This window comes from Bacillus sp. ISL-34 (assembly GCF_018613325.1).
Lineage (GTDB): Bacteria > Bacillota > Bacilli > Bacillales > DSM-1321 > Peribacillus.
Genome location: NZ_JAGGQJ010000036.1, coordinates 173,014 through 267,128, shown reverse-complemented (window position 1 = coordinate 267,128; position 94,115 = coordinate 173,014). Strand labels below are relative to the sequence as shown.

Below are 94,115 nucleotides of genomic sequence, written 5' to 3'. Positions count from 1 at the left end.
GCGCGTCTAGGGGAGACCCCCGCAGGCGCAAGCCGAGGAGGCTCCCGGACCGCCCGCGGAAAGCGAGTGCCTGGAGTGGAAATCAACGTTCAAATTGTAAAAGCCATAAAAAGCCTGTAGACAAACTCGATTTTCATCGAGTTTGTCTACAGTCTGAAGCGTACTGCATAATGCAGTACGCTTTTTGTATTGGCCAGATTTAAAAAAATGAAGGATGACTGCCCATTCATGATTTTCTTCACACTAGTTAAATGAAAAGGACAAAAAGGGCATAAGCTATAAAAAGGACTTCTTACTTTTTTCCTTGAAAGAGTTTGAAAAAGTAAATAGAGGATAAAAAATAAGATGAGCGATGTGCTATAGGAATATTTTTTGCCAATAAAAGATCATGGCTGATATATTCATATTAAAATGGGGTGGATCACTTGAAAAACTATCTGGTAATCCTCTTTCAACTAATCGTTTGGAGCGGGTATACATTAGTTGAATGGCTGTCTGTTAACGATCGATTCGTTTTCAAAGTATTCATGTTTCTGGTCTTTTCTTATTTAGCCATCTACATTGGTAAGATGATTTTAAAATCCAATAGGCGAACAATGCTTGTTACCGTGATAAGTCTATTATGTTACGGGATTTTGCAAATCCTGTTGGAAACGCTAGTACCCGTTTATTGAATTATTAAGGAAGCCGCAATGACACAAGCAACCACGGAGGAATCATGATTAACAAAGTAGTAGCATTATTTACATTTGTATCATTTTTATTGATGGCTTGTAATGATCCGAGTTCCGGTCAAACGGAAAATGAGAATCAAAAAAGTGTGGAAACGGCAACAACGGTCCAGGGTGAAAGCCATCAAGAGAAAGATTTGAAAAAAGAAACGTCAAAAACAATTGGCGAAAGGAATGTAAAGGCAGAATATCGGGTGGATAAAGAAAATTGGTCATTTAAACCCATTGGGGATGCAAATCCGAAAGTTGTGTTGTTAACATTTGATGATGCACCTGATAAATATTCCCTGGCAATCGCCCAAACCCTGAAGCGACTTAAAGTACCTGCAATATTTTTCGTGAACGGTCACTTTCTTGAAAATGATGAAAATAAAGCGATGCTAAAAGAAATTCATGAAATGGGTTTTTCCATCGGCAATCATACTTATTCCCATGTGAATTTAAAAGAGTTGACCGAAAAGGAACAAGAAAGGGAAATCGTAAAATTGAACAATTTGGTCGAGGGCATTACAGGGGTACGCCCTAAGTACTTCAGGGCGCCATTTGGATCGAATACCGAGCATTCAAAAAAAGTCGCTGAGAAAGAAAAAATGCTGGTCATGAATTGGACATACGGATATGACTGGGAAAAAGAGTATCAGGATAAAAAAGCTTTAACGGAAATCATGTTGAACAGCCCTTATTTAGGAAATGGTGCAAACTTACTGATGCATGACCGGAAATGGACGAGTGAAGCGATAGAGGATATCGTGAAAGGTTTTCAAAAGAAAGGTTATGAGATCCTTGATCCGAAATTAATTGAAACGCCTGCATGAACCAATTTCGGCATCTGCAGGTTTTTTTATTTCCTTGGATAATAATACATCACCCGTTTATTGAAGAGATGCAGCTGCGCCCGTAATTTCTTTGCAAGGAACTTGCACAATTCATTTGCTTTTCCCTTATCACCGAAAGTGGCTGTTTCAGGGAGGGTGAATTGGATATAGGATTGAATCCGCTCTGATCCATCTTCATCCTTAACGACTTCTTGGTCAACGCCTATCAATATCATGTGATATTGATCTTCTTTGGATTGGAGGTATATGGCCTTATCTTTCATTCTTTCCGGTTCTTTCATTTCATAAGGAAATGCTTTCTTATCATAGTCCCAATCCAGTTGCTTTCCGGTTTTCGCTGTGATCATTCGATAATAGTTCAGCAATTCTTTCACGTCTTCGATGGTTACAGTCCCTTTCGCGGACTCAGGAACAAGTTTGATATAGGCATTTTCAGTCATGTGGATCCCCCTTAAATCGATAGAATGTAAGAATATATTAACATTTTATGGATGTATTATATACATATCTATATGTAAATGAAAAGGCGAAATTCCTTTTTCACCTTGTTATGCTGAAGCAAGGAGTGTGATGGAATATGTAAAAGCAGCTCCAGTGCCCTTCGTTTATAAAAAAAATTCTCGTGTTTCAATAAAAAGAATATGTCTAACGAACGATTGGAATCGATTTCTCCCAACATGAGGTTTCATTAAATGGGAAAAAGTATATATGTTATACTTTTTAGCTTGAAATAATAAATGTGTTATATTATAATTCATTTAAAGCGGTTACATTACGTCATTGTTGCATACAATATAGGGGAAGGGGTTGTAAAAATGGGAACTATCGTATGTCAAACTTGCAATAGCACGATTGAACATTTTGAAGATGAAAAAGTAAGTGTACTATATACACACAATCACAACTGCCAAAGCTGTGATACAGCTGCCTCTGAAAAATAAATGGAAAATGTATTTCAAGATTAATAGAATTTAAGGGTGTTTCAGGATTGTAACCTGGAGCACCCTTTTTATAGAAGTCAGTGCTTAATAATAAAAGGATCAAAAAAACCAGAGCAGTATCCTGCTCTGGTTTGATGGGGTCGATCAATTTTTAATAATGCGTAAATATTTTATTTCTGGGTCCTCAGGACCTTGAACAGGAAGGCCGGCCTCGATGTTTTTCCGGATGTAATTGATATTATCTTCAGTAATCAATTCACCCGGAATGAAGATCGGGATTCCCGGCGGGTAAACCATGATGAATTCAGCGCTGATTTTGCCGACAGATTCCTCAATGGGAACCACTTCGGTTTCTGCATAAAATGCCTCCCTGGGTGATAAAGCCAGTGGTGGAGTATCAGGAAGCAGGACTTCAATTTTTTCATGTTCAGCAGCCATTTCCTTAAACTCATCCGCCAAGTCCCTAAGGGCAGCGATCAGCAGATCCGCTTCTGTTTTCGAGTCCCCAGGTGTTATCAGGCAAAGGATATTGTACAAGTCAGAAAGTTCCACTTCGATATTATGCTTTTCACGAAGCCATTTCTCAACGTCGTATCCGGTAATATTCAATTCCTTAATGGATATGATCAATTTAGTCGGATCATAACTATAGGCTGCCTTACTCTCGAGAATTTCGCTGCCGACACAGTATAGATAAGGAATCTCATTAACGGCCTCACGGATATACCCTGCGAGATTGATCGCTTCATCGACCATTTCCCTGCCTACCGTCGCAAGTTGTCTTCTAGCCGTATCCAGGGAAGCCAGAAGGATATAGGAGGTTGAGGTGGTTGTGAGCATGCTCAATATAGCTTGAACACGATTTGCGGAAACCAAACCAGTCTTAACATTTAATATGGAACTTCCCGTTAGTGAACCGCCCAGTTTATGAACACTCGTTGCAGCCATATCTGCTCCAGCTTGCATGGCTGACATCGGCAAGTCTTCATGGAAGTGTATATGGACACCGTGTGCTTCATCTACGAGTACTGGGATTTGGTGGGAATGAGCAACTTCCACTATTTTCTGCAAGTCAGCGGAAATGCCGAAATAAGTGGGATTGATGACAAGCAATCCTTTTGCATCGCTATGTTCCCTTAAAGTTTTTTCAACGGCCTCAACGGTGATTCCGTGTGAGATGCCCAAATCTTTATCTATTTCAGGATTGATGAAAATGGGAACGGCTCCGGAAAATACAATGGCAGACATTACGGATTTATGTACATTCCTTGGAACGATGATTTTGTCCCCAGGTCCGCAGACTGTCATGACCATCGTCATGATTGCTCCACTTGTTCCTTGAACGGAAAAGAATGTGTGATCTGCCCCAAAAGCTTCAGCGGCAAGATCTTGAGCTTGTTTGATGATCCCTTTTGGCTGATGGAGATCATCTAGTGGAGCGATATTGATTAAATCTATGGATAATGCATTTTTTCCAATGAAATTACGGAAATCAGCGTCCATTCCTTTTCCTTTTTTATGACCTGGAATATGAAATTGAACGGGATTTCTTTTTGCATGCTGCAATAAGGCAGTGTATAAGGGTGTTTCATTCTGTGACAATTCTTTGTGGCCCCTTTTCAATAAAATAGGTACGAAATATTTGGGAGCATGTACTCCCTTTCTATTAACGATCGTATGTTTCTCCGATTCCATTCAAATGGTTAGTAAGCTTGTGGATAGACATAAAACATATGAATTATAGCACGTCTTATAATAAATGCCTAGAGTGACTTTAATGTCCTGACTTAAACAATTTATATATGTCTTTGTTGTTAAGGGGCTCAATAAAATTATCAGCAGATTATAAATGTCCATTTACCTAGTATTTACTGGATTTACTCAAGAATTCTCCTTTTATTAATATAGTATGTGTGAGTTAAAAATTGAACGGGTAAACAATATTTGCCATAATGAAGTTAATGATTTGGATCCAGCTAAATAAACAAACCGCCAAATGAAAAGGGAGATGAGGAGTTTGAAGTGGAAAACGCGTGTGACCGATTTGTTAGGTATTCAATACCCAATCGTACAAGGGGGATTGGCCCATTTAGCATATGCAGACCTGGCTGCGGCAGTTTCGAATGCAGGGGGGTTAGGGCAGGTGACGGCCATGTCCTTGGACAACCCGGAGCAACTGGTAGATGAAATTAGAAAAACCAAATCATTGACGGATAAACCGTTTGGTGTGAACTTTGCAATCGGTCAGCATGGAAGGCCTTATGAACACATGCTGGAAGCAGCCTTGAAAGAGGATATCGCAGCTGTTTCCGTAACCGGCGGCAACCCTGGCCCATTTCTTGATTACGTCAAAGGCACCCAGGTGAAAACACTCGTGCTTGTTGCTGCAAGAAGGCAGGCAATGAAGGCTGAACAGCTTGGGGCAGATGCAGTGATGGTAGTTGGTCAAGAGGGAGGGGGACATTTAGGCCGTGATGATATTGGAACTTCTGTGTTAATTCCTCAAGTTGTGGACTCCGTTAAAATTCCAGTCATCGCGTCTGGTGGTTTTGGCGATGGTCGCGGTTTGATGGCAGCATTGGCACTTGGTGCCGAAGGAATCGAGATGGGGACACGATTCATAGCAGTCAAGGAGTGTGTTCATGCACATGAAATATATAAAAATGCCTTGGTTTCCGGCACAGAAAATGATACCGTAATCATCAAGCGGTCCATTGGTGCACCAGCCAGGGTAATTGCAAACAGCTGGACCGATAAGATCCTTGATATAGAAAAAGAAAACGGCGGATATGAACAATTGAAGGAATACATAAGCGGAAAAGCGAACCAGCGTTATATCCATGACGGTGTTGAAGCTGAAGGCTTTGCCTGGGCTGGACAAGTGATGGGGCTGATTCATGATGTACCATCGACTGCTGAACTATTCAGTCGGATTATCGACCAGGCGGAAGCAATTCGTTCAAAATGGGCAGACTGAATATAATGGGTCTGCCGGACAACATGAAAAACTATCCAGAAGGAGCGTGTTGAGGGTATGGATTATCAATATCCAATGGATCTTGATTGGTCTACTGACGAAATCGTAGATGTGATTAAGTTCTTTGAAGCGGTAGAAAAGGCTTATGAAAATAAAATACAAAAGGAAGAATTCATGAAGGCTTACCGAAGATTCAAGGAAATAGTCCCCGGTAAGGCGGATGAAAAAAAGTATACGGATGAGTTCGAGTCAGTCAGCACCTATTCAGCCTATCTTGTTATAAAGAAGGCAAAAGGAATCGATGACGGAGAATGGATAAAAATGAAAAATTAAAAATATAATTTTTAGAAAACTCCATTGACTTACTGAAAAGATTGTTTTAACATAATAATCAAGAAAAAGATAAAGGCAGTGACGAAGAAGAGTACCTTAATGATGTTCTGCAGAGAGCCAGTGGTTGCTGAAAACTGGTGAACGAATTTAAGCGAATGGACTTCCGAGCCCCAAACCGAAACGGATGAACGGAGTAGGCTTTGGCGATTATCTCATCGTTAATGGAGATAGGCATGTTAATTTAATGCCGTAAAGTGAGCTAATTTAGCTAATTAAGGTGGTACCACGGGTTCCTCGTCCTTTGGATGAGGGCCCTTTTTGCGTTTTTATGGAAATGATAATTAAATCTATGAATGAGAGTAGTAATCTTTTTAGAGGCGTCACAGAGAGCCGGAATAGGTGGAAACCGGTACGATATAAGAAGATGAATGGACTTATGAGTGGTTTCTTGAAAATAAGTAGGGAAACTCGGCTGCCACCGTTAAAGGGTAATCGCAAGAATTTTTCATTCTTGCTTGAGAGGGAAAAATGATGCGTTTTTCCAACTTGAGGTGGCACCGCGGTATACCGTCCTCTGCAGACACATATTTGTGTTTGCGGGGGATTTTTTTATTGGAATTTCAATATATATACCTTTTAGAGAAGCATCAAAAAATATCCAGAGGAAATGAAAACTCCGGCATTGGCCAAAGGGTTTTCCCTTCGGGGTTTATAAGTACGCATAAGAATCGGGAGGGAATTGAGATGAATAATTTGGATGAAAAAAAAATACTCCGTTTTAAAATGGACACAATTGAAGGGGATATCCACACACCCATTGCCATATTTCAGAAATTAGATGGTGACCAGAAGTTTTTGTTGGAAAGTTCGAATTCGCATCATGACAACGGCCGCTACTCTTATCTAGGTTCAAAACCTTACCTGGAGGTGACATCACTTGCTGATCAAGTATATGTGAAAGACACTGAAACAGGTGACCAAATCATAAAGAACATCAATATCATCGAGTTTCTAAAAAACGAATTATTAGTGGAAATAGGAGAGGCTCCCATACATCTTCCGCCTTTTAACGGTGGCGCAATCGGATATATGGGCTATGATATCATCCGTCTATATGAAAATATAGGTCCGGTTCCTCCTGATTCTCTGCAAATGCCTGATGCTCATTTTCTTTTTTATAAAGAACTGTTTATATTCGATCATGTTCTGCAGAAGATCCATCTTTTGACTGCGGAAGATGATAGTGAAAAAAGTTTATTGGGGATGAAGGAAAAAATCAATCAGGCAAGCAAGCCGTCAAAGGAAATATCGTCGGAATATTTGGAATTCAATTCGAATTTCAGTCAGGAAGAATTCGAGAAAATGGTCCTTGAAGTCAAAGCAGCGATTGTAGCCGGTGAAGTGTTCCAGGTTGTTTTATCACAAAGGTTTAAGGCAGACTTCGATGGGGAGCCTTTCGATGCCTACCGTCGTTTGCGATTAGCCAACCCGTCTCCTTATATGTTTTATATAGAATTTGGTGACTATACAATTATCGGGTCGTCTCCAGAAAGCTTGATCAGTGTTTCTTCAGGAATGGTCCATGTTAATCCCATTGCTGGCACTCGGCCGAGAGGGAAAACGGATGAAGAAGATAAGGGCTTCGAAAAAAGCCTGCTGATGGATGAAAAGGAACTTGCCGAGCATAAGATGCTTGTTGATTTGGGTAGAAATGATCTTGGCAGGGTTTGTGAAATCGGGTCAATCCACCTTACCGAGGAAATGGAAATTCAAAGATATCAGCATGTCATGCATATTGCTTCGAAGGTTAGCGGAAAGCTTAGGGAAGGGTACACGAGTTTAGATGCGCTGACGGTCTGCCTCCCTGCCGGAACAGTTTCAGGTGCTCCTAAAATCAGGGCAATGGAGCTGATCAATGAACTGGAAAATTGTAAACGGGGGATGTATTCGGGCTCGATAGGGTACATAGGTTTTGGAGGGGACCTTGATATGGCTTTAGCCATTCGGACGATGATCATTAAAGATGGCAAGGCCTATGTACAGGCAGGGGCTGGAATTGTATATGACTCAGATCCAAAAACCGAATACGAAGAAACACAAAATAAAGCACGCGCTTTAATGGAGGTTCACACAAAATGATTTTATTAATTGATAACTATGACTCGTTCACTTACAACCTTTATCAATATTTAGGGGAAGTGGAGAAAGAAATCATAGTAAAAAGGAATGACGAAATCACCCTTGAGGAAATTGAGGAACTGAATCCAATGGCAATCGTCATTTCCCCGGGACCCGGCAGGCCAGAAGATGCTGGTATCAGTATGGAGATCATCCGTAATTTTTATGAGAAGGTTCCGCTTTTAGGCATTTGTTTGGGGCATCAGGCCATTGGTGCAGTTTTTGGTGCGAATGTGGTTGGAGCGAAACAAATCATGCATGGGAAAACATCGGTAATCGAGCATGATGGAACAGGTGTATTTGCCAAACAGGACTTACAATTCCCGGTAATGCGTTACCATTCCCTTGTAGTTGAAAGGGCGAGTTTGCCAGATGAACTGACTGTGACGGCAGTAGCACTGGATGATGGGGAAATCATGGCCCTGAAACATCAAGAATTCCCGCTCTACGGTTTACAGTTCCACCCTGAATCAATAGGAACGAAAATCGGCAAGGAATTATTACATCAATTTTATGAAATTGCCGGAACCTTTCAATCAGAGAAGGAACAAACCATTTTATAAAACAAAAAACGACTGGGGGAGTTAGCGGTGAAGGAATATTTAGCGAAGTTAGCAGAGCGTCAAACATTGACGGAAGAAGAGATGAGCAGAGCAGCCCAATCGTTATTTTCTAAAGATATCACCGAAAGCGAAATGGCAGCATTCATCATTGCCCTAAAATCCAAAGGGGAAACGGCAGGTGAAATAGCAAGCCTTGTCAGGGTCATGAGAAAGGAAGCAAGAAGTGTACAAACCAGTTCCCTTAATGTAATGGATAATTGCGGAACGGGAGGAGATGGATCACAAAGCTTCAATATAAGTACAGCATCGGCCTTCGTGCTGGCTGGTGCCGGAGTCAAGGTTGCCAAACATGGAAACCGGAGCATTTCAAGCAAAACGGGCAGTGCAGATGTATTGGAAGAGCTAGGTGTTAATTTGTACTTGGAGCCTGACATGTTAAAAGAACTGTTGGAGGAAAATGGGATCGCATTTTTATTTGCCCCATCGGTCCACCCGAATATTGCACGGATAATGAAAGTGAGAAAAGAATTGAAAATCCCGACGATATTTAATCTCATCGGACCTCTGACAAATCCAGTCCAACTCGAAACGCAATTAATGGGAATCAATCGACGCGATATGCTCGAGCTTTTTGCGGAAGTCCTACATAAATTAGGAAGGAAACGCGCGGTCGTGATAAATGGTGCCGGGTTTATGGATGAAGCGAGCCTACAGGGTGAAAATTCACTCGTGCTTTTGGAGCAGGGGGATATTATACCATTTACGCTGCATCCTGAAGAAGTGGATCTGCCGGTTTACGGAAATGATGCCATCCGCGGCGGTGACGCCAAGCAAAATGCCGATATCATGCTTAGGCTTCTCAAGGGGGAAAAAGGGTCCTATCGTGATACCGTTTTATTGAATGCTGGATTGGGATTATATGCACATGGTACGGCAGAAACGATCAAAAAAGGAATCTCCATGGCCAAGGAAAGCCTTGATAGCGGATCGGCTCTTGCAAAATTAGAAAATCTGATTGCTTATGGCAATAGAAATAAGGTGGTCATGTAATGGAAAATATCTTAACGAAAATCATCGAACAGAAAAAGGCGGAAGTCGCAAAATTAAAAGAAAGGGGCTTAGAGGATTCGGTCTTGATCAACATAGTCAGACCATCTTTGGTGGAAAATTTGAAAACGGCGAAATCGATGGCGGTTATCGCGGAAATAAAACGGGCCTCTCCTTCAAAAGGGGACATAAAAATCAATGTTAATCCGATCGAGCAGGCCCTTTCATATGAAAGCGGCGGAGCGGCAGCGATATCCGTATTGACGGATGAGGTTTTCTTTAAAGGGTCAATTGCAGATTTGAGAATCGTAAGCGAGGCCATACGGATTCCCAGGCTGTGCAAAGATTTCATCATCGATGAAATCCAAATCGATCGCGCCCATCAAGCTGGTGCAACTATCATTCTATTGATTGTGGCAGCACTTTCTAAAGAACGCCTTCATGAATTATATCAATATGCAAAAAAGAAAGGGCTTGAAGTATTGACGGAAGTCCATGATGAAGCCGAACTAAAACGGGCTCTCGAGCTGAATGCAGAGCTCATAGGGATTAACAATCGGAATTTAAAGACCTTCAAGGTGGATTTGGCTGTAACGGAACGACTGGCGACGTTACTTGATCCCAAACGCCATATCATTATCAGCGAAAGTGGGATCAAGACAAAAGAAGACGTGATGCGTGTGAAGGAAGCCGGCGCAAAAGCAATTTTGGTCGGGGAGACACTGATGACTGCATCAAATCTTCCGCACAAGATGGCCGAACTGCAAATGAGTATATAAGGAGATTAATATGTTAGTGAAAATCTGTGGGATTAAGACATTGGCAGCCGCTCAGACTGCTGTTGAATCAGGGGCAGACTTCATTGGTTTCATCTTTGCCGAGAGTAGCAGGAAGATTGAGCCAGAGATAGTAGGAGAATTCGGAGCGAATCTAGCTGGACATTTTAAAAAAGTCGGAGTGTTTGCCAATCAAACTGAACAAGAAGTGATAAAAAGTGCTGAAATTGCAGGATTGGATTATATTCAGCTTCATGGTAACGAGTCTGCCAGCTTCGCCCGCAGAATGCCCCTACCGGTGATCAAGGCTTTTGCCGTCAAGTCAGAGAAAGACCTTGAAAACCTTCATGAATACCCGGCAGATTATCTATTAGTTGATCTTCCTAAGAGTTCATCTGGAAAGGGATTGACTTTGGATTGGGAAATGATCCGAAAAGCGGAACTGCCACTGGGGAAGGTGATTCTAGCAGGTGGGCTGACTCCGGAAAATGTCGGAAAGGCGATTGATGCCGTTTCGCCGTTAGCAGTTGACGTAGCCAGTGGTGTTGAAACAAACGGATTAAAAGATGCTGCAAAAATAAAAGCATTTATTAATGAGGCAAAATATACAGCCGGAAAAGAGGAATGAATAGATGAACACTTATACACAGCCTGATAAAACTGGACATTTTGGAGCATATGGAGGCCGTTTCGTTCCGGAAACTTTAATGGCGGCGATTACGGAGCTTGAAGAAGTATATGAACAATCTAAAAATGATCCTGAATTCCAAAGTCAGCTAAGCTATTACCTGAAACAATATATCGGTCGGGAAACACCTCTTTATTTTGCGGAGAATTTAACGAGACTAGCTGGTGGCGCCAATATTTATCTGAAGCGCGAAGACTTGAATCATACCGGAGCCCACAAAATAAATAATACGATCGGTCAGGCTTTGCTGACTCAGAAAATGGGCAAGAAAAAGGTGATTGCTGAAACGGGTGCAGGACAGCATGGGGTTGCAACGGCAACTGTGTGTGCTTTGCTGAAGTTGGAATGCATCATCTTTATGGGAGAAGAAGATATCAGGAGACAGAAATTGAATGTATTCCGGATGGAGCTTTTGGGAGCCAAGGTCATATCTGTATCACAAGGAAGCGGGACACTGAAGGACGCAGTCAATGAAGCGTTACGATATTGGGTGGCGAATGTGGACGATACCCATTATATAATGGGGTCAGTTCTTGGTCCGCATCCATTCCCCGTTATTGTACGTGATTTTCAAAGTGTGATAGGGAATGAAACAAAGCGTCAATATTCGGAGGCAGTTCAGTCCCTACCGGATGCAGTAGTGGCTTGCATAGGCGGGGGAAGTAATGCAATGGGAATGTTTTATCCCTTCATTGAAGATGAAACGGTAAAATTATACGGAGTGGAAGCGGCAGGGCATGGACTTGAAACACCATTACATGCATCAAGTTTGACGAAGGGGAAACCTGGGGTGCTCCACGGGGCATTCATGTACGTATTGCAGAACGAGGACGGTCAGATCCAGGAGGCACATTCAATTTCAGCAGGGCTGGATTATCCAGGGGTAGGGCCTGAACATAGTTACTTAAAAGATATAAACCGGGTGGAATATACTTCCGTAACCGATGATGAAGCCCTGGAAGCTCTAGCGATGCTTTCAAGGGAGGAAGGGATCATCCCTGCTTTAGAAAGTTCACATGCGATTTCCTACGGTTTAAAGCTTGCTAAAGAAATGGAGAAAGGATCTGGACTGGTGATTTGCCTGTCCGGCCGTGGGGATAAGGATGTTGAAACGGTCCAATCATTGATGGGGGGTAGTGAGCATGAATAAATTAACAAAAGCGCTTTCTGAATGTCAAACAAAGCAGGAAAAAGCATTCATACCTTATATTATGGCAGGCGATGGAGGTCTTGAACGGTTAAAGAGCCAGCTTCTTTTCCTTGAAAACAACGGGGCGACTGCCGTTGAACTAGGTATACCATTCTCTGACCCTGTCGCTGATGGACCGGTTATCCAACAAGCTGGCATCCGTTCTTTGGAAAATGGAACAACTTTAAAAGATGTCCTGAAAAAAGTAATGGAAATCAAAAATGATGTGACCATTCCAATTATTTTAATGGGATATACGAATTCAATCCTGGCATATGGACTTAAAGAGTTTACGAATGACTGTCTTCAAGCAGGGATTTCCGGGTGCATCATCCCCGATTTACCGATTGAAGAAGAAGCCATCTTTTCATCAATCAAAACTGCAGGGATCGTTCTTATCCGACTTGTGACACTAACGTCTTCGAAAGAGCGTATCACTGAGATTACCGCAGGGGCGGAGGGCTTCATCTACGCAGTTACAGTCAAAGGCATTACAGGTGCCCGTGACGCCTTTGGGGAAGAACTTGGAGGCTATTTAAAGAAGGTAAAAGAGATAAGTCCGGTTCCCGTTCTTGCTGGGTTCGGCATATCGACGCCAGATCATGTCCGTGATGCAATACAATACTGCGATGGTGTCATAGTCGGCAGCAAGATCATCGATTGCTTCGAGACAGGTGAGGAAGATCAAATTAGTGATTTAATACAAGCAAGCAAAGGGGTAGTGCAAAAATAAGGAAAGGAGAGCCAACAAGGCTCTCCTTTTTCTTACCAGTTTAATTGAAGGCATCCGATATTCCATCCGAATACAACTCAAATGTGTTTAATTTAATTGATATAAGGGTAAAAGATGTTCAAACGCATCTTGAGTGATTTGAATGAAATCATCATCTTTTAACTTAATTGCGTCATCCCGGGAAATTTTTATACCGCATAGAATTTCGGCTTTCTTTACCGTTTGCAAACGAGTGAACATTGAAATCAAATCATCTGCTCCAAGACCATCATGGGGGATGACATCAGGTTTTGTATGGTCCATTGACCAAACATAATGGGAGGGAATGCTATTCACTAATCGGTCTGCCTGCTGCTCCAGATGCTTTCCGATTTCCGTTTTATTAGGGGCTTCATAAATGACGGCATACCAGATGAACATATGCGTTTCCCATAACCCGATTTGGAAATGCGGCATCATTTTATAACCTCTGCTGTTGGCAGCGAAAGCAACCCATGTATCATTAGGAGGATTCACTGTCCGTCTAGCATGCTTTGCAACGTGAGGGTACATTTCATCGCCGGTCATAACTGACAGCTTTTGAGAAAAGTGCTCTCCTAGGGCTTGTAATTTGGGCTGGATCCGTTCTTTTAAAGCATCCATGCGCGGTTCCAATCCATCAATTCTAAAAACATCAAAATCATCTGCTGTAAAACTTGCTATATTCATTTTCATCTCTCCTACCGTAATATCTGCACATATTGTAGCATAAGTAAAAGTAAAATTTAAAAAATACGATTTGGGTGGCAATGTAAAATTACTTATAGGTTAAAGCACAAATTAGTTGCTATTTGTGGTAGGAAATCATATGATAAAATAAATTCAGAAAATTACGTTAATTGATGAAGGGAGAATGTTAATTATGAAACAAGTCATGAACCAAGCATTAAAAGCTAAAGAAGTTGAAAGACATAGAGCTGCAGTGTTAAGAATGGAAATGGACTATGAATTAGCAACCCTTTTTGAAGCAATCGGTGAAGAGAATGACCAAAAGAGATCACAATGCAAGCAAAGGCTTGAACGCATTCGCTTGGAATTGTTAAAACTGAAAGCCTTGTAAATGATTGGCTGCAGAGATCTTGAAGGAGAATGAATAAAGGAAATGAATCAATTTCAATACAAGGAATTTTATTATAGATGAACGGACACTTTATTTTATTAATAAATAATGTGTCCGTTTTTCATTAAATGTCCTATATAAATAAGGTGGTATTTTTTTGTTCGGGTCCCTTTAATAAGGAAGGGAAACGTTAAGTCAAAGTGGTTTGAAGCGGGCTAACTCATGATCGGGAACCGATTAATGGATGGATGGTCAATATACCTGCTTTCCTCATATGTTTTAAAAAAATGGAAAATTTAAGATGTTAAAAACTTGAAGGCAAACTATATTTGCTTTAATCTTTAGAAGAGGATCATTTTAATGTAGTTTCTGATCATAAAGGACGGGGATATTATAATGGCATCGGTCAAGGAAATGGATACATATGCGAAGTTATGGATGAAAGAAGCGGGTACTAGGCTAAGGGCGTCCTTTACAACCAAGCTGAATATTGAAATGAAAACGAATCCGAATGATTTGGTCACTAATATGGATAAGGGGATAGAAAAGTTTTTTTGCGAAAAAATAGGCGAAGTCTTTCCTGAACACCGCATTTTTGGGGAAGAGGGAATGGGCGATGATATTAAAGACCTAAAAGGTACGGTGTGGATCATCGATCCAATTGATGGAACTTTGAATTTCATTCATCAACAGAGGAATTTTGCAATTTCTCTTGGGGTTTATGTGGATGGCATCGGAAAGATTGGTATGGTTTATGATGTCTTCAGTGATGAATTATATCATGCGGTCAAGGGGCAGGGAGCATTTCTGAATGATCAAAGGCTCCCATCTCTTGAAGAGGCATCAGTAAGCAAAGCGATCATTTCCATTAATGCAAGCTGGGTAACGGAAAATCGGAGGATCGACCCGAGTCTTCTGGCACCGCTAGTTCGGGATGCAAGAGGGACACGTTCTTATGGCTCGGCAGCATTGGAGCTGGCATTCGTGGCAGCTGGAAGGATTGATGCATACATAACCATGAGACTCATGCCTTGGGACTTTGCCGGGGGAGTTTTACTGGTTGAGGAAGTGGGCGGGGAAGTTAGTAATATTAAAGGTGACAAATTGAATTTTTTAGAAGGCGACTCACTTTTCGTATCTAAACCAGGGCTTCACAAAGAAGTTTTCGATAAATACTTATCAGGAAACTCCAGCCGTTAGTATAAAGGGCATGACAAAAGTTTTGCACGTTTGGAATCAAATAATCATTTTGAAATAATTAACAAAAAAAACTCGCTGTCTGTCAGCGAGTTTTTTATATTATAACTTCCCGGCTTCGCGTAATTTCTTCTTCTGAGTGAAACCGAACCCCATGATACCGCAAAGAATAACGATTGCAGCCAATATTCCAATCAAGCTTTTTTCAGCAATGAAGATGCCAATGGAGCCAATGCTGGATGTTGCCAATACCGCTAATATTAAGAAATTCCATTTAATGTTCATTAATATCACCCCTAATATATCTATTGTACATAATTTCTGTATTTGTTTCTAGTATGTTTGTGATATAATATGTAAGTTAATACTAGTGATACGTTATACACAAACTTTTTTAGGAGTGAATTTTTTGAAATTAAGAGAAAATATTCGTAATATAGCCATTATTGCCCACGTTGACCATGGTAAAACGACGTTAGTGGATCAGTTGCTTAAGCAATCTGGTACTTTCCGTGAAAATGAACATGTGGAAGAACGTGCGATGGATTCTAATGCGATTGAAAAAGAACGCGGAATTACGATTCTTGCGAAAAATACAGCAGTTCAATACCAAGATACAAGAATCAATATTTTGGATACACCTGGTCATGCCGACTTTGGTGGTGAAGTGGAACGGATCATGAAAATGGTTGATGGCGTTCTTCTTGTTGTTGATGCATATGAAGGCTGTATGCCGCAAACTCGTTTCGTGTTGAAAAAAGCATTGGAACAAAAGATCACGCCAATCGTTGTCGTGAACAAAATCGATAAAGATTCTGCACGTCCAAATGAAGTAGTCGATGAAGTAATTGACTTATTCATCGAATTAGGAGCTGAAGAAGAACAGTTGGACTTCCCTGTTGTCTTCACTTCAGGTATTGCTGGTACTGCAAGCTTGGATTCAGATCCTGCTAAACAAGAAGAAGACATGACCCCTCTTTTCGAAACAATCGTCGAAACGATCCCTGCACCAATTGATAACTCAGATGAACCGCTTCAATTCCAGGTGGCTTTACTTGACTATAATGATTATGTAGGACGTATTGGTGTTGGCCGTGTATTCCGCGGTAAAATGCATGTAGGTCAACAAGTTTCATTAATGAAACTTGATGGGAAGGTTAAACAATTCCGTGTAACGAAAATCTTTGGTTATATTGGCTTGAAGAAAGTTGAAATCCAAGAAGCCGTTGCCGGTGATTTAATAGCTGTTTCTGGTATGGAGGATATTAACGTAGGGGAAACGGTTTGTCCGACTGAACACCCTGACGCTCTACCTATCCTGCGTATTGACGAGCCAACATTGCAAATGACTTTCCTTGTAAATAACAGCCCATTCGCAGGCCGTGAAGGTAAATTCGTTACTGCTCGTAAAATTGAAGAACGTTTGAAAAACCAATTGCAGACGGATGTCAGCTTAAGAGTCGAAAATACTGATTCTCCAGATGTCTGGGTTGTTTCAGGTCGTGGGGAGCTTCACCTTTCCATCCTGATCGAAAACATGAGACGTGAAGGTTATGAACTGCAAGTTTCAAAACCGGAAGTTATCGTTCGTTTGATTGATGGTGTCCGTTGTGAGCCGGTTGAACGTGTACAAATCGACGTACCTGAGGAGCACACTGGTTCGATCATGGAATCAATGGGAGCCCGTAAAGGTGAATTACTGGATATGATCAATAGCGGAAGCGGTCAAGTTCGTTTACTGTTCACGATCCCAGCTCGCGGACTTATTGGCTATTCAACTGAGTTCTTAACGATTACACGTGGATATGGTATCATGAACCACTCATTTGACAGCTACCAACCAATGGCACAAGGTCAAGTCGGCGGAAGACGTCAAGGTGTACTTGTATCCATGGAATCAGGAAAAACTACACAATATGGTATTATGCAAGTAGAAGACCGCGGTGTTATTTTCGTTGAGCCAGGTACGGATATTTATGAAGGCATGATCGTCGGGGAACATAACCGTGATAGCGATTTGACTGTTAATATCGTTAAAGCGAAACAAATGACAAATATGCGTTCAGCAAATAAAGACCAAACTTCTTCCATGAAAAAACCAAGAATCATGTCTCTTGAAGAAGCTCTGGAATATTTGAACGATGACGAGTACTGTGAAGTAACTCCGGATTCAATCCGTCTTCGTAAAAAAATTCTTGATAAAAACGAGCGTGAAAGAGCAGCTAAAAGAAAAAAAGTTGCTGTTGAAGAAAAATAAATAGCAAGAGGAGGAGAAAAGATTGGATATCCAAGAGCGATTATCATTTTTTGCAGCATTGTATAGAGTGGATGAAAATCCTGAAGCAGGAATGTGGTTTTTATATTTAACGGTCTTTGGATTATGCATCCTTGTCTATCAGTTAGGTTTTGCCAAAAAGTTACCTTTGCTAAAAAATGTGGTCATTTATGTGGTAATGGCACTTGGATGTACCCTTCTTTCTTTCTTTGCGGTGTTTCTTCCTATGGGGGAAGCATTAGTCATCGCTTCGCTTGTTCTGGGGATTTATAGAATTCGTCTTCATAATTCGAGAAAAGAAGAACAGGCTTAGGATGATGAAATCATTACAGGATGCTTTATACAATTGGTTGACGATTAAAGTTGTCTGTGATGCAAGGCCTGATGATACAGCTGCACGCGATACAGAAATGTTTTTCATGCAGATGCTGAAAGACGATCATCAGGTGATAATCGATTCGGTTTCAAAAACAGAACCTTTTTATTTCGTCGAATATCTTTTGGGAGACGAAATGAAAAAGCAACGTTATCCGATTGAATTGATTGATATCATGTTAGACCAAATTCAGTTAGAGCCAGAAAAGTATAAAAATATCGAGTAATGGAAAAAAGAACCGTGCATACGCACGGTTCTTTTTTATATTGCTCTAGGGAGGAAAAGTCCGTAAAAAAGATGTAAGATTGTCCACAAAAAGAAAGCTGTCAAATCAGAAGGAAGGACAACTCCTGTTTTCGACAGCGCTGATAGTGGAAAGTAAAGTATGATGGCGGAATGATCGTGATAAAAGCAAGTGCGTATTTGTTCCATTTTCTGAAAATTTTCAAAGGATGAAGAATATAAGCGTAACTAAACGTAATGGCCAGTGAGAAAAGGAGGTGGAAAAAGAACAATGATGCCTCACTCCAGGAAACAGCTCCGATTAGAGGAAGGAAATCCACATTCAATAAAAGCTGATACACTTGTTTACCGGAAACCATTTCGGCCCACTTCATCATCACTCCAAGCAAAATTCCATTGATGATACCGATCAGGGATGCTTTATAAAATATTCTACCATTCATCTTCATTTTTAATCGTCCGGTACAGACGGAAGTTTCCGGTTGCAATCCGTTCGTTCGTACGCTCTTCAATGCGTTGGTTGCATGTATTGCACATATAGGTATGTATAGGACGGTTGCGAAGTTTCTTTGCTTCTGGGCTATCGTCAGGTATAGATTCGATTTGATCGCATATTACACATTTAACCTTCATATTAGTTGAACCTCACTTCAATTTGAATATGCTTTTAAGTATACCAATATTTTTATGGTAAAACGAGGATAAAGTGAAACTAACATTTGAACGTAACAATACCTGGTTCATGGCGGGCATAGCAAAAACCCGAAGATTGACTTCGGGTCAGGAAAATTCATTCTTTAAAGTGATTGGATTGATCGTTTTGCTCTTTATCGAGTTCTTTTCTTTCCGTATTATCATCAAGTTTATTTTTTTCCTTATCAATGTTCTTTGATGGTGTTGGGGTTAAAATATCACCAGGAACCTCAGGAATGACTCGACTTGTGATGTCAGCGAGTTCATTAAGTATACCTGTTACGGGTTTGCCGTCTTGAATATCCCTGGCTACCTCCCTGATCCGCTCATTTATATCCGGGTCAGCGACGATGATGGCATTTGCACCGTCAGGATCATGTTTTAAAGTTTCTCCAACTGAGTACTTTATCGTTCCAACCTGTGAACGCTCAATATCTTGGTCAATATCTATTCCGACGATGGCATATTTGCCAAGTACGACTGCGGTGGCATCGTTCACCTCCGGAATGGATCTAGCCAAACCGGTGAGTCTTTCCGCTGTTTTCTGACCTGTTTGTCTGTCTGCTTCCTTGATGGTCGAGTTATTGACTTTCGTTATATTGTTTTTCGCATTATTTTCAGACACTTCATTTTTATTATCCATTGTGCAACCTGACATCAACAGAACCGCAGCGAGCGACAATATGATTTTTTGCAATGTAAAACCTCCTTAATGTTTGTTCCAGCCTGTCCATCACTATTAAGTCTGATGCATATAAGTATAAAATGCAGCTAAACATGGTGTAATCAATGTTGGGGATTGCATTCTTTGCTGGAAGTTTTCTTTATAGTCTGTAAATGTTCTTCTATCTTTATGCAAAGGAACATATATTTTATCAACAGTCTCGTCCGCTACATAACTGCTGAGTGTAGTAAATGGTAAGGCATATCCTATAGAGCAGGCAGGAGGCGTCATATTGGGGAAAAAAATCTATGTTTTAGATACGAATGTCCTGTTGCAGGATCCGTATTCGATTTATTCATTCGAAGATAATGAAGTTGTCATTCCAGCAGTCGTATTAGAAGAATTGGATTCGAAAAAAAGGTACATGGACGAAATCGGAAGGAATGCCAGGCAAGTATCGAAATTGATCGATAGCTTTCGGGAAAAAGGGAAGCTTCATCAGAGCATTCCGCTTCATAATGGAGGCAGCATAAGGATTGAACTCAACCACCGTTCATTTCATAAGCTTCAGGAAATTTTTGTGGAGAAAACAAATGATAACAGGATATTGGCAGTCGCGAAAAATTTATCTTTGGAAGAAGAGACGAAAGAAGATGGAAAAACAGTCATTTTGGTTAGCAAAGACACTCTAGTCAGGGTCAAAGCTGATGCCATCGGTCTTGAGGCAGAGGACTTTTTAAATGACCGTGTCGTAGAACTGGACCATATTTACGCTGGGCACAAAGAAGTGTATGTATCGATTGATAATCTGAATAAGTTTTATGAAAAAAGTTTTCTGGCACTGGAAGAGCTGACAAAAGATTCATATTATCCAAATCAATTCCTGCTGATGAAGGACACGCTGGGCAGTTCAGCTTCTGCAATTGGGATTGTGGATGAGAACTGCAGGTTCGTTAAGAAATTGATGTATGAAGGAGAACATATTTGGGGAATTAAACCGAGAAATGTCCAGCAGACGATGGCCCTTGATTTGTTGCTTCGTTCGGATATCCAGCTTGTGACGCTCATTGGTAAGGCAGGGACAGGTAAGACTTTATTGGCGTTGGCAACAGGGTTGCTGCAAACTGAAGATTTGTCACAATATAAGAAACTTTTGGTTGCCAGGCCCATTGTTCCGGTTGGTAAAGATATTGGTTACTTGCCAGGGGAAAAAGAAGAAAAATTAAGACCCTGGATGCAGCCTATTTTTGATAATCTCCAATTTTTGTTCAATACGAAAAAACCTGGGGAATTGGATGCCATTTTAGCAGGCATGAGTTCGATTGAAGTGGAAGCCCTCACCTATATCAGGGGGAGGAGCATCCCGGATCAGTTCATCATCATCGATGAAGCGCAGAACTTAACAAAACATGAGGTCAAGACCATCTTGACGAGGGTCGGTGAGCGGAGCAAAATTGTATTGATGGGAGATCCGGAGCAAATAGATCATCCGTATTTAGATGAATATAATAATGGTTTGACATATGTGGTGGAAAAATTCAAGACTGAGCGTATTGCCGGCCATGTTAAATTGATAAAAGGGGAAAGATCTGGATTGGCCCAACTGGCAGCTACGCTTTTATAAGCAATCGGCAAGAGATATCCCTTGCCGATTGCTCTAAAGTTTTTGGTATGATTGGACTAAGTCTTATTTAACGGTGAAAGACCGTACATTTTTTATCGGATCATTGATGTTGGAAGCGTCTCCGAAATAAATTTCCATAGGGCCGCCCTCGGATATTTTAAGCGGCTTTCCATCCTTGGAAAAGCCCAGGAAAAATTCAAGTGCCGTTTCCAACGGGAATGTAAGCTCCTCATCATCGGTTGTAACGATGACTTCAGTTGTCCCATTTTCAGGTTCGGCATTTTTTAAAAAAGGTTCAAAAGGGATGCCAAAAGTCCCTTCCAGCAATCTTTGCTTCTCGAACTTTTGTTCCGTTTTTAAAGTAGGCGGCATTATTGCGCCTTCCTGTATTTCTTTTTGCCAATGTTTGGAGGCGGCAATCGTATATTCTTCTAATTCATTGACTTGGACTCTTTCAGCGTGGAAATATGTATCGATTTCAACTTTACGGTCATCAAAAATCCATACCCCAGGATCTAGCGTAATTGGATATTTCACTTTTCCATTTATAAATACGATGGGTTCCAAATATCTCATTCCTTTCTGTTGCTCTTTAATGATTATAATCAATTATAATTGAAATGTCACATCTTCACGATGGTGAACAATTTCCATGGCTGGGTATATTCATTTGAAAGGTGACCATGATATCTCAATGGCAAATTGTTTGTCAATGTCCTTGCTTTTTCCCAAAACTAAAGGTAGAATTTAGAGATAAGATTTAATCGCTCTGAGCGGGGGGATTTAACATGGCATCTGATATGCTTGTCAATCATCGAGAAAAAGCTTATGCTTTATTAAAAGCAGATGCTGACAAGATTCTAAAACTGATAAAAGTTCAAATGGAAAATCTCACTATGCCTCAATGTCCTTTATATGAAGAGGTCCTTGATACACAAATGTTCGGCCTATCACGAGAAATTGATTTTGCCGTACGCTTAGGTTTGGTAGAGGAAACCGAGGGTAAATCCCTTTTGGAAACCCTTGAACAGGAATTGTCAGTTTTGCATGAAGCATCATTAAAAAAATAATAGATAAAACATACTAACTCAAACAAATCTCGATGATTGTTTGAGTTTTTTATTTATGTACATAATTAATTTAATAATGTTATACTATATCAAATAGTGACATACTAATTAATCCACGGAAGCTCAATTTGAGTTTTTTAATTATTTTGAATTCCCAATGTGTTGTTTAATGGTCATCTTTACATTTCAGATTTCTCAATCGGAACTGGGAATTTATGGTTCCGCGCCATTGCTGAGCATTGGAGTCTTAGTGTGAAAGCAGAGTTAATTCCATGTTTTTATATACGAATATATGTAATTTTTTATTTTTTTATTGTATTCAGTTAATTTTAGTATTATGGTTATATTAATTGAATGTTAAAACAACTTGATGATATATTATTATAGCTAAATTTTCATTTGCTAATGGTATATGGCTCTTTTTAGTCTTTATCGGATGTAAAAAACAAGAATATAAAATATATCAAAATAATTACATCAGCGATAAAATGAGCTTTATCAGATTGATTTCCTTAATAGGGAAATAAAATTATGAATAAAAAGTGGTGAATTCTTTCGCGCTTTTTTTCTATATATTCAATAAAAATACATATTGATTAGGGTGGTAGCAATGGCGAAACGTATAGAAAAAGTACTTGCGGCAAATCGTGGAGAAATAGCGATACGAATTTTTCGGGCATGTACGGAATTAGACATTCACACAGTTGCAATCTATTCAAAGGAAGATTATGGTTCTTATCACCGATATAAAGCGGATGAGGCTTATTTGGTTGGGGAAGGCAAAAAGCCGATTGATGCTTACCTGGATATCGAAGGCATAATTGCGATCGCCAAAATGAGCGGAGTCGATGCGATTCATCCCGGTTATGGTTTCCTTTCAGAAAATATTGAATTTGCGAAACGCTGTGAGGAAGAAGGCATAATCTTCATCGGACCAGAATCAAGACACCTAGATATGTTTGGTGACAAAGTTAAAGCCAGAACACAAGCTGAACTGGCTGAGATCCCGGTTATCCCTGGAAGTGATGGACCGGTTACCAGTATTGAAGAAGTCAAGGAATTTGGTGAACAATACGGTTTTCCAATTATTATAAAAGCCTCTTTAGGCGGCGGCGGACGCGGAATGCGGATTGTCGAAAAAATCGAAGATGTTGAAGAGGCTTATGATCGCGCAAAATCAGAAGCTAAAGCAGCTTTTGGTAATGATGAAGTATATGTTGAAAGATTCATACAAAATCCGAAGCATATCGAAGTTCAGATCTTGGCTGATACTCATGGAAATATCGTCCATTTATATGAACGTGACTGTTCCGTTCAGAGACGTCATCAAAAAGTTGTGGAAGTGGCACCTTCCGTTTCCCTTTCCGATGATTTAAGGGAAAGGATTTGTGAGGCAGCCGTCAAGTTGGCGAAAAATATTGATTATGTAAATGCTGGTACGGTCGAGTTCCTTGTGGCAAATGGCGAATTTTACTTTATTGAAGTCAATCCAAGGGTACAGGTTGAGCATACCATTACTGAAATGATTACGGGCATTGATATCGTTCAATCTCAAATCATGGTAGCTGAAGGGCATGAACTCCATGGCAAAAAGATCGGGATCCCCGAACAAGCAGGAATCAAAACACATGGATATGCTATTCAATCACGGGTGACGACTGAGGACCCATTGAATAATTTCATGCCTGATACCGGGAAAATGATGGTTTACCGTTCCGGAGGGGGATTCGGTGTTCGTCTGGATGCTGGGAATGGGTTCCAAGGTGCGGTCATCACACCATATTATGATTCCCTTCTCGTTAAACTTTCCACTCATGCGCTTTCATTTGAGCAGGCAGCTTCCAAAATGGTTCGTAACCTTAAGGAATTCAGGATTCGTGGTATTAAAACCAATATCCCCTTCCTTGAAAATGTCGTTAAACATGAAAAATTCATAAATGGGGAATATGATACATCATTCATTGATACCACACCGGAATTATTTAGCTTCCCAATCAGAAAAGACCGTGGGACAAAAATGCTTTCATATATCGGAAATGTGACAGTGAATGGTTTCCCGGGAGTCGAGAAAAAGAAGAAACCTGTTTTTGAACCAGCTCCAATTCCGAATGTTGGTGGCCTGCCGCTTATCTCGGGTACAAAAAATATTCTTGAACAGCAAGGTGCAGAGGGACTGGTCAATTGGATCAAAGAACAAAAAGAGGTATTGATCACAGATACGACTTTCCGTGATGCACATCAATCTTTACTGGCGACGAGAATCAGGTCGAAAGATATCCTTGATATCGCTGAGCCTACAGCAAAACTCCTTCCTGATTTATTTTCAATGGAAATGTGGGGCGGGGCAACTTTCGATGTCGCATATCGCTTCTTGAAAGAAGATCCATGGGACAGGCTGTTAAGTTTCAGGAAAAAAGCGCCGAATGTCCTTTTGCAAATGCTTTTAAGGGCTTCAAATGCAGTTGGTTATAAAAATTACCCTGATAATGTCATTCGTGAATTCGTAGAGAAATCAGCGGATGCAGGCATTGATGTTTTCCGTATCTTCGATAGTTTAAACTGGGTTAAAGGAATGGAATTGGCTATTGATGCAGTCCGTCAATCCGGCAAAATTGCGGAAGCTACCATTTGTTATACAGGGGATTTGAATGATCCATCACGCAGCAAATATAATATCGAATACTATAAGAATATGGCTGTGGAATTGGAACAAGCCGGTGCCCATATTTTAGCGATCAAGGATATGGCCGGCCTCTTGAAACCTGATGCTGCTTACCGACTTGTATCGGAACTGAAAGAATCGACATCCCTTCCGATCCATCTGCATACTCATGATACAAGCGGAAATGGGATTTACATGTATTCGAAAGCGATCGAAGCTGGTGTGGATATCGTTGATACGGCGATTGGTTCTTTAGCTGGACTTACTTCGCAGCCAAGTGTACAAACACTTCATTATGCATTGGAAGGATCAAGCAGACAGCCTAAATTGGAAGTCGATTCACTAGAGCGTTTAGGAGAATACTGGGGAGAGGTCAGGAAATTCTATCATGACTTCGAAAGCGGCATGAATGCACCTCATACAGAGGTTTACAAACACGAGATGCCGGGCGGTCAATATAGTAATCTGCAGCAGCAAGCCAAAGCAGTGGGGCTGGGAGACCGCTGGCATGAAGTGAAAGAAATGTACCAGCGCGTCAATGTAATGTTCGGCGATATCGTTAAAGTAACTCCGTCATCAAAAGTTGTTGGGGACATGGCGTTATTCATGGTACAAAATAACCTGTCTGAAGAAGATGTTCTGACAAATGGCAAATCCATCGATTTCCCTGATTCAGTCATAGAGTTATTCGAAGGCTATCTAGGTCAGCCGGTTGGGGGATTCCCTAAAGAGCTTCAGGAAGTTATCCTGAAAGGGAAGAAACCTATAACAGTAAGACCGGGTGAATTATTGGAAGAAGTGGACTTTGCAGCACTTAAAGAAGAATTATTCAAGGAATTGGGACGGGCAGTCACTGATTTCGATGTGCTTGCATATGCCCTATATCCAAAAGTATTCCTGGACTACAATAAAACGATTGAGCTGTTTGGAGATGTTTCCAACCTCGATACCGCGACTTTCTTATATGGCATGAGGCTAGGGGAAGAAATCGAAGTTGAAATTGAAAAGGGTAAAACACTCATCGTAAAATTGGTTTCAATCGGCCAGCCATTGGCTGATGGAACACGGGTCGTTTATTTTGAGTTGAATGGTCAATCACGTGAAGTGATAATCAAGGATGAAAACATTAAATCTTCCGTTGTATCAAAAATGAAAGCAGACCCAAAAAATAAAGAACAACTCGGTGCGACAATGCCAGGTACGGTTATTCGTGTAGTGGTCGAGAAAGGCGATCAGGTCAAGCAGGGTGATCACCTGATCATAACGGAAGCGATGAAAATGGAAACTACCGTACAAGCACCATTCTCCGGGACCATTAAAGATATTTATGTAAAAGATGGAGAAGCGATCAGTACTGGAGACTTATTGATCGAAATAACTAAGTAATATCGCTGACTGTGACCTTGTGAATGATTTGGGGTATATTGGGTATGCTTGAGGCTTCAAGCTGCTCTGTACCCTCTTTTTAGGCAATTTACGGTCATCTTAAGACAAAACAAAAACCACCATTCCCCGGGAATGGTGGTTTTGTTTTATTCTTCTATATTATTGATTGAACAATCAGATATTAACGGGCGGGTACCGTTGGTGTTATATCCTGTTCATCCTGTCCTTTGACTGCATGCGTGGAGCTCCCTTTTTGCTTGGCTAGGGCATTTTTTTTGCTTCTTGACGTCAATAGCATCAAATAGCTCATTACACCAAAAAAGCAGGCAATGAATAATGCGTGTGTCAATGCGATATATAAGTTTTGCCTTGAGAAAATGATAAAGGCTCCAGCGGTAACCTGTAAAAATACGAGAATGAATGCAGCAATCCAACCGCCATATAAAACTTTTTGATTTTTGTAATGTTTTTTTGCGATATAAGCCACATATGATACCCAAATGAAAATGGCGCCTGCCATTGCACGGTGCCCCATCTGAATCCATTCATAAAGGTTGGAGGGGAGTGCAACACTGTCATTTACACATAAAGGCCAATCCTTACAGATAAGACTGGATTCTGTATGCCTTACAAGAGCACCCGTATATACGACTACCAGACAAAAAATCAATACGCCAATAATATGGAATTTCATTCGGTTGTCAACTATAAGTTTTTCGGCTTCGAACTTCTTGTCTACTTCAAAAATCAACAGTGTCAGTAAAAAGACGGAAGCAAAGGAAATGAGCGATATGCCAAAATGAAGGGCAAGGACAAAATCGGATTGTGACCAAATGACGGCAGCGGCTCCGATCAACCCTTGCAGTAACAGAAAACCAAAAGAAAGGACGGATAAGAAACGCGCTTCACGGATATGGCCGATTTTTTTCCAAGACATATACGATAAAATTAAAACCAAGAATCCTCCAGCACCTGAAACGAGTCGATGGGAAAGCTCAATGACCAATTCAATCGTGATTTTGTCCGGGATCAATTGGCCATTGCACAATGGCCAGGACCTGCCGCAACCCATGCCGGAATCCGTCTTCGTGACTAAAGCTCCACCAAGTAAGATGAAAAGCATTACGATCGTTGTTAAAACAGCAAACCATTTAAGAGACGATTTCACTAGTAGTCCCACCTTTTTCTCTGTAGCAAATTAGGGTTGTTCCATAAAATTAATAATAGCATAAGATTTTTCATAATATTTGTCGAACTTCCTCGATATTACACAAAATAGAATGATTTTACAAGTTCAGTTAATATTATAGCTATTAATTAAAATGCCTGAAATAGTTGAAAGTTACAAAAGACTTTGATAGAAATAAAGGGAGTGTAAACCTTCAAGTAGGAGCAAAATAGGGATAGAGCCTAGGGGATGATGATAATAGCATACTATTCATGTTCTTGATGAACATCTTACAACAGCAGTAAATTATTGAGACACAAATTGGTCAAAAAATATCCGAAAAATTTTCACAAAAGCTTCCAAAAATGTGTTTTAATATATTGAAGAAATGATTTTACTAAATTTTACTGTTATTAAGCATGATATTAAGAATGATAGCTCTCGATGGATTCCATTGACAACGGTCATTGGTAAATAATTTACTTTTTGTTTACGCTTCCTTGGTTACAAATATCAAAAAGTATGAAATAATGTTCTATAGCATATGTAAGTATTTTCTTTGCATTTGCGTCTGTGCTGAATGATTTAAAGGAGGAAAACAAATGTCAGAAACAAGGGGTTTGTCAGAAGCTGTCATGGAGGACAGTAAAGCCGCCCTTCAATCGGATATACCTGAAACAACAGCTTGGAAGGATTTTCTCGCACTTATAAAAGTGGGGATTGTCAATTCAAATATAATTACAGCTTTTACCGGCGTGTGGCTAGCTCTTCATTTTTCGAGGCTTAGCTTCTTAAGCAATTTAGATGTAGTGTTTTATACACTTGCAGGTTCGGCGCTCATCATGGCGGGATCTTGCAGTTTCAATAATTATTATGACCGTGATATCGATCATTTAATGGAAAGAACGAAAAACCGTCCAACGGTAACTGGGAAAGTACAGCCTTCAAAGGTATTGGCGTTAAGTTTCGGCTTGATTGCTGCAGGGCTGATTTTACTTGCATTGACTAATATGACAACAGCCATACTTGGTGCATTCGGCGTCTTCGCCTATGTTGTTTTATATACCATGGTTTTTAAACGCAGGTTTGTCTCGAATACGATTATAGGCAGTATATCCGGAGCGGTGCCTCCACTTATCGGGTGGGCTGCAGTCGACCCGGGCCTTGATAAGATCGCCTGGGTCCTGTTCGCGATCATGTTCTTATGGCAGCCTCCTCATTTTTATGCACTAGCAATGAGGCGTGTCGAAGAATATCGTGCTGCCGGTGTGCCAATGCTTCCGGTCGTAAAAGGGTTCAAGGCCGCAAAAAGGTCGATTATGCTATGGATCGTCTGTTTAATGTTCGTTCCTTTCTTTTTAACTCCATTAGGAACTCCGCTAGTTATTCTTGCTGCATTATTGAGCACGGGGTGGCTTATTTTGGGAATTAAGGGGTATAAAAAGAAAGATGATGTTAAATGGGCAACATCCATGTTTGTATATTCTTTAAATTATATGACCATTTTATTTGTAGCGATGGTTATTGTCACTCTCATCTAGTTTTGGTTAAAATAAGCTGGCGGCCTGTTCTTATACAGGCTCCAGCTTACTGATATATAATGCACTGACCGCCATTCATACATATTAACGGAACCAACGGGGTCATACATAAGAGCGGTTACATGAATCATCTTAATAATTCCTTAGTTTAGGGATTCTTTCTTTTTAAGAAATTGACATAGAGAGAATATTCGCAATTGCGCCCATTTTTATTTTTGTGAGAAAATTTTGACGAAAGAGGGGTTTCTGAAGCTATGAAAAAAAGGCTGCACAAATGGCGCCTAATTGCTCTGCTGGGTATTGTAGGACTTGTCCTTTCGGGATGCGGCGAACCATTTCTATCCGCGCTGAAGCCAGCTGGCGATGTTGCGCAATCTCAGTATGACTTACTGATATTGAGTACACTAATCATGGTACTGGTTATTATTGTTGTGATTATTTTGTTCGTTGTAGTTTTACTACGCTTCCGTCGTAAGGAAGGCGACGAAACAATACCGAAACAAATTGAAGGAAGTCATAAACTCGAAATTATCTGGACTGTTATTCCTATCCTTCTTTTAATTGTTCTGGCTGTTCCAACCGTCGTCACGACTTTCGATTTAGCCGACACAAAGGCGATGGATAAGAAAGATAAGGATGGAAAAACGAAGGATGCACTTGTCGTGAATGTCAGGGCGAACCTTTATTGGTGGGAGTTTGAATATCCGGACCTTGGCGTTGTAACAAGTCAGGATTTGGTTGTGCCAACCGATCAAAAAGTGTACTTCAATCTGACTGCTTCAGATGTTAAGCATTCATTCTGGGTACCGTCTGTCGGAGGAAAGATGGATACCAATACAGAAGGGGTCAATCAGTTTTTCTTAGAATTCGATAGTGAAAAGGCGGAAGATTCGAACAACTTGTTTTACGGAAAATGTGCCGAACTTTGCGGTCCTTCACATGCTTTGATGGATTTTAAGGTCGTACCGAAGTCCCAAACCGATTTTGAAGCTTGGACTAAAGATATGAAAGCCGCGAAAGAACCTGTCGTTGAAGGTGACCTAGCCAAACAAGGTGAAGATGTCTTTAATCAAAGCTGTATAGGCTGCCATGCAGTGACACCAAATGACAGCAGGCCTGAAGCTGCCCGTCAGGCTCCGAATCTGGCTACATTCGGTGAGCGTCAAAAAGTGGCTGGCGTATTGGATCATACGGAAGAGAATGTGAAAAAATGGATCAAGGATCCTGAGAAGTATAAACCGGGCAACACGATGACCGGTACTTACGGCGAACTTTCGGATTCGGATATTAATGCACTGGCAGCTTATTTATTAGAGCTTAAGGTGGAAGACAAATAGAACATTGATTAAGGAGGTTAAATCGTGAGTACGTACGCTAATAAAAAAGGATTTGGCGCTACGCTTTGGGATTATCTGACGACGGTTGACCATAAGAAAATCGCCATTTTATATCTTATCTCTGGCGGGTTATTCTTTGTAATCGGCGGTTTGGAAGCGATGTTTATCCGTATCCAGCTTGCAATCCCAAACAATGACTTCGTAAGTGCCGGATTTTATAATGAAATTTTGACCATGCACGGTACGACAATGATATTTCTGGCGGCCATGCCATTGGTATTTGCTGTTATGAATGCGGTTGTACCCTTACAGATAGGGGCACGTGATGTTGCGTTCCCGTTTTTGAACTCTTTAGGTTTTTGGTTGTTTTTCTTTGGGGGAGTCTTTCTGAATCTTTCATGGTTTTTAGGTGGGGCTCCAGATGCAGGCTGGACATCGTATGCATCACTTTCCCTGCACTCCGAAGGCCATGGCATTGATTTTTACGTCCTCGGACTACAAATATCAGGTTTTGGAACACTAATTGCAGGGATCAATTTCCTTGTAACCATTATTAATATGCGTACGCCTGGTATGACATATATGCGTATGCCGCTGTTTACATGGTCAACTTTCGTTGTTTCCGCATTGATATTATTCGCTTTTCCTCCGCTTACCGTAGGATTGGTGTTAATGATGTTCGACAGGATGTTCGGCTCGAATTTCTTTGATGTAGCAGCGGGCGGGAATACGATCATTTGGGAGCATTTATTCTGGATATTCGGTCACCCGGAAGTGTATATCCTGATCCTTCCAGCATTCGGTATATTTTCCGAAATTTTTGCTACATTCTCCAGAAAAAGATTATTTGGTTATTCATCAATGGTGTTTGCAACCGTTTTAATCGGTTTCTTAGGTTTCATGGTTTGGGCGCATCATATGTTTACGACTGGTTTAGGACCTATCGCGAATGCGATTTTTGCCGTGGCTACCATGGCCATTGCGGTACCTACAGGTATTAAGATATTCAACTGGATCTTTACGATGTGGGGAGGAAGCGTCAAGTTCACGGTGCCGATGCTTTATGCAGTTGCCTTTATCCCTACATTTACCATGGGTGGCGTTACAGGTATCATGCTCGCATCAGCACCTGCTGATTATCAATACCATGATAGTTATTTCGTTGTTGCCCATTTCCACTATGTAATCGTCGGTGGGGTTGTATTGGGCTTACTGGCTGGAATCAATTTCTATTGGCCGAAAATGTTTGGAACGATGTTAAGTGAAAAACTGGGGCAAATCACATTTTGGACGTTCTTGATCGGTTTCCATTTAACATTCTTCATTCAACATTTCTTAGGTTTGATGGGGATGCCTCGTCGCGTATTTACATTCTTGGACGATCAGGGACTCAATACAGGTAATATGATTAGTACAGTTGGAGCCTTCTTAATGGCATTTGGGGTCTTGGTTATGGTCATCAATATAATCATTACATCCGTGAAGAATGAGAAAGTCGGCAATGATCCATGGGGAGACGGCCGTACGCTTGAATGGGCCATTCCATCACCACCGCCGTTTTATAATTTTAAACAACTTCCGCTTGTCCGCGGATTAGATCCTTACTGGGTTGAAAAAATGGAAGGGAAAAAGGAAATGACTCCTGCAGAACCACTGGGGGATATCCATATGCCGAATTCATCTATACTTCCTTTAACGATTGCCCTCGGTTTATTTGTTGCCGCATTCGGTGCTTTATATAATATGGATGATAAGACATGGACCCTGCCTATAATGATTGTTGGACTTTTGATAACATTCGTTTCAATGTTTATCCGTTCCGTTAAAGACGATCATGGATTCCACATCCACAAAGAAGACCTTATGGACGATAAAGACAAGGGAGGTAAGGCATAATGCAAACAGATGAAAGATTCACGGATGCCACTTGGCCTGCTTCTCCCGAGAAAGCGACTTTAGAAGGTAAAAATAAGTATTTGGGATTCTGGTTGTTTCTCGGTGGAGAGACGGTATTATTCGCCTCGCTTTTTGCAACTTACCTTGCATTGAAGGATAAAGTTCCGAATGGTGATGCTGCCTTAGCTAAAGATTTATTCGAATTACCGCTGACTTTTGTAGCAACCATGCTGTTATTGACCAGTTCATTAACTAGTGTGTATGCAATGTACCATATGAAAAATAACCATTTTAAACAAATGCAAGCATGGCTTGTAATCACGGTTGCACTTGGCTTTGCTTTTCTAGGTCTCGAGATTTATGAGTTTAATCACTATGTTCATGAATTCCATCATACATTTACGAGCAGTGCCTTCGGTTCCGCGTTTTATACGTTAGTTGGTTTTCACGGAGGACACGTTGCTTTCGGTCTGGTTTGGATCATATCTCTTATGGTTCGTAATGCAAGAAGGGGCTTGAATTTATATAACGCTCCTAAATTTTATGTTGCGAGTCTTTATTGGCATTTCATTGACGTAGTCTGGGTGTTTATCTTTACTGTCGTATACTTAATGGGAATGGTGGGATAACTGATGGCGAATGAACAATCAAATTCAGCGAACCCGAATGTCGATTTAAAATATCGCCGTAAGAAAAATGCTGAAGAGATGAAACACCAAGTGATATCATTTACACTTATGATTTTCTTTACATTACTTGCTTTTGCTGCAGTAGGAATTGAGGGTTTTTCACATTGGTTCATTAAACCAGTCATTTTGCTGCTGGCAGTTGTACAAGTGATTTTCCAATTGTATTATTTCATGCATATGAAGCATAAAGGGCATGGCACCATTGCATTGTTCTTATTTTCCGGCCTTGCAGTAGGCTTGATAACTGTCCTTGTGTTCACAACGATTGTTTGGTTATAAACCTTGAAGGAAATCGGCTATTGAAAGATAGCCGGTTTTCTTTATGTGTTGATTTAGTTAGAAAAAGAATCCAAGTTTATCTATATTTGTTACCATGTTTCATTTTAGGTATAATGAAAGTAAGAAAAAGTTTATGAACGAGGTGATTTTTTTGTCTATTGATATTTTCGGATTTCGCGCTTTGTGGAGTCCTTATTATTTTGCCGTCCTCGTACTTATAACCGTTGGCTATTTTTGGCTGTTGACAAAAAAAGGGGAGAAGTTTTCGGGAAGTTCATCGCTTTCCGTTAAACAGGCAACTTATTTTTTGATAGCCATGCTCCTTCTATATGCAGTGAAAGGATCACCGCTGGATTTATTGAGCCATATCATGTTCAGTGCCCACATGTTTCAAATGGCACTGCTATATCTCGTGATTCCGCCTTTATTTATCATAGCGATTCCAGATTGGCTTATGAGAACTTTCATAAATTCAAGGGGAGTGAAGACGTTATTTCAATTTTTCACCAGGCCTCTTGTCGCCCTTTTACTATTTAATGTTCTTTTCTCGTTGTACCATATCCCGTTAGTATTCGACTTTATCAAAACGGGGATGTGGTTTCATGCGGGATACACGGTCCTTTTATTTACTACTGCTGTTTTGATGTGGTTCCCGCTTGTCAATCAACTGCCGGAACGTGAAAGTCTGTCAGGTGTAAAAAAAGTGGCTTATATTTTCGGCAGTGGCATTCTAATGACCCCTGCTTGCGCCTTAATCATTTTTGCTAATGATCCGATGTATGATACATTTACCAATGCGGAATCTTGGGCGAGTGCCATGGAGCTTTGCGTTCCGGCTTCAGCACTGGCGGGTTTAACGCTCAGTGGCCCGGAAATGTTCAATGGACTGCCATTGCTTGAGGATCAACAGCTTGGTGGGGTTCTGATGAAGGTGATTCAAGAAATCGTTTTAGGCTATGTATTAGGTGTCATTTTCTTTGCTTGGTTCAAAAAGGAGAACGGCGGCCAAAATGATATCGATCCGATACCTTCGGATTTTCAGACTGTAGAATAATTGTACGATAAAAGACTTGTCTTGGGGCGGACAAGTCTTTTATCTGCCTGATTTTCGATTTAAAGCAAATAGCCAGTGATTCGACTTGGCTATTCCATAAAAGTGAGCATTCTGTTAATAATCCTTGATTTTATTGAATTTTATGATTGCCTCTTATAAAATGGTAGTTGATTAATAAATATAGAGAGGACTACAATACATATGTCTTTACCAATCCTTCCAACGATAAGTACAGCTTTCATTGTATTAAGTGCCATCACTGTTGCAATAGGCTGGTATCAAATTAAACAACGCAAAATTGAGACCCATAAAAAAACCATGATGGCAGCTGCGGTTTTTGCGGTAATCTTTTTCACTATATATCTTTCCCGGACGGTCTTCATTGGCAGTACATCATTTGGCGGACCCGATGACATTAAAATTTATTATACGATTTTTTTGATTTTCCATATAACGCTTGCGACAACTGGGGCAGTATTGGGGATCATCATGCTTACCACTGGGTTTAAAGGTAAATTTGCCATTCATAAAAAAATCGGGCCTGCTACCAGCATCATTTGGTTTTTCACTGGGATTACAGGAGTAGCCGTTTACATTCTGCTTTATGTCATTTATCATGGCGGCGAAACAACATCTTTAATAAAGGCGATCCTGGGATTTTAAAATAACGAAAAAGCCTGGTGCAAAAAAAGCATCAGGCTTTTGTAATGGATACTAAAAAAAAGAGAGCATCACATATGATCCTCTCTCTTTGTACCTCACTTTTAACTTGCGGCTTTTACAGGCCGTTGAATTGTGTAAGTTCTTCTTTGATTTGAGCGAGGATTTTTTCACTTTGTTTAACCAGTGATGCAGGGAAATCCTCTCCTTCGCCATATTCAACTCCGTGTGGATAATAGTGTTTTCCTAATAGAGGGACCATAAGTTTAACGACGGCCCTGTGAGCGCCTACATCGCCTTCTGTAGCATGGCCAAGTATTCTCAGGTAAAACGTGCCTTCTTTTAATTCGAACTTACGATCGTAACTGACTCTTTCGTAATCCCATTGTTCTGCACGTATTAAACCATACTGCGGCATTAGGTCATCTAATCGGTTTAAGTCGGCTGTGATGTTTTCGATTCCAAAGCTTTCAAATTTCACGAGTAGTACCTCCTATGTTTACTATTGAGAATTAAAATGACATACCGGGAAAATATTATGTACATGAATATATTAAAAATCTCCAAGTATGTTTATAATATACCATTTTATCCTATATTTTATAATAGTACGAAATGGTGGAAGTTGCAATGAACTCAACTATGGTATTTCAATCATTCACAAAAGTTCCATTTTTAAAATGAATTTAATGAAGGGGCAGTCTATCGTAAATTAGAAAATTATGATTGAACAGTGATATAATCAGGAAAGAAAGGTTTTTTTGCATTGGATACATAAATTAGATAGAGAGAGGGAGTGTTCCTCTGCGCAGTTTAGGTAAGGTGTTGGTGTTAATCGTTATTTTTTTCGTAATCGGTATTTATCTTAATATCGGCGATGAAGATGAAGGGAACCCTCTTATTGATGGTAACAAAGGTGTTAACCCGAATGGACATATAAATGAAAAAAGCCCTTCCTCTGAAAAGGAAGGGGTTACTGAAGTGACAGAAGGTCTGGCAGCAACAATCGGGAAAAATGCAAAAGAGATAGAAAAGGAATACGGTAAGCCAGATCGAATTGATATGTCTGCCTATGGATATGAATGGTGGGTTTATAAAAAGGACTATAATAATTATTTCCAATTAGCCGTTGAAAGTGAAAAAGTGGTATCTGCTTATGGAATCGGTGATGAGGTCAATGTCGCTCCTTTCAAAATAGGACAATCGATTGATGCCATCTATTCCAGCTTATATGTGGAACCTACTGTTGATATTGAAGTTGGCGACAGTTCCTATCGTTTTGAATTGTCGGAGGAAGATATGAACATGAGGCCGTTGATTGATTTAGGGAAAATTAATGTTCAGCTTTATTTGGATAAATTCACGGGGACTGTTTCAAGCGTTCGATTTTTGAATGATTCCGCCCTATTGAAACAACAGCCGTATGAGTTGACCTATCATGGTGAACTTGTGACAGTGAAGGAACTTTCTGAGGAAGACATGGCGAAAGTGGAAGATGGCAATGAGCAGCAAATATTCGATATTACGAATATAATGCGCAGCAGGTTTGATTTGAAGCCTTTAGAATGGGATGCTCCAACAGCGGAGGTTGCTTACCTTCATAGCCGGGAAATGACGGACGCACCTGAAGGTACCCATGTTTCTGAAGCAAATGGGGATTTGGAAAAACGACTTGATGCAGGTCATGTAAAATACAGGGCAGCAGGTGAAAATATAGCGGCTAATTACGTGGACGCAGCTGCAGTCATGGAAGGTTGGCTAAATAGCAAAGGTCATCGTGATGCGATGCTGAATGAGGAATTTACTGGTCTAGGCGTCGGGGTATATAAAAAGTATTACACCCAGAATTTCATAAAGAGATAAAAAAACGGATCCAATTTGGGTCCGTTTTCTTGTTCTGGATATAACGCAAGCATCATCACGGGTGACCTTCCCCTCGATTTGATCGTTTGCCTATGTATTCGCATGTGAACGTAAATCGGTCGCCAATGGAGGGTTTTACGTAATGAACTTGGATATCCCCAGTAACGGAAGCATACCCTTTTGGAACTGTTGAGCTTTTAATGCCGAATCTATCAAGGAAGCTATCATGCCTCCATGAGTAATGTTCAATTCATTATGTACAAGAGGTGTATTAGGGATGGTCACCGTAAGTGTCGTCCCCTGTTTGCTTACATCCTTATTTAATTGCAGCAGGCTTGAAAAATAAATCCGTTTCCTTTGCTCACTTTTGGCTTTTGACCCTGAAACAATTCCCGATAAAACAGATAACTGTTTCATCTGCTGACTCAGCCAGGTTATGGAAGTTTTTATGGAAATTCAATTGGATTTAAAATGGAATGTGATGCACTTTTTATTTACCTTTAGCATATGGTGCAATAGGCGATGTCTAAGTGTGAGGTGAGCGTAATGGCAAAAAGAAAACGGCCCTCCGTGGATCGATTTCGGGAGTTTGTAAAGGAGCATCCTCATTTAGTGAATGAAGTGAGAAGCAAACAAGCAACATGGCAGGAACTTTTTGAAGAGTGGTATTTACTCGGTGAAGATCATCCACGCTGGCAGGCTGACGGCAGTGTGGGTGAGTCCAAAGTGAAGACAGAATCCCCATCACCGCCGGTTGAAAAGGGAGACCAAAGCACTGAGTTGATCGGTTCGTTAATGAGTGCAGTTAAAAATATGGATATGGGGCAGATTCAACAATATATTACGAATGCCAATCAGGCCATCGGTGCAATCCAAGGAGTGCTATCTGCTTTCCAAGGGAATAATTCAGGTGATACCAGTCCTCCCCCAAAAGAAAAAGAGCAGAGAGCTAACCCTTTTTTATTCACCAAAGATTAAGGAGGGTTTTTCATGCGTCAGAATATATATGAATTCATTCAAACAAACGAAGATATGCGAAATTACTTGAGGGTTCAGCCTGCATGGTACAAAAGGTTAATGCGTAATCCCCATGAAGTGGATGTGTTTGAAACCGAAGCGAAATATTATTTTGAAAAGTCGATTCCGCATCGGGTCTCTAAATTTTCGGAAAGCGTTCAGGTCGCCTCCATGATGCTTCATATGTTTCAAGCGATGAATGTTCCAGGTGAATGAAGAAAAAAAGAGTAAATTACTCCTTTTGGCGAACAATAAAGGCAAAAGGGGGACGATGGAATGAGAAAGTTGATATTGGCTCTAACAGTGTTGATGGCAGTGTCGGGTTGTGGAAAGAAAATACCGGAACCTGAAAATTCAGGAGTAGCCATGCAAGGTGTTTCTACACTTAAAGCTGCCACCACTGTATCGAGCATCCGAAATTCAGATGAGGACTTTCGGGTAAAAACCTTTGTAAAAGGCAACTCTGTTTATGTAGAATGCTACTTGAAAAACTATGGTTTTTCTGAAGCAAATCCAGAACAATTGGCAACTGTGTCCGTATTTATTGATAATCAAAAGAAAGTCGATATGAAAACGGCCGCATTTATCTTAAAGGATGTCCCGAATGGCAAGCATAAAATTAAGCTGGAGATTTTGAATGGTTCAGGTGACAAAACAGGGCTGGAAAAAGAGATTGAGGTACATATCACTTCCTCGATTTAATCAAACCATTAGCATCTAAAAGGGAGAAATGGTAAAATGGTTATGGAGGTGAGCTTGTTAATGCTTGCTACTATGGAAATCATCGACATTTTACAACAGGCTGATGGATTGGCTGAAATGATCCTTCATTCTGAAATAGGGGAAGAATACCTCCTTAGTTTATATAAATTACAAAGCGACAAAGAGGCCCAGCGGAAAATTTCCAAGTTTACTTCGCTAAAGGATCTATTTGAAGATGTTCAAAGGTTCGGTAAATATCATCCGGATTATAAACGCATCAATTTGGAAACCAGGCAAGCTAAACGAGACATGGATATGCATCCTGTCGTAGCAAGGTTTAAGCGGGCGGAGACCGAATTACAAGCAGTTCTTGATGAAATAAGCGGAAGAATTGGCCGAGCCGTTTCTGAACAGGTCAAAACCCCAGCGGGGAATCCATTTTTTGTTTCATCAGGTGGATGTTCAACGGGAAGCTGCGGAACCGGTGGAAGTTGTGGATGCTCTGCTTAAGGTAATGGCCAGATCGTGAACATTCAGGCCGGTATATAAGAACATGCAGCCATCGAAATTCGACATTGCTACGGAGTTCGGTGGCTGTGTCATGTAAGGAACCTTCGTCGAGACAGTGGGTGATCGTTACAAAGCGATTAACTGCGATATAAGATACAGTCCGGACAAAGGTTGCCGCAGCAAAACATTTTTTGCTGCGGCACATAAAAACGATGCCGGAATACATATAAATGTTCTTCCTGCCGTACGAAAATGGTTTCACAATGAAGTTGCTTGCCGCGCATTGAAAGGCTTGCGGCTTTTTTTATTAAAAAAGAAAGCTTACTATTATCATTTTGAGCCGGATGATAATGGATATATATAAATGGTATACCTGTGAACTTTTTTATCGAAGCTTGGGTAATTTCATCATTATCTAATAGATGATCAATAAATTGATGCCAAATATGGTTTAAATCCATCGTTTGTTAGGCTCCCTTCACAGTGTATATATTCATAATAGTGAGAGAATTTCGTTTATAATCTTTTTTCTTGGTTGAAAGTAAAGATTCTGCTATGCTACACTTAAGTTAAAACCTTTATAAAAGGGAGTTATTGATATGCTTGGAGCGAGACAGGGAATTATCGTCTATTTACATACATTAAAACAAGCCAAAATGCTTAGGAAATTTGGAAATATCCATTATGTTTCAAAAAAGTTGAAATATGTGGTGCTTTATACGAATATGGATGAAGTGGAACCACTAGTGGAAAAGCTGAATAATTATTCGTTCGTTAAAAAAGTGGATCTTTCTTACAAGCCTTTTTTGAAGGTGGAATTCGAAAACTCCAAACCGGATAAAGCGAAAGAATATGATTATAAAATGGGAATTTGAAAAAAGCTGACTCATGCGGAGTCAGCCATTTTCAATTCAGTGCATCAATATCTTTCACCCTAATGGGGGCAGATACCTATTCATTCGCAAAATGCCGATTAAGTGTTGGTAGTACAACTCGATTTCTGCAAAGAGCACCGAAGGTTTCACGTCGATTTCAATAATCGGCCTATCCAGTTCCTCCGCCAGGTTCTCAAAAAGCTCATAGCGTTTGTTTTTAGTGGCATGAGGGTTCGGTATACCTTCACGGCAAATGTAAAGTGGCTGGAATTTCCCGGGATCTGTGGGCTGCATGACGATCACCAATGACGTTACCTTTTTATCATTTATAGTAGTATGCATGGCCAAAAGCCTTGCAACTCGATGTTTCTGATTGCGTCCTACTTCCAGCAACTCATATATATCGGAATATCCTTGTCCAATTTCAATAAAACGTTGAATCAATTAAACCTCTCCTAACTAACTTATTATTCATTACTTTATCATTATCCCTCATAAAAGAGAAGGACAACTTCATTGACGAAGCATGACAAAGAAACATAGATATCAGAGGTTTATCAATAAAAAAAAGCCCTGCAAAAATATGCAGGGTCCTTCTATGTCTAAATAAGGACCAGAAGGCAAAGGGAGAGGAGAAACCGGAGGAAGAGCTTATGGGGAAACGTAAGCCTTCTCCGCGGTTGGCAACAACACCTAAAAAGGAATGTTGTTATTCACATTATTGCCAAAAACCACTTTATTATTCAAAATGTAAAAGATTTATAAAAAGAATGGATATCTTCTTTCCATGGTCCGAAATGATACATTGATTTTCATCTCGGAAATGAAGCCAAGTGGGTTTAAATATTGGCTAGCTTTTTCTAATATGTTAGGATAGGAAAGTAACAGAAATTTGTCATAAAATGTGGTGAGGATGATGAGGGTCGTTTCCGGAATTTGCAAAGGAAGACCACTTAAGGCTGTACCGGGTACAGGAACCCGGCCGACTACCGATAAAGTCAAGGAATCCATTTTCAATATGATTGGTCCGTATTTCGAAGGAGGGCTGGTCCTCGACTTGTTTGCCGGGAGCGGTGGACTGGGAATTGAAGCGTTAAGCAGAGGCATGGATAAAGCCATATTTGTCGATCGGGATTTTAAAGCAAATCAAACGGTTAAGGCCAATTTGGAACTATGCAAGTTTTCAGACCGTGCAGAAGTTTATAAAAATGATTCAGAGCGTGCACTGAAGGCTTTGGTGAAAAGGGAAATGACTTTTGAATTGATTTTTCTTGATCCACCTTATAAGAAACAAAAGCTAGTCGAGATTCTTGAAGAAATACATAAATACCGATTGCTGAACGATATGGGATACATTGTTTGTGAGCATGGCCATGATGTTACATTGCCAGAAAAAGTTGGTGACTTTACCGTTAAGAGAAAAGAAGTTTATGGCGTCATTGCCGTTACGATTTATCAATGGGGAAACGTACACGAACAGGGGGAACTATGAATGTCCAAAATAGCGATTTGTCCAGGGAGTTTTGATCCAATAACATTTGGTCATCTTGATATTATTCAAAGGGGAGCGAATGTTTTTGATGAGGTATATGTGGTCATCGTGAACAATTCAGCGAAAAATTCACTTTTTACAGTGGAGGAGAGGCTGGAATTGATTACTGAGGCGACTGCCCATATGCCGAATGTTAAAGTGGATTTCTATCAGGGATTGACGGTCGACTATGCTGAAAGCGTTTCCGCGAATGCCATTATCAGGGGATTGAGGGCGACTTCCGACTTTGAATATGAAATGCAGGGAACTTCGATGAACCGATTCCTTAATAATAAAATAGAGTCATTCTTTATCATGACGAAAAATCAATATTCTTTTTTGAGTTCAAGTATCGTGAAAGAGGTTGCGAAGTATGGCGGGGATATCTCAGAACTAGTGCCAAGCGTCGTCCAGAAAGCCCTGGCCAAAAAGTACGAGGAACTGAAAGGATAGAAAAAAGAGCATTGCCAAGGCGCAATGCTCTGAGTTTGTAGACAAAAGGAATTCCATCCGAATTTTTAAACAAAGTTGGTTGGAACGGAGAATACGAGACTCCTGCTTAGAAAAGCGCGTCCAAGGGAGACCCCGCTAAGAGCGCCGAGGAGGCTTCCCGGACCGCCCGCGGAAAGCGAGTGCCTGGAGTGGAAATCAACGTACATATTTTTTTACACTCCCTCAAAAAAAATGTAGGCAATCTTAATTAGTATCGAGTTTGTCTACAGTCTAAAGAGTATTGCCAAGGCGCAATGCTCTTTTTTTCTGTTTACGAAAGGCCTTTGAATAGCCTTTTGGTAAATATGATGATGTATAGGATCAAAAACAAGAGTGTTAGAATAGGGCCGAAATCAAGCATGTTCTGATATAGGGAATTCACGTGTTCACCGGATCCGCTTACTGGGAATGCATTTATCGGGCTGCCGCTATACATATTGCCTTTATAGAATGGCTCCCAAAACAAGATGGTAATAAAGGATGCCAGCAGGCCATGTGCTATCCTAGCCAGAAAAAAGGGAGTGAAACGAATGTCTGTTGCGGCAATTATGCTGGCAACTTGCGCTTGAATGCTGAAACCGTTGAACGCTAAGATGAAACTTGTCATCACAGTTTGCTGAAAGAGTGTCGCATCCTCGACCGTACTGGTTAATTTTGAACCAAGAGTCATTTCAAACATGCCTGATATGAAGGGGAGGCTTAAGGAATCTGGGAAATTAAAAATATGTAAAATTCCTCCGACCCCCGATGCTAGCAATCCGGTAATGTTCATATGAAATAAAAGCTTGTTCACCACCGAAAAGAGAATGATGAACCCCCCGATCATTAATAGGGTTTGAATGGATGAGAGTACCGCATCTCCAAGTAAACTGCCAAATGGTCTTGTTTCTTTTATTCTGGTACGATGCATTTGGCTAAAGGCTTGTGTTATGGAGGGGAGCTTGGTCATTACTTTTGTATGGGATTTTTCTTCTTTCCAACGGTAAAAACGCATGATGATGCCTACACAAAAATTTCCTAGGTAGTGGGAAAGTGCAAGGATGATCCCTAAATGAGGATTGTGGAAAAATCCGACGGCAACGGCAACGAACAGGAACAATGGATTGGATGAATTAGTAAAACAAACGAGTCTTTCAGCTTCAATGCGGGTCAATTGTTCTTCCTGACGAAGCCTTACAGTGAATTTCGCTCCAGCTGGAAATCCTGATGCTAGTCCCATCGCCCAAACGAAACCGCCCACTCCTGGTACACGGAATAAAGGACGCATAAATGGTTCGAGCATGACGCCAATGAACCTGACAACCCCAAAGCTGATTAATAACTCCGAGAAAATCAAGAAAGGTAGAAGCGAAGGGAACACAATTGTCCACCAAATATTCAGTCCGCTTTTGGAAGCTTCAAAGGATTCTTGGGGGAAGATGATCAAGCCAACTGCCATCATCGTGACGGAGGTAGCTAACAGTACTGTTTTAGATTTTGATTTTAGCAAAATTCAGCCTCCTCTTGAAGGTTACTAAATAAGGGCAGTTCGTTTCGTATATAATAAAATATGAACTTCCTTTTCTCGAAAAGTAAGCGCATGATGAAATGTGGATTGTTCCGACATGTATAAATGAGGATGATCCGCACGATGGAATTTCAATGAAGCCCTCACTTTATTGGCTGGCATGGTTCATATCCGCCATGCTTGTTTCACTGTCAATATAAATAATATGCTTCTATAAATCCGTTTTAGACCATAACTTTGAATGAGTGTTATTTCAATATTTTGAACTAGTTATAGCGGGAGGGATATCTTTGTCGGAACCGAAGGTCGGGCTTGCACTTGGGTCGGGAGGAGCTAGGGGGTTTGCACATATTGGCGTGATAAAGGTATTACAGCAAGAAGGCATTCCGATAGATATGATTGCTGGAAGCAGCATGGGAGCTATGGTTGCCGCCTTTTATGGAGCGGGTTCGGATATCGAGAGGCTGTATAAGTTGTCCCGTGCATTTAAGCGAAAGTATTATTTAGACTTCACCATACCTAAAATGGGCTTCATTTCGGGTAAAAGGACAAAGGATTTAATCAGGGTATTTACATATGGCAAGAAATTTGAAGAACTTGATATTCCTGTGGCGGTGGTCGCCACTGATATAAAAACGGGGGAAAAAGTCATTTTTCAGGAAGGTCCCATCGCACCTGCTGTAAGGGCAAGCATCTCCATACCCGGCATTTTCATTCCCGAAAAAATCGGAAACAGACTGCTTGTTGATGGCGGCGTTGTTGACAGGGTTCCTGTTTCAGTCGTGAAGGATATGGGAGCTGACATCATAATTGGTGTGGATGTAGCCCACGTGAAACAGGATATGGAGATAAACTCCATCTATGACGTCATCATGCAAAGCCTCGATATCCTGCAAATGGAACTGGTTAAAAGCAGGGAATTTGCTTCAGACATCATGATACGCCCCAGGGTTGAGAAATACAGCTCGAAATCATTTACAAACGTTCAGGAAATAATTAGTATTGGAGAAGAAGCTGCAAGAGGAAAGATAGATCAAATTAAGCAGAGCATTGTTACTTGGAAGGAGTCCTTTGAAGATGAGCCGTAAAATGTATGTACGCACTTTCCTGGTGGTGGCTATACTTCTCATAGCATCAGCCCTTTATTCCCTACCTTTTTATGTGTCAAAACCAGGAATGGCTAAAGAATTGGAGCCAATCATTGAGGTATCCGGAGGAGATGAAGCAAAAGGAAGCTTTATGTTAACCACTGTAAGGATGGGCCGGGCGAATATATATTCCTACATGCTGGCGAAGTGGAGCAAGTATCAGGAGCTTTATCCGGAAACCTCCATTCGAAGCGAAGATGAAACAGATGAAGAATACAATATCAGGCAGCTGCACTTAATGGATGGTTCTAAAAATAATGCCATCCAGATCGCATATGAAAAAGCAGGGAAAGAAGTCGATTACGAGTACCTGGGTGTATATGTTTTGGACGTGCTAAAAGGAATGCCGGCAGCTAAAGAGCTGAAAGCGGGCGATCAAATCATTCAGGTCGATGACGTTAAATTCAAGTCTGCACAGCAATTCATGAACTACATTAATGGAAAGAAGGCTGGAGATGAAGTTAAAATAGTTTATAAGCGGGAAGAGACGGAGAAAACGGCCATTCTTTCATTGCAGCCTTTTAAAAATGACCCAAATAGGGTCGGAATAGGCATTTCGCTGGATGATAATCGAAAAGTGACAACAAAACCGGCGATTGCCATAGATTCAGAACAAATAGGCGGTCCTTCGGCAGGTTTAATGTTTTCATTGGAGATTTATAATCAATTAACAAAGGGCGACCTTACAAATGGCTATGACATAGCGGGTACAGGAACGATGTCTGAAGATGGGACAGTCGGTCCAATTGGCGGAATTCAACAGAAAATAGTTGCAGCCGATAAATCTGGAGCCGAAATATTTTTTGCCCCAAATGAAAACGGAGCAGCAGGTTCGAATTATGAAGATGCACTCATTGCAGCAAAGGATATCGACACGGACATGAAGATCGTGCCGGTTGACAACTTTGATGATGCAATAGCCTACTTAACGAAGCTAAAAGGAGAGGGAAAATGAAAAAAAGCGCAGGCAGTCATCTACTGTTTGCGCTTTTTTTGATGATTGGATTATTACTCTTAAGGATGGACGGGCAAGCTTAAACCATTCTTCATTTGAAAATGATGGGAGATTCATATTCCCGTTTCATCAAGGCAGCTTGATACGGTTCGGACAAGCCAAGTGCATACACCTGTGCCGCTCGCAAGTCCGTATCGATGTCCTGCTTCTGATAGGACGAAAGTTTAGAGATGAGCGGGAGTGGTAAGCCTTTTTTTACTGTGCGAAGATATTCTTGTCCCAGGCCATTCATGCCAAGAAGTCTGATATAGGCTGGTTGGTCATTGTGAATCACCTGTTCCTTTAATGTATGCGTCAATATATGGACGCACATTCGCTGTAGTCGTGTCCATGTGTAGCGTTTTGTCTTCAGAGCTGCCATGAATTCAGAAAAGCTCGTAGATTGTTTGGCCATCTCCTTTATTCGGTGTTCGATGCCTTCCTCGATTTCGTATATCCCTGCCAATTCGGTTAAAGAGGAAGAAAGGATTCGGTATTTCAAAAGTGGCCAATACATTTCCCAGTCATGCAAGGCATGGTAGCGCGTTAAATATTGCTGAAGGCCATCCATAGTCGGCTGAGGAATATAACTGGAAACAGAATTTAATTCCTGGTGTTCATGGATGGCTTTACGTATCCCCGTTGCGCTGGCAATAGGGTCTTTGGACAACTTTGTTTCATGGTAACCGGCAGCGACCCTTTGAATCGTAAAAGGGCGAATGGAGTAGCCGTTTGAAAGGGCAGCACTTACATATTCCTTTCCAAGAATATTATTCGGCTTCGTCAAATCCAATGCCGCATCACCATTGATGATCGATCGATAAGCCTGGGCAGCACTGGCCGGATAACTATTACCGGCATCCATAGCCGATTTAATTGCAGCATCGAGTGCAGCGGAATTATCCGAAAGAATTCTGTGGGCGGTGATGAATGGTTCAATTCGGCCATCCTCGCTTCCGAAGCAAAAGGAGTCACAGCCAAGGGATTCCAAAAGAGAAATGGAGCCTTTTGCAAATATCTCCGCCTTCTGTGTCGCGAAAGCATAGGGAAGCTCAATGACAAGATCGATGCCGCCATTCAAAGCCATTTCGGCACGGGTCCACTTGCTGACGATAGCAGGCTCGCCACGCTGTAAGAAGGGCCCGCTCATGACAGCGACCACAACATCTGCTCCTGTTTTTTCTCTACTTTCTCTTGCATGTAAAACATGTCCATTATGAAAAGGGTTATATTCGACTACTAAACCGCAAGCTTTCATTCGTTCACCTCAGAGAAAAACTTTGTATTTTATCAACTTAGTGCTAAAATAGTATTTCAAGTAAAATTACTATAAGTAATCGTCCAGATTTTTTGTGTTTGTAATGATTCTTAAACCTAGAAAATCAGTTAGGATGACTACATTATAGTGTAAAGAAAAAATATTGACAAACTTATAATTGAAAGCTATAATTATTTTTGTTGCCTTGAGGTGATTTCAATTGAAATGGACGATTAGTCAACTTCAAAAAATTCGGGACAAAGATTTACGGTTTGATGAACTGGTGGATGTCTTGGACATTAGAGAAAGAGACCCGCAAATTCGCGATGTTTCTCCGATCAGAGTAACAGGAAGAGCTGATATCAGCTCGACCGAGATTACTTTTCACTTGCATCTTTCAGGTGAATTAACATTACCTTGCTCCCGTACACTGGTAGACGTTAAATATCCGATTGATATTGATACAAAGGAAACCTTTCTTTTAAAGGCAGATGACGCTGATTTCTACGGAGATGATGTCACTGTTGTGGAAGGTGAAGTTGTAGACTTAATACCGGTAATTAAAGAAAATTTATTGCTAGAAATTCCGATGCAGGTTTTTTGTGAGGATGTCGATTCGAATGAAGCTGCTCCTCAATCCGGGAAAGACTGGGCTGTTATTTCTGAAGAGGAAAATGAGCATAAGGTTGATCCGAGATTTGCAAAGCTTGCCGACTTTTTTGACAACAATAAAGAATCTTGATTGGAACGAAAAATCGTTAATCCGATTTTTCCAGCTTTTTTATATTTTTTAAGGAGGTGGGAATAATGGCTGTACCTTTTAGAAGAACGTCGAAAACTGTAAAAAGAAAACGTCGTACGCACTTCAAGCTTCAAGTACCTGGTATGGTAGAATGCCCGAGCTGTGGTGGAATGACTCTTTCACATCACGTTTGTAAAGAATGTGGAACATATAAAGGAAAAGAAGTTGTCGCAAAATAATTTCTTGACCTACTTGAGAGCTTTGCTTTCTTGATGCAACACGCTAATCAAAGCGCAGGGATTTTTCTCTGTGCTTTTTTTACAAATATATTTGGCAGAATATTTTGAATAATCTATGTTTGCCGATGGTTTCGGAGAAGGTGTTTATGTGGATCAAGTAATTAATGTTGAAAAGGATGAACGCGGTTTCATGAAGCTCCTGTTTAATAGACAGGAGAAAAGGAATGCCGTGAATTATCAATTGATGGACGAACTTGAGACAATATTGTCAGAAGCTGCATGCGATGATGAAGTTAAGTTGCTGGTCCTGACAGGGGCGGGCTCTGAGGCATTCTGTTCAGGTGGTGATTTAAGGGAATTTCAGGATTTGCGTACAGAAGAAGAGGCCTTTGCTATGTTATCGAAAATGGGTGAAATTCTGTATAAACTAGCAGTTTTCCCAAAACCGACAATAGCGCTCATCAACGGAAGTGCTTTCGGCGGTGGATGCGAAATAGCGACAGCTTGTGATTTCAGGTTAGCAAAGAGCGAAGTTAAGCTGGGGTTTGTACAAGGTACTCTGGGAATAACGACAGGCTGGGGCGGAGCTTCACTTTTACTTGAAAAAATATCAGAGCAAAAAGCGCTAAAGCTATTATTGGATGCAAAAATACATAAAGCCGAGGAAGCAAAGGAATTGGGTTTCGTAGATGAGATAGTCGGAGAAGGTGCGGATGGATGGGAAGGTTTCGCAGAAGATTTTCTTCGCCATGAGACAGGGGTATTGATGGCCTATAAACGATTGCTGGTCCATAAATGGCAGGGTAGCGGGCTTAAAGGAAGAATGGATGCGGAAATCCGGGAATGTTCTAAACTGTGGGCGAGTGATGAGCATCATGCTGCAGTCGATCGTTTTATAAATAAGAAAAAATAAATATTACACGCTCTATATATCTTCTATCTTTCCTAGCATGTGCATATTATGAATTAAAACTTGCTAAGGAGGTAGAGAGATGACGATTGCGAGACAAGATGCATGGACTCATGATGAGGATCTGTTGTTGGCTGAAGTGGTGCTAAGGCATATACGAGAAGGCAGTACACAATTAAAGGCGTTTGAAGAAGTGGGGAAACAGTTATCGAGGACATCTGCTGCTTGTGGGTTCCGTTGGAATTCATTTGTAAGGAAGCAATATAAATCAGGGATAGAGCTGGCGAAAAAACAAAGGAAAGAACAGGTGGTCAATAAGCCTGAAATGGAAAGGGATTCGGTTGCAGCGGTGGAAAATGTCACGATTGAAGAAAAGGCCCCCCAGCATGAAGATAAAGAATCTATTACCCTTCAGGAAGTTATATTATATTTAACCAAGATGGATGAATTCTTTCAGCTTGATAATAAGGAAAAAGAACGGATTTCTGAGCGGTCCCTATTTCTTGAACGGGAAAATGTCCGATTGCTGGAAGAGAATGCTTTGCTTAAAGAAAACCTGAAAGCGGTTGAGGAAGATTATCGTGCATTAATGCAAATCATGGAGCGGGCAAGAAAGCTTAGTGTACAAGAGGACGAAAAGACTAATCCGAAGGTGAGTTTCCAAATGGATAAGAATGGTAATCTTGAAAGGGTCAATAAATGAAAAATGCGGGTGGAAAATCCGCCCGCATTTTTCTTGAATTTCCTTATTCTTGCGTATCTATTTCTTTTTTATCTTGTATGTCAAATGGGCTCCAAATCAGTGGGTTTTCTCCAAGGTCCCTGTCCAAATCATAGGAAACAGCAGAAAAACCCATCTTTTTCCAAAAGTCTTGTGAATGAACTCTTGGATTGGTTTTGATAGGCATGTTCAGGCTTTTGGCGAATTCAACCAAAGCTCTTCCATAACCTTTTTTCTGATAGTTAGGCAGGACTTCAAGTTTCCAGAGAACAAGGAAGTCCCTAGAATTGTCAAAATACTGGTCAAATTTAGCGCTTCTTTTATACAGGCTCATGCGGGCTACAAGTTTGTCGCCATAAAAGATTCCGTAAAAAGGTGATTGGCTGTCATTTTCGATGATGTTAGCCTCTAAATCATCGAGCATGGACAGTTCCTGTATCCCGTATTCTTTGAATTTTTTGAATTCCTCAAGCGTTTTAAAATTTACAAGTAATCGTTCAACCTTGTATTCCATAAAAAAGCTCCCCCTTAATTCTGATAAACCTCTTCCGATAAGTACCCTTTGAAAGTCATCCCACTGATCTTTACCATGTGGAATTCCAGCTTAGGTTATATCTAGTATGACATCATCGATTTATCCTAGCTGATTAAATGCTTATAGCCTTTTATCCCCCGCCCTTTTCCCTTCGTTTTTCTCGTGGGTAGAGATTGGAGTTATCTTTTGTTCCTATAAAGTCTTCAAAATGGCTAAGCTTTTCGTATCTAATATACCATTAAATTAACGCTTAAAGAAGAGAATATATCTGGCGTATTAATAATTCTTTCCATTGATATTTTATGGCGAGCCTTGTTGATGGCAGTTCAACTTCATTCAATCAGGTTGGCTGCGTTTCAAAAGCAGTTGATGTTAAATTGATGCGGGATAAAAAAGATAATGTGATAAAATAGTAAATATATTTCAAAAAGTAAGGAAGGGTTTTATGAGGATTGGAATCATTGGGGGAGGGGCCATCGGTCTGCTGTTTGCGTCTCGTTTAAGTGAAAAACATCGTGTGACTCTCTATACCCATACTGCGGATCAGGCGTCCATCATCCAACGTGATGGAATCCGTCTTATTGCGGATGATGAAAGCCGGCTGCTGACAGGCATCATTTCTATGGGGCTGGATGAAGGGGTATCGGATGTGGATCTTCTTATACTGGCCGTCAAGCAGTATCACCTGCCGCAAATACTGCCTAGAATCAAAGGTATTCAGGTTCCATTGCTATTCTTGCAGAATGGCTATGGACATATTTCTTATTTAAAGCAGCTTCAATCCCCGACCATATATGTGGGGGTGGTGGAGCATGGGGCATTGAAACATGACGGGAATACCGTCGAGCATACAGGGCTCGGCATTACAAGGGTCGCTTCCTTTAAAGGGGAACTTGAGCAACTATCGTTAGTGGATGAAAAGATCGATCATTTTCCTTTTACGAAGAGTGAGGATTTTCACTCGATGCTGATGGATAAGCTTGTCGTCAATGCAGTGATAAATCCATTAACAGCGATACTTGGCGTGGAAAATGGCGGTTTGATCAACAATCCCTTTTATTACCGATTGTTTCAAGACCTTTTTGAAGAAGTCTCCGGTATTTTGGAACTTCAAAATAAGGATGAGTCCTTTGAAAATGTGAGGTCCGTTTGTATGGCAACAGCGGAAAATCGATCGTCGATGCTAAAAGATTTAGAAAATGGCCGTAAAACGGAAATTGATGCTATTTTGGGTCATATCCTCTCGGAGGCAAAGAGCAAAGGGAAAAGTGATTGCCTGACGTCTTCTTTATATAAGATGGTCAAAGGAAAAGAGTCTCAGGGGGGATGAGGATGTGCCGTACGTAGTTTCAAACCTTGCCGCGATATTTATTACCTTGCCTTTCGCAGGATACATACTTTTTTTTATAAGTGCTAAACAATTCACTGGAAACCATAGGCGCTCCGTTCAATTTGCAATGGACATGAGTACGCTGCTGTTCATATTATCCGTCCATTATTTGATCATTACGATTTGGGATAAGCAAATTCTTTGGGTGATCATGCTCATCATGATTCTTAACGCATTCGTGGTGGCCCTTGTCCATTACAAGGTAAAAGAAGAAATCATTTTCCATAAGGTATTAAAGGGTTTTTGGAGAGTGAACTTCGCCTTCTTTTTCGTGGCTTACCTTCTGTTATTTTCCATTGGTATAATTACGAGTATTACGAAGATATTGACTACATAACATAGAACATCGCATCAATTTTCTGCTGCTGGGCAACTTCTTTTGTTTTCTTAAACCGGAATGTTATACTCTAAAAAGAATTGTAGTTGCAGAGAAAGGGAGAACAGAAATGGAGATGAAAGATCTCGCGTTACCATCTTTAAACCGTTTTGCATCGGACTATTTACAAAACCGTCTTGAAACGGAGGATTATTTTCACTATGACTTGTCTAAGCCTGACATTTATCTCAATAGATATAGTGAATTGATGAACCGCTCTTTTTCACGTGATGAATTGTCGAATTACATACAACAATACATGTCTCGTCTTTCATTCAGTGAGGCAGTTAAGGGGAATATTGAAAGGTTGCGCATGGATGATTCCGTGGTTGTGATTGGGGGACAGCAGGCAGGGTTATTATCAGGGCCGCTGTATACCATTCATAAAGTGATTTCGATCATTAAGCTTGCGGAAGAACAGGAAAAAGAATTGGGGCAGCCAGTCATCCCAGTTTTTTGGATAGCTGGAGAAGATCATGATTTGGCTGAAGTCAATCATGTTTATGTCATGAAAAACGGTAAACCCGATAAAAAAACCTATCCTTCCTATCAATCGTATAAAACAATGGTTTCCGACGTGGAGCTGGAAACGGAAAAGGCAGAGAAGTGGCTTGAGGAAATCATTGAAACATATGGAGAAACGGCCTTTACGAATAAACTCCTGATTGAGATGAAGGAAACCATTAAGCAATCGAATACCTTCGTCGACTTCTTCGCCAGGCTGATTCATGAATGGTTCAAAGAATATGGCCTTTTACTAGTCGATGCCGGAGATCCGGAATTAAGGCGAATTGAGAAGGCATATTTTGAATCGATGGTCAATGAAAGTGGACGGATTGCTGAAGTGGTCGAGGAACAGCAATCATTCATGCATGCGAAAGGGTATGCAAAAATGATTGAAATGGATAAACAAGCTGCTAATTTATTTTATTATGATCCAGAAAAAAAAGATCGATGTTTACTCGAACGTGTAGAAGGCGGTTTCAGCGGAAAAAACGGTGAGGTATCATTTACCGAGCTCGAACTGTTGCAGATAGCCAAAAATCATCCAGAACGCTTAAGCAACAATGTCATTACACGCCCACTTATGCAGGAAATGCTTTTCCCTGTATTGGCTTTCGTTTCTGGGCCAGCGGAAATAGCTTATTGGGCAGAATTAAAAAAGGTATTTGAGTTGTTTTCCATGAAGATGCCGCCAATCATTCCTAGGTTAAACATCACGCTGGTAGAGCGCAGTATCCATAGCGATCTTGAAGAAATGGAACTCAGTTTGGAAACTGTTCTGACTGAAGGAACCGCTAATGCTGTGAAAAGTTACCTTGATTCCGTGAAGGATGAGACGATTGAAACCCTGTTCGGGACGCTGAAATCACAGCTTGAAGAGAACCATGAAAAGCTATTTGTCCACGCTGTTTCTTTAGATAGAGGACTTGAGCCGATGCTGAACAAAAATATCGAATTCATCCAAAAGCAATTGAATTTCATGTATGGCAAAATCGGTGACCGTACAAAGGAACGGCATTCGGTCATATTGAAAAGATATGAACGGATAGCAAATTCACTGTACCCTCTTGAATCACCCCAAGAGCGGATTTGGAACGTTTTTTATTACTTGAATCAATACGGGCCAGAGTTCGTTCGGGATATGATGAAACTGGAATACCGGTTCAATAATCAGCATAAATTGATTTTCATTTAGAATAACCATCCGTTTTGGGGGAAAGTGGTGGACTGATCATTTTGAATAGGATTGCCACTTTCCAATCCTGACGGAGGGATTAAAAAGTGAAAAGAAAGACAGGTGCTAAAAAGCCTGTCTTTTTTTCTGTTTCCCGGGTACTTGTCAGGTAGTGCTTCGACAGTAATAGTGAGGCTGCGTCTTAGTCTGAGTCAATTCGAGGGAAATGCACGTTTCTTTGAATAATTTGGCTAAATAAACTTAAGTAGAAAAGAAGGGAATTTTTACTTGGAAGGAGAAAGTAAAAACAAGTGGAGAAAGGTGGGGGAATGTGGTACATTGAGATTAGAATGTGGGGGTAATGGGTATGTTCATGGGAGAGTACCATCATAACATCGACATAAAGGGCCGTTTGATAGTCCCGGTGAAATTCAGGGAAAATCTCGGGGAGCAATTTGTTCTTACCCGCGGACTCGATCAATGTTTATTTGGTTACCCTATGGAAGAGTGGAAGCTGCTTGAAGAAAAGCTGAAAGCCCTGCCCTTAACAAAAAAAGATGCCCGAGCCTTTACCCGTTTTTTCTTTTCTGCAGCTACAGAATGCGAAATTGATAAACAAGGGCGAATTAATATCCCCACGCCGCTTACTTCATATGGCCAATTGGAAAAAGAATGTGTAATTCTTGGTGTTACCAATCGTATTGAGATTTGGAGCAAATCCCTTTGGGAAAACTATTTTTCAGCTTCGGAGGATTCTTTCGCTGAGATAGCAGAAAATATGATTGGCTTTGATATTTAAGGCTGCCCTCAGAAATAGAGTCACTCAATAACCGATTGGAAGGATGTCTAGCATGTTTCAACATACAACAGTGTTATTAAAAGAGACGGTTGATGGATTGAACATCAAACCTGATGGAATTTATGTGGATTGTACTTTAGGAGGAGCCGGTCACAGCGAATACTTACTTTCACAGCTCTCTGATAAAGGCAGGCTTTATGCTTTTGATCAGGACGAAACGGCGATTCGAAATGCTAAGGAAAAGTTGGAAAGCTATGGCGAACGTATTGTTCTTGTTCCTAATAATTTTAAATACTTAAAAGAAGAGTTGAATGCCCGGGGAATCGAGAAAGTGGACGGGATCCTTTATGATTTAGGTGTGTCATCCCCACAATTGGATACACCAGAGCGTGGTTTCAGCTATAACCATGATGCACCTTTGGATATGAGGATGGACCAAAGTGCTGCCATTTCTGCCTATGATGTCGTGAATACATGGTCATTCCATGATTTACTGAGAATTTTCTTCCAATATGGAGAAGAAAAGTTTTCGAAACAAATTGCTCGGAAAATTGAAGCGGCACGTGAAATAAAACCTATTGAAACGACGTTCGAGCTTGTGGAGTTAATTAAGGATGGGATACCGGCCCCGGCAAGACGTAAAGGCGGACACCCTGCGAAACGAGTGTTCCAAGCAATAAGAATCGCTGTGAATGACGAACTTGGTGTCTTTGAAGATTCCTTGGAGCAAGCCATATCGCTTTTGGATAAAGAGGGAAGGATATCTGTCATTACCTTCCATTCGCTTGAAGATAGAATTTGTAAAACGGTATTTAAAAAGGCCAGTAGCATGCCGGACCTTCCGCCTGGACTTCCAGTTATCCCGGATGAATTCAAGCCAACTATGAAAATTATTACGAGAAAACCGATTTTACCTTCAGAAGAAGAATTGGAAGGGAATAATCGTTCCCGGTCGGCTAAGCTAAGAATCGCCGAAAAGCAATAATTACAGAAAAAAATCAGTAAGGGGGAACATGAATGAGTTCCATAGCCAAAAAAATGCAAGAACAGCAATATGAAGACCAACAGCCGCAACAGACACATCAAACAGTGGTCATCCGTAAAGCGAAGATATCCATTGGTGAAGTTTTCTTACTATGTGCCCTTGCTATCATGGTTACCTTTATGGGAGTGAAAATTGTCTCTAATCAAGCGGCCATCTATGAAACGAATAAAGAGATCCAGCTAGTGGAAACGTCGATTGAAGAACAGGGCAAAGTGAATGATGATTTGAAAGTGCAGGTTGCTGAACTTAGTACATACGAAAGAATTTGGAAAAAAGCTGCAGCGCTAGGGTTCAAGCTAAATGAGAATAATGTGAAGGGTGTGCAGTGATAATGCAGAAACAAAAAAATATGAAGCATGGGGCAGCCGGATTATTCTTCTTATTCGGCCTGCTCTTTTTTGTATTAGTCTGCCGCTTTTTGTATATTCAGGTGACAGGAACAGCAGGCGGGGAGGTACTGGCTTCGAAAATCGACAAGAAATATGAAAAAAAACAGGTCATAGAAGCCAAAAGGGGAAGCATACTCGATACAAAGGGTGAAGTCATCGCCGAGGATACTTCCTCCTATATCTTAAGGGCTGTACTCAGTGAAAAGGAGCCCGAGCATGTCAAGGATCCGGAGATGACCGCGAGTAAGCTTGCAAAATATATCGACATGGATGAACAGGACATTTATGAAAGACTTACGAAAAAAGGGGCATACCAGGTGGAATTTGGCAGTGCCGGCAAGGATTTGACTCAGGTCGTCAAGCAGCAAATAGAAAAATTGGAACTGCCGGGAATTACATTCGGAAGAACCAATAAACGTTTCTATCCTAATGGAATTTTCGCCTCCCATCTGATTGGCTATGTAGAAAAGGATGAAGAAACGGGAGAAATGGCTGGTAAGTTCGGCATTGAAAGGTACCTCAATAAAGAATTGCAGGAAACGGATGGGAAGCTGACATATGACAGTGACTCATGGGGCTTCCTTTTACCGGATAAGGAGGAAAAGGTGGTTGCCCCGGATAATGGCAATGATGTCATGCTGACCATCGATAAGAAAATACAAACGTTCTTGGAAGATTCGATGAGCAAAGTGCAGGAAAAATACGATCCCGAGCAAATCATAGCGATTGTCTCCAATCCAAAAACGGGGGAGATTGTGGCGATGGGGCAAAGGCCTACCTTCCATCCGACAACGAAAGTCGGGCTTACGGATACATGGCGTAACCTGGCTATTGAAGAAACCTTCGAACCGGGTTCAACGATGAAAACATTCACCCTTGCCGCGGCTGTTGAGGAAGGGGTCTTTAATCCGAATGAAACTTTTGTTGCAGGAACCTACAAAGCCGGATCGGGGAAAATCGGAGATCATAGCGGAATCGAAAGAGGGAAGAGCATGACCTTTCTTGAAGGGGTTCAACGCTCCTCCAATGTCGCTTTTGCTACACTTGCAATGGATAAGATAGGGGCGGAAACTTTTCGTGAGTATTTAACTAAGTTCGGATTTGATAAAAAAACGGGAATTGACCTGCCGAACGAGATAACCGGTAAAATTCAATACAAGTATAAGCTTGAAAAAGTGACCACATCCTTTGGACAGGGTTCGACCGTTACACCGATTCAACAAATCCAAGCTGCATCCGCAGTAGCCAATGACGGAAAAATGATGCGGCCATACGTGATAAAAAGCATTTCCGATCAAGATACCGGCAAAATTTTGAAAACGACAAAGCCGAAAGTGACAGGGCAACCGATTTCGAAAGAAACTGCAAAACAGGTACGTGATTATTTGGAAACGGTAATTTCCGCGAAAAAAGGAACTGGGAAAAAATATGCCATTGATGGATATGAAGTAGCGGGAAAAACCGGTACTGCACAAATTCCAGGTCCGACAGGTGGATATTTAGAAGGGAAAAATAACTATGTATTCTCCTTTCTAGGTATGGCTCCAAAAGATGATCCGCAGTTGGTCATGTATGTGGCGGTCAAGCAGCCGAAGTTAGGTGTATCTTATGTTGGGGCCGATCCTTTGTCAGAGATCTTTAATCCTGTCATGCAAAATAGCCTGCAATATCTAAACATCAAACCATCTGATGTTAAAAAACAAAAAGCAAATAAAATCGTTGACTATACGAATCAAACCGAGAGTTCAGCTGCCAAAGAACTGAAGGAACTTGGCTATGATGTAAGTACGATCGGAAGTGGACGTAAAGTGGTCGATCAATCCCCAAAAGCCGGGAGCATACTGTTACAGGGTGAAAAGATAATCCTGAGGACGGAAGGTGAAATGAAAGTTCCTGACATGAAGGGTTGGTCCCTGCGCGATGTCATGAAATTGGCTAAGGTTGCAAAACTGGATCTGAAAACTGAAGGTACTGGATATGTGAGTAAACAGAGTCTTGAGGCCGGGAAAAAGGTGAAGGAAGGAGAATCCATCAATATTGAATTATCCCAGCCTGATGGGGCTGGTGTAGATATACCGACTAAAGAGAAAACAGAGTGAAGATAAAGAGGGAATCCATTTGGATTTCCTCTTTATTTCTTTCAAAGTTTCTAGTCTAGCATCGAGTAGACAAGCATATATTGAAGCATGTATGAAATGGAGGTGCCTGTTTTTGCGTGTTTCGAATGTTACTGTCCGAAAACGGCTGGCAATAGCATTGGCGATCGGTATCGTTGTTTTTTTTATCATTGATATCCGATTGGGAATTGTACAGTTTTATCTAGGGGATAAGTTGACGGGGCTGGCTAAAGATTCCTGGAGCAGGAATATTCCTTTTGAAGCCAAACGAGGAGAAATTCTGGATCGGAATGGTGTCGAGCTGGCAACGAATATATCTGCGCCAACGGTCTATGTCATCCCAAGGCAGATCGAGAATCCTGGGGAGACGGCGGAACAGCTTGCTTCAATATTGGATATGACAAAGGAAAAGGCTTATCAATGGTTAACGAAACAGGCGATGAGCGTCAGGATTCCGGAAGGCAGAAAGATATCTCATGAAAAGGCGAAGGAAATTAAAGCATTAGGGATAAAGGGCGTTTATATCGCTGAAGATTCAAAGCGCCATTACCCATTTGGTGAATACCTTTCGCATGTCCTTGGCTTTACGGGCTCTGATAATCAAGGGTTGATGGGTATTGAATTGTCGTATGATAAGGAACTAAGCGGGGAAAAAGGATTTGTTAAATTTTACTCGGATGCGAAAGGGAAACGGCTTGAGAATATGGCCGATGACTATAAGCCTCCTGTTGATGGTGATAACTTGAAGCTTACGATCGATAGCAAAATCCAGACAATTGTGGAGAGGGAGCTCGATAATGCGGAGGCGACATATGACCCCGATGGTATAATTGCCATTGCAATGAACCCGAATACAGGGGAAATATTGGCAATGTCTAGCAGGCCAACCTTCGACCCAGCTAATTTCCAAAATGTACCTTCAGAAGTGTATAATCGTAATTTACCAGTTTGGAGTATATATGAACCAGGTTCGACTTTTAAGATCATCACACTAGCTGCGGCGCTTGAGGAAGGGAAGGTCGACTTAGAAAAGGAACATTTTTATGATTCCGGACATGTGGAAGTGTCAGGGTCTACACTGCATTGCTGGAAAAGCGGTGGACATGGGGACCAAACTTTTCTTGAAGTCGTCGAGAACTCATGTAACCCAGGTTTTGTAGAATTAGGGAACCGGCTTGGTAAAGACAAGCTGTTTAAATATATAAATGATTTCGGGTTTGGGCAAAAGACGGGGATTGATTTAACCGGTGAAGGAAAAGGAATCATGTTCAACATGGATCAGGTGGGTCCGGTTGAGCAGGCAACGACCGCGTTTGGACAAGGTGTAGCCGTAACGCCCATTCAGCAGGTGACAGCGGTATCGGCGGCTGTGAATGGCGGAACTTTGTATACACCTTATATCGCGAAGGAACTGGTGAACCCCAAAAATGGGGAAGTGCTGATGCGAAAGACCCCACAGGCGAAGAAAAAGGTGATTTCAGAAGCAACCTCGAAGAAAGTCCGTGAAGCACTTGAATCCGTTGTCGCCCAAGGTAGCGGTAAAGGAGCATTCGTGGAGTCGTACCGGGTCGGCGGGAAAACGGGTACAGCCCAAAAAGCTGAAAATGGCCGATACCTTGAAAATAATTATATTCTCTCATTCATTGGTGTCGCACCGGCGGATGATCCGCAAATCGTCGTTTATATAGCGGTGGATAATCCGAAAGGAACGGTACAATTCGGCGGGGTAGTTGCCGCACCGATCGTTGGGAACATCATGGAGGATTCACTTAGGGCCATGGGCATCAAGCCAAGGAAAAACCAGATTGAGAAGGAAACGGTCTGGACGGATCCCGTCATGGTCGAGGTACCTGACGTTGTGGGTCTCAGCAAAAAAGAGTTGCAAACCCAGCTCATCGACCTTAAGCTGGATATTGCCGGAAATGGGGATAAAGTCATAAATCAAGCCCCGGATCCAGGCGTTAAAGTAAAACAAGGCTCTACAATAAGAATTTATCTTGGCGAAAATACAGAATAAGTATAATATAATATATGAATAGTTAAAGCGGCTGAAGAATCATCAGCCGCTTTGTTTACGGAGTCGGGATAACCCCGTATAATTGAAATTGGTTTCTCGACAAGCCAAGGCTAATCACATATAATGAATCCTCAAATTAAGTTGAGAGGGATGGAAAAATGAAGCTTCACAAATTACTATCTTATTTAAACTCCTTATTTACGTATGAAGGAGAAAATCCTGAAATCACCTCCATTGAAAATGATAACCGTAAAGTCATAGACGGAAGTTTATTTGTTTGTATAAAAGGTTATACAGTCGATGGTCATGATTTTGCCCAACTTGCTGTAGATCATGGAGCTGCAGCAGTCATTGCCGAAAGGCCGCTTGACCTCGATGTTCCCGTGATCGTAGTCAGGGATTCGAGCAGGGCGATGGCGGTGCTTGCCGATGCATTCTATGGCCATCCGACTCAAAAGATGCGCTTGATCGGAATTACAGGTACGAATGGAAAGACGACGACCAGTCACTTATTGGAAAAGATTTTCGAGGATCGACAAGAAAAAACGGGCTTGATTGGCACGATGTATACAAAAATTGCCGATAAGGTATATGAAACTAAGAATACGACGCCAGATAGCGTAACGCTGCAGAAGGCTTTTCATGAAATGGCCGAAGCATCCGTTACCACGGCCATTATGGAAGTCTCATCGCATGCACTTGAGCTTGGACGCGTCCATGGCTGTGATTATGATATTGCCGTCTTTACGAATCTTACACAGGATCATTTGGATTTTCATAAAACCATGGACAGATACAGGCAGGCAAAATCCTTATTTTTCTCACAGCTCGGCAATGCTTACATAGAAAACCGTCCTAAATATGCTGTGCTTAATGCTGATGATGAGGCAACAGCTGATTTCATTAAAGCGACTGCTGCTACAGTGGTTACATACGGCATAGATAAAGAAGCAGATATCAGGGCCACGGATATAAAAATTGATGCAAATGGCACATCTTTCACCTTGACAGCTGGTAAAGAAGAGCGTTACATTCAGCTGAAGCTAATTGGTAAATTCAGTGTTTATAATGTACTCTCTGCCATCTCTGCCGCTCTGTGCGCCGGTAACGATCTGGATGAGACAATTAGATCCATCGAGGAAATAAAAGGTGTTGCAGGCCGTTTTGAGCTCATTGCAGCAAATCAGGACTTTCCGGTCATTGTTGACTATGCACATACTCCGGACAGTTTAGAAAATGTTCTCAAGACTGTTGGTGAGTTTGCTAGAAAGAAAATCTTTGTGATAGTGGGCTGCGGCGGGGACCGAGACAAGACAAAGCGCCCCATCATGGCCGAAATTGCTTGCAGCTTGGCGACTGACCCGATCTTCACTTCGGATAATCCGCGCAGTGAAGATGCTGCCCAGATCCTGCGGGACATGGAAGCTGGTGTAGCAGGCAAAGAATATACGGTTATCGAAGACCGCAGGCAGGCGATAGCTTACGCTGTTTCCAAGGCGGAAGAGGGCGATGTTATATTAATAGCTGGAAAAGGTCATGAAACCTATCAATTGGTCGGTGACGAAGTGCTTCACTTCGATGACCGTGAAGAAGCGGAAAAGGCGATTCAAAGTCGTTTGGGTTCAGTTTGAACCGAAGCTGAAATTGCCCTGCAGCAAATAAGAAAAGACATCAAGCAGAATTTTATATTTGAATTGTGTTAGGAATGAGGGAGTAAGGAATGTTGGAACAAGTGATTTTTTATACGATTTTGGTGGCGTTTTTAGTAACCGTTCTTCTTTCGCCGATTTTCATCCCGTTTTTAAGAAGATTGAAATTCGGGCAAAGTATCAGGGAAGAAGGCCCACAATCGCATCTGAAGAAAACGGGAACACCCACCATGGGCGGTTTGGTCATATTATTATCCGTTACCATCGCTACACTAATCATGACTTTGAAATTTTCGGCACCTTCAACCGAAACGTATTTATTATTATTCGTTACTTTAGGTTTTGGTTTATTAGGTTTCCTGGATGATTTCATCAAAGTGGTCATGAAGCGTAACCTAGGATTGACTTCCAAGCAAAAACTGCTTGGACAAATTGTGATTTCGGTCATCTTTTATTTCGTCTTTAAGCAGACAGACCGTTTTAATCCTGAATTGACGATTCCAGGCACTGACTTTTCTTTTGATTTTGGCTGGTTTTATCTGTTTATCGTTATTTTTTGGCTTGTAGGTTTTTCGAATGCCGTCAATTTGACGGATGGGCTTGATGGACTTGTCTCAGGAACATCAGCCATTGCCTTTGGTGCTTTTGCCATTTTGGCATGGAGTCAGTCACAATATGATGTCGCCATTTTTTCGGTGGCGGTTGTCGGTGCAGTACTTGGATTTTTGGTATTCAATGCACATCCAGCAAAGGTTTTCATGGGGGATACCGGTTCCTTGGCCCTTGGAGGAGCGATCGCAACCATCGCTTTGTTAACGAAGCTTGAAATCCTCCTGGTAATCATTGGCGGTGTCTTCGTCATTGAGACGCTCTCGGTCATCCTGCAGGTAGGGTCTTTTAAAACGACTGGTAAACGTATTTTTAAAATGAGTCCGCTTCACCACCATTATGAGCTTTCAGGCTGGTCGGAATGGCGCGTCGTCGTGACTTTCTGGACAGTGGGGCTGCTGTGTGCGGTACTCGGAATCTATTTAGAGGTGTGGATATAATTGAAAGAGACTGCAAAGTATTCAGAGAAAAAGATATTAGTATTGGGTTTGGCAAAAAGCGGAGTGATGGCAGCTTCGCTTCTACATAAATTAGGTGCGTTCGTGACGGTTAATGACATGAAGCCATTATCGGAAAATCCTGAGGCTCAAGGACTTCTTGAACAGGGAATCAAAGTCATCTGCGGCAGTCATCCGATCGAGCTTCTTGATGAAGGTTTCGAGCTGATCGTGAAAAACCCCGGAATCCCCTATCGGAACCCTATTATAAAAGGGGCATTGGAAAAAGGGATTCCTGTTATCACGGAAGTTGAACTGGCCTATCAGATAAGTGAGGCACCTTTCATAGGAATCACTGGTACAAATGGGAAAACTACCACGACCACATTGATATACGAAATGTTGAAGACCGGTGAAAAATCCCCGCTGATTGCCGGTAATATTGGGACAGTGGCTTCCGGTGTTGCTGAAAAAGCGAAGGCCGATGACTCGATCGTCATTGAATTGTCGTCGTTTCAGTTAATGGGAATAGACGAATTTCGTCCTGAAATCTCAATCGTGACAAATTTGTATGATGCACATTTGGATTATCACAGTTCCAAACAGGAATATGTCGAAGCAAAAGCTGCCATTACGAAAAATCAAATAGCCTCGGATTTCATGATTTATAATGCAGATCAAGATCTTGTTATATCCATGGCGAAAAAGACCAAGGCTGAACTTGTTCCTTTTTCAGCTGAAGTGAAACATGAGAATGGTGCCTATGTGGAAGATGGTGCCGCCTGTTTCCGAGGAGAAAAAATCATTGAAGTTTCAGAGATAGCCCTTCCTGGGAAGCATAATTTGGAAAATGTACTCGCGGCCATCTCGTCAGCCAAACTGAAGGGTGTAGCTAATGAAGCCATTCAGACTGTACTGAAAACATTTTATGGTGTGGAGCACCGTCTGCAGTTTGTGGCAACGATCAATAACCGTAAATTTTATAATGATTCGAAAGCGACGAACATTCTTGCAGCATCCAAAGCGCTAACATCCTTTACGGAACCTGTCATCTTATTGGCAGGCGGTTTGGATCGCGGAAATGAATTCGATGAGTTGAAACCGGCGATGAAAAATGTCAAAGCCGTGATAACTTTTGGTGAAACGGCAGAAAAAATTGAACGGGTAGCCAAAGAAATAGGAATAGCGAATATAAAACGTGTCGATAATGTAGAAAAGGCCGTGCCGGCTGCATTTGAATTTTCAAATGAAGGCGACTGCATTCTTCTCTCCCCAGCTTGTGCGAGCTGGGATCAATATAAAACTTTTGAGCAAAGAGGAGACATGTTTATGGAGGCCGTGCATAAACTTAAGTAAGAGCTTTCGCAGAGAGAAGTGAACCTGCTTCTACGTTGACACCAAGGAAAGAAGCGATAATGAGCCGTTATCGCTTTTTTTTTGACTAAAGTGCTGACAAGCAATCAGCATTGATGTTTATATTCGCAGGCTCGAAAAACTTCCTAGAGGTGGATGTCCGTGCCATTAAAAAAATCGAATCCTGATCTCATTCTCATTATCGTCACCTTAAGTCTTTTGACTGTTGGATTAATCATGGTTTACAGCGCGAGTGCCATATGGGCAACATATAAATTTGATGATTCGTTTTATTTTGCTAAAAGGCAGTTGCTGTTTGCCTGCGTTGGTGTCATAGCCATGTTTTTCATCATGAATGTGGATTACTGGACGTGGCGGACCTGGGCCAAGATCCTTATCATCATATGTTTCATTATGTTACTGGCTGTGCTTGTACCAGGTATAGGGATGGCGAGAAATGGTTCCAGGAGCTGGATAGGTGTAGGTGCCTTTTCGGTCCAGCCCTCTGAGTTCATGAAGCTGGCGATGATCGCTTTTTTAGCTAAATTTTTATCAGAACGGCAAAAGCTGATCACCTCCTTTAAAAAAGGGATGCTTCCATCTTTGGGTTTAGTGTTTTTGGCATTTGGTTTGATCATGTTACAGCCGGACCTTGGAACGGGAACGGTAATGGTGGGAACGTGCATCGTCATGATTTTTATTTCCGGGGCAAAAATCAGTCATTTTGTCGGCTTGGGCCTTATCGGGGTAGCAGGTTTTATCGGTCTGATTTTGTCAGCGCCATACCGGATAAAAAGGATCACGTCTTTTCTGGATCCTTGGGAAGACCCTTTGGGCAGTGGATTTCAAATGATTCAATCGTTTTATGCAATCGGGCCAGGGGGATTGTTCGGACTGGGACTCGGGCAAAGCCGTCAAAAGTTTTTCTATTTACCAGAACCGCAGACTGATTTCATTTTTGCCATACTTTCCGAGGAACTAGGCTTCATCGGGGGCTCTCTCGTCATTTTATTATTTGCGCTCATGCTTTGGCGGGGCATTCGGATCGCACTTGGTGCACCTGATTTATATGGGAGCCTTGTGGCGGTGGGAATCATTGCGATGGTCGCCATTCAAGTGATGATCAATATAGGGGTGGTAACGGGACTGATGCCAGTTACGGGTATCACCTTGCCCCTCTTGAGTTATGGCGGTTCATCACTGACGCTCATGTTGATGGCGATAGGGGTGCTCCTGAATATTAGCCGTTATTCAAGGTTCTGAAATAAATAAAATATATGGTTTGGCAAAAGGGAAGTCCTGTTATAAACGCAGGGCTTCCTTTTTTTAGTTGAAAACCCTTGCAGGAAAACGATTTTGGAAGGTACCTTGCCGAAATTTAGAAATAAATGAAATGCCGCTTAAATATTACCATGTATGAATGTTGTGGAATCCACAATAAATATTGGCAATAAGGCTTTGTTTAGACTATAGTATAAGAGGGTTAGGCCGTACTGGGGCTTGCTTCTGTTCATTTTTCTGCTAAAAAGCGTTATTAATCTTGTAATATAAGTGACCTCATGGAAGAGGAAATGAAAATTATAACTTGGAATTTTTGGAACAACAAGGAGGTTTATCATGGATAATGTGATAAAGCAATTAACTGAAATGAAAATCGGCAAAGTTCTTGAACAGGAACCGCTTGCGAATCATACAACTATGAAAATTGGGGGGCCGGCCGATTTATTCATCGTGCCGTCATCCATAGAAAATATAGAAAAAACGATGCAGGTCATCAAAGAGCATGGAATGCCATGGAGGGTGGTCGGCAGGGGCTCGAACCTACTTGTCAGTGATGGCGGAATTGAAGGTGCCGTACTTAAATTGGGTAAAGGACTTGATCATCTCGAGATGAATGGGACGGAGATAAAAGCAGGAGCTGGGGTATCACTTGTCAGCCTGTCCGTGCAAATCAGTAAAAAAGGGTATGCAGGATTGGAATTTGCGAGTGGGATTCCCGGTTCCGTCGGCGGAGCCGTCTATATGAACGCTGGGGCACACGGTTCCGATATGAGTGAAATTCTCAAGGCGGCATATGTTCTTTTCGAAGATGGAACGTTGGCTTGGCTTTCGAAGGAAGAAATGGATTTTTCTTATCGAACTTCTCTGCTTCAGAAGAAAAGACCCGGTATCGTACTGGAAGCAATTTTTCAATTGACAGAGGGCGATAAAATCGAAATCGTTGAAAGAATGCAGAATAACAAGAATTATCGTAAAGAAACCCAGCCGTATAATCTTCCATGTGCCGGGAGCATATTTAGGAATCCACTTCCGCATCATGCTGGTAAATTGGTCGAAAATGCAGGCCTGAAGGGTCATTCTATTGGCGGTGCCCAGATTTCACCAATGCACGGGAACTTTATCGTTAACACAGGTAATGGAAGTGCAGCGGATGTTCAAGCCTTGATACAGCATGTGAAGGATACTGTGTATGATAAATTTGAAATTGAAATGGAAACAGAAGTGGAAATTATCGGCAGAAAATAATAGGATTCATTATATCCAAATATTGTGATATAATGTGTTACCTTTTAAAGTTTGTTAATAACCAAATATTGAGTTTGTCTTGATTTCGCACTTTCAAGAACCATCCATTTTTTCAGGAAGAGGTGAAGGGGATGGAAAAGGGGAAAATCGTTTCCATTGAGGACCGCATCCCGAAATTAAAACAATTAAGAAAAAGCAAAGCAAACAGGCGACTTATTCTTTTGCTTTCCCTTTTCTTCATTCTGGTTGCTTGTGTGCTATATTTCTTATCCCCGTTGAGCTATGTGAAATCAGTGCAGGTAGAGGGGAATCGTTATATTACTTCCAAACAGATCATTAAATTGAGTAAGGTGAAGAAGGATCGAAGCATCTGGAAGGTTGATACAGGGGAAGCAGCAGCCAATATCAAAAAAAATCAAGAAATAAAAAGCGTTAAGGTGACACCGGTATTTCCTAATTCCATTAAAATTACGGTTTCGGAACATAACAGGATGGCATATCTGTCCAATAATGGGAAGTTTGCACCGATTTTGGAAAACGGGTCCGTTTTAGAGGAGTTAGCAACAGGCGAAATTCCAGTATTTGCCCCTGTTTTAATTGGTTTCAAAGAGGGTAAACCATTAAAGTTGCTTTTAGAAGAGCTGGACAAGCTTCCTGTCGAGATTCAGAATGCCATTTCAGAAATTCATTACGCTCCAACCAAAACCGATGACTACCATATCGTCATGTTTATGAACGATGGGTTTGAAGTAAGTGCCACAAGCCGTACTTTATATGAGAAAATGATTCACTATCCATCGATAGTCAGCCAGTTGGATCCAGACGTTAAGGGAGTCATCGATCTGGAAGTGGGTTCTTATTTTAAAGCATATGAAGACGCTGAACAAAAGGAAGACACCAATGAGGAAAATTAATGGCAAACGGGTGGTTTTACCCCTGGTTTGCGTGGTTCTCGGATTCATGATTGCCTTCTCTTACAATCTGACCAAAGATGGTGAAGGTGCAGGGAAGGATAAAGCCTGGGACCAGGAATATGAGCTCAGGCAGCAGCTGATCGAACAAGAGAAACAGAACCGGGAACTTCAGAAGGAACTCCTTCAGAAGCAGGAAAATGTATCCCAAATAGAAAAGGACTTAGCGCAGGAAAAACAGCTTTTTTTCAATTTGGCAAAGGATACGGAAAAATACCGGATGTTTCTCGGAAAAGTGAAAGTGAAAGGCTCAGGCCTTCAGGTGACGCTTGAAGATGGTACGGATATGGATTCGGAAGCCAATGTTAATAACTACCTCGTCCATGAACAGCATGTCTTCAAGGTCGTCAATGAACTATACATATCGGGTGCAGAGGCTGTTGCGATTAACGGTCAAAGGTTAAATCATGATTCATACATAATCTGTAATGGGCCTGTGATTACAATCGATGGCCATCAGCATCCTGCTCCCTTCATCATTTCTGCGATCGGGGACCCGGATGTCCTGGGTGCTTCACTGGACCTGCCCGGTGGCATCAAGGAACAGCTGGTTAATGAGAATATTATCTTTACAGTGGAAAAGCAAAAGAATATCATTTTTGATCCAATTATTGGAGGGTGATCAGACCGCCGGATTCGATGAAAGATTGGTGAGAAATTGGAATGAAAAAAAAGCTTTCTTTTAGTTTGGTTACGTTGATTGCTGGCTTCATGCTCGCTATTCAATTCAATTTGGTGAATCAGCCTGTCGTTTCCGATACAAGGGATATGTGGGAGCTGAAAAATGATTTATTGAAAGAACAGCAGACCCAGGCGGAGTTAATAGAGGGTATCAGTAAGCTTGAGGGAAAAATAGCATCCTATGAAACAAAGAAAAATGAGAGTAAAGAAGAAGTATTGCGTGACACGCTGACCGAATTAAAGACTGACGCAGGTTTGACCGAAATAAAAGGCAATGGGGTCATCGTATCTATACAGCCTATCAAAGCGGATATCCTTCTTGGTGAGAAGGTCGAGTACATTTCACCGGTATTGATCATTCGGCTCATTAATGAAATGTATAGGTATGGTGCTGACGAAATTTCCATTTCAGGACAAAGGTATATATCAACATCGGTTATTCGTGATATTAATGGGCAGCCGAAAATGGACGGATACCCTCTTGTTCATTACCCGGTCGAACTGCAGGCAATAACCGTTAATCCAAAGAAACTGAAGCAGCGCATAGAAGGTTCCGAACTTATGGATGATTTCTTTATAGATAATTTTGAAGTGCAGATTAAGCTGCCTTCCGGTGAATTGACATTGCCGGCCTACCAAAATGCTATTAATGTAAAACACATGGAACCCATTATGGATGGGGGGGAATCGTAATGTGGCTTCCCGTTTTTGGGCTATTGATTGGGATCACCCTTGGTTTTTTGGTGGATTTTGATATTCCCCATGAATATTCGAATTACCTCTCCATTGCCGTGCTTGCTGCTTTTGATACCTTATTTGGGGGCATACGGGCTCATCTGCAAAATCTTTATGATGAAGTTGTTTTTGTAACAGGATTCTTCTTTAATATTGTTTTAGCCGCAGGTTTGGCTTTTCTAGGTGTACATCTTGGTGTAGACTTATATTTAGCCGCAATCTTTGTGTTCGGCGTAAGGCTGTTTCAAAATATTGCCCTGATTAGAAGGATCCTAATTGAAAAATGGTCCATTTCCCGGAAAAACAGAAAAAAAATCGATAATTTTAAAGGGAATTAAGTTATAAATGACGAATAGTTTATGGCAGTATCTAGTTTATTAAGGATATCAGTTTCGTTAAAGAAGCGAACGATAAGCACCGTAAAGAGAGAAATCTACGAGTTTTGTTCGGGAAATACAAAAATGAACCGCTTATTATGAAATTCGCGAGTTGTTGTAATCAGTTCTGTCATTCTATAATGTATAAGTCTTCGATATAAAAATGTTATTCTACTAATACATGTATAAAACTGAAGGAGGTGCCATGGAATGAACAGCAACGAAATATACGTAAGTCTTGACATCGGTACATCCAGTGTAAAAGTTATCATTGGGGAAATGGTCAATGACACATTAAATATAATCGGTGTGGGAAATGTTAAATCAGAGGGGCTCAAAAAGGGTTCGATCGTCGGCATAGATGAAACCGTCCAATCCATTCAAAAGGCTATAGAGCAAGCAGAACGGATGATAGGGATGGAGATAAAAAAGGTAATCGTCGGCATAAGCGGAAATCATGTGACGCTTCAGCCGTGTCATGGGGTAGTAGCGGTATCCAGTGACAATAAAGAGATTACCGAGCATGACGTTTTCCGTGTCAGGGAAGCGGCGGAGTTAATAACGATACCATCCGACAGGGAAATCATCGACGTGGTGCCGATCCATTACAAAGTTGATGAACTTGATGAAATCAGTGATCCAAGGGGCATGATAGGTGTCCGGTTGGAAATGAGAGGGATTTTAATCACAGGTCTTCGGACAATTTTACATAATACGCTGCGCTGTGTGGAAAGGGCAGGGTTAGAAATAACCGATATCGCCCTTCAGCCCTTAGCCGCAGGTTCCCTTGTTCTATCCAAGGATGAAAAGGAACTTGGTGTGGCACTTGTCGATATTGGCGGAGGTTCCACGACTCTGGCAATTTTCGAACAAGGCTATTTACAATATACGTCTGTGATACCTATAGGCGGGGAAACACTTACGAAGGATCTTTCCATCGTTCTAAGGACAACGATGGAAGAAGCTGAGAAAATAAAAGTGAAGCATGGACATGCCTTTTATGATGACGCGTCTGAAGATGAAGTATTCCAAATACCGATCATCGGCAGCGATCAGCAGCAGACCTGCAACCAGTTAATGCTTTCGGATATCATTGAAGCGCGGGTGACCGAAATATTCGAGTTGATTCAAGATGATTTGAAGAGACTTGGCTTCCAGGATATACCGGGTGGTTTCGTGTTGACCGGGGGCGTCGTCAAGATGCCGGGAGTCCTGGAGCTGGCTCAATATGTGTTCCAAAACCGCGTAAGGACAGCTGAACCGAATTACATCGGTGTCAGGGAACCTCAATACACGACAGCTGTTGGTTTGATTAAACACGCATGCAAGAAAGAGAGAATGCAAAAAAACACCGCTAATAAAACTCCTGTAGCAGCTGGACAAGCACAAGAAGATAATGACCAGCGCAGCCAGAAGGTTTCTCAGAAAAACAAAGAGAACACGGCTAAAAAACAAGGTGAAAAAGGTGAATCTAAATTCAAAAAAATCCTAGGTTACTTTTTTGAATAACAATCATTAAGAATCGGGAATTTCGTCAAAATAGGAGGATTGTCATGTTGGAGTTTGATTCTAATCTAGAACAATTAGCAACGATAAAAGTAATAGGTGTTGGCGGCGGCGGAAACAATGCGGTAAACAGAATGATCGAGCATGGTGTACAGGGTGTTGAGTTTATTTCTGTCAATACCGACGCACAGGCTCTTAATCTATCAAAAGCAGAAATCAAAATGCAAATCGGCGGGAAGCTTACACGCGGTTTGGGTGCGGGTGCCAATCCCGAGGTGGGAAAAAAAGCTGCAGAAGAAAGCAAAGAGCAGATAGAAGAAGCGCTTAAAGGTGCCGATATGGTATTCGTAACGGCTGGAATGGGCGGCGGTACAGGAACGGGGGCTGCTCCTGTCATAGCTGGCATTGCTAAAGATCTAGGGGCACTTACAGTGGGTGTAGTTACGCGTCCATTTACCTTCGAAGGCCGAAAACGTGCAACACAGGCACAAGGCGGCATTTCATCCATGAAGGAATCGGTTGACACACTGATCGTCATTCCGAACGACCGCCTCCTTGAAATCGTCGATAAAAGCACGCCAATGCTTGAAGCATTCCGTGAAGCCGATAATGTACTTCGTCAAGGTGTACAAGGGATTTCAGATCTAATTGCTGTTCCAGGTCTTATTAACTTGGACTTTGCCGATGTGAAGACCATCATGTCCAACAAAGGTTCCGCACTTATGGGAATCGGGATTTCCTCAGGGGAAAACCGTGCGGCGGAAGCGGCGAAAAAAGCCATTTCCAGTCCGTTGCTTGAAACATCGATTGATGGTGCCCAAGGCGTACTGATGAATATTACCGGTGGTACGAACTTAAGTCTATTTGAAGTCCAGGAAGCGGCCGATATCGTGGCTACTGCATCCGATCAAGACGTAAACATGATTTTTGGTTCGGTTATCAATGAAAACTTAAAAGATGAAATCGTCGTTACGGTAATTGCAACAGGCTTTAACGAGGTTGAAGCTTCAATAAGGCCTACTGGACGTCCAACACTCGGACAACAGCAGCAATCTAGACCTCAGACACAACAAACGCCACAGCCAAACGTGAAGCGTGAAGTGAAGAGGGAAGAAGTCAATGAACAGCCTTCACGTAATGCCAATCAAGGTGACGAGGCCTTGGACATTCCAACCTTCCTCCGTAACCGTAATAGACGCCGGTAATACCGACGTCACTTGCCGTCCCCGTATGGGGACGGTTTTTTGTCGTTAATCAATGAATTCCTTAACAGCATTAGTGTCCAATGACCTTATAATAATGGGGCACTCTTCAGCTTTATCACCCGGACCGAAGTGCTTCAACGAAATCTTCATAATAGCATCCTTGATCTTGTCTGAATGTCCCTGAGCGGTATCTGACGGATTGCCTTGACAGAAGGCATCCAAAAAGATGAGAGAACTATAAATTATTAAACTTTTATAACATAAATCGACAGAAGTAAAAGGGAGCAGGATAGTCTCTAAGACAGTATTGAAAATATCAATAGTTGTTTTTCTACAAAAAGGGTAAAAATGACTGAAAAACTCTTAAGTTTTCAGTACAAAAAGTGACACACTTTCTAAGGGCAGGTACGCTATACTTTTTGCTAGTGGAAGGTTAGTTCATAAAAGGAGGGGAGGGTGTTTGACTTTATATTTAGATGTGATCTGGTTGTTGAATTGGTTATTTGACTGCCTCCTTTTATATTGGACCGCAATCATTCTCAAACGAAGGGTAGCTCTTTGGCGGGTATGCATTGGCGGGCTGATTGGTTCCGTCATTATCGTATTGGCATTCACTCCTTTTTATGCAATTGCCGACCGAGTGTACATGAAGATTTTAGTATCCCTGGTCATGGTGCTGGCAACCTTTGGGTTCAATAGGTTAAAACTTTTCATGAAATCGGTGGCCACTTTATATTTCGTGACGTTTTTATCGGGGGGAATCCTTCTGGGACTTCATTACCTATTTGAATTCCAAGTCGTGTCCAAGGACCCTGGTCAATATGCAGGAATCAACCGTTTTGGCGACCCTGTCAGCTGGATATTCGTAATGATCGGGTTCCCGCTCGCATGGCAATTTTCCAAGCGAACACTTGAAGGAATGGAGATGACAAAGCTTACACATGAACAAATGGTTTCGGTCTCGGTTAAAATTTCTGACTTTGAAGGAAAATTTCATGGATTGGTGGATAGCGGCAATCAACTATATGACCCGATTACACGTTCCCCAGTCATGATCATCTCTCTTTCAGGCGGGGAAGCAGGAATCCCGGACGATATGCTGGAGCTCTTTAAAAACCCTGATAACCTCATTAGTCAGGAAGTGCAGCCCGAATACTCATGGACAGGAAGAATGCGTGTCATCCCTTATAAAGTCGTGGGTCATGAACATCAGCTGTTAACCGCAATCAAACCGGATTACATCAAAATCATTCAAGGAGAAAAAGAATTTCATGTCAAGCAGGGTCTCGTTTCGTTTACCTTTCAGCAACTCTCTCCCGACAATAGCTATCAATCTATCGTTCACCCGAAAATGTTAACCGGGATACCGGTGCAAAATGCCTCCTGAACCATCGATTCACTCTAAAATTTGACCCATAATCCGTTTATTAGAAGGGAGAATTATTTTGAAGAAATTCATTCTTCGGCTCACTTATTTTTGGTACAAACTATTGTTCAAGCTCGGATTGAAAACGGACGAAATATTTTATATTGGAGGGAGTGAGGCACTGCCGCCTCCCCTTTCAAAGGAAGAAGAGGCAATACTGATCAATAAATTACCCAATGGTGATGAAGCTGCACGATCGATCTTGATTGAACGTAATTTAAGGCTTGTGGTTTATATTGCCAGGAAATTCGAAAATACTGGCATCAATATTGAAGATTTAATCAGCATTGGTACCATAGGTTTAATCAAAGCTGTGAATACATTCAATCCTGAGAAGAAAATAAAACTGGCTACATATGCTTCGAGATGCATCGAGAATGAAATATTAATGTATTTGCGCAGAAATAACAAAATCCGTTCTGAAGTTTCTTTTGATGAACCTCTGAATATTGATTGGGATGGAAATGAACTACTGTTATCCGATGTACTTGGAACGGACGATGATATTATCACGAAGGACCTTGAGGCAAACGTTGACCGTAAGCTGCTGACAAAAGCACTTACACAGTTATCCGAACGTGAAAAACAGATAATGGAACTCCGTTTTGGACTTGCAGGCGGAGAAGAAAAAACCCAAAAGGACGTTGCCGACATGCTGGGGATTTCCCAATCTTACATTTCGCGTTTGGAAAAAAGGATTATTAAGAGGCTTCGAAAAGAATTTAATAAAATGGTGTAAAAAAATAATGTGCTTAAATGTCAATCAAATCAATACTTTGGTAGCTATAATGAAAAATAATGGGGATTTTCTGTTCTAGCCATGTGCATATTTTTTCCTCCCACGGAGATACTGTTTTTTGTACAGCGCTCCTGTGAGGAGGGAATAATTTTGTCTCGTAATAAGGTTGAAATCTGCGGTGTGGATACATCAAAATTACCGGTTTTAAAGAATGAAGAAATGAGAAAACTCTTTAAAGAACTGCAAGATGGCGATATTTCAGCAAGAGAGAAACTGGTAAACGGGAATCTTCGACTCGTTCTAAGCGTCATTCAACGCTTTAACAATCGGGGAGAGTATGTAGATGATCTATTTCAGGTAGGCTGTATAGGGTTAATGAAGTCGATAGATAACTTTGACCTAGGTCAAAATGTTAAGTTTTCAACGTATGCTGTACCGATGATTATTGGAGAAATCAGAAGATATCTTCGTGACAATAATCCGATTCGGGTATCCCGTTCTTTAAGAGACATCGCTTACAAAGCTTTGCAGGTAAAAGAGAAGCTCATAAGCCAGACCCTTCGTGAGCCGACGGCTGAAGAAATCGCCAAGGTGTTGGAAGTACCTCATGAAGAAATTGTTTTTGCACTAGATGCTATACAAGATCCAGTTTCACTTTTTGAACCGATTTATAATGATGGCGGGGATCCGATTTATGTACTCGACCAACTGAGTGATGAAAAAAATAAAGATAGTACCTGGATTGATGAAATAGCTATAAACGAAGGCATGAGACGGTTGAATGACCGGGAAAAAATGATCCTTCGCAAACGGTTTTTCCAAGGGAAAACGCAAATGGAGGTAGCCGAGGAAATCGGCATTTCACAAGCACAGGTCTCCCGATTGGAAAAAGCCGCAATCAAGCAAATGAATAAAAATATCCAACAGTAGAAGCTGAGCATGAGAAGTAGTTAGCTGAAGCGGGTAGGGCAGAAATGTCGATACCCGCTAAGCAGCTGCTTATCCATAGCGGCTTTTTTATTTTGTGGAAAATCCCTTCCGGAAGGTATCGTGAATAGAATGGACGTTTATTTATCGTATTCTTCATCCTTGAGCGCATCATGTCATATACATAGGAATAGGACCTTCATCTATGATGAAATTTTGAGGAGCTGAGTGATGTGACCAGGATTTCCGAATTTCAAATTAAGGATATCGTCAATATAGCGGATGGTAAGAAATTAGGTAATATGTCAGATCTTGAAATCAATACGGCCACGGGGAAAATAGAGGCGATCATCGTTTCAAATGGAACCAGGTTAATGGGTTTTTTTGGCAGGGAACAGGATATTGTGATTCCATGGCGTAAAATAAAAAAAATCGGTGCAGATGTCATTCTTGTTGAACATCAGACGGTATTTCAAGCAGAACTGAAAGATGAACGGTTTTAAAGGTGCATGGCGCAAATATATGATACACTAGACTAAAAATAAAGAGGTTTATAGCATGAAAGAGCCATTTGTTTTAATAAAAGATCAATATATGCTCATTGACAGCTGGAGACAAAAAAATCTCCAGCTCGTAGCGGGCTTCACCACAAAAAATGGGGGAGTCAGTACAGGTGATTTTCAAACATTGAATACCGGTTTTCATGTCGGTGATAAACTTGAAGATGTCCAGGGAAACCGTAGGATTTTAGCCGATACGCTGAAGTTTCCGCTTAATGTATGGATAGGCGCCGAGCAGACACATGAAACGAAAATCCAGCAAGTCACCAGCCGTGATGGCGGGAGAGGTGCTACGGATTATGATTCAGCCTTTAAAGCGACTGACGGCTTCTTTACGAAGGACCAAAACGCTTTATTGACCCTTTGCTATGCAGACTGCGTGCCCTTATATTTTATTGCTCCGGCACATGGTATGATTGGGGTGGCACATGCTGGCTGGAAAGGTACCGTTAATGGAATTGCACGAAAAATGGTTGAGGCATGGCTGAGTGAGGGTATAAAAGCAAGTGAGATATTTGCTGTTATTGGACCGTCGATTTGTTCGAAGTGCTATGTAGTTGATGATTATGTCATGGATTTAGTGCAGAATTTGCTGGTAGATATTGACGAAAAGCCCTATAATTTAATCAGTGAAGGACAATATCAATTAGACCTTAAGCAACTTAATGCATTGATTCTTCAAAAATCAGGAATTCCAAAAAGCCAGATCGACGTAACATCATACTGTACAAGCTGTGATCATGAATTGTTTTTTTCACATCGCCGTGATAACGGGAAGACAGGCAGATTGATGAGCTTTATCGGTTGGAAGGAGGATTTAGAGTAACAGTGAAAGTAGTGGACAATTTAAAAAACATCGAAGAAAAAATAAATAGAGCATGTGAAAATAGCGGAAGGGACCGTGAAGCGATAAAGTTGATCGCAGTGACGAAATATGTTTCGGTCGAGAGAGCGAATGAAGCATTGGAAGCGGGAATACTTGATTTGGGTGAAAACCGTGACGAAGGGCTTTTGACTAAATATGAAGTGCTGAAGGACAAGCCCAACTGGCATTATATTGGTTCCATGCAAACACGCAAAGTAAAGAATGTCATCGATAAAATTTCGTATATCCATTCTTTGGATCGCATTTCTTTGGCAGAAGAAATTCAGAAACGCGCAAAAGAGCCGATAAACTGTTTAGTGCAGGTGAATGTATCTGGTGAGGAATCAAAACATGGTTTGAATCCTGAGGCGACAATGGATTTCATAAAAGGGTTATCTGATTTTGATAAGGTGAATGTTGCAGGATTGATGACGATGGCGCCATTGACCGATGATGAACAGGTCTTGCGGGAATGCTTCCGGAAACTGAAAGGCATCCAGGTTGAAATACAAAATTTAGAGTTGAAGCATGCCCCCTGCACTGAATTGTCCATGGGTATGTCCAATGATTTCATGATAGCCATTGAGGAAGGCGCTACAATGATCAGGATTGGTACAGCACTTGTAGGCGAATAATTTTAAGGAGGTACGCTATAGATGTCGTTCGTATCAAAATTTAAATCTTATTTCGCGCTGGATGATGAGTATGAGTACAGGGAAGAAGTGATCGAAGAAGAGGAGGCTGAACCAAAAGTCGTGAAGTCAGCTAAACAGCAGCAGTCCGCTTCTGGAGGGAATAATAGCAATCAGAATATCGTAAGTTTGCAAAGCGTACAGAAATCTTCTAAAGTAGTATTATTGGAGCCTCGTGCTTATGCAGAAGCCCAGGAGGTAGCTGACCATTTAAAAAACAGGCGCGCTGTAGTCGTGAACCTTCAACGAATCCAGCATGACCAAGGAAAGCGAATCATCGATTTTCTAAGTGGGACTGTCTATGCAATCAGCGGGGATATCCAAAAAATCGGAACAGATATATTCTTATGTACCCCGGACAACGTCGATGTTTCCGGTAATATTACCGGCTTCGCCGCCGAAGAGGAGTACGAAGAAGCGAGGTGGTAATGGTTAATGGGTTTAGTGCTTCAAGGTTTATATTATTTAATTGAAATTTATTCAATGGCATTAATCGTTTACATATTGATGTCATGGTTCCCCAATGCAAGGGAGACATCGATTGGTCAATTTCTGGAAAAGATTTGCGAACCGTATTTAGAACCGTTCAGAAAGTTCATTCCGTCACTTGGCATGATTGATCTTTCACCTCTTGTGGCCTTGCTGGTTCTTAATTTTGCCAGCGGTTATGGAATCTATTACTTACAGACTTTGATAGGATGATCAACAATTAACCTGACATGCATCTTACTACACAGTCGGAAGATTCTCCGCTGTGTAGTAGCAACGCAGAACGTGTTTAATCCATGATCGACCATTAATTTGATAACTAAGGAGCATTTATTCAATCATGAGTATTTATCAGCATTTCAGGCCGGAGGAAAAAGATTTCATTGACCAGGCCATGAATTGGATTGATCAGGTTAAAAATTCCTACGCTCCGAAACTATCTGATTTTCTTGATCCGCGTCAGCAGGAAATCCTTACTTCCTTAATTGGGAATGATCCGGATGCGAAACTGCAATTCAATGGCGGGAGCGATTTCGTAGAGCGAAAACGTGTGCTCATTTACCCTGATTATTACTCTCCTGAACCATCGGATTTCAATATCTCCTTATACGATATCTCCTATCCAAAAAAGTTTGTTACGCTTGAACATAGGCAAATACTTGGAACCTTGATGTCACTAGGGGTAAAACGTGAAAAATTTGGTGATATAATAGTGACGGAGGAGCATATTCATTTTATAGCTGCCGAAGAGATGGATTCATATCTCACAGGAAATCTGGAGAAAATAGGTAACGCTTCCGTTTCCATTAAACGGCTTCCGATCGAGAATATCGTCCAAGTTAAGGAAAAATGGGAAGAGCAAGTAACCACAGTCAGTTCCCTTAGGCTTGACAGTGTGATATCTTCCGTCCTGAATATGTCACGTCAAAAAACGCAGGCCTTGATAACGTCAGGAAAAGTAAAGGTGAATTTCAAGCAAACGGAAAACGTCTCGGAAGAATGCCGTGAAGGTGATACACTTTCCATCAGAGGTTTTGGCAGATGTAAAATAGCTTCAATCGATGGGAAAACCAAGAAGGATAAGTGGAGAATCTCGTTAGGCAGACAAAAATAATTCAATAAAAAGCAGGATTTATAAATTTATTGTCGAATATAGAGTTTTAACATACTAGAGTAGAAACCGTTCTGGAGGTGCCGTAATGCCCTTAACCCCGATAGATATACATAACAAGGAATTTAACAAAGTATTTCGAGGGTATGATGAAGATGAAGTAAATGAATTTCTCGACCAGGTCATTAAGGATTATGAACTGATTTTGAGGGAGAAGAAAGAACTTGAAGATAAACTGAACGAAACTTTTGATCGTTTGGGACATTTTACGACAATTGAAGGTACACTTAACAAGTCGATTATTGTCGCTCAAGAAGCAGCCGAAGAATTAAGGCGCAATGCCCAAAAAGAAGCGAAACTGATCATAAAGGAAGCAGAGAAAAATGCAGACAGGATCGTCAATGAGTCACTTGTGAAAGCAAGGAAAATAGCGATGGATATTGAAGATTTGAAAAAGCAATCCAAAGTATTCCGGACGCGTTTCAAAATGCTTGTCGGTGCACAGCTGGATTTGCTGGACAATGACGATTGGGATCATCTTCTGGATTATGAAGTGGATGCGACTGAAATAGAATTAAATGAGAGAGTGGAAGAGGAAATTTAAACGATTCCTTGACTTTGAACACTTTTTTCGCATATAATTTTTTAACAATACTATTCATTATGATATTAGACGATGACAGGGAAAGTAAATTCTTCACACACTTATTTTTAGCGAACCGGGGATGGTGAAAGCCCGGAATAAGCGAAGATATTGAAGATCACCCTTGAGTTCTGAGTTGAACCTGCTTATGCAGTAAGTAAATGAAGCGTTTCATTCACGTTACGAATGCTCGAGAGGTTGGATTCACTATGTGGATCTTTCTAGCCAGGGTGGTACCGCGGGAAGCAAAGCTTTCTCGTCCCTTTTTTAGGGATGAGAGGGCTTTTTATTTTGGCCGGATATCAAGTCATCGGTTCGAATGAATTTTTTTAAAAGACGGATGGAGGATTTTATGATGGAATACAAAGATACCTTATTGATGCCTAAAACTGAATTTCCAATGCGGGGGAATTTACCGAAACGTGAACCGGAAATCCAAGAAAAATGGAAAGAAATGAACATCTATAAAAAAGTGCAAGAACAAACGGAAGGACGTCCTTTATTCATTTTGCATGATGGACCTCCATATGCCAACGGCGATATCCATATGGGCCATGCAATGAATAAGGTTTTAAAGGATTTCATTGTCCGATTTAAATCGATGAGCGGTTTTCAAGCACCGTATGTACCTGGCTGGGATACGCATGGGCTTCCAATCGAAACGGCATTGACGAAAAAAGGCGTGAAACGGAAAGAAATGAGCGTTGCCGAATTCAGGAAGCTTTGTGAAGAATATGCTTATGGTCAGATTGACAATCAACGTGAGCAGTTTAAGAGAATAGGGGTCCGTGGTGATTGGGAAAATCCTTATATCACATTAAAGCCTGAATATGAAGCACAGCAAATCAAGGTATTCGGTGAAATGGCGAAAAAAGGCTACATTTATAAAGGGAAAAAACCTGTTTACTGGTCCCCATCAAGTGAATCAGCGCTAGCCGAAGCTGAAATTGAATATCAAGATAAACGCTCTGCGTCAATCTATGTTGCTTTTGAGGTCACAGATGGAAAAGGTGTAATCGATGAAGGCGTCAAAATCATCATCTGGACGACAACTCCATGGACGATCCCGGCTAATCTTGGTATCTCATTGCATCCGCAATTAAATTACGTAGTAGTGGCTGTCGAAAATGAAAAATTCTTACTTGCTGAGGCACTGCTTGAATCGGTAACGGAAACATTAGGCTGGGAAAACCCGTCTATCCTGAAAACGGTAAAAGGTAGCGAGTTGGACCGTGCTGTTGCCAAACATCCTCTTTATGACCGCGAATCTTTAGTGATGTTAGGTGAGCACGTAACGACTGAAGCTGGAACGGGTTGTGTTCATACGGCGCCTGGCCATGGTGAAGATGACTTTATCATTGGGCAAAAATATGGCTTGGACGTACTTTGTCCTGTAGATGAAAAAGGAGTCATGACGGAAGAGGCTGGGGAGTTTGCCGGATTATTTTATGATCAAGCGAATAAACCAATTACCGAAAAATTAACTGAAGCAGGCGCGTTATTGAACTTGACGTTCATTACGCACTCTTATCCACATGACTGGCGGACGAAGAAGCCAACAATCTTCCGTGCAACAGCACAATGGTTCGCGTCAATCAAAGACTTCCGCAGTGAACTTCTGGAAGCGATTGAAGAAACCAAATGGGTACCGGCTTGGGGCGAAACGCGCCTATTCAATATGGTCCGTGACCGCGGGGATTGGTGTATTTCCCGCCAACGCGCTTGGGGCGTCCCAATTCCAGTGTTTTATGCAGAAAATGGCGAGCCGATCATTACAGATGAAACCATCGACCATATTTCAAACCTATTCCGTGAACACGGCTCAAACATCTGGTTTGAGCGTGAAGCGAAAGATCTTCTGCCTGAAGGCTATACACATGAAGGCAGCCCTAATGGTATCTTCACGAAAGAAACGGATATCATGGACGTATGGTTCGATTCCGGTTCTTCCCATCAAGCGGTGCTTGAAGAAAGAGACGACTTGCAGCGCCCAGCTGACCTTTATTTAGAAGGTTCCGATCAATATCGCGGCTGGTTTAACTCATCACTTTCAACAAGTGTTGCGGTAACAGGCAAAGCGCCATATAAAGGTGTACTTAGCCACGGGTTCGCATTGGATGGCGAAGGCCGTAAAATGAGTAAGTCGATTGGGAACGTTGTACTGCCATCCAAGGTCATGAACCAACTTGGAGCAGATATCTTACGCCTTTGGGTAGCTTCGGTGGATTACCAATCGGATGTCAGGGTTTCCGATCCTATTTTAAAACAAGTTTCGGAAGTTTATCGTAAAATCCGTAATACATTCCGCTTCCTGCTAGGGAACTTGGATGGATTCAATCCAAAAACCGATAAAGTGTCAGTTCAAGAATTGCCTGAAGTCGATCGATACATGCTGGTAAAATTGAATAAACTGATCAAACAGTCGAAGCTAAGTTATGAAAATTATGAGTTTGCTACTATTTATAATATGGTCAATAATTTCTGTACACAGGATTTAAGTTCGTTCTACCTTGATTATGCTAAAGACATTCTTTATTGTGAAGCACCAAATGGTAAAGAGCGTTTGGCCATTCAAACGGTCCTTTACGAATCATTGGTCAGCTTAACGAAATTGGTGTCACCGATCCTCTCTCATACAGCTGATGAAGTATGGGCGTTCATTCCGGGTGTAACGGAAGAAAGTGTACAGTTGACATTGATGCCTGAAGAAATTTCCATTGATGATGCTGAAGTCATTGAAGAAAAATGGACGGCGTTCATGGATGTCCGTGATAATGTACTTAAAGCATTAGAAGAAGCCCGTAACCAGAAGGTCATCGGAAAATCACTGAACGCTAAAGTGATGGTATATGTTAATGAGGAAACGAAGAATCTGCTTGATGGCATCAAGGAAAGCTTTGAACAGCTATTCATCGTATCCGAATTTGAAATCGCTGGCGATGTGGCAAGTGCCCCGGCAGAGGCGGTTAAACTTGAGGATATAGCAATCCTTGTTACAAAAGCAGAAGGTGAAACGTGTGAACGTTGCTGGAATGTTTCGAAGGAAGTAGGTCAAGTGGAAGAACATCCGACACTTTGCCCGCGTTGTGCTACAGTCGTCAAAGAGCATTACGTGAATCAATAATTCAAAAAAGGAAAGCCGGTCCCTTTATGAAGGGCCGGCTTTTTTGTGGGAATGAAAGCTAAAACCTCCATAGGGAATATTATTCTTCAGGTACCGACAGCTGACTTCCGCTTTTCGGATTAGTCATTATTTCTAGTTTATGCTACAATTCAAAAGTGAAGATTTGATTAGTTTGGGGGAAAAAATGTGTTTTATTATTTGATTGCCCTTTTGGTCATAGCTCTCGATCAGCTGACAAAATGGATGATTGTGAAAAAAATGGAGTACGGAGAAAGCATTGAAATTATTGAAAACCTTCTATATATCACCTCGCATCGTAATCGTGGGGCAGCATGGGGAATTCTACAAGGTCAAATGTGGTTTTTCTACATCATCACCATCGCTGTCATTATTGGACTTGTCTATTATATTCAGAAAATGGCGAAGGAAAGCATTTTGCTTGGAGCTGCACTTGCTCTCATGCTAGGCGGTGCGATTGGTAATTTCATCGATCGTGTGGTTCGTCAGGAAGTAGTGGATTTCGTCCATACCTATATTTTCAGCTACAGTTTCCCGGTATTTAATGTTGCTGATGCTGCGCTTTCAATTGGTGTCGGACTGCTCGTGATTCATATGTTTTTAGAAGAAAAAAACGCTAAGGAGAAAGATAATGGATAAAAGGTTATACAGCATCGATGAAACACTAAAAGGAGTTAGGATTGATAAGGCCCTTTCCACTTTGAATGAGGAATGGTCACGTACTCAGGTCCAGCAATGGATTAAGGATGATCATGTTTTGGTAAATGGCACGGCGATAAAGACGAATTACAAAGCTGTTCCTGGCGATACAATCGAAGTGACGATTCCTGATCTTGAGGAATTGGATGCGGTGGCAGAGGAAATGGATTTGGATATCTATTATGAAGATGCGGATGTCCTTGTGGTTAATAAACCGAGCGGTATGGTCGTCCATCCGGCACCTGGACATGTATCCGGTACGCTTGTAAATGGATTGATGGCTCACTGTAAGGATCTTTCTGGAATCAACGGTGTCATGCGGCCTGGAATCGTCCATCGAATCGATAAAGATACATCAGGTCTATTGATGGTAGCCAAAAATGATATGGCACATGAAAAACTGGTACAGCAGCTTGTTGACAAAACGGTTACCCGTAAGTATCAAGCTGTAGTTCATGGTGTGATCCCTCATGACTTCGGAACGATCGATGCACCGATCGGCCGCGATAAAAAAGATCGCCAAAGCATGACTGTCACAGATTCGAATGCCAAAAATGCTGTCACGCATTTCCGGGTCATCGAACGTTTCAAAGATTTCACTTTGGTGGAATGCCAGCTTGAAACAGGAAGGACACATCAAATTCGTGTTCACATGAAATACATTGGCTTCCCGCTAGCGGGTGATCCGAAATATGGTCCGAAAAAGACCTTGAAATTAGATGGACAAGCATTGCACGCCGGTCTTCTAGGTTTCATTCATCCTCGTACAAATGAGTATATGGAATTCGAAGCTCCGATTCCTGAAGAGTTTGAAAATCTAATTAATCAATTGCGTAGAAGTAAGGATTGACAAATACGTTTTTCTGATATATTATAATAACAACTTAATAAGAACCTTTAACACAGTTCAGAGAGACTGAGAAGGAAACGGATGCGCAAATTGGGATAATTATGCCCATGGCGATAAAATCCCCATGCCTTCTTGGCATGGGGATTTTTTGTTGAAATTGACCTATCAGAAAAATGGAATCGGGGTGGCCGACGTGTTGACTGAGAAAGCCATAGTACTTGATGAGAAGGCCATTAGCAGAGCCTTGACGAGAATTGCCCATGAAATTATTGAGAAAAATAAGGGTATTGAAAATTGCGTCTTAATCGGGATACGTACACGCGGGATTTTCCTCGCTGACCGACTTGCAAAGCGCATCAATCAAATAGAAGGCAAGGAAATAGAACTGGGTGAACTCGATATTACACTTTATCGCGATGACCTTTCAAAAAAGACCAATGATGGGGAACCCATCGTAAAAGGTTCAGACATTCCGGTCAATATCACCGACAAGAAAGTGATACTGGTGGATGATGTTCTTTTCACAGGCAGAACCGTTAGAGCGGCAATGGATGCTCTGGTGGATTTGGGAAGACCTTCGCAGATCCAGCTTGCCGTATTAGTGGATAGGGGACATAGGGAATTGCCGATTCGCGCGGATTTCGTCGGCAAAAACGTTCCGACTTCCCAATCTGAAAAAATTACAGTTACGTTAACAGAAGTTGATGAAGTAGATCAAGTTACTATATTAGAAAACTAAACAACATGAAAATTTCATATCACCCTTTTAAAGACAGTCCAGAGAGGCTGGCAAAGGGGAGTCAATCGGGAGAGCTATGCCTATGCATAGGCATTCGCCTTCTGAGAAACCCTCTTTGTATACTGCAAAGAGGGTTTTTGCAGTTTTGATGGAATTTTCATGAGGGGGATACGGAAATGGAAGAAGCAAAAAGGGACATCGTACTGGATGTCGAGGACGTGCCAAAGGCTGGCCAATGGATTACGTTAAGCATCCAGCATTTGTTCGCCATGTTCGGTGCAACGGTGCTGGTGCCATTCTTGGTAGGGTTAAGCCCGGCGGTAGCACTGGTTTCAAGCGGATTGGGCACACTCTCATACTTATTGATAACCAAAGGTCAGATACCAGCTTATCTCGGGTCATCTTTCGCTTTCATTACGCCGATTATCGCGGCAAAGGCATTAGGTGGTCCGGAGGCGGCCATGATCGGCTGTTTTGCAGCAGGGTTCATATATGGGATAGTAGCATTGATTATCCAAAAAGTCGGATTGCGCTGGTTAATGAATATACTTCCTCCGGTTGTGGTAGGTCCGGTCATTATCGTAATCGGATTAAGCCTTGCCGGAACGGCCGTGGACATGGCAATGTATGATCCACAAGATAAATACAGCGTCACATATATAGTTATAGCGCTGATCACTTTAGCGGTGACCATCATCTGTAACGTGTTCTTTAAAGGATTCATTAACTTGATCCCGATTTTAATGGGAATCATAGTGGGCTACGCCTGTTCGGCTGTGGCAGGAATAATAGATTATGAACCGATCAAGTCTGCACAATGGTGGGAAATGCCTGAATTCATGTTTCCATATGTAACCTATACACCGACCTTCTCATGGGAGGTCATTGCCATCATGGTACCCGTCGCCATCGTAACTTTATCAGAACATATTGGTCACCAAATGGTACTGAGCAAAGTAGTCGGCAGAAACTTTTTGGAAAAGCCCGGTTTGCATCGCTCGATTTTAGGAGATGGAGCAGGAATCATGATTGGTTCCTTCATCGGTGGGCCGCCGCTGACATCATATGGTGAAAATATTGGGGTCCTGACGATGACGAAGGCGTACAGTGTGTATATCATCGGTGGGGCAGCATTAACTGCAATCATCTTTGGCTTTAACGGTAAGATTTCAGCAGTGATCAGCTCGATACCTAGCGCCGTGATGGGCGGTATTTCCATCTTGCTCTTCGGTATCATCGCATCAAGCGGATTAAGGATGCTGATTGATAATAAGGTCGATTTTGACAAGAAAAGAAACCTGATGATAGCTTCGGTCATCCTGGTATTAGGAATCGGAGGAGCGTTCGTACAACTATCGGAAACGGTATCGCTTTCCGGAATGGCACTTTCAGCCATCGTCGGAATCCTTCTAAACTTGATTCTTCCGGACCGTGAAAAAATATCCGGAGATATATTTTAAAAATAAGATACTGCATCAAAACAATAAATCACCTTTTAAAAGAAGTCCAGAGAGGCTTAAAAGGGTGTTGCTGTAAAGATGAATGAGAACGGGATAAGGTGTAAACCATTCCGTGTCCCACAATCTTTATGACCTACACCCTGTCCTTAATGGCGGGGTGTTTTTTATGCCCCGCATCACAAATGTGAAAGGAGCAGGATCGATGAAAAAATTATTGACCATGAATGAATTGTCTTTAACTGAAATTGAAGGAATTTTACATGAGGCAGAGGGTTTTGCCAACGGATCTAGCTGGAATCCAAAGCAGCAGACCACAGTTGCCAATCTCTTCTTTGAACCAAGCACACGTACAAAATCAAGTTTTGAAATGGCTGAAAGAAAACTGGGACTTGAGGTCATTCCTTTTGATGCGGGGACATCATCCGTGTTAAAAGGCGAAACCTTATATGACACTGTTAGAACGTTAGAAGCAATAGGAGTAAATGCCTTGATCATCCGTCATGAACAGGATAATTATTTTGACGAATTGAATGAGAAGATCGGGATTCCAATAATCAATGCAGGGGATGGCTGCGGAAATCACCCAACCCAATCATTACTGGACTTATTGACGATAAAACAAGAGTTTAAAAGTTTCAAAGGTCTGAAGATTGCGATAATCGGTGATGTGAGGCATAGTCGGGTTGCAAAATCGAATGCAGAAGCATTAACCCGTTTAGGAGCGAATGTCGTATTTTCGGGTCCGCCTGAATGGTTTGACAGAACAAACAGTTTAGGAAGGTATGAAGAAATCGATCATGCGGTAGCTACATCGGATGTCGTCATGCTGCTCAGAATACAACATGAAAGGCATGTTGAAAAATACGATCAGGCAAATGGAGATTATCTGGAAAGTTTCGGCCTGACCAAACAACGTGAAAAAAATATGAAACCGGATGCGATCATCATGCATCCTGCACCAATAAACCGCGGTGTTGAAATAGACAGTGATTTAGTCGAATGCAGCCGCTCAAGAATTTTCAAACAAATGGAGAATGGCGTGTTCATTAGAATGGCCGTATTAAAAAATGTGCTTGACCAATCCGAAGGGGGAAACATCCATGAAAACAGTAATCAAAAATGGAGTATTGCTAGATAATCAAAACTCATTCAAAAAAGCGGACATTGAAATGGAAGGCAAGGTCATCACAAAAATCGGTGAGAACTTAGCAACGGAAAATTGTAAGGTAGTTGACGCTGATGGATTGCTTATTACATCAGGATTTGTTGACCTGCATGTCCATCTACGTGAACCGGGCGGTGAACATAAAGAAACAATCGCAAGTGGGACGCTTGCAGCGGCAAGAGGCGGTTTCACTACGGTAGCGGCGATGCCGAATACAAGGCCAGTTCCTGATACAGTGGAGAACCTTGAAGCGCTTAACAGGAAAATTGAAGAAACGGCTCATGTCAGGGTACTCCCATATGCATCCATTACGATTAGGGAAGCAGGCAAGGAGCTGACCGACTTTTCTTCATTAAAACAAAATGGTGCTTTCGCCTTTACGGACGATGGTGTAGGAATTCAAGAGGCCGGGATGATGCTGGAAGCGATGAAACGGGCAGCAGCTCAAGATATGGCCATAGTTGCTCATTGTGAAGACAATAGCTTAATCAATAAAGGCTCCGTCCATGAAGGAAGATTCTCAAAAGAACAGGGGATCAATGGAATTCCGTCCGTATGTGAAGCTGTACATATTGCCCGGGATATCCTTCTTGCCGAAGCGGCAGACTGCCATTATCACGTTTGCCATATATCCACGAAGGAATCGGTAAGGACTGTAAGAGATGCAAAACGCGCAGGTATCCGAGTCACAGCTGAAGTAACACCACATCACTTATTATTGTGTGAAGATGATATACCTGGACTTGATACGAATTATAAAATGAACCCGCCATTAAGGGGCCGTGAAGATCGGGACGCGTTGATAGAAGGACTTCTTGACGGAACCATTGATTTTATAGCAACAGACCATGCCCCGCATGCGGCAGAGGAAAAGGCTCAGGGAATGCAGCTGGCTCCTTTCGGAATAGTAGGATTGGAAACGGCCTTCCCGCTGCTTTACACCGAATTGGTTAAAAAGGGCGTAATAACATTAAAGCAATTGATCGATTTCATGACAATCAAACCATCTGAAAGTTTCTCCCTGCCTTATGGAGAGCTAAAGGAAGGTGCTCCTGCGGATATCGTGCTCATCGATTTGGAAACGGAAAAAGAAATTAATGCTGAAGAGTTTGCTTCAAAAGGGAAAAATACACCTTTTAATGAAAAGAAATGTTATGGCTGGCCAGTCATGACGATTGCGGAAGGAAAAATAGCATGGGAAAAAGGACGTGTTCAAGGATGAAAAGACAGCTAATTTTAGAAGACGGGACAGTATTCCTTGGGGAAGCATTCGGAGGGGACGTAGAAAAAATAGGTGAAGTCGTTTTTAACACAGGAATGACGGGGTACCAGGAGATTCTATCCGATCCATCCTATTGCGGTCAGATCGTTACACTTACTTATCCATTAATCGGGAACTACGGGATTAACCGGGATGACTTTGAATCCATCAATCCAGCGATATCAGGATTCGTCGTCAAGGAAACAGCAGAACTTCCTTCCAACTGGCGAAACCAATTATCACTTGATGAATATCTGAAAATGAAGAACATACCTGGAATAAGCGGAATCGATACGAGAAAGCTGACAAGAATCATCAGGAAATCAGGCGCACTTAAAGGGGCGCTCTGCAATATCAATAAAGATGCAAATGAAGTGGTTTCCCAATTGAAAGCAACGGTGATTCCTTCAAATCAAGTGAAACAGGTTTCAACAAAGGCACCTTATTCCAGTCCGGGCAGAGGCCCGCGGGTAGTTCTTGTAGACTACGGCATGAAGCATGGGATTTTACGTGAGTTGACGAAGCGCGGCTGTGATGTCGTGGTTGTGCCTTATAACGTCACGGCCGAAGAAGTGCTGCAATATCATCCGGATGGCGTGATGCTTTCAAACGGTCCTGGAGATCCGAAAAGTGTTCATGAGACGCTTGAAATGATCCGTACAATCCAAACGCAAGTGCCGTTATTCGGAATCTGTTTAGGACATCAATTATTCGCACTTGCAAACGGGGCGGATACGGCAAAATTAAAATTCGGCCATCGAGGCTCTAATCATCCGGTTAGGGACCTTCGTACCGGCAAGGTATCCATCACATCTCAAAATCATGGATATACAGTTGAAGAGATTTCCATAGAAAGTACAGATCTTATTGTGACACATACAGCATTGAATGACGATACGATTGAAGGTCTGCGCCATAAAAAGTATCCGGCTTTCACCGTACAATATCACCCGGAAGCATCACCAGGTCCGGAAGATGCCAACTACTTATTCGACGAATTCTTACAAATGATTGAAGCTGCAACCAACAAGGGGGAAAAAACATGCCAAAACGCACTGATATAAAAAGCATCCTAGTAATTGGTTCCGGTCCGATCATCATCGGACAGGCCGCCGAGTTCGATTATGCAGGAACCCAAGCGTGTATAGCCTTAAAAGAAGAAGGTTATCGAGTGATCCTGATTAACTCTAACCCTGCGACAATCATGACAGATAGTGAAATGGCTGACGCGGTTTATATCGAACCGATCACTTTGGAATTTGTCAGCAAAATCATCCGTAAAGAGCGCCCGGATGCACTGTTACCTACCTTGGGCGGACAGACTGGCTTGAACATGGCCGTCGAGCTTGCCGAAGCAGGAATCCTGGAAGAATGCAATGTGCAGATTCTTGGGACCAAACTTTCAGCTATCCAACAGGCTGAAGACCGCGACCTTTTCCGTACGCTAATGAACGATCTTGGGGAACCAGTACCTGACAGCGACATTATTCATAACTTGGAAGAGGCTTATACATTCGTGGAAAGAGTCGGCTATCCGGTCATTGTTCGTCCAGCCTTCACGCTTGGCGGAACAGGTGGTGGGATTTGTGATAACGAGGAGCAGCTTATCGAGATTGTCGAGGGTGGCCTGAAAAGCAGCCCGGTTCACCAATGCCTGCTTGAGAAGAGCATTGCCGGTTTCAAAGAAGTGGAATATGAAGTGATGCGTGATTCGAATGATAACGCAATAGTCGTTTGTAATATGGAAAACTTCGATCCTGTCGGTGTCCATACAGGCGATTCAATAGTTGCCGCACCAAGCCAAACATTAAGTGACAGAGAGTATCAAATGCTTAGAAATACTTCTTTGAAGATTATCCGTGCCTTGAAAATTGAAGGTGGATGTAATGTTCAGCTTGCGCTAGATCCAAACAGCTATCAATATTATGTCATTGAAGTGAACCCAAGGGTCAGCCGTTCGTCGGCACTTGCATCAAAAGCAACAGGGTATCCAATTGCAAAGCTAGCAGCAAAGATAGCCGTTGGTTTGACGCTTGATGAAATGATGAACCCTGTCACTGGCAAAACCTATGCCAGCTTTGAACCGGCACTGGACTATGTCGTCACGAAAATTCCGCGCTGGCCTTTCGATAAGTTCGAAAGCGCCAACCGCAGGCTCGGGACCCAAATGAAAGCGACCGGAGAAGTCATGGCAATCGGCCGTACATTCGAGGAATCCATCTTAAAAGCTGTCCGTTCCCTTGAAGCGGGTATATACCATCTTAACTTGAATGACGAGTTTGAGGATGGAAAAATAGAGAAACGCATCAGAAAAGCGGGAGATGAACGGTTATTCTATATCGGTGAAGCTTTAAGAAGGGGGAAAACGATCGAAACCATCCACGAATGGAGCCAGATCGATTTATTCTTCTTGCATAAGTTGAAAAAGATAATCGACTTTGAAAAGCAGCTTAAAGATCATTCTTTTGATTGTGAAGTATTGCAAAAGGCAAAAGAACTAGGGTTTTCTGACAAAACGATCTCGGAAATATGGGAAGTTCCCGAAATTGACGTCTATGAGTACCGGAAACAGCAAGGAATCATCCCTGTTTACAAAATGGTTGATACATGTGCGGCCGAATTCGAATCGGAAACACCGTATTTTTATGGGACATATGAAGATGAGAATGAATCCATCGTTACTGACAAGAAAAGTGTCATTGTTCTGGGATCAGGCCCAATTCGGATAGGGCAAGGAGTAGAGTTTGATTATGCGACCGTACATTCGGTATGGGCCATTAAAGAAGCGGGATATGAAGCGATCATCATCAATAACAATCCCGAAACGGTTTCGACGGATTTCAGTATCTCAGACAAACTTTATTTCGAACCATTGACTATTGAAGATGTCATGCATGTCATCGATTTGGAAAAACCGGAAGGGGTCATCGTCCAGTTTGGTGGACAGACAGCAATCAACCTTGCAGATGGTCTTGTTGAAAGAGGAGTGAAGATCCTTGGTACTTCACTTGAAGACCTGGATAGGGCGGAAAATCGCAATAAATTTGAAAAAGCACTTAAGGATTTAGGCATTCCGCAGCCGAAGGGTAAAACCGCAACATCTGTTGAAGAAGCGATCGTCATCGCAGAAGATATTGGTTACCCGGTATTAGTTAGGCCATCGTATGTTCTCGGAGGACGCGCGATGGAAATCGTCTATAAACAAGAAGAATTGCTGCACTACATGAAAAATGCCGTGAAAATAAATCCGGATCATCCTGTCCTGATAGACCGCTACTTAACGGGTAAGGAAATCGAAGTCGATGGTATTTCCGATGGTGAAACGGTCGTTATCCCTGGAATCATGGAGCATATCGAACGTGCCGGCGTCCATTCAGGCGACTCGATTGCAGTCTATCCGCCGCAAAATCTAACGGAAAAACAAAAAGAAGTAATCATCGACTATACGACCCGATTGGCGAAGGGCTTGAATATAATTGGTCTTTTGAACATTCAATATGTCATCAGCAATGAAGAAGTGTATGTAATTGAAGTTAATCCGCGTTCCAGCCGAACCGTTCCATTCTTAAGTAAAATAACGAATGTGCCGATGGCAAACCTAGCCACGAAGGTCATCTTGGGCCACACACTTGAAAGCCAAGGTTACAAATCGGGGTTAGTGCCAGAACAAACTGGGGTCTTTGTGAAAGTACCGGTCTTCTCTTTTGCAAAATTAAGAGGTGTGGACATTTCACTCGGACCAGAAATGAAATCGACTGGTGAAGTAATGGGGAAAGATAGCACCCTAGAAAAGGCTTTATATAAAGGGTTGGTCGCTTCCGGCTTCAAAATTAAGGGGCATGGTTCGGTATTGTTGACGATATCGGATAAAGATAAGCAAGAAGCGCTACTTTTAGCAAGACGTTTCCATAATATCGGTTTCAAGCTGATAGCCACCAGCGGAACTGCTGCCCTGTTGGAGCAATCAGGCATCCCGACCGCGATTGTCGGTAAAATTGGCGAAGAAGGTACAAACCTGCTGGATGTTATCCGGAACGGGGAAGCGCAATTTGTCATAAATACTTTGACAAAAGGCAAGCAGCCGGCCCGAGATGGTTTCAGAATCAGACGTGAATCGGTTGAAAATGGAGTGACATGCTTAACATCACTTGATACGGCAGAAGCTATTTTAAGAGTGATAGAATCCATGACCTTCTCGGCAGAAGCAATGGGGAAAACGGAAAAAAGTCGTGAGGTGAGCTATATATGATCAAGAAGGAAAGAATGAAGGTGTTAAATCATAAGGAGCTGGCCCCATCCATCTTTGAACTAACTCTGCAAGGTGAATTGGTTTCAGAGATGAAGCAACCAGGCCAGTTTGTCCAAGTCAAGACAACTGACGGCACTGAGCCATTGTTAAGACGCCCGATTTCAATTTCTTCTTACAACAGCAGTGAAAAACAGTTCACGATGATATACCGGGCTGAAGGTAAAGGAACGACGTTGTTATCACAGCGTAAAGAGGCGGAAGCGGTCGATATTCTTGGACCCCTTGGCAACGGATTTCCCGTTAATGAGGCCAAAAAGGGCGAAACGGCATTATTGGTGGGTGGCGGGATTGGTGTCCCGCCCCTGTATCAACTATCACAGATGTTGGTTGCGAAAGGTGTCAGGGTAATCCATGTATTGGGCTTCCAGACCAAGTCAGCCATCTTTTACGAAAAAGAATTCAGTGAATTAGGTGATACCTATATTGCCACGGTAGATGGCTCATATGGGACAAAAGGATTTGTTACGACTGTAATAGACAACCTGGAGCAAGAGTTTGAAACGATCTTTTCCTGCGGGCCTACACCAATGTTAAGCGCGTTGGAAGCGGGCTATCGTGAGAAAAAGCTTTACCTGTCCCTCGAGGAAAGAATGGGGTGCGGCATCGGTGCATGCTTTGCCTGCGTGTGTCATACAGGGGATGACCCAACTGGTTTCAGTTATAAAAAGGTATGCAGCGATGGACCCGTATTCCGGGCAGGAGAGGTGGTATTATGAGCAGGCTTTCAGTTGAATTACCAGGATTACACTTAAAAAACCCGGTCATGCCAGCATCTGGATGCTTTGGATTCGGCCGTGAATACAGTCAATTTTTCGACTTGGATATTCTTGGGGCGATCATGATCAAAGCGACCACTCCTGAGCCGAGGTTCGGTAACCCGACTCCGCGTGTTGCGGAAACCTCTTCGGGAATGCTGAACGCCATCGGTCTGCAGAATCCAGGTTTAGAAAAGGTCATCAGTGAAGAACTGGCATGGCTAGGTGGGTATGATGTTCCCATCATCGCCAACGTTGCAGGTTCGCAAATAGCTGATTATGTAAAGGTTGCCAGGGAAATAAGCAAGGTGGGGAATGTAAAAGCACTTGAATTGAATATCTCTTGTCCGAATGTAAAAGAAGGAGGCATAGCTTTCGGTACGGTACCGGAAGTTGCCAAAGAGGTAACCAAGGCGGTAAAGGAAGTATCTTCCGTTCCTGTATATGTGAAGCTTTCACCGAATGTCAGTAATA

General features: G+C 41.7%; 97 protein-coding genes and 2 other annotated features (1 of these 99 running past the window's edge). Of the genes, 81 read left to right on the top strand and 16 right to left on the bottom strand.

Annotated features, from left to right (window positions below; genetic code table 11):
- The first annotated feature begins 416 nt into the window (after window positions 1–416).
- Window positions 417–674, top strand: coding sequence for a hypothetical protein (locus tag J7E52_RS24205; protein ID WP_306804763.1), 258 nt, complete (start codon window positions 417–419; stop codon window positions 672–674).
- Between the two features lie 44 nt (window positions 675–718).
- Window positions 719–1,546: a polysaccharide deacetylase family protein gene (locus J7E52_RS24200; RefSeq protein WP_214750874.1), complete on the top strand. Its 828-nt coding sequence runs from the start codon at window positions 719–721 to the stop codon at window positions 1,544–1,546.
- Between the two features lie 26 nt (window positions 1,547–1,572).
- Here J7E52_RS24200 and J7E52_RS24195 read toward each other — a convergent pair whose 3' ends face one another.
- The gene (locus J7E52_RS24195) at window positions 1,573–2,007 is read right to left on the bottom strand and encodes a DUF1885 family protein (RefSeq protein WP_214750873.1); all 435 of its coding nucleotides are present in this window, start codon (window positions 2,005–2,007) and stop codon (window positions 1,573–1,575) included.
- Window positions 2,008–2,382: 375 nt separating this feature from the next.
- Between J7E52_RS24195 and J7E52_RS24190 the strand changes: the two genes are divergently transcribed.
- Window positions 2,383–2,508 carry a GapA-binding peptide SR1P gene (locus tag J7E52_RS24190; RefSeq protein ID WP_072272684.1) on the top strand — a complete coding sequence of 42 codons (126 nt, stop codon included), beginning with the start codon at window positions 2,383–2,385 and terminating at the stop codon, window positions 2,506–2,508.
- 144 nt (window positions 2,509–2,652) lie between these two features.
- Here the strand turns inward: J7E52_RS24190 and J7E52_RS24185 are convergent, their stop codons facing one another.
- Entirely contained in the window at window positions 2,653–4,110 is a 1,458-nt protein-coding gene (locus J7E52_RS24185) for an aminotransferase class I/II-fold pyridoxal phosphate-dependent enzyme (protein ID WP_214750872.1), read from the bottom strand.
- Between the two features lie 415 nt (window positions 4,111–4,525).
- Between J7E52_RS24185 and J7E52_RS24180 the strand changes: the two genes are divergently transcribed.
- The 9 genes from J7E52_RS24180 (at window position 4,526) to trpA (ending at window position 12,992) form a co-directional block, all read left to right on the top strand.
- A complete protein-coding gene (locus J7E52_RS24180; protein WP_214750871.1) occupies window positions 4,526–5,485 on the top strand; it encodes an NAD(P)H-dependent flavin oxidoreductase in 960 nt (319 codons plus the stop codon).
- Window positions 5,486–5,542: 57 nt separating this feature from the next.
- Window positions 5,543–5,818 (top strand): UPF0223 family protein, encoded by a 276-nt coding sequence (locus tag J7E52_RS24175; RefSeq protein ID WP_063596342.1) that lies wholly within the window; start codon window positions 5,543–5,545, stop codon window positions 5,816–5,818.
- Window positions 5,819–5,887: 69 nt separating this feature from the next.
- Window positions 5,888–6,123 (top strand) — a binding site (T-box leader).
- A 35-nt stretch (window positions 6,124–6,158) separates the two neighbouring features.
- Window positions 6,159–6,396: a binding site (T-box leader), on the top strand.
- A gap of 166 nt (window positions 6,397–6,562) precedes the next feature.
- Complete coding sequence (gene trpE / locus J7E52_RS24170; RefSeq protein WP_214750870.1) at window positions 6,563–7,957, top strand: anthranilate synthase component I; 1,395 nt, start codon at window positions 6,563–6,565, stop codon at window positions 7,955–7,957.
- Complete coding sequence (locus J7E52_RS24165; RefSeq protein ID WP_214750869.1) at window positions 7,954–8,559, top strand: aminodeoxychorismate/anthranilate synthase component II; 606 nt, start codon at window positions 7,954–7,956, stop codon at window positions 8,557–8,559. The genes trpE and J7E52_RS24165 overlap by 4 nt, the downstream gene beginning before the upstream one ends.
- 27 nt (window positions 8,560–8,586) lie before the next feature.
- On the top strand, window positions 8,587–9,609 hold the full coding sequence (trpD, locus tag J7E52_RS24160; RefSeq protein ID WP_214750868.1) for an anthranilate phosphoribosyltransferase: 1,023 nt from the start codon (window positions 8,587–8,589) through the stop codon (window positions 9,607–9,609).
- On the top strand, window positions 9,609–10,385 hold the full coding sequence (gene trpC / locus J7E52_RS24155) for an indole-3-glycerol phosphate synthase TrpC (RefSeq protein WP_214750867.1): 777 nt from the start codon (window positions 9,609–9,611) through the stop codon (window positions 10,383–10,385). The genes trpD and trpC overlap by 1 nt, the downstream gene beginning before the upstream one ends.
- Window positions 10,386–10,395: 10 nt before the next feature.
- Window positions 10,396–11,010: a phosphoribosylanthranilate isomerase gene (locus tag J7E52_RS24150; RefSeq protein WP_214750866.1), complete on the top strand. Its 615-nt coding sequence runs from the start codon at window positions 10,396–10,398 to the stop codon at window positions 11,008–11,010.
- A gap of 4 nt (window positions 11,011–11,014) precedes the next feature.
- Entirely contained in the window at window positions 11,015–12,220 is a 1,206-nt protein-coding gene (gene trpB / locus J7E52_RS24145; protein WP_214750865.1) for a tryptophan synthase subunit beta, read from the top strand.
- Window positions 12,213–12,992: a tryptophan synthase subunit alpha gene (trpA, locus tag J7E52_RS24140; protein ID WP_214750864.1), complete on the top strand. Its 780-nt coding sequence runs from the start codon at window positions 12,213–12,215 to the stop codon at window positions 12,990–12,992. The genes trpB and trpA overlap by 8 nt, the downstream gene beginning before the upstream one ends.
- An 87-nt stretch (window positions 12,993–13,079) precedes the next feature.
- On the opposite strand, the gene J7E52_RS24135 is transcribed toward trpA, so the two are convergent.
- Window positions 13,080–13,700, bottom strand: coding sequence for a YktB family protein (locus J7E52_RS24135; RefSeq protein ID WP_214750863.1), 621 nt, complete (start codon window positions 13,698–13,700; stop codon window positions 13,080–13,082).
- Window positions 13,701–13,893: 193 nt separating this feature from the next.
- Between J7E52_RS24135 and J7E52_RS24130 the strand changes: the two genes are divergently transcribed.
- Both J7E52_RS24130 and J7E52_RS24125 read left to right on the top strand, forming a co-directional pair.
- Window positions 13,894–14,091, top strand: a complete 198-nt coding sequence (locus J7E52_RS24130) for a hypothetical protein (protein WP_034314018.1) — start codon at window positions 13,894–13,896, stop codon at window positions 14,089–14,091.
- A 396-nt stretch (window positions 14,092–14,487) separates the two neighbouring features.
- A complete protein-coding gene (locus J7E52_RS24125) occupies window positions 14,488–15,291 on the top strand; it encodes an inositol monophosphatase family protein (RefSeq protein ID WP_214750862.1) in 804 nt (267 codons plus the stop codon).
- 99 nt (window positions 15,292–15,390) lie between these two features.
- Here the strand turns inward: J7E52_RS24125 and J7E52_RS24120 are convergent, their stop codons facing one another.
- Entirely contained in the window at window positions 15,391–15,573 is a 183-nt protein-coding gene (locus J7E52_RS24120) for a YlaF family protein (protein WP_034314013.1), read from the bottom strand.
- Between the two features lie 124 nt (window positions 15,574–15,697).
- Between J7E52_RS24120 and typA the strand changes: the two genes are divergently transcribed.
- From typA to J7E52_RS24105, 3 genes are read left to right on the top strand one after another with little or no spacing between them, the layout of a single operon-like run.
- Window positions 15,698–17,545, top strand: coding sequence for a translational GTPase TypA (gene typA / locus J7E52_RS24115; RefSeq protein WP_214750861.1), 1,848 nt, complete (start codon window positions 15,698–15,700; stop codon window positions 17,543–17,545).
- 22 nt (window positions 17,546–17,567) lie between these two features.
- Window positions 17,568–17,876: a YlaH-like family protein gene (locus tag J7E52_RS24110; RefSeq protein WP_137018827.1), complete on the top strand. Its 309-nt coding sequence runs from the start codon at window positions 17,568–17,570 to the stop codon at window positions 17,874–17,876.
- A 4-nt stretch (window positions 17,877–17,880) separates the two neighbouring features.
- Window positions 17,881–18,165, top strand: a complete 285-nt coding sequence (locus J7E52_RS24105; RefSeq protein WP_063231969.1) for a hypothetical protein — start codon at window positions 17,881–17,883, stop codon at window positions 18,163–18,165.
- 100 nt (window positions 18,166–18,265) lie between these two features.
- Here J7E52_RS24105 and J7E52_RS24100 read toward each other — a convergent pair whose 3' ends face one another.
- The 3 genes from J7E52_RS24100 to J7E52_RS24090 form a co-directional block, all read right to left on the bottom strand.
- On the bottom strand, window positions 18,266–18,631 hold the full coding sequence (locus J7E52_RS24100; protein ID WP_214750860.1) for a hypothetical protein: 366 nt from the start codon (window positions 18,629–18,631) through the stop codon (window positions 18,266–18,268).
- Window positions 18,615–18,815 (bottom strand): YlaI family protein, encoded by a 201-nt coding sequence (locus J7E52_RS24095; protein ID WP_072272690.1) that lies wholly within the window; start codon window positions 18,813–18,815, stop codon window positions 18,615–18,617. The genes J7E52_RS24100 and J7E52_RS24095 overlap by 17 nt, the downstream gene beginning before the upstream one ends.
- 157 nt (window positions 18,816–18,972) lie before the next feature.
- Window positions 18,973–19,572 (bottom strand): YhcN/YlaJ family sporulation lipoprotein, encoded by a 600-nt coding sequence (locus tag J7E52_RS24090; RefSeq protein WP_214750859.1) that lies wholly within the window; start codon window positions 19,570–19,572, stop codon window positions 18,973–18,975.
- Window positions 19,573–19,831: 259 nt separating this feature from the next.
- Here J7E52_RS24090 and J7E52_RS24085 point away from each other — a divergent pair, with 259 nt between their 5' ends.
- Window positions 19,832–21,163, top strand: coding sequence for a PhoH family protein (locus tag J7E52_RS24085; RefSeq protein ID WP_214750858.1), 1,332 nt, complete (start codon window positions 19,832–19,834; stop codon window positions 21,161–21,163).
- A gap of 63 nt (window positions 21,164–21,226) precedes the next feature.
- Here the strand turns inward: J7E52_RS24085 and J7E52_RS24080 are convergent, their stop codons facing one another.
- The gene (locus J7E52_RS24080) at window positions 21,227–21,730 is read right to left on the bottom strand and encodes a peptidyl-prolyl cis-trans isomerase (protein WP_214750857.1); all 504 of its coding nucleotides are present in this window, start codon (window positions 21,728–21,730) and stop codon (window positions 21,227–21,229) included.
- 221 nt (window positions 21,731–21,951) lie between these two features.
- On the opposite strand from J7E52_RS24080, the gene J7E52_RS24075 reads away from it, so the two are divergent.
- On the top strand, window positions 21,952–22,233 hold the full coding sequence (locus J7E52_RS24075) for an Fpa/YlaN family protein (protein WP_034313996.1): 282 nt from the start codon (window positions 21,952–21,954) through the stop codon (window positions 22,231–22,233).
- Window positions 22,234–22,843: 610 nt separating this feature from the next.
- Entirely contained in the window at window positions 22,844–26,281 is a 3,438-nt protein-coding gene (pyc, locus tag J7E52_RS24070) for a pyruvate carboxylase (RefSeq protein WP_214750856.1), read from the top strand.
- Window positions 26,282–26,462: 181 nt separating this feature from the next.
- Here pyc and J7E52_RS24065 read toward each other — a convergent pair whose 3' ends face one another.
- Entirely contained in the window at window positions 26,463–27,449 is a 987-nt protein-coding gene (locus J7E52_RS24065; RefSeq protein ID WP_214750855.1) for a COX15/CtaA family protein, read from the bottom strand.
- A 602-nt stretch (window positions 27,450–28,051) separates the two neighbouring features.
- Between J7E52_RS24065 and cyoE the strand changes: the two genes are divergently transcribed.
- From cyoE to J7E52_RS24030, 7 genes are all read left to right on the top strand, one after another.
- Complete coding sequence (gene cyoE / locus J7E52_RS24060) at window positions 28,052–28,990, top strand: heme o synthase (protein WP_214750854.1); 939 nt, start codon at window positions 28,052–28,054, stop codon at window positions 28,988–28,990.
- Window positions 28,991–29,244: 254 nt separating this feature from the next.
- Window positions 29,245–30,327 carry a cytochrome c oxidase subunit II gene (gene coxB / locus J7E52_RS24055; protein ID WP_214750853.1) on the top strand — a complete coding sequence of 361 codons (1,083 nt, stop codon included), beginning with the start codon at window positions 29,245–29,247 and terminating at the stop codon, window positions 30,325–30,327.
- 24 nt (window positions 30,328–30,351) lie between these two features.
- Complete coding sequence (ctaD, locus tag J7E52_RS24050) at window positions 30,352–32,223, top strand: cytochrome c oxidase subunit I (RefSeq protein ID WP_214750852.1); 1,872 nt, start codon at window positions 30,352–30,354, stop codon at window positions 32,221–32,223.
- Window positions 32,223–32,852: a cytochrome (ubi)quinol oxidase subunit III gene (locus J7E52_RS24045; protein ID WP_048684533.1), complete on the top strand. Its 630-nt coding sequence runs from the start codon at window positions 32,223–32,225 to the stop codon at window positions 32,850–32,852. Before ctaD ends, J7E52_RS24045 begins: the two co-directional genes overlap by 1 nt.
- 3 nt (window positions 32,853–32,855) lie before the next feature.
- Window positions 32,856–33,191 carry a cytochrome c oxidase subunit IVB gene (ctaF, locus tag J7E52_RS24040; protein WP_048684534.1) on the top strand — a complete coding sequence of 112 codons (336 nt, stop codon included), beginning with the start codon at window positions 32,856–32,858 and terminating at the stop codon, window positions 33,189–33,191.
- Window positions 33,192–33,333: 142 nt separating this feature from the next.
- Entirely contained in the window at window positions 33,334–34,245 is a 912-nt protein-coding gene (gene ctaG, locus J7E52_RS24035; protein ID WP_309476935.1) for a cytochrome c oxidase assembly factor CtaG, read from the top strand.
- A 201-nt stretch (window positions 34,246–34,446) separates the two neighbouring features.
- Window positions 34,447–34,908 carry a DUF420 domain-containing protein gene (locus J7E52_RS24030; RefSeq protein ID WP_057278459.1) on the top strand — a complete coding sequence of 154 codons (462 nt, stop codon included), beginning with the start codon at window positions 34,447–34,449 and terminating at the stop codon, window positions 34,906–34,908.
- Between the two features lie 115 nt (window positions 34,909–35,023).
- Here the strand turns inward: J7E52_RS24030 and J7E52_RS24025 are convergent, their stop codons facing one another.
- Window positions 35,024–35,386 (bottom strand): YugN family protein, encoded by a 363-nt coding sequence (locus J7E52_RS24025; protein WP_214750850.1) that lies wholly within the window; start codon window positions 35,384–35,386, stop codon window positions 35,024–35,026.
- A gap of 347 nt (window positions 35,387–35,733) precedes the next feature.
- Between J7E52_RS24025 and J7E52_RS24020 the strand changes: the two genes are divergently transcribed.
- Entirely contained in the window at window positions 35,734–36,768 is a 1,035-nt protein-coding gene (locus J7E52_RS24020; RefSeq protein ID WP_309476934.1) for a CAP domain-containing protein, read from the top strand.
- A gap of 135 nt (window positions 36,769–36,903) precedes the next feature.
- On the opposite strand, the gene J7E52_RS24015 is transcribed toward J7E52_RS24020, so the two are convergent.
- A complete protein-coding gene (locus J7E52_RS24015; RefSeq protein WP_214750849.1) occupies window positions 36,904–37,185 on the bottom strand; it encodes a hotdog family protein in 282 nt (93 codons plus the stop codon).
- A gap of 129 nt (window positions 37,186–37,314) precedes the next feature.
- Between J7E52_RS24015 and J7E52_RS24010 the strand changes: the two genes are divergently transcribed.
- The 4 genes from J7E52_RS24010 to J7E52_RS23995 are packed head-to-tail and all read left to right on the top strand — an operon-like array spanning window position 37,315 to window position 38,997.
- Window positions 37,315–37,746 carry a YlbD family protein gene (locus tag J7E52_RS24010; protein ID WP_214750848.1) on the top strand — a complete coding sequence of 144 codons (432 nt, stop codon included), beginning with the start codon at window positions 37,315–37,317 and terminating at the stop codon, window positions 37,744–37,746.
- A gap of 12 nt (window positions 37,747–37,758) precedes the next feature.
- Window positions 37,759–38,001, top strand: coding sequence for a YlbE-like family protein (locus J7E52_RS24005; RefSeq protein ID WP_214750847.1), 243 nt, complete (start codon window positions 37,759–37,761; stop codon window positions 37,999–38,001).
- A gap of 60 nt (window positions 38,002–38,061) precedes the next feature.
- The gene (locus J7E52_RS24000) at window positions 38,062–38,487 is read left to right on the top strand and encodes a hypothetical protein (protein WP_214750846.1); all 426 of its coding nucleotides are present in this window, start codon (window positions 38,062–38,064) and stop codon (window positions 38,485–38,487) included.
- Between the two features lie 60 nt (window positions 38,488–38,547).
- Window positions 38,548–38,997 (top strand): YlbF/YmcA family competence regulator, encoded by a 450-nt coding sequence (locus J7E52_RS23995; RefSeq protein WP_214750887.1) that lies wholly within the window; start codon window positions 38,548–38,550, stop codon window positions 38,995–38,997.
- 137 nt (window positions 38,998–39,134) lie between these two features.
- On the opposite strand, the gene J7E52_RS23990 is transcribed toward J7E52_RS23995, so the two are convergent.
- Window positions 39,135–39,458, bottom strand: a complete 324-nt coding sequence (locus J7E52_RS23990) for a hypothetical protein (protein WP_214750845.1) — start codon at window positions 39,456–39,458, stop codon at window positions 39,135–39,137.
- Window positions 39,459–39,596: 138 nt separating this feature from the next.
- Between J7E52_RS23990 and J7E52_RS23985 the strand changes: the two genes are divergently transcribed.
- Complete coding sequence (locus tag J7E52_RS23985) at window positions 39,597–39,872, top strand: YlbG family protein (protein ID WP_048684554.1); 276 nt, start codon at window positions 39,597–39,599, stop codon at window positions 39,870–39,872.
- A 54-nt stretch (window positions 39,873–39,926) separates the two neighbouring features.
- On the opposite strand, the gene J7E52_RS23980 is transcribed toward J7E52_RS23985, so the two are convergent.
- Entirely contained in the window at window positions 39,927–40,316 is a 390-nt protein-coding gene (locus J7E52_RS23980) for a DUF7147 family protein (RefSeq protein WP_063231953.1), read from the bottom strand.
- A gap of 472 nt (window positions 40,317–40,788) precedes the next feature.
- Between J7E52_RS23980 and rsmD the strand changes: the two genes are divergently transcribed.
- Both rsmD and coaD read left to right on the top strand, forming a co-directional pair.
- Window positions 40,789–41,364, top strand: a complete 576-nt coding sequence (rsmD, locus tag J7E52_RS23975) for a 16S rRNA (guanine(966)-N(2))-methyltransferase RsmD (RefSeq protein WP_034313946.1) — start codon at window positions 40,789–40,791, stop codon at window positions 41,362–41,364.
- Window positions 41,365–41,856 carry a pantetheine-phosphate adenylyltransferase gene (gene coaD / locus J7E52_RS23970; protein ID WP_034313942.1) on the top strand — a complete coding sequence of 164 codons (492 nt, stop codon included), beginning with the start codon at window positions 41,365–41,367 and terminating at the stop codon, window positions 41,854–41,856.
- Between the two features lie 310 nt (window positions 41,857–42,166).
- Here the strand turns inward: coaD and ylbJ are convergent, their stop codons facing one another.
- Window positions 42,167–43,384: a sporulation integral membrane protein YlbJ gene (ylbJ, locus tag J7E52_RS23965; protein WP_214750844.1), complete on the bottom strand. Its 1,218-nt coding sequence runs from the start codon at window positions 43,382–43,384 to the stop codon at window positions 42,167–42,169.
- Window positions 43,385–43,692: 308 nt separating this feature from the next.
- Between ylbJ and J7E52_RS23960 the strand changes: the two genes are divergently transcribed.
- Together J7E52_RS23960 and J7E52_RS23955 are read left to right on the top strand one after the other, a co-directional pair.
- Window positions 43,693–44,490, top strand: a complete 798-nt coding sequence (locus J7E52_RS23960; protein ID WP_214750843.1) for a patatin-like phospholipase family protein — start codon at window positions 43,693–43,695, stop codon at window positions 44,488–44,490.
- Window positions 44,480–45,505, top strand: coding sequence for a SepM family pheromone-processing serine protease (locus J7E52_RS23955; RefSeq protein WP_214750842.1), 1,026 nt, complete (start codon window positions 44,480–44,482; stop codon window positions 45,503–45,505). The genes J7E52_RS23960 and J7E52_RS23955 overlap by 11 nt, the downstream gene beginning before the upstream one ends.
- 91 nt (window positions 45,506–45,596) lie before the next feature.
- Here the strand turns inward: J7E52_RS23955 and J7E52_RS23950 are convergent, their stop codons facing one another.
- Window positions 45,597–46,802: a nucleotidyltransferase gene (locus J7E52_RS23950; RefSeq protein ID WP_214750841.1), complete on the bottom strand. Its 1,206-nt coding sequence runs from the start codon at window positions 46,800–46,802 to the stop codon at window positions 45,597–45,599.
- 220 nt (window positions 46,803–47,022) lie between these two features.
- Here J7E52_RS23950 and J7E52_RS23945 point away from each other — a divergent pair, with 220 nt between their 5' ends.
- From J7E52_RS23945 to J7E52_RS23930, 4 genes are all read left to right on the top strand, one after another.
- Window positions 47,023–47,544 carry a YceD family protein gene (locus J7E52_RS23945; protein WP_214750840.1) on the top strand — a complete coding sequence of 174 codons (522 nt, stop codon included), beginning with the start codon at window positions 47,023–47,025 and terminating at the stop codon, window positions 47,542–47,544.
- A 65-nt stretch (window positions 47,545–47,609) separates the two neighbouring features.
- Complete coding sequence (gene rpmF, locus J7E52_RS23940) at window positions 47,610–47,783, top strand: 50S ribosomal protein L32 (protein ID WP_034313929.1); 174 nt, start codon at window positions 47,610–47,612, stop codon at window positions 47,781–47,783.
- A 148-nt stretch (window positions 47,784–47,931) separates the two neighbouring features.
- On the top strand, window positions 47,932–48,696 hold the full coding sequence (locus tag J7E52_RS23935; protein ID WP_309476933.1) for an enoyl-CoA hydratase/isomerase family protein: 765 nt from the start codon (window positions 47,932–47,934) through the stop codon (window positions 48,694–48,696).
- A gap of 79 nt (window positions 48,697–48,775) precedes the next feature.
- Window positions 48,776–49,396 (top strand): RsfA family transcriptional regulator, encoded by a 621-nt coding sequence (locus J7E52_RS23930; protein ID WP_214750838.1) that lies wholly within the window; start codon window positions 48,776–48,778, stop codon window positions 49,394–49,396.
- A 43-nt stretch (window positions 49,397–49,439) separates the two neighbouring features.
- On the opposite strand, the gene J7E52_RS23925 is transcribed toward J7E52_RS23930, so the two are convergent.
- The gene (locus tag J7E52_RS23925) at window positions 49,440–49,928 is read right to left on the bottom strand and encodes an N-acetyltransferase (RefSeq protein ID WP_214750837.1); all 489 of its coding nucleotides are present in this window, start codon (window positions 49,926–49,928) and stop codon (window positions 49,440–49,442) included.
- Window positions 49,929–50,394: 466 nt separating this feature from the next.
- Here J7E52_RS23925 and J7E52_RS23920 point away from each other — a divergent pair, with 466 nt between their 5' ends.
- The 40 genes from J7E52_RS23920 to J7E52_RS23725 all read left to right on the top strand — a co-directional run.
- Window positions 50,395–51,279 (top strand): 2-dehydropantoate 2-reductase, encoded by an 885-nt coding sequence (locus tag J7E52_RS23920; protein WP_214750836.1) that lies wholly within the window; start codon window positions 50,395–50,397, stop codon window positions 51,277–51,279.
- Between the two features lie 4 nt (window positions 51,280–51,283).
- Window positions 51,284–51,676 carry a DUF3397 domain-containing protein gene (locus J7E52_RS23915; RefSeq protein ID WP_214750835.1) on the top strand — a complete coding sequence of 131 codons (393 nt, stop codon included), beginning with the start codon at window positions 51,284–51,286 and terminating at the stop codon, window positions 51,674–51,676.
- Window positions 51,677–51,785: 109 nt separating this feature from the next.
- The gene (bshC, locus tag J7E52_RS23910; protein ID WP_214750834.1) at window positions 51,786–53,414 is read left to right on the top strand and encodes a bacillithiol biosynthesis cysteine-adding enzyme BshC; all 1,629 of its coding nucleotides are present in this window, start codon (window positions 51,786–51,788) and stop codon (window positions 53,412–53,414) included.
- A gap of 346 nt (window positions 53,415–53,760) precedes the next feature.
- The gene (gene mraZ, locus J7E52_RS23905) at window positions 53,761–54,192 is read left to right on the top strand and encodes a division/cell wall cluster transcriptional repressor MraZ (protein ID WP_034313914.1); all 432 of its coding nucleotides are present in this window, start codon (window positions 53,761–53,763) and stop codon (window positions 54,190–54,192) included.
- Window positions 54,193–54,244: 52 nt separating this feature from the next.
- The gene (gene rsmH / locus J7E52_RS23900) at window positions 54,245–55,177 is read left to right on the top strand and encodes a 16S rRNA (cytosine(1402)-N(4))-methyltransferase RsmH (protein WP_034313911.1); all 933 of its coding nucleotides are present in this window, start codon (window positions 54,245–54,247) and stop codon (window positions 55,175–55,177) included.
- Between the two features lie 32 nt (window positions 55,178–55,209).
- Window positions 55,210–55,566: a cell division protein FtsL gene (ftsL, locus tag J7E52_RS23895; protein ID WP_214750833.1), complete on the top strand. Its 357-nt coding sequence runs from the start codon at window positions 55,210–55,212 to the stop codon at window positions 55,564–55,566.
- A gap of 2 nt (window positions 55,567–55,568) precedes the next feature.
- The gene (locus J7E52_RS23890; RefSeq protein WP_286198048.1) at window positions 55,569–57,725 is read left to right on the top strand and encodes a penicillin-binding protein; all 2,157 of its coding nucleotides are present in this window, start codon (window positions 55,569–55,571) and stop codon (window positions 57,723–57,725) included.
- A 112-nt stretch (window positions 57,726–57,837) separates the two neighbouring features.
- Window positions 57,838–59,760: a stage V sporulation protein D gene (locus J7E52_RS23885; RefSeq protein WP_214750832.1), complete on the top strand. Its 1,923-nt coding sequence runs from the start codon at window positions 57,838–57,840 to the stop codon at window positions 59,758–59,760.
- Between the two features lie 158 nt (window positions 59,761–59,918).
- Window positions 59,919–61,391: a UDP-N-acetylmuramoyl-L-alanyl-D-glutamate--2,6-diaminopimelate ligase gene (locus J7E52_RS23880; protein WP_214750831.1), complete on the top strand. Its 1,473-nt coding sequence runs from the start codon at window positions 59,919–59,921 to the stop codon at window positions 61,389–61,391.
- 89 nt (window positions 61,392–61,480) lie between these two features.
- Window positions 61,481–62,458 carry a phospho-N-acetylmuramoyl-pentapeptide-transferase gene (mraY, locus tag J7E52_RS23875; protein WP_214750830.1) on the top strand — a complete coding sequence of 326 codons (978 nt, stop codon included), beginning with the start codon at window positions 61,481–61,483 and terminating at the stop codon, window positions 62,456–62,458.
- The gene (gene murD, locus J7E52_RS23870; protein WP_214750829.1) at window positions 62,459–63,811 is read left to right on the top strand and encodes a UDP-N-acetylmuramoyl-L-alanine--D-glutamate ligase; all 1,353 of its coding nucleotides are present in this window, start codon (window positions 62,459–62,461) and stop codon (window positions 63,809–63,811) included. It abuts the gene before it with no gap.
- 159 nt (window positions 63,812–63,970) lie between these two features.
- Window positions 63,971–65,071, top strand: coding sequence for a stage V sporulation protein E (gene spoVE, locus J7E52_RS23865; RefSeq protein WP_098371083.1), 1,101 nt, complete (start codon window positions 63,971–63,973; stop codon window positions 65,069–65,071).
- Between the two features lie 354 nt (window positions 65,072–65,425).
- A complete protein-coding gene (gene murB, locus J7E52_RS23860) occupies window positions 65,426–66,334 on the top strand; it encodes a UDP-N-acetylmuramate dehydrogenase (RefSeq protein WP_214750828.1) in 909 nt (302 codons plus the stop codon).
- 131 nt (window positions 66,335–66,465) lie between these two features.
- The gene (locus tag J7E52_RS23855; RefSeq protein WP_214750827.1) at window positions 66,466–67,248 is read left to right on the top strand and encodes a cell division protein FtsQ/DivIB; all 783 of its coding nucleotides are present in this window, start codon (window positions 66,466–66,468) and stop codon (window positions 67,246–67,248) included.
- The gene (locus tag J7E52_RS23850) at window positions 67,235–67,927 is read left to right on the top strand and encodes a DUF881 domain-containing protein (RefSeq protein WP_214750826.1); all 693 of its coding nucleotides are present in this window, start codon (window positions 67,235–67,237) and stop codon (window positions 67,925–67,927) included. Before J7E52_RS23855 ends, J7E52_RS23850 begins: the two co-directional genes overlap by 14 nt.
- 41 nt (window positions 67,928–67,968) lie before the next feature.
- Window positions 67,969–68,679, top strand: a complete 711-nt coding sequence (locus J7E52_RS23845; RefSeq protein WP_214750825.1) for a DUF881 domain-containing protein — start codon at window positions 67,969–67,971, stop codon at window positions 68,677–68,679.
- Window positions 68,679–69,059 (top strand): small basic family protein, encoded by a 381-nt coding sequence (locus J7E52_RS23840; RefSeq protein ID WP_214750824.1) that lies wholly within the window; start codon window positions 68,679–68,681, stop codon window positions 69,057–69,059. The genes J7E52_RS23845 and J7E52_RS23840 overlap by 1 nt, the downstream gene beginning before the upstream one ends.
- Window positions 69,060–69,308: 249 nt before the next feature.
- Complete coding sequence (ftsA, locus tag J7E52_RS23835) at window positions 69,309–70,607, top strand: cell division protein FtsA (RefSeq protein WP_214750823.1); 1,299 nt, start codon at window positions 69,309–69,311, stop codon at window positions 70,605–70,607.
- Between the two features lie 44 nt (window positions 70,608–70,651).
- A complete protein-coding gene (gene ftsZ / locus J7E52_RS23830; RefSeq protein ID WP_214750822.1) occupies window positions 70,652–71,809 on the top strand; it encodes a cell division protein FtsZ in 1,158 nt (385 codons plus the stop codon).
- Window positions 71,810–72,269: 460 nt separating this feature from the next.
- Window positions 72,270–73,196 carry a sigma-E processing peptidase SpoIIGA gene (gene spoIIGA, locus J7E52_RS23825; protein WP_214750821.1) on the top strand — a complete coding sequence of 309 codons (927 nt, stop codon included), beginning with the start codon at window positions 72,270–72,272 and terminating at the stop codon, window positions 73,194–73,196.
- Window positions 73,197–73,254: 58 nt separating this feature from the next.
- Complete coding sequence (gene sigE, locus J7E52_RS23820) at window positions 73,255–73,974, top strand: RNA polymerase sporulation sigma factor SigE (protein ID WP_034313874.1); 720 nt, start codon at window positions 73,255–73,257, stop codon at window positions 73,972–73,974.
- 150 nt (window positions 73,975–74,124) lie between these two features.
- Window positions 74,125–74,904, top strand: coding sequence for an RNA polymerase sporulation sigma factor SigG (gene sigG, locus J7E52_RS23815; RefSeq protein ID WP_034313871.1), 780 nt, complete (start codon window positions 74,125–74,127; stop codon window positions 74,902–74,904).
- Between the two features lie 230 nt (window positions 74,905–75,134).
- On the top strand, window positions 75,135–75,404 hold the full coding sequence (locus J7E52_RS23810; protein WP_053345249.1) for a YlmC/YmxH family sporulation protein: 270 nt from the start codon (window positions 75,135–75,137) through the stop codon (window positions 75,402–75,404).
- Window positions 75,405–75,459: 55 nt separating this feature from the next.
- The gene (gene pgeF, locus J7E52_RS23805) at window positions 75,460–76,287 is read left to right on the top strand and encodes a peptidoglycan editing factor PgeF (RefSeq protein WP_214750820.1); all 828 of its coding nucleotides are present in this window, start codon (window positions 75,460–75,462) and stop codon (window positions 76,285–76,287) included.
- Between the two features lie 2 nt (window positions 76,288–76,289).
- The gene (locus tag J7E52_RS23800) at window positions 76,290–76,961 is read left to right on the top strand and encodes a YggS family pyridoxal phosphate-dependent enzyme (RefSeq protein WP_214750819.1); all 672 of its coding nucleotides are present in this window, start codon (window positions 76,290–76,292) and stop codon (window positions 76,959–76,961) included.
- Between the two features lie 21 nt (window positions 76,962–76,982).
- Window positions 76,983–77,447 carry a cell division protein SepF gene (locus J7E52_RS23795; RefSeq protein WP_214750818.1) on the top strand — a complete coding sequence of 155 codons (465 nt, stop codon included), beginning with the start codon at window positions 76,983–76,985 and terminating at the stop codon, window positions 77,445–77,447.
- Between the two features lie 6 nt (window positions 77,448–77,453).
- A complete protein-coding gene (locus J7E52_RS23790; RefSeq protein ID WP_095389927.1) occupies window positions 77,454–77,720 on the top strand; it encodes a YggT family protein in 267 nt (88 codons plus the stop codon).
- A gap of 127 nt (window positions 77,721–77,847) precedes the next feature.
- Window positions 77,848–78,621 (top strand): YlmH family RNA-binding protein, encoded by a 774-nt coding sequence (locus tag J7E52_RS23785; RefSeq protein WP_214750817.1) that lies wholly within the window; start codon window positions 77,848–77,850, stop codon window positions 78,619–78,621.
- Window positions 78,622–78,706: 85 nt separating this feature from the next.
- Window positions 78,707–79,222, top strand: a complete 516-nt coding sequence (locus tag J7E52_RS23780) for a DivIVA domain-containing protein (RefSeq protein ID WP_034313857.1) — start codon at window positions 78,707–78,709, stop codon at window positions 79,220–79,222.
- Window positions 79,223–79,616: 394 nt separating this feature from the next.
- Window positions 79,617–82,385, top strand: a complete 2,769-nt coding sequence (gene ileS / locus J7E52_RS23775; protein ID WP_214750885.1) for an isoleucine--tRNA ligase — start codon at window positions 79,617–79,619, stop codon at window positions 82,383–82,385.
- Window positions 82,386–82,571: 186 nt separating this feature from the next.
- The gene (gene lspA / locus J7E52_RS23770) at window positions 82,572–83,042 is read left to right on the top strand and encodes a signal peptidase II (RefSeq protein ID WP_214750816.1); all 471 of its coding nucleotides are present in this window, start codon (window positions 82,572–82,574) and stop codon (window positions 83,040–83,042) included.
- A complete protein-coding gene (locus J7E52_RS23765; protein ID WP_214750815.1) occupies window positions 83,035–83,952 on the top strand; it encodes an RluA family pseudouridine synthase in 918 nt (305 codons plus the stop codon). The genes lspA and J7E52_RS23765 overlap by 8 nt, the downstream gene beginning before the upstream one ends.
- A gap of 196 nt (window positions 83,953–84,148) precedes the next feature.
- Window positions 84,149–84,691, top strand: a complete 543-nt coding sequence (gene pyrR / locus J7E52_RS23760) for a bifunctional pyr operon transcriptional regulator/uracil phosphoribosyltransferase PyrR (protein WP_286198054.1) — start codon at window positions 84,149–84,151, stop codon at window positions 84,689–84,691.
- A 176-nt stretch (window positions 84,692–84,867) separates the two neighbouring features.
- Entirely contained in the window at window positions 84,868–86,151 is a 1,284-nt protein-coding gene (locus J7E52_RS23755; protein ID WP_214750813.1) for a solute carrier family 23 protein, read from the top strand.
- Window positions 86,152–86,353: 202 nt separating this feature from the next.
- The gene (locus J7E52_RS23750) at window positions 86,354–87,289 is read left to right on the top strand and encodes an aspartate carbamoyltransferase catalytic subunit (protein ID WP_214750812.1); all 936 of its coding nucleotides are present in this window, start codon (window positions 86,354–86,356) and stop codon (window positions 87,287–87,289) included.
- Complete coding sequence (locus J7E52_RS23745; RefSeq protein WP_214750811.1) at window positions 87,252–88,538, top strand: dihydroorotase; 1,287 nt, start codon at window positions 87,252–87,254, stop codon at window positions 88,536–88,538. The genes J7E52_RS23750 and J7E52_RS23745 overlap by 38 nt, the downstream gene beginning before the upstream one ends.
- Window positions 88,535–89,641 carry a carbamoyl phosphate synthase small subunit gene (locus tag J7E52_RS23740; RefSeq protein WP_214750810.1) on the top strand — a complete coding sequence of 369 codons (1,107 nt, stop codon included), beginning with the start codon at window positions 88,535–88,537 and terminating at the stop codon, window positions 89,639–89,641. Before J7E52_RS23745 ends, J7E52_RS23740 begins: the two co-directional genes overlap by 4 nt.
- Window positions 89,620–92,826: a carbamoyl-phosphate synthase large subunit gene (gene carB / locus J7E52_RS23735; RefSeq protein WP_214750809.1), complete on the top strand. Its 3,207-nt coding sequence runs from the start codon at window positions 89,620–89,622 to the stop codon at window positions 92,824–92,826. The genes J7E52_RS23740 and carB overlap by 22 nt, the downstream gene beginning before the upstream one ends.
- Entirely contained in the window at window positions 92,823–93,602 is a 780-nt protein-coding gene (locus J7E52_RS23730) for a dihydroorotate dehydrogenase electron transfer subunit (protein WP_214750808.1), read from the top strand. The genes carB and J7E52_RS23730 overlap by 4 nt, the downstream gene beginning before the upstream one ends.
- Window positions 93,599–94,115, top strand: partial view of a dihydroorotate dehydrogenase gene (locus tag J7E52_RS23725; RefSeq protein WP_214750807.1) — the 5' portion only. It continues 425 nt past the right edge of the window; 517 of the gene's 942 nt are visible here — the first part of the coding sequence; the start codon lies at window positions 93,599–93,601; its stop codon lies off the right edge, out of view. The genes J7E52_RS23730 and J7E52_RS23725 overlap by 4 nt, the downstream gene beginning before the upstream one ends.

What these genes read in the sequence shown, in the direction of transcription:
- J7E52_RS23890 (WP_286198048.1), top strand. Translation starts at nt 55,569, where the DNA reads ATGCAGAAACAAAAAAATATGAAGCATGGGGCAGCCGGATTATTCTTC.
- J7E52_RS24045 (WP_048684533.1), top strand. Translation starts at nt 32,223, where the DNA reads ATGCAAACAGATGAAAGATTCACGGATGCCACTTGGCCTGCTTCTCCC.
- J7E52_RS23955 (WP_214750842.1), top strand. Translation starts at nt 44,480, where the DNA reads ATGAGCCGTAAAATGTATGTACGCACTTTCCTGGTGGTGGCTATACTT.
- carB (WP_214750809.1), top strand. Translation starts at nt 89,620, where the DNA reads ATGCCAAAACGCACTGATATAAAAAGCATCCTAGTAATTGGTTCCGGT.
- ctaF (WP_048684534.1), top strand. Translation starts at nt 32,856, where the DNA reads ATGGCGAATGAACAATCAAATTCAGCGAACCCGAATGTCGATTTAAAA.
- J7E52_RS23925 (WP_214750837.1), bottom strand. Translation starts at nt 49,928, where the DNA reads ATGGAATACAAGGTTGAACGATTACTTGTAAATTTTAAAACGCTTGAG.
- J7E52_RS24105 (WP_063231969.1), top strand. Translation starts at nt 17,881, where the DNA reads ATGAAATCATTACAGGATGCTTTATACAATTGGTTGACGATTAAAGTT.
- J7E52_RS23795 (WP_214750818.1), top strand. Translation starts at nt 76,983, where the DNA reads ATGTCGTTCGTATCAAAATTTAAATCTTATTTCGCGCTGGATGATGAG.
- J7E52_RS23730 (WP_214750808.1), top strand. Translation starts at nt 92,823, where the DNA reads ATGATCAAGAAGGAAAGAATGAAGGTGTTAAATCATAAGGAGCTGGCC.
- J7E52_RS23790 (WP_095389927.1), top strand. Translation starts at nt 77,454, where the DNA reads ATGGGTTTAGTGCTTCAAGGTTTATATTATTTAATTGAAATTTATTCA.
- J7E52_RS23985 (WP_048684554.1), top strand. Translation starts at nt 39,597, where the DNA reads ATGCTTGGAGCGAGACAGGGAATTATCGTCTATTTACATACATTAAAA.
- J7E52_RS24030 (WP_057278459.1), top strand. Translation starts at nt 34,447, where the DNA reads ATGTCTTTACCAATCCTTCCAACGATAAGTACAGCTTTCATTGTATTA.
- J7E52_RS24005 (WP_214750847.1), top strand. Translation starts at nt 37,759, where the DNA reads ATGCGTCAGAATATATATGAATTCATTCAAACAAACGAAGATATGCGA.
- J7E52_RS23880 (WP_214750831.1), top strand. Translation starts at nt 59,919, where the DNA reads ATGAAGCTTCACAAATTACTATCTTATTTAAACTCCTTATTTACGTAT.
- J7E52_RS24100 (WP_214750860.1), bottom strand. Translation starts at nt 18,631, where the DNA reads ATGAAGATGAATGGTAGAATATTTTATAAAGCATCCCTGATCGGTATC.
- murB (WP_214750828.1), top strand. Translation starts at nt 65,426, where the DNA reads ATGGATAATGTGATAAAGCAATTAACTGAAATGAAAATCGGCAAAGTT.
- J7E52_RS24175 (WP_063596342.1), top strand. Translation starts at nt 5,543, where the DNA reads ATGGATTATCAATATCCAATGGATCTTGATTGGTCTACTGACGAAATC.
- ftsZ (WP_214750822.1), top strand. Translation starts at nt 70,652, where the DNA reads ATGTTGGAGTTTGATTCTAATCTAGAACAATTAGCAACGATAAAAGTA.
- J7E52_RS24125 (WP_214750862.1), top strand. Translation starts at nt 14,488, where the DNA reads ATGGCATCGGTCAAGGAAATGGATACATATGCGAAGTTATGGATGAAA.
- J7E52_RS23785 (WP_214750817.1), top strand. Translation starts at nt 77,848, where the DNA reads ATGAGTATTTATCAGCATTTCAGGCCGGAGGAAAAAGATTTCATTGAC.
- trpC (WP_214750867.1), top strand. Translation starts at nt 9,609, where the DNA reads ATGGAAAATATCTTAACGAAAATCATCGAACAGAAAAAGGCGGAAGTC.
- mraY (WP_214750830.1), top strand. Translation starts at nt 61,481, where the DNA reads ATGTTGGAACAAGTGATTTTTTATACGATTTTGGTGGCGTTTTTAGTA.
- J7E52_RS24195 (WP_214750873.1), bottom strand. Translation starts at nt 2,007, where the DNA reads ATGACTGAAAATGCCTATATCAAACTTGTTCCTGAGTCCGCGAAAGGG.
- J7E52_RS23755 (WP_214750813.1), top strand. Translation starts at nt 84,868, where the DNA reads ATGGAAGAAGCAAAAAGGGACATCGTACTGGATGTCGAGGACGTGCCA.
- rpmF (WP_034313929.1), top strand. Translation starts at nt 47,610, where the DNA reads ATGGCTGTACCTTTTAGAAGAACGTCGAAAACTGTAAAAAGAAAACGT.
- J7E52_RS23855 (WP_214750827.1), top strand. Translation starts at nt 66,466, where the DNA reads ATGGAAAAGGGGAAAATCGTTTCCATTGAGGACCGCATCCCGAAATTA.
- J7E52_RS24150 (WP_214750866.1), top strand. Translation starts at nt 10,396, where the DNA reads ATGTTAGTGAAAATCTGTGGGATTAAGACATTGGCAGCCGCTCAGACT.
- mraZ (WP_034313914.1), top strand. Translation starts at nt 53,761, where the DNA reads ATGTTCATGGGAGAGTACCATCATAACATCGACATAAAGGGCCGTTTG.
- J7E52_RS23930 (WP_214750838.1), top strand. Translation starts at nt 48,776, where the DNA reads ATGACGATTGCGAGACAAGATGCATGGACTCATGATGAGGATCTGTTG.
- J7E52_RS24130 (WP_034314018.1), top strand. Translation starts at nt 13,894, where the DNA reads ATGAAACAAGTCATGAACCAAGCATTAAAAGCTAAAGAAGTTGAAAGA.
- J7E52_RS24015 (WP_214750849.1), bottom strand. Translation starts at nt 37,185, where the DNA reads ATGAAACAGTTATCTGTTTTATCGGGAATTGTTTCAGGGTCAAAAGCC.
- cyoE (WP_214750854.1), top strand. Translation starts at nt 28,052, where the DNA reads ATGTCAGAAACAAGGGGTTTGTCAGAAGCTGTCATGGAGGACAGTAAA.
- coaD (WP_034313942.1), top strand. Translation starts at nt 41,365, where the DNA reads ATGTCCAAAATAGCGATTTGTCCAGGGAGTTTTGATCCAATAACATTT.
- J7E52_RS23745 (WP_214750811.1), top strand. Translation starts at nt 87,252, where the DNA reads ATGAAAACAGTAATCAAAAATGGAGTATTGCTAGATAATCAAAACTCA.
- trpE (WP_214750870.1), top strand. Translation starts at nt 6,563, where the DNA reads ATGAATAATTTGGATGAAAAAAAAATACTCCGTTTTAAAATGGACACA.
- J7E52_RS23950 (WP_214750841.1), bottom strand. Translation starts at nt 46,802, where the DNA reads ATGAAAGCTTGCGGTTTAGTAGTCGAATATAACCCTTTTCATAATGGA.
- ileS (WP_214750885.1), top strand. Translation starts at nt 79,617, where the DNA reads ATGGAATACAAAGATACCTTATTGATGCCTAAAACTGAATTTCCAATG.
- J7E52_RS24200 (WP_214750874.1), top strand. Translation starts at nt 719, where the DNA reads ATGATTAACAAAGTAGTAGCATTATTTACATTTGTATCATTTTTATTG.
- J7E52_RS24075 (WP_034313996.1), top strand. Translation starts at nt 21,952, where the DNA reads ATGGCATCTGATATGCTTGTCAATCATCGAGAAAAAGCTTATGCTTTA.
- trpA (WP_214750864.1), top strand. Translation starts at nt 12,213, where the DNA reads ATGAATAAATTAACAAAAGCGCTTTCTGAATGTCAAACAAAGCAGGAA.
- J7E52_RS24095 (WP_072272690.1), bottom strand. Translation starts at nt 18,815, where the DNA reads ATGAAGGTTAAATGTGTAATATGCGATCAAATCGAATCTATACCTGAC.
- rsmD (WP_034313946.1), top strand. Translation starts at nt 40,789, where the DNA reads ATGAGGGTCGTTTCCGGAATTTGCAAAGGAAGACCACTTAAGGCTGTA.
- J7E52_RS24010 (WP_214750848.1), top strand. Translation starts at nt 37,315, where the DNA reads ATGGCAAAAAGAAAACGGCCCTCCGTGGATCGATTTCGGGAGTTTGTA.
- J7E52_RS23765 (WP_214750815.1), top strand. Translation starts at nt 83,035, where the DNA reads ATGGATAAAAGGTTATACAGCATCGATGAAACACTAAAAGGAGTTAGG.
- rsmH (WP_034313911.1), top strand. Translation starts at nt 54,245, where the DNA reads ATGTTTCAACATACAACAGTGTTATTAAAAGAGACGGTTGATGGATTG.
- J7E52_RS23995 (WP_214750887.1), top strand. Translation starts at nt 38,548, where the DNA reads ATGCTTGCTACTATGGAAATCATCGACATTTTACAACAGGCTGATGGA.
- ftsL (WP_214750833.1), top strand. Translation starts at nt 55,210, where the DNA reads ATGAGTTCCATAGCCAAAAAAATGCAAGAACAGCAATATGAAGACCAA.
- J7E52_RS23850 (WP_214750826.1), top strand. Translation starts at nt 67,235, where the DNA reads ATGAGGAAAATTAATGGCAAACGGGTGGTTTTACCCCTGGTTTGCGTG.
- pyc (WP_214750856.1), top strand. Translation starts at nt 22,844, where the DNA reads ATGGCGAAACGTATAGAAAAAGTACTTGCGGCAAATCGTGGAGAAATA.
- J7E52_RS24165 (WP_214750869.1), top strand. Translation starts at nt 7,954, where the DNA reads ATGATTTTATTAATTGATAACTATGACTCGTTCACTTACAACCTTTAT.
- J7E52_RS24135 (WP_214750863.1), bottom strand. Translation starts at nt 13,700, where the DNA reads ATGAATATAGCAAGTTTTACAGCAGATGATTTTGATGTTTTTAGAATT.
- J7E52_RS24000 (WP_214750846.1), top strand. Translation starts at nt 38,062, where the DNA reads ATGAGAAAGTTGATATTGGCTCTAACAGTGTTGATGGCAGTGTCGGGT.
- J7E52_RS23780 (WP_034313857.1), top strand. Translation starts at nt 78,707, where the DNA reads ATGCCCTTAACCCCGATAGATATACATAACAAGGAATTTAACAAAGTA.
- trpB (WP_214750865.1), top strand. Translation starts at nt 11,015, where the DNA reads ATGAACACTTATACACAGCCTGATAAAACTGGACATTTTGGAGCATAT.
- bshC (WP_214750834.1), top strand. Translation starts at nt 51,786, where the DNA reads ATGGAGATGAAAGATCTCGCGTTACCATCTTTAAACCGTTTTGCATCG.
- J7E52_RS24120 (WP_034314013.1), bottom strand. Translation starts at nt 15,573, where the DNA reads ATGAACATTAAATGGAATTTCTTAATATTAGCGGTATTGGCAACATCC.
- pgeF (WP_214750820.1), top strand. Translation starts at nt 75,460, where the DNA reads ATGAAAGAGCCATTTGTTTTAATAAAAGATCAATATATGCTCATTGAC.
- J7E52_RS23845 (WP_214750825.1), top strand. Translation starts at nt 67,969, where the DNA reads ATGAAAAAAAAGCTTTCTTTTAGTTTGGTTACGTTGATTGCTGGCTTC.
- J7E52_RS23990 (WP_214750845.1), bottom strand. Translation starts at nt 39,458, where the DNA reads ATGGATTTAAACCATATTTGGCATCAATTTATTGATCATCTATTAGAT.
- J7E52_RS24190 (WP_072272684.1), top strand. Translation starts at nt 2,383, where the DNA reads ATGGGAACTATCGTATGTCAAACTTGCAATAGCACGATTGAACATTTT.
- J7E52_RS23920 (WP_214750836.1), top strand. Translation starts at nt 50,395, where the DNA reads ATGAGGATTGGAATCATTGGGGGAGGGGCCATCGGTCTGCTGTTTGCG.
- J7E52_RS23750 (WP_214750812.1), top strand. Translation starts at nt 86,354, where the DNA reads ATGAAAAAATTATTGACCATGAATGAATTGTCTTTAACTGAAATTGAA.
- coxB (WP_214750853.1), top strand. Translation starts at nt 29,245, where the DNA reads ATGAAAAAAAGGCTGCACAAATGGCGCCTAATTGCTCTGCTGGGTATT.
- J7E52_RS23740 (WP_214750810.1), top strand. Translation starts at nt 88,535, where the DNA reads ATGAAAAGACAGCTAATTTTAGAAGACGGGACAGTATTCCTTGGGGAA.
- J7E52_RS23840 (WP_214750824.1), top strand. Translation starts at nt 68,679, where the DNA reads ATGTGGCTTCCCGTTTTTGGGCTATTGATTGGGATCACCCTTGGTTTT.
- ftsA (WP_214750823.1), top strand. Translation starts at nt 69,309, where the DNA reads ATGAACAGCAACGAAATATACGTAAGTCTTGACATCGGTACATCCAGT.